120 protein-coding genes (2 of these 120 running past the window's edge) are annotated in these 115,343 nt (G+C 31.1%); 56 read left to right on the plus strand and 64 right to left on the minus strand.

The genetic code is table 11. The features are described from left to right. Both ACQY6M_RS02470 and bshA read left to right on the plus strand, forming a co-directional pair. Positions 1 to 518 carry the 3' portion of a transketolase gene (locus ACQY6M_RS02470; RefSeq protein WP_428740230.1) on the plus strand. It extends 328 nt beyond the left edge of the window, so 518 of the gene's 846 nt are visible here — the last part of the coding sequence; the start codon falls outside the window, past its left edge; the stop codon is at positions 516 to 518. A gap of 125 nt (positions 519 to 643) precedes the next feature. After that, positions 644 to 1,777: an N-acetyl-alpha-D-glucosaminyl L-malate synthase BshA gene (gene bshA / locus ACQY6M_RS02475; RefSeq protein ID WP_428740231.1), complete on the plus strand. Its 1,134-nt coding sequence runs from the start codon at positions 644 to 646 to the stop codon at positions 1,775 to 1,777. Here bshA and aroB read toward each other — a convergent pair. Continuing rightward, positions 1,774 to 2,832 carry a 3-dehydroquinate synthase gene (gene aroB / locus ACQY6M_RS02480; protein WP_428740232.1) on the minus strand — a complete coding sequence of 353 codons (1,059 nt, stop codon included), beginning with the start codon at positions 2,830 to 2,832 and terminating at the stop codon, positions 1,774 to 1,776. The genes bshA and aroB overlap by 4 nt on opposite strands. A 103-nt stretch (positions 2,833 to 2,935) precedes the next feature. Here aroB and ACQY6M_RS02485 point away from each other — a divergent pair, with 103 nt between their 5' ends. The 11 genes from ACQY6M_RS02485 (at position 2,936) to hisIE (ending at position 13,769) form a co-directional block, all read left to right on the plus strand. Then, on the plus strand, positions 2,936 to 4,099 hold the full coding sequence (locus ACQY6M_RS02485) for a proline dehydrogenase family protein (RefSeq protein WP_428740233.1): 1,164 nt from the start codon (positions 2,936 to 2,938) through the stop codon (positions 4,097 to 4,099). After that, positions 4,099 to 4,410, plus strand: coding sequence for an LETM1 domain-containing protein (locus tag ACQY6M_RS02490; RefSeq protein ID WP_428740234.1), 312 nt, complete (start codon positions 4,099 to 4,101; stop codon positions 4,408 to 4,410). The genes ACQY6M_RS02485 and ACQY6M_RS02490 overlap by 1 nt, the downstream gene beginning before the upstream one ends. 116 nt (positions 4,411 to 4,526) lie before the next feature. Beyond that, entirely contained in the window at positions 4,527 to 6,296 is a 1,770-nt protein-coding gene (gene typA, locus ACQY6M_RS02495; RefSeq protein WP_428740235.1) for a translational GTPase TypA, read from the plus strand. A 304-nt stretch (positions 6,297 to 6,600) separates the two neighbouring features. Further along, on the plus strand, positions 6,601 to 7,458 hold the full coding sequence (gene hisG / locus ACQY6M_RS02500) for an ATP phosphoribosyltransferase (RefSeq protein WP_428740236.1): 858 nt from the start codon (positions 6,601 to 6,603) through the stop codon (positions 7,456 to 7,458). 88 nt (positions 7,459 to 7,546) lie between these two features. Further along, positions 7,547 to 8,869 (plus strand): histidinol dehydrogenase, encoded by a 1,323-nt coding sequence (gene hisD / locus ACQY6M_RS02505; RefSeq protein ID WP_428740237.1) that lies wholly within the window; start codon positions 7,547 to 7,549, stop codon positions 8,867 to 8,869. 22 nt (positions 8,870 to 8,891) lie between these two features. Further along, complete coding sequence (hisC, locus tag ACQY6M_RS02510) at positions 8,892 to 9,956, plus strand: histidinol-phosphate transaminase (RefSeq protein WP_428740238.1); 1,065 nt, start codon at positions 8,892 to 8,894, stop codon at positions 9,954 to 9,956. Positions 9,957 to 9,967: 11 nt separating this feature from the next. Beyond that, on the plus strand, positions 9,968 to 11,101 hold the full coding sequence (gene hisB / locus ACQY6M_RS02515; RefSeq protein WP_428740239.1) for a bifunctional histidinol-phosphatase/imidazoleglycerol-phosphate dehydratase HisB: 1,134 nt from the start codon (positions 9,968 to 9,970) through the stop codon (positions 11,099 to 11,101). A gap of 1 nt (position 11,102) precedes the next feature. Continuing rightward, positions 11,103 to 11,684 (plus strand): imidazole glycerol phosphate synthase subunit HisH, encoded by a 582-nt coding sequence (gene hisH, locus ACQY6M_RS02520; protein WP_428740240.1) that lies wholly within the window; start codon positions 11,103 to 11,105, stop codon positions 11,682 to 11,684. A 20-nt stretch (positions 11,685 to 11,704) separates the two neighbouring features. After that, entirely contained in the window at positions 11,705 to 12,421 is a 717-nt protein-coding gene (gene hisA, locus ACQY6M_RS02525; RefSeq protein WP_428740241.1) for a 1-(5-phosphoribosyl)-5-[(5-phosphoribosylamino)methylideneamino]imidazole-4-carboxamide isomerase, read from the plus strand. Between the two features lie 14 nt (positions 12,422 to 12,435). Beyond that, positions 12,436 to 13,188, plus strand: coding sequence for an imidazole glycerol phosphate synthase subunit HisF (hisF, locus tag ACQY6M_RS02530; RefSeq protein ID WP_428740242.1), 753 nt, complete (start codon positions 12,436 to 12,438; stop codon positions 13,186 to 13,188). Then, the gene (gene hisIE / locus ACQY6M_RS02535) at positions 13,185 to 13,769 is read left to right on the plus strand and encodes a bifunctional phosphoribosyl-AMP cyclohydrolase/phosphoribosyl-ATP diphosphatase HisIE (RefSeq protein WP_428740243.1); all 585 of its coding nucleotides are present in this window, start codon (positions 13,185 to 13,187) and stop codon (positions 13,767 to 13,769) included. The genes hisF and hisIE overlap by 4 nt, the downstream gene beginning before the upstream one ends. Before the next feature lie 57 nt (positions 13,770 to 13,826). Here the strand turns inward: hisIE and ACQY6M_RS02540 are convergent, their stop codons facing one another. Beyond that, entirely contained in the window at positions 13,827 to 14,777 is a 951-nt protein-coding gene (locus ACQY6M_RS02540; RefSeq protein WP_428740244.1) for a hypothetical protein, read from the minus strand. Positions 14,778 to 15,103: 326 nt separating this feature from the next. On the opposite strand from ACQY6M_RS02540, the gene ACQY6M_RS02545 reads away from it, so the two are divergent. Together ACQY6M_RS02545 and ACQY6M_RS02550 are read left to right on the plus strand one after the other, a co-directional pair. Beyond that, positions 15,104 to 16,231, plus strand: a complete 1,128-nt coding sequence (locus tag ACQY6M_RS02545) for an FIST signal transduction protein (RefSeq protein WP_428740245.1) — start codon at positions 15,104 to 15,106, stop codon at positions 16,229 to 16,231. Continuing rightward, positions 16,225 to 17,958, plus strand: a complete 1,734-nt coding sequence (locus ACQY6M_RS02550) for an ATP-binding protein (RefSeq protein ID WP_428740246.1) — start codon at positions 16,225 to 16,227, stop codon at positions 17,956 to 17,958. Before ACQY6M_RS02545 ends, ACQY6M_RS02550 begins: the two co-directional genes overlap by 7 nt. Positions 17,959 to 18,023: 65 nt before the next feature. On the opposite strand, the gene ACQY6M_RS02555 is transcribed toward ACQY6M_RS02550, so the two are convergent. The 8 genes from ACQY6M_RS02555 to ACQY6M_RS02590 all read right to left on the minus strand — a co-directional run bounded on the left by ACQY6M_RS02555 (position 18,024) and on the right by ACQY6M_RS02590 (position 23,339). Next, positions 18,024 to 18,890 (minus strand): endonuclease/exonuclease/phosphatase family protein, encoded by an 867-nt coding sequence (locus tag ACQY6M_RS02555; RefSeq protein WP_428740247.1) that lies wholly within the window; start codon positions 18,888 to 18,890, stop codon positions 18,024 to 18,026. 13 nt (positions 18,891 to 18,903) lie between these two features. Then, the gene (locus ACQY6M_RS02560) at positions 18,904 to 20,109 is read right to left on the minus strand and encodes a cytochrome-c peroxidase (protein WP_428740248.1); all 1,206 of its coding nucleotides are present in this window, start codon (positions 20,107 to 20,109) and stop codon (positions 18,904 to 18,906) included. Between the two features lie 131 nt (positions 20,110 to 20,240). Next, entirely contained in the window at positions 20,241 to 20,531 is a 291-nt protein-coding gene (locus ACQY6M_RS02565) for a YciI family protein (RefSeq protein ID WP_428740249.1), read from the minus strand. A gap of 7 nt (positions 20,532 to 20,538) precedes the next feature. Then, complete coding sequence (locus ACQY6M_RS02570; RefSeq protein ID WP_428740250.1) at positions 20,539 to 20,994, minus strand: GNAT family N-acetyltransferase; 456 nt, start codon at positions 20,992 to 20,994, stop codon at positions 20,539 to 20,541. 30 nt (positions 20,995 to 21,024) lie between these two features. Then, the gene (locus ACQY6M_RS02575; RefSeq protein ID WP_428740251.1) at positions 21,025 to 21,471 is read right to left on the minus strand and encodes a GNAT family N-acetyltransferase; all 447 of its coding nucleotides are present in this window, start codon (positions 21,469 to 21,471) and stop codon (positions 21,025 to 21,027) included. A 19-nt stretch (positions 21,472 to 21,490) separates the two neighbouring features. Continuing rightward, a complete protein-coding gene (locus ACQY6M_RS02580; RefSeq protein ID WP_428740252.1) occupies positions 21,491 to 21,904 on the minus strand; it encodes a VOC family protein in 414 nt (137 codons plus the stop codon). Between the two features lies 1 nt (position 21,905). Beyond that, positions 21,906 to 22,349, minus strand: a complete 444-nt coding sequence (locus ACQY6M_RS02585) for a DinB family protein (RefSeq protein ID WP_428740253.1) — start codon at positions 22,347 to 22,349, stop codon at positions 21,906 to 21,908. Positions 22,350 to 22,361: 12 nt separating this feature from the next. Next, a complete protein-coding gene (locus tag ACQY6M_RS02590; RefSeq protein ID WP_428740254.1) occupies positions 22,362 to 23,339 on the minus strand; it encodes an MBL fold metallo-hydrolase in 978 nt (325 codons plus the stop codon). A 128-nt stretch (positions 23,340 to 23,467) separates the two neighbouring features. Between ACQY6M_RS02590 and ACQY6M_RS02595 the strand changes: the two genes are divergently transcribed. The 4 genes from ACQY6M_RS02595 to ACQY6M_RS02610 all read left to right on the plus strand — a co-directional run bounded on the left by ACQY6M_RS02595 (position 23,468) and on the right by ACQY6M_RS02610 (position 26,983). Then, complete coding sequence (locus ACQY6M_RS02595) at positions 23,468 to 24,622, plus strand: class I SAM-dependent methyltransferase (protein ID WP_428740255.1); 1,155 nt, start codon at positions 23,468 to 23,470, stop codon at positions 24,620 to 24,622. Between the two features lie 9 nt (positions 24,623 to 24,631). Next, on the plus strand, positions 24,632 to 25,201 hold the full coding sequence (locus tag ACQY6M_RS02600; protein ID WP_428740256.1) for a Crp/Fnr family transcriptional regulator: 570 nt from the start codon (positions 24,632 to 24,634) through the stop codon (positions 25,199 to 25,201). Positions 25,202 to 25,279: 78 nt separating this feature from the next. Continuing rightward, positions 25,280 to 25,954 carry a type 1 glutamine amidotransferase domain-containing protein gene (locus ACQY6M_RS02605; RefSeq protein ID WP_428740257.1) on the plus strand — a complete coding sequence of 225 codons (675 nt, stop codon included), beginning with the start codon at positions 25,280 to 25,282 and terminating at the stop codon, positions 25,952 to 25,954. A 105-nt stretch (positions 25,955 to 26,059) separates the two neighbouring features. Beyond that, on the plus strand, positions 26,060 to 26,983 hold the full coding sequence (locus tag ACQY6M_RS02610) for an EamA family transporter (RefSeq protein ID WP_428740258.1): 924 nt from the start codon (positions 26,060 to 26,062) through the stop codon (positions 26,981 to 26,983). Here ACQY6M_RS02610 and ACQY6M_RS02615 read toward each other — a convergent pair. From ACQY6M_RS02615 to ACQY6M_RS02660, 10 genes are all read right to left on the minus strand, one after another. Further along, positions 26,958 to 27,773, minus strand: a complete 816-nt coding sequence (locus ACQY6M_RS02615; RefSeq protein ID WP_428740259.1) for a DUF1853 family protein — start codon at positions 27,771 to 27,773, stop codon at positions 26,958 to 26,960. The two genes, ACQY6M_RS02610 and ACQY6M_RS02615, sit on opposite strands and share 26 nt — an antisense overlap. A gap of 6 nt (positions 27,774 to 27,779) precedes the next feature. Then, positions 27,780 to 28,283, minus strand: coding sequence for an OmpH family outer membrane protein (locus ACQY6M_RS02620; RefSeq protein ID WP_428740260.1), 504 nt, complete (start codon positions 28,281 to 28,283; stop codon positions 27,780 to 27,782). Positions 28,284 to 28,341: 58 nt separating this feature from the next. Then, entirely contained in the window at positions 28,342 to 29,250 is a 909-nt protein-coding gene (gene miaA, locus ACQY6M_RS02625; protein WP_428740261.1) for a tRNA (adenosine(37)-N6)-dimethylallyltransferase MiaA, read from the minus strand. Next, the gene (locus ACQY6M_RS02630; RefSeq protein ID WP_428740262.1) at positions 29,251 to 30,066 is read right to left on the minus strand and encodes an ion transporter; all 816 of its coding nucleotides are present in this window, start codon (positions 30,064 to 30,066) and stop codon (positions 29,251 to 29,253) included. A gap of 31 nt (positions 30,067 to 30,097) precedes the next feature. Continuing rightward, positions 30,098 to 31,195 carry an exonuclease domain-containing protein gene (locus ACQY6M_RS02635; RefSeq protein WP_428740263.1) on the minus strand — a complete coding sequence of 366 codons (1,098 nt, stop codon included), beginning with the start codon at positions 31,193 to 31,195 and terminating at the stop codon, positions 30,098 to 30,100. A 32-nt stretch (positions 31,196 to 31,227) separates the two neighbouring features. After that, on the minus strand, positions 31,228 to 31,890 hold the full coding sequence (locus ACQY6M_RS02640; RefSeq protein ID WP_428740611.1) for a YggS family pyridoxal phosphate-dependent enzyme: 663 nt from the start codon (positions 31,888 to 31,890) through the stop codon (positions 31,228 to 31,230). Between the two features lie 32 nt (positions 31,891 to 31,922). Next, complete coding sequence (locus tag ACQY6M_RS02645) at positions 31,923 to 33,161, minus strand: DUF1015 domain-containing protein (protein WP_428740264.1); 1,239 nt, start codon at positions 33,159 to 33,161, stop codon at positions 31,923 to 31,925. Between the two features lie 3 nt (positions 33,162 to 33,164). Beyond that, complete coding sequence (locus tag ACQY6M_RS02650) at positions 33,165 to 34,118, minus strand: D-2-hydroxyacid dehydrogenase (protein ID WP_428740265.1); 954 nt, start codon at positions 34,116 to 34,118, stop codon at positions 33,165 to 33,167. A gap of 96 nt (positions 34,119 to 34,214) precedes the next feature. Beyond that, entirely contained in the window at positions 34,215 to 35,279 is a 1,065-nt protein-coding gene (gene serC / locus ACQY6M_RS02655; RefSeq protein WP_428740266.1) for a 3-phosphoserine/phosphohydroxythreonine transaminase, read from the minus strand. Between the two features lie 54 nt (positions 35,280 to 35,333). Next, positions 35,334 to 36,395, minus strand: coding sequence for an acyl-CoA reductase (locus tag ACQY6M_RS02660; RefSeq protein ID WP_428740267.1), 1,062 nt, complete (start codon positions 36,393 to 36,395; stop codon positions 35,334 to 35,336). A gap of 70 nt (positions 36,396 to 36,465) precedes the next feature. On the opposite strand from ACQY6M_RS02660, the gene ACQY6M_RS02665 reads away from it, so the two are divergent. Next, on the plus strand, positions 36,466 to 36,816 hold the full coding sequence (locus ACQY6M_RS02665; RefSeq protein WP_133536413.1) for a 4Fe-4S dicluster domain-containing protein: 351 nt from the start codon (positions 36,466 to 36,468) through the stop codon (positions 36,814 to 36,816). 81 nt (positions 36,817 to 36,897) lie between these two features. On the opposite strand, the gene ACQY6M_RS02670 is transcribed toward ACQY6M_RS02665, so the two are convergent. Beyond that, complete coding sequence (locus tag ACQY6M_RS02670; RefSeq protein ID WP_428740268.1) at positions 36,898 to 39,600, minus strand: TonB-dependent receptor; 2,703 nt, start codon at positions 39,598 to 39,600, stop codon at positions 36,898 to 36,900. Positions 39,601 to 39,782: 182 nt separating this feature from the next. On the opposite strand from ACQY6M_RS02670, the gene ychF reads away from it, so the two are divergent. Continuing rightward, positions 39,783 to 40,874, plus strand: a complete 1,092-nt coding sequence (gene ychF / locus ACQY6M_RS02675; protein ID WP_428744907.1) for a redox-regulated ATPase YchF — start codon at positions 39,783 to 39,785, stop codon at positions 40,872 to 40,874. 80 nt (positions 40,875 to 40,954) lie between these two features. Beyond that, a complete protein-coding gene (locus tag ACQY6M_RS02680) occupies positions 40,955 to 41,626 on the plus strand; it encodes a DUF2461 domain-containing protein (RefSeq protein ID WP_428740270.1) in 672 nt (223 codons plus the stop codon). 44 nt (positions 41,627 to 41,670) lie between these two features. On the opposite strand, the gene ACQY6M_RS02685 is transcribed toward ACQY6M_RS02680, so the two are convergent. The 3 genes from ACQY6M_RS02685 to ACQY6M_RS02695 are packed head-to-tail and all read right to left on the minus strand — an operon-like array spanning position 41,671 to position 44,456. Continuing rightward, complete coding sequence (locus ACQY6M_RS02685) at positions 41,671 to 42,420, minus strand: SDR family NAD(P)-dependent oxidoreductase (protein WP_428740271.1); 750 nt, start codon at positions 42,418 to 42,420, stop codon at positions 41,671 to 41,673. Between the two features lie 53 nt (positions 42,421 to 42,473). Next, complete coding sequence (locus ACQY6M_RS02690) at positions 42,474 to 43,049, minus strand: TetR/AcrR family transcriptional regulator (RefSeq protein WP_428740272.1); 576 nt, start codon at positions 43,047 to 43,049, stop codon at positions 42,474 to 42,476. Between the two features lie 60 nt (positions 43,050 to 43,109). Further along, positions 43,110 to 44,456 carry an MATE family efflux transporter gene (locus tag ACQY6M_RS02695; protein ID WP_428740273.1) on the minus strand — a complete coding sequence of 449 codons (1,347 nt, stop codon included), beginning with the start codon at positions 44,454 to 44,456 and terminating at the stop codon, positions 43,110 to 43,112. 89 nt (positions 44,457 to 44,545) lie between these two features. Between ACQY6M_RS02695 and ACQY6M_RS02700 the strand changes: the two genes are divergently transcribed. The 4 genes from ACQY6M_RS02700 to ACQY6M_RS02715 are packed head-to-tail and all read left to right on the plus strand — an operon-like array spanning position 44,546 to position 47,180. Continuing rightward, positions 44,546 to 44,932: an acyl-CoA thioesterase gene (locus ACQY6M_RS02700; protein ID WP_428740274.1), complete on the plus strand. Its 387-nt coding sequence runs from the start codon at positions 44,546 to 44,548 to the stop codon at positions 44,930 to 44,932. A gap of 36 nt (positions 44,933 to 44,968) precedes the next feature. Continuing rightward, positions 44,969 to 46,087 (plus strand): DEAD/DEAH box helicase, encoded by a 1,119-nt coding sequence (locus tag ACQY6M_RS02705; protein WP_428740275.1) that lies wholly within the window; start codon positions 44,969 to 44,971, stop codon positions 46,085 to 46,087. Between the two features lies 1 nt (position 46,088). Beyond that, positions 46,089 to 46,709 (plus strand): trimeric intracellular cation channel family protein, encoded by a 621-nt coding sequence (locus ACQY6M_RS02710; protein WP_428740276.1) that lies wholly within the window; start codon positions 46,089 to 46,091, stop codon positions 46,707 to 46,709. Positions 46,710 to 46,718: 9 nt separating this feature from the next. Further along, complete coding sequence (locus tag ACQY6M_RS02715) at positions 46,719 to 47,180, plus strand: MaoC family dehydratase (protein WP_428740277.1); 462 nt, start codon at positions 46,719 to 46,721, stop codon at positions 47,178 to 47,180. Between the two features lie 55 nt (positions 47,181 to 47,235). On the opposite strand, the gene ACQY6M_RS02720 is transcribed toward ACQY6M_RS02715, so the two are convergent. Beyond that, on the minus strand, positions 47,236 to 47,667 hold the full coding sequence (locus ACQY6M_RS02720; RefSeq protein ID WP_428740278.1) for a hypothetical protein: 432 nt from the start codon (positions 47,665 to 47,667) through the stop codon (positions 47,236 to 47,238). Positions 47,668 to 47,948: 281 nt separating this feature from the next. Beyond that, positions 47,949 to 49,160 carry an RsmB/NOP family class I SAM-dependent RNA methyltransferase gene (locus tag ACQY6M_RS02725; RefSeq protein ID WP_428740279.1) on the minus strand — a complete coding sequence of 404 codons (1,212 nt, stop codon included), beginning with the start codon at positions 49,158 to 49,160 and terminating at the stop codon, positions 47,949 to 47,951. 88 nt (positions 49,161 to 49,248) lie between these two features. Between ACQY6M_RS02725 and ACQY6M_RS02730 the strand changes: the two genes are divergently transcribed. Together ACQY6M_RS02730 and recG are read left to right on the plus strand one after the other, a co-directional pair. Continuing rightward, the gene (locus ACQY6M_RS02730) at positions 49,249 to 50,043 is read left to right on the plus strand and encodes an SH3 domain-containing protein (RefSeq protein WP_428740280.1); all 795 of its coding nucleotides are present in this window, start codon (positions 49,249 to 49,251) and stop codon (positions 50,041 to 50,043) included. A 22-nt stretch (positions 50,044 to 50,065) separates the two neighbouring features. Continuing rightward, on the plus strand, positions 50,066 to 52,177 hold the full coding sequence (gene recG, locus ACQY6M_RS02735; RefSeq protein WP_428740281.1) for an ATP-dependent DNA helicase RecG: 2,112 nt from the start codon (positions 50,066 to 50,068) through the stop codon (positions 52,175 to 52,177). A 55-nt stretch (positions 52,178 to 52,232) separates the two neighbouring features. On the opposite strand, the gene ACQY6M_RS02740 is transcribed toward recG, so the two are convergent. Beyond that, positions 52,233 to 52,832, minus strand: coding sequence for a nitroreductase family protein (locus tag ACQY6M_RS02740; RefSeq protein ID WP_428740282.1), 600 nt, complete (start codon positions 52,830 to 52,832; stop codon positions 52,233 to 52,235). Positions 52,833 to 52,919: 87 nt separating this feature from the next. Here ACQY6M_RS02740 and ACQY6M_RS02745 point away from each other — a divergent pair, with 87 nt between their 5' ends. Continuing rightward, positions 52,920 to 53,282, plus strand: a complete 363-nt coding sequence (locus ACQY6M_RS02745; RefSeq protein ID WP_428740283.1) for a winged helix-turn-helix transcriptional regulator — start codon at positions 52,920 to 52,922, stop codon at positions 53,280 to 53,282. Positions 53,283 to 53,287: 5 nt separating this feature from the next. Here ACQY6M_RS02745 and ACQY6M_RS02750 read toward each other — a convergent pair whose 3' ends face one another. The 4 genes from ACQY6M_RS02750 to ACQY6M_RS02765 all read right to left on the minus strand — a co-directional run bounded on the left by ACQY6M_RS02750 (position 53,288) and on the right by ACQY6M_RS02765 (position 57,708). Next, complete coding sequence (locus ACQY6M_RS02750; protein ID WP_428740284.1) at positions 53,288 to 54,760, minus strand: hypothetical protein; 1,473 nt, start codon at positions 54,758 to 54,760, stop codon at positions 53,288 to 53,290. Between the two features lie 54 nt (positions 54,761 to 54,814). After that, positions 54,815 to 55,444 carry an SPOR domain-containing protein gene (locus ACQY6M_RS02755; protein WP_428740285.1) on the minus strand — a complete coding sequence of 210 codons (630 nt, stop codon included), beginning with the start codon at positions 55,442 to 55,444 and terminating at the stop codon, positions 54,815 to 54,817. Positions 55,445 to 55,559: 115 nt separating this feature from the next. Further along, positions 55,560 to 56,360 carry a formate dehydrogenase accessory sulfurtransferase FdhD gene (gene fdhD / locus ACQY6M_RS02760; protein WP_428740286.1) on the minus strand — a complete coding sequence of 267 codons (801 nt, stop codon included), beginning with the start codon at positions 56,358 to 56,360 and terminating at the stop codon, positions 55,560 to 55,562. Positions 56,361 to 56,526: 166 nt separating this feature from the next. Next, entirely contained in the window at positions 56,527 to 57,708 is a 1,182-nt protein-coding gene (locus tag ACQY6M_RS02765) for a class I SAM-dependent methyltransferase (RefSeq protein WP_428740287.1), read from the minus strand. 123 nt (positions 57,709 to 57,831) lie between these two features. Here ACQY6M_RS02765 and ACQY6M_RS02770 point away from each other — a divergent pair, with 123 nt between their 5' ends. Beyond that, positions 57,832 to 58,698, plus strand: a complete 867-nt coding sequence (locus ACQY6M_RS02770) for an outer membrane beta-barrel protein (RefSeq protein WP_428740288.1) — start codon at positions 57,832 to 57,834, stop codon at positions 58,696 to 58,698. A 70-nt stretch (positions 58,699 to 58,768) separates the two neighbouring features. Here the strand turns inward: ACQY6M_RS02770 and ACQY6M_RS02775 are convergent, their stop codons facing one another. The 6 genes from ACQY6M_RS02775 to ACQY6M_RS02800 are packed head-to-tail and all read right to left on the minus strand — an operon-like array spanning position 58,769 to position 62,374. After that, the gene (locus ACQY6M_RS02775) at positions 58,769 to 59,686 is read right to left on the minus strand and encodes an ATP-grasp domain-containing protein (protein ID WP_428740289.1); all 918 of its coding nucleotides are present in this window, start codon (positions 59,684 to 59,686) and stop codon (positions 58,769 to 58,771) included. A 38-nt stretch (positions 59,687 to 59,724) separates the two neighbouring features. Next, positions 59,725 to 60,384: a pyridoxamine 5'-phosphate oxidase family protein gene (locus ACQY6M_RS02780; protein WP_428740290.1), complete on the minus strand. Its 660-nt coding sequence runs from the start codon at positions 60,382 to 60,384 to the stop codon at positions 59,725 to 59,727. Between the two features lie 3 nt (positions 60,385 to 60,387). Further along, positions 60,388 to 60,918, minus strand: coding sequence for a GNAT family N-acetyltransferase (locus ACQY6M_RS02785; RefSeq protein WP_428740291.1), 531 nt, complete (start codon positions 60,916 to 60,918; stop codon positions 60,388 to 60,390). A 1-nt stretch (position 60,919) separates the two neighbouring features. Continuing rightward, on the minus strand, positions 60,920 to 61,210 hold the full coding sequence (locus tag ACQY6M_RS02790) for a DUF1272 domain-containing protein (RefSeq protein WP_428740292.1): 291 nt from the start codon (positions 61,208 to 61,210) through the stop codon (positions 60,920 to 60,922). Then, positions 61,211 to 61,828: an FMN-binding negative transcriptional regulator gene (locus tag ACQY6M_RS02795; RefSeq protein WP_428740293.1), complete on the minus strand. Its 618-nt coding sequence runs from the start codon at positions 61,826 to 61,828 to the stop codon at positions 61,211 to 61,213. A gap of 27 nt (positions 61,829 to 61,855) precedes the next feature. Then, the gene (locus ACQY6M_RS02800; RefSeq protein WP_428740294.1) at positions 61,856 to 62,374 is read right to left on the minus strand and encodes a DinB family protein; all 519 of its coding nucleotides are present in this window, start codon (positions 62,372 to 62,374) and stop codon (positions 61,856 to 61,858) included. Positions 62,375 to 62,456: 82 nt separating this feature from the next. Between ACQY6M_RS02800 and ACQY6M_RS02805 the strand changes: the two genes are divergently transcribed. After that, positions 62,457 to 63,944 carry a PLP-dependent aminotransferase family protein gene (locus tag ACQY6M_RS02805; protein ID WP_428740295.1) on the plus strand — a complete coding sequence of 496 codons (1,488 nt, stop codon included), beginning with the start codon at positions 62,457 to 62,459 and terminating at the stop codon, positions 63,942 to 63,944. 38 nt (positions 63,945 to 63,982) lie between these two features. Here ACQY6M_RS02805 and ACQY6M_RS02810 read toward each other — a convergent pair whose 3' ends face one another. The 5 genes from ACQY6M_RS02810 to ACQY6M_RS02830 all read right to left on the minus strand — a co-directional run bounded on the left by ACQY6M_RS02810 (position 63,983) and on the right by ACQY6M_RS02830 (position 66,565). Then, complete coding sequence (locus ACQY6M_RS02810) at positions 63,983 to 64,258, minus strand: hypothetical protein (RefSeq protein ID WP_428740296.1); 276 nt, start codon at positions 64,256 to 64,258, stop codon at positions 63,983 to 63,985. After that, a complete protein-coding gene (locus ACQY6M_RS02815; protein WP_428740297.1) occupies positions 64,245 to 64,619 on the minus strand; it encodes a hypothetical protein in 375 nt (124 codons plus the stop codon). Before ACQY6M_RS02815 ends, ACQY6M_RS02810 begins: the two co-directional genes overlap by 14 nt. Before the next feature lie 37 nt (positions 64,620 to 64,656). Further along, entirely contained in the window at positions 64,657 to 64,998 is a 342-nt protein-coding gene (locus tag ACQY6M_RS02820) for a hypothetical protein (RefSeq protein WP_428740298.1), read from the minus strand. A gap of 179 nt (positions 64,999 to 65,177) precedes the next feature. Beyond that, on the minus strand, positions 65,178 to 66,047 hold the full coding sequence (prmC, locus tag ACQY6M_RS02825) for a peptide chain release factor N(5)-glutamine methyltransferase (protein ID WP_428740299.1): 870 nt from the start codon (positions 66,045 to 66,047) through the stop codon (positions 65,178 to 65,180). Between the two features lie 26 nt (positions 66,048 to 66,073). Continuing rightward, positions 66,074 to 66,565 carry a GNAT family N-acetyltransferase gene (locus ACQY6M_RS02830; protein WP_428740300.1) on the minus strand — a complete coding sequence of 164 codons (492 nt, stop codon included), beginning with the start codon at positions 66,563 to 66,565 and terminating at the stop codon, positions 66,074 to 66,076. A gap of 52 nt (positions 66,566 to 66,617) precedes the next feature. Between ACQY6M_RS02830 and ACQY6M_RS02835 the strand changes: the two genes are divergently transcribed. The 15 genes from ACQY6M_RS02835 (at position 66,618) to ACQY6M_RS02905 (ending at position 81,252) form a co-directional block, all read left to right on the plus strand. Beyond that, positions 66,618 to 67,082: an LEA type 2 family protein gene (locus ACQY6M_RS02835; RefSeq protein ID WP_428740301.1), complete on the plus strand. Its 465-nt coding sequence runs from the start codon at positions 66,618 to 66,620 to the stop codon at positions 67,080 to 67,082. 4 nt (positions 67,083 to 67,086) lie between these two features. Continuing rightward, positions 67,087 to 68,148 (plus strand): bifunctional diaminohydroxyphosphoribosylaminopyrimidine deaminase/5-amino-6-(5-phosphoribosylamino)uracil reductase RibD, encoded by a 1,062-nt coding sequence (gene ribD / locus ACQY6M_RS02840; RefSeq protein WP_428740302.1) that lies wholly within the window; start codon positions 67,087 to 67,089, stop codon positions 68,146 to 68,148. Next, positions 68,141 to 68,752, plus strand: a complete 612-nt coding sequence (locus ACQY6M_RS02845) for an HAD-IA family hydrolase (RefSeq protein ID WP_428740303.1) — start codon at positions 68,141 to 68,143, stop codon at positions 68,750 to 68,752. Before ribD ends, ACQY6M_RS02845 begins: the two co-directional genes overlap by 8 nt. Further along, the gene (locus tag ACQY6M_RS02850) at positions 68,749 to 69,612 is read left to right on the plus strand and encodes an EamA family transporter (RefSeq protein WP_428740304.1); all 864 of its coding nucleotides are present in this window, start codon (positions 68,749 to 68,751) and stop codon (positions 69,610 to 69,612) included. The genes ACQY6M_RS02845 and ACQY6M_RS02850 overlap by 4 nt, the downstream gene beginning before the upstream one ends. An 8-nt stretch (positions 69,613 to 69,620) precedes the next feature. Then, positions 69,621 to 70,226 (plus strand): IMPACT family protein, encoded by a 606-nt coding sequence (locus ACQY6M_RS02855; RefSeq protein ID WP_428740612.1) that lies wholly within the window; start codon positions 69,621 to 69,623, stop codon positions 70,224 to 70,226. Between the two features lie 126 nt (positions 70,227 to 70,352). After that, positions 70,353 to 72,047 (plus strand): TrkH family potassium uptake protein, encoded by a 1,695-nt coding sequence (locus ACQY6M_RS02860; protein ID WP_428740613.1) that lies wholly within the window; start codon positions 70,353 to 70,355, stop codon positions 72,045 to 72,047. Between the two features lie 10 nt (positions 72,048 to 72,057). Then, positions 72,058 to 72,744, plus strand: coding sequence for a potassium channel family protein (locus ACQY6M_RS02865; protein WP_428740305.1), 687 nt, complete (start codon positions 72,058 to 72,060; stop codon positions 72,742 to 72,744). Positions 72,745 to 72,824: 80 nt separating this feature from the next. Next, positions 72,825 to 73,343 carry a hypothetical protein gene (locus ACQY6M_RS02870; protein ID WP_428740306.1) on the plus strand — a complete coding sequence of 173 codons (519 nt, stop codon included), beginning with the start codon at positions 72,825 to 72,827 and terminating at the stop codon, positions 73,341 to 73,343. A gap of 6 nt (positions 73,344 to 73,349) precedes the next feature. Continuing rightward, complete coding sequence (locus ACQY6M_RS02875; protein ID WP_428740307.1) at positions 73,350 to 73,697, plus strand: hypothetical protein; 348 nt, start codon at positions 73,350 to 73,352, stop codon at positions 73,695 to 73,697. Between the two features lie 210 nt (positions 73,698 to 73,907). Continuing rightward, positions 73,908 to 75,677, plus strand: coding sequence for a 30S ribosomal protein S1 (gene rpsA / locus ACQY6M_RS02880; protein WP_428740308.1), 1,770 nt, complete (start codon positions 73,908 to 73,910; stop codon positions 75,675 to 75,677). Between the two features lie 152 nt (positions 75,678 to 75,829). After that, complete coding sequence (gene glmM / locus ACQY6M_RS02885; RefSeq protein WP_428740309.1) at positions 75,830 to 77,224, plus strand: phosphoglucosamine mutase; 1,395 nt, start codon at positions 75,830 to 75,832, stop codon at positions 77,222 to 77,224. Between the two features lie 37 nt (positions 77,225 to 77,261). Next, entirely contained in the window at positions 77,262 to 78,074 is an 813-nt protein-coding gene (locus ACQY6M_RS02890) for a hypothetical protein (RefSeq protein ID WP_428740310.1), read from the plus strand. A gap of 94 nt (positions 78,075 to 78,168) precedes the next feature. After that, the gene (locus ACQY6M_RS02895) at positions 78,169 to 79,635 is read left to right on the plus strand and encodes an aminotransferase class V-fold PLP-dependent enzyme (protein ID WP_428740311.1); all 1,467 of its coding nucleotides are present in this window, start codon (positions 78,169 to 78,171) and stop codon (positions 79,633 to 79,635) included. A 1-nt stretch (position 79,636) separates the two neighbouring features. Next, positions 79,637 to 80,692: a M14 family zinc carboxypeptidase gene (locus ACQY6M_RS02900; RefSeq protein WP_428740312.1), complete on the plus strand. Its 1,056-nt coding sequence runs from the start codon at positions 79,637 to 79,639 to the stop codon at positions 80,690 to 80,692. Positions 80,693 to 80,772: 80 nt separating this feature from the next. Next, positions 80,773 to 81,252 carry an Lrp/AsnC family transcriptional regulator gene (locus ACQY6M_RS02905; protein ID WP_428740313.1) on the plus strand — a complete coding sequence of 160 codons (480 nt, stop codon included), beginning with the start codon at positions 80,773 to 80,775 and terminating at the stop codon, positions 81,250 to 81,252. Between the two features lie 102 nt (positions 81,253 to 81,354). Here the strand turns inward: ACQY6M_RS02905 and ACQY6M_RS02910 are convergent, their stop codons facing one another. The 6 genes from ACQY6M_RS02910 to ACQY6M_RS02935 all read right to left on the minus strand — a co-directional run bounded on the left by ACQY6M_RS02910 (position 81,355) and on the right by ACQY6M_RS02935 (position 87,719). Then, a complete protein-coding gene (locus ACQY6M_RS02910; protein WP_428740314.1) occupies positions 81,355 to 82,212 on the minus strand; it encodes a metalloprotease in 858 nt (285 codons plus the stop codon). Between the two features lie 168 nt (positions 82,213 to 82,380). Continuing rightward, complete coding sequence (locus ACQY6M_RS02915; protein WP_428740315.1) at positions 82,381 to 83,076, minus strand: pseudouridine synthase; 696 nt, start codon at positions 83,074 to 83,076, stop codon at positions 82,381 to 82,383. Between the two features lie 4 nt (positions 83,077 to 83,080). Continuing rightward, on the minus strand, positions 83,081 to 84,283 hold the full coding sequence (locus tag ACQY6M_RS02920; RefSeq protein WP_428740316.1) for a multidrug effflux MFS transporter: 1,203 nt from the start codon (positions 84,281 to 84,283) through the stop codon (positions 83,081 to 83,083). A gap of 263 nt (positions 84,284 to 84,546) precedes the next feature. Continuing rightward, positions 84,547 to 84,936 carry a DUF6438 domain-containing protein gene (locus tag ACQY6M_RS02925; protein ID WP_428740317.1) on the minus strand — a complete coding sequence of 130 codons (390 nt, stop codon included), beginning with the start codon at positions 84,934 to 84,936 and terminating at the stop codon, positions 84,547 to 84,549. Between the two features lie 41 nt (positions 84,937 to 84,977). Continuing rightward, positions 84,978 to 85,973 (minus strand): putative zinc-binding metallopeptidase, encoded by a 996-nt coding sequence (locus ACQY6M_RS02930; RefSeq protein ID WP_428740318.1) that lies wholly within the window; start codon positions 85,971 to 85,973, stop codon positions 84,978 to 84,980. A gap of 678 nt (positions 85,974 to 86,651) precedes the next feature. Beyond that, a complete protein-coding gene (locus ACQY6M_RS02935) occupies positions 86,652 to 87,719 on the minus strand; it encodes a hypothetical protein (RefSeq protein WP_428740319.1) in 1,068 nt (355 codons plus the stop codon). Positions 87,720 to 88,044: 325 nt separating this feature from the next. Here ACQY6M_RS02935 and ACQY6M_RS02940 point away from each other — a divergent pair, with 325 nt between their 5' ends. Further along, positions 88,045 to 89,103 (plus strand): tetratricopeptide repeat protein, encoded by a 1,059-nt coding sequence (locus ACQY6M_RS02940; RefSeq protein ID WP_428744908.1) that lies wholly within the window; start codon positions 88,045 to 88,047, stop codon positions 89,101 to 89,103. A 453-nt stretch (positions 89,104 to 89,556) separates the two neighbouring features. On the opposite strand, the gene ACQY6M_RS02945 is transcribed toward ACQY6M_RS02940, so the two are convergent. From ACQY6M_RS02945 to ACQY6M_RS02960, 4 genes are read right to left on the minus strand one after another with little or no spacing between them, the layout of a single operon-like run. Further along, positions 89,557 to 90,441, minus strand: coding sequence for a hypothetical protein (locus ACQY6M_RS02945; protein WP_428740321.1), 885 nt, complete (start codon positions 90,439 to 90,441; stop codon positions 89,557 to 89,559). After that, entirely contained in the window at positions 90,438 to 92,291 is a 1,854-nt protein-coding gene (locus ACQY6M_RS02950; protein WP_428740322.1) for a serine hydrolase, read from the minus strand. The genes ACQY6M_RS02945 and ACQY6M_RS02950 overlap by 4 nt, the downstream gene beginning before the upstream one ends. A gap of 22 nt (positions 92,292 to 92,313) precedes the next feature. Next, positions 92,314 to 92,775: a TolB family protein gene (locus ACQY6M_RS02955; RefSeq protein ID WP_428740323.1), complete on the minus strand. Its 462-nt coding sequence runs from the start codon at positions 92,773 to 92,775 to the stop codon at positions 92,314 to 92,316. 3 nt (positions 92,776 to 92,778) lie between these two features. Beyond that, entirely contained in the window at positions 92,779 to 93,210 is a 432-nt protein-coding gene (locus ACQY6M_RS02960; protein ID WP_428740324.1) for a TolB family protein, read from the minus strand. A gap of 187 nt (positions 93,211 to 93,397) precedes the next feature. Between ACQY6M_RS02960 and ACQY6M_RS02965 the strand changes: the two genes are divergently transcribed. Further along, positions 93,398 to 95,080 (plus strand): histidine kinase, encoded by a 1,683-nt coding sequence (locus ACQY6M_RS02965; protein WP_428740325.1) that lies wholly within the window; start codon positions 93,398 to 93,400, stop codon positions 95,078 to 95,080. Positions 95,081 to 95,084: 4 nt separating this feature from the next. Then, positions 95,085 to 95,783, plus strand: coding sequence for a LytR/AlgR family response regulator transcription factor (locus ACQY6M_RS02970; RefSeq protein WP_428740326.1), 699 nt, complete (start codon positions 95,085 to 95,087; stop codon positions 95,781 to 95,783). A gap of 171 nt (positions 95,784 to 95,954) precedes the next feature. Here the strand turns inward: ACQY6M_RS02970 and ACQY6M_RS02975 are convergent, their stop codons facing one another. Together ACQY6M_RS02975 and ACQY6M_RS02980 are read right to left on the minus strand one after the other, a co-directional pair. Then, positions 95,955 to 97,745 carry a hypothetical protein gene (locus ACQY6M_RS02975; protein WP_428740327.1) on the minus strand — a complete coding sequence of 597 codons (1,791 nt, stop codon included), beginning with the start codon at positions 97,743 to 97,745 and terminating at the stop codon, positions 95,955 to 95,957. A 2-nt stretch (positions 97,746 to 97,747) separates the two neighbouring features. Continuing rightward, entirely contained in the window at positions 97,748 to 98,191 is a 444-nt protein-coding gene (locus tag ACQY6M_RS02980) for a MarR family winged helix-turn-helix transcriptional regulator (RefSeq protein WP_428740328.1), read from the minus strand. A gap of 247 nt (positions 98,192 to 98,438) precedes the next feature. Here ACQY6M_RS02980 and ACQY6M_RS02985 point away from each other — a divergent pair, with 247 nt between their 5' ends. Then, positions 98,439 to 99,179, plus strand: coding sequence for a slipin family protein (locus tag ACQY6M_RS02985; RefSeq protein WP_428740329.1), 741 nt, complete (start codon positions 98,439 to 98,441; stop codon positions 99,177 to 99,179). Positions 99,180 to 99,240: 61 nt separating this feature from the next. Here the strand turns inward: ACQY6M_RS02985 and ACQY6M_RS02990 are convergent, their stop codons facing one another. Genes ACQY6M_RS02990 through ACQY6M_RS03000 form a run of 3 tightly spaced genes read right to left on the minus strand, consistent with a single transcriptional unit; the run spans position 99,241 to position 100,884 of the window. After that, complete coding sequence (locus ACQY6M_RS02990) at positions 99,241 to 99,633, minus strand: RidA family protein (protein ID WP_428740330.1); 393 nt, start codon at positions 99,631 to 99,633, stop codon at positions 99,241 to 99,243. 20 nt (positions 99,634 to 99,653) lie between these two features. Next, positions 99,654 to 100,397 carry a hypothetical protein gene (locus ACQY6M_RS02995; protein ID WP_428740331.1) on the minus strand — a complete coding sequence of 248 codons (744 nt, stop codon included), beginning with the start codon at positions 100,395 to 100,397 and terminating at the stop codon, positions 99,654 to 99,656. Beyond that, positions 100,384 to 100,884: a MarR family winged helix-turn-helix transcriptional regulator gene (locus ACQY6M_RS03000; RefSeq protein ID WP_428740332.1), complete on the minus strand. Its 501-nt coding sequence runs from the start codon at positions 100,882 to 100,884 to the stop codon at positions 100,384 to 100,386. Before ACQY6M_RS03000 ends, ACQY6M_RS02995 begins: the two co-directional genes overlap by 14 nt. Before the next feature lie 204 nt (positions 100,885 to 101,088). On the opposite strand from ACQY6M_RS03000, the gene ACQY6M_RS03005 reads away from it, so the two are divergent. After that, complete coding sequence (locus ACQY6M_RS03005; protein WP_428740614.1) at positions 101,089 to 101,214, plus strand: hypothetical protein; 126 nt, start codon at positions 101,089 to 101,091, stop codon at positions 101,212 to 101,214. Here the strand turns inward: ACQY6M_RS03005 and ACQY6M_RS03010 are convergent. The 4 genes from ACQY6M_RS03010 to ACQY6M_RS03025 form a co-directional block, all read right to left on the minus strand. Further along, entirely contained in the window at positions 101,211 to 101,771 is a 561-nt protein-coding gene (locus ACQY6M_RS03010; protein ID WP_428740333.1) for a GIY-YIG nuclease family protein, read from the minus strand. The two genes, ACQY6M_RS03005 and ACQY6M_RS03010, sit on opposite strands and share 4 nt — an antisense overlap. Positions 101,772 to 101,827: 56 nt before the next feature. Further along, a complete protein-coding gene (locus ACQY6M_RS03015; RefSeq protein WP_428740334.1) occupies positions 101,828 to 104,953 on the minus strand; it encodes an ATP-binding protein in 3,126 nt (1,041 codons plus the stop codon). Positions 104,954 to 105,173: 220 nt separating this feature from the next. Beyond that, positions 105,174 to 108,479 (minus strand): M1 family aminopeptidase, encoded by a 3,306-nt coding sequence (locus ACQY6M_RS03020; protein WP_428740335.1) that lies wholly within the window; start codon positions 108,477 to 108,479, stop codon positions 105,174 to 105,176. Between the two features lie 13 nt (positions 108,480 to 108,492). Continuing rightward, positions 108,493 to 109,365 carry an ABC transporter ATP-binding protein gene (locus ACQY6M_RS03025; RefSeq protein WP_428740336.1) on the minus strand — a complete coding sequence of 291 codons (873 nt, stop codon included), beginning with the start codon at positions 109,363 to 109,365 and terminating at the stop codon, positions 108,493 to 108,495. 209 nt (positions 109,366 to 109,574) lie between these two features. Between ACQY6M_RS03025 and ACQY6M_RS03030 the strand changes: the two genes are divergently transcribed. The 5 genes from ACQY6M_RS03030 (at position 109,575) to ACQY6M_RS03050 (ending at position 113,913) form a co-directional block, all read left to right on the plus strand. After that, positions 109,575 to 110,369, plus strand: coding sequence for a sensor histidine kinase (locus ACQY6M_RS03030; RefSeq protein ID WP_428740337.1), 795 nt, complete (start codon positions 109,575 to 109,577; stop codon positions 110,367 to 110,369). Further along, positions 110,366 to 111,067 carry a LytR/AlgR family response regulator transcription factor gene (locus tag ACQY6M_RS03035; protein ID WP_428740338.1) on the plus strand — a complete coding sequence of 234 codons (702 nt, stop codon included), beginning with the start codon at positions 110,366 to 110,368 and terminating at the stop codon, positions 111,065 to 111,067. Before ACQY6M_RS03030 ends, ACQY6M_RS03035 begins: the two co-directional genes overlap by 4 nt. Before the next feature lie 128 nt (positions 111,068 to 111,195). After that, positions 111,196 to 111,579 (plus strand): BlaI/MecI/CopY family transcriptional regulator, encoded by a 384-nt coding sequence (locus ACQY6M_RS03040; protein WP_428740339.1) that lies wholly within the window; start codon positions 111,196 to 111,198, stop codon positions 111,577 to 111,579. Next, positions 111,572 to 112,909: a peptidoglycan DD-metalloendopeptidase family protein gene (locus tag ACQY6M_RS03045; RefSeq protein WP_428740340.1), complete on the plus strand. Its 1,338-nt coding sequence runs from the start codon at positions 111,572 to 111,574 to the stop codon at positions 112,907 to 112,909. The genes ACQY6M_RS03040 and ACQY6M_RS03045 overlap by 8 nt, the downstream gene beginning before the upstream one ends. Before the next feature lie 86 nt (positions 112,910 to 112,995). Next, complete coding sequence (locus tag ACQY6M_RS03050; protein ID WP_428740341.1) at positions 112,996 to 113,913, plus strand: polysaccharide deacetylase family protein; 918 nt, start codon at positions 112,996 to 112,998, stop codon at positions 113,911 to 113,913. 99 nt (positions 113,914 to 114,012) lie between these two features. Here ACQY6M_RS03050 and ACQY6M_RS03055 read toward each other — a convergent pair whose 3' ends face one another. From ACQY6M_RS03055 to ACQY6M_RS03065, 3 genes are all read right to left on the minus strand, one after another. Continuing rightward, on the minus strand, positions 114,013 to 114,186 hold the full coding sequence (locus ACQY6M_RS03055) for a hypothetical protein (RefSeq protein ID WP_428740342.1): 174 nt from the start codon (positions 114,184 to 114,186) through the stop codon (positions 114,013 to 114,015). A gap of 124 nt (positions 114,187 to 114,310) precedes the next feature. Next, positions 114,311 to 114,901 carry a TMEM175 family protein gene (locus ACQY6M_RS03060; protein ID WP_428740343.1) on the minus strand — a complete coding sequence of 197 codons (591 nt, stop codon included), beginning with the start codon at positions 114,899 to 114,901 and terminating at the stop codon, positions 114,311 to 114,313. Positions 114,902 to 114,931: 30 nt separating this feature from the next. Continuing rightward, positions 114,932 to 115,343, minus strand: the 3' end of a protein-coding gene (locus ACQY6M_RS03065) for a pirin family protein (RefSeq protein WP_428740344.1). Its footprint extends 476 nt past the window's final position; the window shows 412 of its 888 coding nt (coding positions 477-888); its start codon lies off the right edge, out of view; its stop codon occupies positions 114,932 to 114,934.

Here is a 115,343-nt window from a genome sequence, read left to right on the forward strand (position 1 = left end):
TACCAGGTATACGTATTGCTTCTGGATCGCTAGGTCAGGGGATGAGTGTTGCTATTGGAGCAGCTGAAGCTAAAAAATTAAACGGAGATGATAAAATTGTATATTCATTACATGGAGATGGTGAGTTACAAGAAGGTCAAGTTTGGGAAGCAGCAATGTATGCTGCTGCTAAAAAAGTTGACAACTTAATTTCTACGGTAGATTTAAACGAAAAACAAATTGATGGTTCTACTGACGAAGTTTTACCTATGGGAAGCTTAAAAGCAAAATTTGAAGCTTTTGGTTGGGATGTATTAGAAATTAAAGAAGGTAATAATGTTGAAGCTATTTTAAACGGAATGGCAGACGCTAAATCTCGTACAGGAAAAGGAAAACCAGTTTGTGTATTATTACATACAGAAATGGGGAATGGAGTAGATTACATGATGCATACACATGCATGGCATGGTAAAGCGCCTAACGATGAACAGTTAGAGGCTGCATTAGCTCAAAACCCTGAAACTTTAGGAGACTATTAATTTTCTCAGAATAAATACAATCCCGCTTAATAGCGGGATTTTTTTATGTTTTTATTCACAAAAAAACGTAAGTAATATCTTAAATTTACGTCAGTAACTATAGTAAAAATTATTAAACGATAAATATGAGAATAGGAATTGTATGTTATCCAACCTTTGGTGGAAGTGGAGTTGTAGCAACTGAACTAGGAATGGCACTTGCTGATAAAGGCCATGAAGTACACTTTATAACTTACAATCAACCTGTTCGATTAGACTTTTTCTCTCACAGATTACATTTTCATGAAGTTGTTTTAGAAGAATATCCCTTATTTCAATACCAGCCATATGAATTAGCTTTGTCAAGTAAAATGGTAGAGGTAGTAGAAAAGTATGAGCTTGAAGTATTGCATGTTCATTATGCTATTCCACATGCTTATGCTGCTTATATGGCAAAAAAAATGCTGGAAGATAAGGGAATCAATATAAAAGTAGTAACAACATTGCATGGTACAGATATTACATTAGTAGGAAGCCATCCAACCTATAAAACTGCTGTAGAATTTAGTATCAATAAATCAGATGAAGTTACTGCGGTTTCTAATAGTTTAAAAAAAGACACGCTTCGTTTATTCAATATTGAGAAAGATATAAAAGTAGTCTATAATTTTATTGACGGAAAAAAGTACGATAAAGCTTCACAAACTGAATGTAAACGTATTGCACTGGCACAACCTTACGAGCGAATTTTAACGCATATCAGTAATTTTCGCCCAGTAAAACGTACCAATGACGTTATCAAAATATTTAATAAAGTTCAAAAGGAAATACCTTCTAAATTGTTAATGGTAGGTGATGGACCAGAGCGTTTAAAAGCGGAGATTTTAGCAAAAGAATTACAAATAGAAGACAAAGTATTATTTATGGGAAATAGTACTGAGGTAGCCAAAATTTTGTGTTATACTGATGTTTTTATATTGCCTTCTGAAACAGAAAGTTTCGGATTAGCTGCACTTGAAGCCATGGCAGCAAGCACTCCAGTTATTTCTACAAATACAGGAGGATTACCTGAAGTAAATATACAAGGAGTTACAGGTTTTTTAAGTGAATTAGGTGATATTGATGATATGGCTAATAATGCTATTACTATCTTAAAGGATGATGCTATTTTGAATCAGTTCAAAGAAAATGCAAAAGAACACATCAAATCTTTCTCATTAGAGAATATTTTACCCGTATATGAAGAAATTTACAAAAGCTGTTATGTAAAGGCTTTTTAAGAATTATAAAAAGCCAAGCTTTCTTGAATTAAATCTTCAGAAGCTTTGCAATTAATTTTGAAGTCTTCATAATCATTTAGAAGAACAAAATTAATTTCTCCACCTACATTCTTTTTATCATGCTTCATTAACGCTATAATAGGTTGTACATCATCTTCTGTTATGGTTACTTTACCATAAATATTAATAATTGCTTCTTTTATTTCTGATACTTTCTCCTTCGGAAAATCTAAAATTTCAGATGATAAATAGGCTTCACATACCATTCCTATAGCAATAGCCTCTCCATGAGTTATAGCTTCTTTTTCAGGGTTTTCTAAAAAATACGATTCCACACCATGTCCAATAGTATGCCCCCAATTCAATACCTTTCTTACACCTTGTTCTTTAGGGTCTTCTAAAACAACTTTATTTTTTATTTCAATTGAACGGTGAATTAAATCTACAATATTTACCTGATCATTGTCTTTAATTTCATTGAAAAGTCGAATGTCGTGTGTCATTCCATACTTAATAATTTCAGCGGTACCTGAACGAATTTCACGAGCAGAAACTGTATGTAAGTATTCAGAATCAATAATAATCATCTCAGGATTTGCAAAAACTCCTATTTGGTTTTTTAATACTCCTAAATCAACGCCTGTTTTTCCTCCAACAGAAGCATCAACCATACTTAATAGCGTGGTAGGAATATTTATAAAATCAATTCCTCTTTTAAAAGTTGAGGCAACAAAGCCACCTAAATCAGTAATAACTCCACCACCTAAGGTAATTAACAAGCTTTTTCTATCAGCTCCTAATTCAGTCATTACATTCCAAACCCCCATACAAGTTTCAATGTTCTTATGAATTTCACCAGCTTCAATTTGAATCACCTCAATAGGTTTATCTGTAGCAAATAATTGCATAAATCGAGGGTAACAGTGTTCTAAAGTATTATCATCAACTAAAATAAATACTGATGAATATTTTTTTTCAGAAACTAAAGAAGTTAACTCTTTATAAGCTTTTTCATCAAAATGAATTGGATATGTTGCTGCGTTAATTGTAGTCATTGTAAACAAAAAATATAAGGCGAAATTAAATAGAAAAAATTAAAATATATCACTCTACTCATTTATATTTGTCAATAAATAAGATATTAATATTACCTCGATAATGAGACTTTTTGACAACACCGAAACTGCTTTCAAATTAAAATCCGATTCAGAGTTAGAACGTGCCTATTTTTTATTTAAAATGATTCAAAGCCAGCCAATGGTACGTATTGGTACTGCGGTAACTAACTTTGCGCTGAAAGCTCATTTACCAGTTGAAGGTTTAATCCGCTCAACGGTTTTCGACCATTTTTGTGGAGGAGTTACGGAAGATGATTGTTTACCTAACATCGAAAAGATGTATGAAAAAGGGAACGTTCATAGCATTTTAGATTATTCTGTAGAAGGAAAAGAAGATGAAGCTCAGTTTGATGATGCTTTAAAAATGACCTTAAAAACGATTGATTTTGCTGAAGAAAAAGCAGCAATACCTTATGCTGTTTTTAAACCTACTGGGTTTGGTCGTTTTGCCTTATATCAAAAATTAACTGAAGGAAAAGAATTAACTTCTGAAGAACAAGTAGAGTGGAATAGAGTGGTAGAACGTTTTCATACGGTATGTAAAGCTGCTGTAGCGAAAGATGTACCTTTACTAATAGATGCAGAAGAAAGTTGGATGCAAGATGCAGCAGATGATTTAATTGAAGAATTGATGGAAACTTACAACAAAGAAAAAGCCATCGTTTTCAATACTTTGCAAATGTATCGACACGATCGTATGGAATACCTACGAAACTTACACCAAAAAGCACATCAAAAAGGATATCATATAGGAATGAAAGTGGTTCGTGGTGCGTATATGGAAAAAGAAAGAGAAAGAGCCAATGAAAAAGGGTATGAATCTCCAATTTGTGTAGATAAACAAGCTACGGATGATAATTATAACGAAGCTGTTCGTTATATGATGGATCATAAAAACATGGCGATTTTTGCAGGAACTCACAACGAAGAAAGTTCATACTTATTAATGGACTTGGCTAAAGAACATAATATAGCAGCAGATGACAAGCGTATGTGGTTTGGACAGTTATACGGTATGAGTGATCATATTAGCTTTAACTTAGCCAAAGAAGGATATAATGTGGCTAAATATGTGCCTTTTGGTCCTGTACGTGATGTGATGCCTTATTTAATTCGTAGAGCAGAAGAAAACACTTCAGTAGCAGGTCAAACTTCTAGAGAATTAAATTTATTAAAAACAGAAAGAACACGTCGCAAACTTTAATGAGTACTACAGTCGATGAAATAAAAGAAGCTATTCAAAAAAACAAAAAAAGATTAGCCAAAGAACTTCAAGAAAGTAAAGAATTAGTTTTCTTGATAAAAAAATCATTGACTACAAGTTTATCTGACGAAGAAAAGGCAAAAGTAAAAGAACAGACGCTTGATATTTGTAAAGCAATACCTGCTTTTACAATATTTATGTTACCTGGAGGAGCTTTACTTTTGCCTTTACTTATCAAATTAATTCCAGATATTTTACCTAGTGCTTTCAAAGCTGATGATGAAGAGTTAGATACTAATAAACAAGAGTAATATAATTCTTAACATCAATAAATTACCCTTTTAAACACGAATTCAAAAAACGAAATTGAAAATTTGTAATTCGTAAGCAATAAAACACTACTTTTGCAGCTTCAAAATAAGCACGAATGCAATCAATAAGAAACATTGCTATTATAGCACACGTTGACCACGGGAAGACAACCTTGGTTGATAAAATTATAGATCAAGCTAAAATTTTAGACGAGCGTAAAGAACGTACAGATTTATTGCTAGATAACAACGACTTAGAACGTGAAAGAGGAATTACAATTCTTTCAAAAAACGTATCGGTAAATTACAAAGATGTAAAAATCAATGTAATTGATACTCCTGGTCACGCCGACTTTGGTGGAGAAGTAGAACGTGTATTAAAAATGGCAGATGGGGTTTTATTATTGGTTGATGCTTTTGAAGGACCAATGCCACAAACACGTTTTGTACTAGGAAAAGCTATTGAGTTAGGGTTAACTCCTATCGTAGTAGTAAACAAGGTTGATAAAGAGAACTGTACTCCAGATTTAGTACACGAAAAAGTATTCGATTTAATGTTTGCTTTAGAAGCTACTGAAGAGCAATTAGACTTTACTACTATTTATGGTTCAGCTAAAAATGGATGGATGAGTACTGATTGGCAAGAGCCAAAAGAAGACATCATCGATTTATTAGATGCTGTAATTGAAACAATTCCAGAAGCTCCATATCGTGAAGGATCACCTCAAATGCAAATCACTTCGTTAGATTATTCTTCTTTTAAAGGAAGAATTGCGATTGGACGTGTATATCGTGGAGATTTAGAGAAAAATAAAGATTACATGCTTTGTAAGGCAGATGGAACTACTCAAAAAGTACGTATTAAAGAATTACACGTATTTGAAGGTATGGGTAAGGCTGAAGCTGAAAAAGTACGTAGTGGTGATATTTGTGCTGTAACTGGTCTTGACGATTTTGAAATTGGTGATACTATTGCCGATTTAGACAATCCAGAAGCATTACCAAGAATTGAGGTAGATCAACCTACAATGAGTATGTTATTTACCATTAACAACTCTCCATTCTTTGGAAAAGAAGGTAAGTATGTGACTTCTCGTCACTTGCGTGATCGTTTGTTTAAAGAGATGGAGAAAAACTTAGCGTTACGTGTTGATGAAACTGATACCGAAGATAAATTCAACGTTTTTGGACGCGGAGTATTACACTTATCAGTTTTAATTGAAACAATGCGTCGTGAAGGTTATGAATTACAAGTTGGTCGTCCACAAGTAATTTTAAAAGATATTGACGGAGTTAAATGTGAACCATACGAAACATTATCTATTGATGTTCCTGAAGATGTAGCTTCAAAAGCTATTAACTTAGTTTCTTTAAGAAAAGGAGACTTATTAGTAATGGAGCCAAAAGGTGACTTACAACACTTAGAATTTACAATTCCATCTAGAGGATTAATTGGTTTACGTAATAAAATATTAACAGCTACAGCTGGTCAAGCAATCATTAACCACAGATTTAGCGAATATGGTCCATATAAAGGTGAGTTTGCTGAAGAATTAAAAGGAGCTATTGTTTCTTCTGAAACAGGAAAAGCTACTGCTTATGCTATTGACCGTCTACAAGATAGAGGACGTTTCTTTATCGATCCTAACCAAGAGATTTACAAAGGTCAGGTTGTTGGTGAAAATGCAAAAGCTGATGATATGGCTGTAAACTTAATCAAAGGAAAGAAGTTAACTAACGTACGTTCTTCAGGTAATGATGATAGTGTTAAAATTGCTCCAAAAATCGATTTTTCTTTAGAAGAGTGTATGGAGTATATCAGAGCTGATGAGTATTTAGAAGTAACACCTGAAAGTTTACGTATGCGTAAAATAGATTTCAGATAGAATTTTAAGAATATATACATTAAAAACTACCCAAAAGGGTAGTTTTTGTTTTTTTACAAAAAAAGTTTGCATAATTAAAAATAAATAACCAATCTTTGTAACAACAAAACAAAAGACATGAATTTTATTCAATTACATCATCATCATTTTCATACTTGCACTCAAGCGAGCTGAAAATGTATTGAATAAATTCAAGATATATTTTAAACCCGTTTGAGTAAATCAAACGGTTTTTTTATTTCCTAAGGCGCCAGGAACTATCTTCTCGAAACGATTTACTCAAACCCATTCAAAAAAAAACAACATGAGTAAATTAAAAATAGCCATACAAAAATCAGGAAGACTTAATCAAGATTCCTTACAAATACTAAAAGATTGTGGTATTTCTATCGACAATGGAAAAGATCAACTAAAAGCATCAGCTAGTAATTTCCCTCTAGAGGTGTTTTACTTAAGAAATGGAGATATCCCTCAATATTTAAAAGATGGTGTTGTAGATATTGCCATCATTGGAGAAAATTTATTGATTGAAAAAGGTAATGAAATTCAATTTATAGAAAAACTAGGGTTTTCAAAATGCAAAGTTTCTTTAGCTGTTCCAAAAGGAGAAACCTATAACGGAATTAGTTATTTTCAGAATAAAAAAATTGCAACGTCTTATCCTAACACAGTTCAAAGCTTTCTAGATAAAAATAATATTCAAGCACAATTGCACATTATTAATGGATCTGTTGAAATAGCTCCAAATATTGGACTAGCAGATGGGATTTGTGATATTGTTTCAAGTGGCTCAACACTCTTCAAAAATAATTTAAAAGAAGTAGAAGTTCTATTGACTTCGGAAGCAGTATTGGCAGTTTCTCCTGAAATTGAATATAAACAACAAGAAATTCTAGACAAGTTACAATTCAGAATTCAATCTGTTTTAAAAGGAAGACAGTCAAGATATGTATTGTTAAATGCTCCGAATGAAAAACTGGAAAAAATCATTAATATTTTACCAGGAATGCGTAGTCCTACTGTATTACCATTAGCTCAAGAAGGTTGGAGTTCGGTACACTCTGTATTGAATAAAAATGAGTTTTGGGAAATCATAGATGAGTTAAAAAATAATGGAGCAGAAGGTATTTTGGTGTGTCCTATAGAAAAAATGGTTGTTTAATCGCAGGGCGATAGCCAAGGAGTTAATTTCTCGTACCTAAGTAGAATACAGTCAAGGCATGACAGTTAAAAACAATAAAAATAAACAGATGAAAATTATAAATAATCCATCAATACAAACTTGGAGTTCTTTGTGCAAAAGAGCTGTTATTAATGAAACTAGTTTGAAAGAAACCGTACAAACCATCTTAAACGATGTAAAAAACAACAAGGACAAAGCATTAACAAAATATACTCAGTTATTAGAGAATGTTTCTTTAAACTCTTTTAAAGTTACAGAAGAAGAAATAACAGAAGCTAAAAAATTGGTTTCAGAAGAATTACAACAAGCCATTCAATTAGCCAAAAGTAATATTGAAACATTTCACAATTCACAAAAAGAAACTCCTAAAAAAATAACCACAACAAATGGGGTTACTTGTTGGAGAAAAAATGTAGCCATAGAAAAGGTTGGTTTATATATTCCAGGAGGTTCAGCTCCTTTGTTTTCAACTATTTTAATGTTAGGGATTCCCGCAAAAATAGCTGGATGCAAAGAGATTATTTTATGTACACCACCTAACAAAGAAGGAGCCATTAATCCTGCTATTTTATACACGGCTTCTTTAGTAGGAATCACTCAAATTTTTAAAGCTGGTGGAGCTCAGGCAATAGGTGCTATGGCATACGGAACAGAAACAATTCCAAATGTATATAAAATTTTGGGTCCAGGGAATCAATTTGTTACAAAAGCAAAAGAATTAGTGCAACAACAAGGTGTAGCTATTGACATGCCTGCAGGTCCTAGTGAAGTATTGGTTATTGCAGATGAAACATCAAATCCAGTCTTTGTTGCTGCCGATTTATTATCGCAAGCAGAACACGGTGCCGATAGTCAAGCAATATTAGTTACGACTTCTGATAAAGTTGCTCAAAATGTAACAGCAGAAGTCAACAAGCAATTAGAAGAATTACCAAGAAAAGAATTGGCTAAAAAGGCTATAGAAAACAGTTTCACAGTTATTTTAAATTCTTCTGAAGAATGTATCCAATTTAGTAATGAATATGCTCCTGAACACTTAATTATTGCTTCTGAGAAAGCTTCTGAATATATCGAAGGAATTGTAAATGCAGGTTCAGTATTCTTAGGGAACTACAGCTGTGAAAGTGCTGGTGATTACGCTAGTGGTACCAATCACACCTTGCCAACCAATGGCTATGCAAAAAACTATAGCGGAGTTTCGTTAGACAGTTTTGTAAAAAAAATCACTTTTCAAGAAGTAACTAAAGAAGGAATTACTGCTATAGGCAAATCGATTGAGTTAATGGCAGCGGCAGAAGGCTTACAAGCGCACAAAAATGCAATTACAGTAAGATTAAAAGAGTTAAATAACTTAGAGTCATTTCGAACGAATGTGAGAAATCTTAATTAAGGAAACCTCAAAATAATTAACGATGAATGAATTCAATTTAAACAAAATCATACGTCCTAATATTCAGAAGCTAAAGGCTTATTCTTCTGCTAGGGATGAATTTAAAGGAGAGGCAGAAGTGTATTTGGATGCAAACGAAAATCCATATGGGACTTTAAATCGTTATCCAGATCCACAGCAAATAGAAATTAAAGAGCGATTATCAGAAATTAAGGGTGTTGATAAAAATCAAATTTTTATAGGAAACGGAAGTGATGAAATTATCGATTTAGCATTTCGTATTTTTTGTGAGCCAGGAAAAGATAAAGCGTTAACTTTTATTCCTTCATATGGAATGTATAGTGTTTCTGCGGCCATTAACGATGTATCGTTAATAGAATTACCTTTAACTGTAGACTTTCAGATTGATATAAATAGTCTAGAAACGTATTTAGATGATGAAAACTTAAAGTTAATCTTCATTTGTTCACCTAACAATCCAACAGGTAACTGTTTTGAAGATAAAGTTATACAGTACATTCTTAGTGAATTTAAAGGAATTGTAATTATTGATGAAGCCTATATTGATTTCAGTACGAAGGATTCTTATATATCATTGCTTAATGATTATCCAAATTTAATCATTAGTCAAACATTTAGTAAAGCTTGGGGCTTAGCTGGAGTTAGAGTTGGAGTAGCTTATGCAAATTCAACGATTATAGATATATACAATAAGGTCAAACCTCCTTATAATATCAGCACTTTAAATCAAGGAGCAATACTTAATAAACTAGATAATTTAGCACAGTTTGAAATAGAGAAAAACATTATTATAGATCAAAAAGAGAAACTGGAAAAACAGTTACAAGAAATTGAACTGGTAAAAAAAATATACCCATCTGAAGCAAACTTTCTTTTGATTGAAGTATCAAATGCTAATGAAGTGTATAATCAACTTGTAAACCAGAAGATTATCACAAGAAATAGAAGTAACTTAGTAAACAATTGTTTACGAATTAGTATAGGTAGTGAAATAGAGAATAAAAGGTTGTTAAGAGCTTTGCAATTTATAGATGTTGCTTCGAGCAATGTTGAGAGCTCTTTTTAAAATTAAAAAAAATGAAAAAAGTATTATTTATAGATAGAGATGGAACCCTAATCAAAGAGCCTACAGATGAGCAAGTAGATTCTTTTGAAAAATTAGAGTTTTACCCAAAAGTTTTTCAAGGTTTAGGAAAAATAGCAAAAGAACTAGATTTTGAACTGATTTTAGTAACCAATCAAGATGGACTGGGAACGGAAGTGTATCCAGAAAACACCTTTTGGCCAGTACACAATTTTGTCATGAAGACATTTAAGGATGAGGGAATTGTATTTACTGAAGAAATTATTGATAGAACCTTTGCTAAAGAAAATCAACCTACCAGAAAGCCCAATACAGGTTTGTTAACCAACTATTTTTCTGACGAATATGATTTACAAAATTCTTTTGTAATTGGAGATCGATTGACCGATGTTGAATTGGCTAAAAATCTAGGAAGCAAAGCTATTTATATCAATGATGAGACCTATTTAGGCTCTGATGAAATCACCATAAAAAGAACAGAATTAGATCAATATATTGCTTTAGAAAGCAATGATTGGAATGCTATTTATGAGTTTTTAAAATTAGAAGAACGTTCAGCATCTATTGAACGAAATACGAATGAAACTCAGATTAAAATTGATTTAAATTTAGATGGAACGGGGAAAAGCACGATAGATACTGGTATTGCTTTTTTTGATCATATGCTAGATCAAATAGCGCGTCATGGTCAAATGGATTTGAATATCCAAGTAACAGGTGATTTAGAAGTAGATGAACATCATACCATTGAAGATACAGCGATTGCTTTAGGAGAAGTATTTAACAAAGCTCTTGGTAATAAATTGGGTATTGAACGTTACGGATTTTGTTTGCCTATGGATGATTGCTTAGCACAGGTAGCTATTGATTTTGGAGGAAGAAACTGGTTAGTTTGGGAGGCTGAATTTAAAAGAGAAATGATAGGAAAAATGCCAACAGAAATGTTTTTTCACTTTTTTAAATCGTTTACCGATGGTGCTAAGTGTAATTTGAATATCAAAGCAGAAGGAACAAACGAACATCACAAAATAGAAGCCATATTTAAAGCTTTTGCCAAAGCTATAAAAGTAGCGGTAAAAAGAGATGCTGATAAGATGATTTTACCATCAACAAAAGGAGTTTTATAAAATGATAGCCATTATAAAATACAATGCAGGTAATATCCGATCGGTACAAAATGCGGTAAATCGTTTAGGATATGAAAGTATTATTACTGATAATCCAACTAAAATTAAGACAGCTAGTAAAGTAATATTTCCTGGAGTAGGAGAAGCTAGTTCTGCTATGGAATATTTGAAAGAGCGAAAATTGGATGAACTGATAGTTTCTTTAAAGCAACCTGTTCTGGGAATTTGTTTGGGCTTACAGTTGATGTGTACATCTTCTGAAGAAGGAAACACTACCTGTTTAGGAATTTTTGATACACAAACGAAGCAATTCCCTCCAAAAGATAAAGTACCACACATGGGATGGAATAACTTTTCAGAACTAAAATCTTCTGAAATACTTAAAGATGTAAAATTAGAAGGTGATGTGTATTATGTTCATGGTTATTATGCAGAACCTTGTGAAAACACTTTGGCTATTTGTAATTATATCGTTCCTTTTAGTTCTATTATACAGAAAGATAATTTTTACGCTATGCAATTTCATCCAGAGAAATCAGCAGATGTAGGAGAACAATTATTAAAAAACTTCTTAGAGCTATAAGTAAATTTAAAATTGAAAAAATGAGAATTATACCAGCAATAGATATTATAGAAGGAAAATGTGTTCGGTTGACTAAAGGAGACTATGCAACACAAAAAATATACAATGAAAACCCGTTAGAAGTAGCAAAAGAGTTTGAAGCTAATGGAATACAATACTTGCATTTAGTTGATTTAGATGGTGCAAAATCGAATCGTATTATAAATCACAAAGTATTAGAACAAATAGCTACTAAAACAAATCTAAAAATCGATTTTGGAGGTGGTTTAAAATCAAAAGACGATGCACGTATTGCTTTTGACAGTGGAGCTAACCAAATAACAGGAGGAAGTATCGCTGTTAAGAATCCTGAAATTTTCATGGAGTGGATTACCCTATATGGACGTAATAAAATTATCCTTGGAGCCGATTGTAAAGATAGAAAGATAGCTACTCACGGTTGGTTAGAGACTACAGAAATAGATGTTGTAGATTTTATCAAACAATACGAGTTAAAATCGGTAACAAACTGTATATGCACTGACGTAGCCAAAGATGGAATGTTGCAAGGAGCTTCTGTAGATTTATACTTAGACATCTTAAGTAAAACTGCGATCAACTTAATTGCAAGTGGAGGCGTTTCTAGTACTAGTGATTTGCTTCGATTAAAAGAAATAGGCTGCGAAGGTACTATTGTAGGCAAAGCTATCTACGAAGGGAATATCAGTTTAAAAGAGTTACAACAATTTGTAAGCTAAATAAGTTCAAAGACATGTTAAAAAAGCGAATCATTCCTTGTTTAGATATTAAAAATGGAAGAACGGTAAAAGGGGTCAACTTTGTAGATATAAAAGATGCAGGAGATCCAGTTGAGTTAGCCAAACAGTATGTAAAAGAAGGAGCAGATGAATTGGTGTTTTTAGACATTACTGCTACGTTAGAAAACAGAAAAACATTCGCAATACTGGTAGAAAAAATAGCTAAGGAAATCAACATTCCTTTTACAGTTGGTGGAGGCATTAGTACTGTTGAAGATGCAGTAGCACTTATACAAGCTGGTGCAGATAAAGTAAGCATCAATTCTTCCGCAGTAAAAAATCCGCAATTGATTACTGATTTAAAAAATCGATTTGGAAGTCAATTTGTGGTAGTTGCTATTGATACTAAAAATGTAAATGGAGAATGGAAAGTGTTTACAAAAGGAGGAACTTTTGAAACTGAACTCGAAACGGTAAGTTGGGCTACAGAAATTGAAAAGTTAGGTGCAGGCGAAATTTTATTAACCTCTATGAATAGTGATGGAACAAAAAAAGGATTTGATATTGAGGTAACCAACGCAGTAAGCAAAGCTGTAAATATCCCTGTGATTGCTTCTGGTGGTGCTGGAAAAGTAGAACACTTTACTGAAGTGTTTACCAAAACCCAAGCTAGTGCAGGATTAGCTGCCAGTATTTTTCACTTTGGTGAAATCCCCATACCTGTACTAAAAAACGAATTAAAAACACAAAATATTTCCATACGATGAACATAGATTTTATAAAAGGAAACGGATTAGTTCCAGTCGTAATTCAAAATAATATTACTTTACAGGTGTTAATGCTAGGTTATATGAATGAAGAAGCATTAGCTAAAACACAAAAAGAAGGTAAGGTTACTTTCTATAGCCGAACTAAAAATAGGTTATGGACAAAAGGAGAAGAGTCTGGAAATTTTTTATGGGTAAATGACATTCAAGTAGATTGTGATAACGATACGTTATTGATTAAAGCAACTCCTGAGGGACCAACCTGTCATAAAGGAACTACATCTTGTTTTGCTGAAGAAACTTCTAAGGGTTTTTTGTATTCATTAGAAAGCATTATTTCTGATAGAATTGATAATGATGTTGAAACTTCTTATACGAATAAACTTTTTAAGAGAGGTATTAATAAAGTAGCACAAAAAGTAGGAGAGGAGGCTGTAGAAGTAGTTATTGAAGCGAAAGACAATAATGATGAGTTATTTAAAAACGAAGCAGCCGATTTATTATATCACTATTTAATTTTACTAAAAGCCAAAGGTTTTACCTTAACAGATATAGAAAATGTATTAAAAGAGCGTAATTAAAGGTTTAATTAATGTTTATCAATGTTATAATGGACATCATCAGATGCAAAAAATATGCTATTGCATTTGCTTAAAGAAGAACTTAATAACTTCAAAATTCACATCTGATGTTGTCCAATGTCCAATATTTTCATAAGATTTAAATATTGGACTTATATTATTTTTATGATAGATTCTTTGACATTCAAGATACCTTTCATAAACATGTTCTCCTATATTTTCATTGATTATTTGTCGTTCAGAGTTACTGTACGCATCATCAAATTGCACTGCATCATTTTCATCTAATTTTCCCATATAAATAAATTGAGGAATGGCTTTATAAACTTCTAAATCAAATTCTCGATTGAATAATTGTGTAAAATCATTTATTCCTATTGGGTAATCTAATTTTATCTCATTGATTTCTTTTTGAGGCAGCAGAAGCTCCCCATTAAAACCACCCATAGCTAGAGCTTTTATTTTATCAGGATGTATAAATGAAAATCGATTGGTAAATGTAGCAGACGCAGAAAAGCCATTCATAAAAAACTTAGGGGCGATTGTAATTTTTAAAGTATTCAGTCTAGATTTAGCATCATTTATCATTTCTAATAGCTGTAAATCTAAACGTTTTAGTTCTGGTGTTTCTTCTAGCATTACATCTCTATCTAAAGCATGCGTATAGGTCAATTCCTTTGATGCAGGTCTAGGAAATATGGGAACAAGTAAAGGAATTTTTAACATTGTAGAAATATTGTTTCCCACTGAACTTACTGAAGCTAAACTTACAGCATGTTTTTTATGAACTTCAATACTATCAGATGTTTTTCCTGTGTTGTTGGGTTCTACAAGAAGAAATATTTCTTTGTTTTGAGGAGTTTCCTTTGGGATAAAGAGAATATAATCACTATAAAAACCTTTTTTAGGATTCTTCTCTACAATAATTAAATTATCCTTTTCAATAATTTGAGCAACAGAGATTAAGTGCGAAATAGTAAAAAATAAAATAGATATTGAGCGCATCATAAAATGTTATTAACTACTCTAAGACGAGAGCCTTTAAAATTTGTTACGTGTAGATTATTCTTTGTTTTTCTATAGTTAAATCTTTATCTAAATACTATAATAACTGGAGAATAATCCGTTGGAAGTTCGTTTTGACTATTTGTTCCAGTCATATCAACTAATGAACTTATTTCCTTCTATCGACAAACCAAGCATTCTGATACAATTTGAGTTAGTTAATTATTTCTTTATGATGTTTTTGGTGTTCAAGCTTTAAAATAATTAGGTAAAATATGTTAAAAATACGTTTATATCATTATATTTAAGTTGTTAAAAATTACTTAGTTATGAAAATCCAGCAAATTTCCTTAGCAGAGAATAACTGGAAAGAAATGCTTTCTATAATAAATATAGATGTCGATATTTTCCTTCTTTTTGTTTCTCCTCAATACCATAACAAAAAAGAAGTAGTAGACTTTCTAAATAAGAACTATCCTAAAGCAGGTATAATGGGGTGCTCTACTGCTGGAGAAATATCAGATATTACAGTAAAAGATGACACTATATCAATTACAGCAATTCAATTAGAAAAAACAACCTACAAAAAAGATTCTGTCAAAATTAAAGCTATGGAAGACAGTTATAAAGCAGGTCAAAAACTGGCTGATAAGCTTTATAGTAAGGATTTAAAGCATGTTTTTATTTTGAGCGATGGTTTAAATGTCAACGGAGCAGATCTAGTTTCGGGTTTAAAATTGAAACTACCAAATATAAGTATTACCGGAGGATTGGCTGCAGATGGAGCAGAATTTACAAAAACGTTTGTGATTAATGATGATAAGATCGTAGACAAGACCATTGTGGCTATAGGGTTCTATGGAGAAGGTTTAAAAATTGGTTTCAGCTCTAAAGGTGGTTGGGATAGTTTTGGTTTAGAAAGAAAGGTCACAAAATCTTCTAAAAATCAACTTTTTGAATTAGATGGTTTACCAGCTTTAAAGCTATATAAATCCTTCTTGGGAGAACAAGCAGATAATTTACCAAGCTCGGGGTTATTGTTTCCTTTAAGTATGAGAATAAATGAGAATTCAGATCCCATAGTAAGAACAATTTTGGCTATAGATGAAGAAACGCAAAGTTTAACCTTTGCAGGTAATATTCCTGAAGGAGTTTATGTTCGTTTGATGAAAGCCAATGTAGATCGATTAATTAATGGAGCTGAAGATTCAGCAAAATTAGCCAATAAAGAGTTTAAGAGTAGTTCAGAATTAGCAATATTAATAAGTTGTGTTGGTAGAAGGTTAGTATTAAAGCAATTGGTTGAAGAGGAAGTAGAAGTAGTACGTGACGTTTTAGGAGAAAAACCTTGTGTAACAGGTTTTTATTCATATGGCGAAATAGCTCCATTTGGAGAGTTTTCTCCCTGTGAACTTCATAATCAAACCATGACAATAACAACACTTTCAGAATGGTAAAAAATGAGTATCATAGGTTATTAAACAGACAGCTAAAAAAAGCTGGACTGGATTTTTTAGAAAACCCTAGACTTTTTGAGTTTATAAATATGGTTAATGATGCTTATAAAAGCTTTGATAAAGATATAAAGCATATTGAGAACATTCTTGAACAAAACTCAAAGGAACTGTTTGCTGCAAACAAGAAATTAACCCTTGAAAGAGACCATACCAAAACCCAATTAGAAAATATAGTAGATAATGTTTCAGGTGTTATTTTTAAAACTGATCTAAAAGGGAACTTTACATTCTTAAATAATGCTTGGGTAGAGTATTCAGGAATACCAATAGAAGAATCTATTGGGAAAAATTTTAAAGAATTTCTTAAAAGGGATGGTATTGAAGGAAAGAGGGTAATTAACAACATGTTCTCTTTAAAGAAAAAGCATATAAAATTAATTTTTAAGCATGAAAAAGATGGCGGATTGATGTGGTTTGAATTGAAATCCAAACTAATTGTCAACAGAGAAGGAGAGCCATCAGGTTTTATAGGAACCATAACCGATATAACTAATTTAAAAGTAACCGAAATTGAACTACAAAAAGCGAGTAAATCAAAAGATGAATTTTTATCAACAATGTCCCATGAAATAAGAACACCTTTAAATGCGGTTACTGGTTTAACAAATATCTTATTGATGGAAGATCATTTGCCGGAACAGATAGAAAACCTTAAAGCATTAAAGTATTCAGGAGAACATTTGTTAGGATTGATTAATGATTTATTGGATTTTGATAAAATCAAATCTGGAAAAGTAAAAATTATCGAGGACGATTTTAGTTTAAATTATTTTTTAGAAAACATTAAAACCCATTTTACTTTAAGATCTGAAGAGAAAGGGTTGGAGTTTAAATTAATTCAAAAAAATGATATCCCTAATAATGTTATTGGAGACAAACTAAAGTTGACACAAATAATAAAGAATTTATTAAGTAATTCTTTAAAGTTTACAGAAAAAGGAAGTATAACCTTAAGTGTTAAAAATTTAGGGATAAAGGAAAATAAAGTTAAACTTAAATTTAAAGTAATAGATACAGGTATTGGTATATCTAAAAAAGAGCAAGAATCAATTTTTGAAAGTTTTATACAAGCCAATTCTGAAACATCTGTAAAATATGGTGGTACTGGTCTTGGATTATCTATTAGCAAAAAATTGCTGAATTTGCAAGGAAGCGATTTAAAAGTTAAAAGTCAACTAAAAAAAGGATCTACTTTTTCATTTGTTATAGAATATAAAATTAGCAATAGGCTTACTGTTTTTGAACCAGAAATGATTAAACTGCAACCAGACTATGAACCTATAACTATCAATGTATTGGTTGCAGAAGACAATAAATTAAATGCGCTTATTTTAAAACGATTCTTTTTAAAATGGAATGTGAAATATAAAATTGCTGAAAACGGAAAAGAAGTATTAGCTATTTATAAAGATTTTGATTTTGACTTAATTTTAATGGATTTGCAGATGCCAGAACTTAACGGGTATGAAACAACTAAAATTATTAGAGCCTTACCCGATAAGCAAAAAGCGAATATTCCAATTATAGCACTTACAGCATTTGCGCAAACCGATATAAAAAGGAAAACAAAACTCCATAAAATGAATGGTTTTATGAGTAAACCTTTTAACCCAGAAAAATTATATCTCTTATTGAAATCTTATAGTAGAGAATATTGTAAAAAATAAAATTGGACTCCTGTAAGTAATGCTTATTCTAAAATATTTTTTTTGTTAAAATATGCGATAAGTAATTATTTAAACACTGTAATAACTGGAGAATGATCCGAAGGAAATTCGTTTTGACTATTTGTTCCTGTCATGTCTACTGATGAACTTATAGTTTCAATATTAGGAGTAGAAAATATCCAATCTACCGAAATTTCTCCCTGAGACGGTTTAGTATCAGTTAGATTTACTTCTCTCCAAGTATCAATTATATCTACTGGGTTTATATAGATATTGAGATTGATTGTAAGACTTTCTTTACCTAACATAAACTGGATAAACTCAGTATCCAGTCCTGAATTAAAATCACCTGTGAGTATGGCTTTATAATCAGCTCCAAACTGAGCTTTATGTTCATCCATTAGGTCCACTAAATCAATTAAATGTTGTTTTCTCAATTCTAAATCTGAATTACACAAGTGAGTGTTATAGATGTAATATTCCTCATTATTGTCTTTCCTTTTCAATAATGCCCAATTTATAAAGCGTCTTGGTCCACAAGTTTCAGTTTCAAAGTATCCAAAATTTGTAACATTGAATAATCGATTGTTGTATATAATATTGTGAGTACTAATATTCACGTTTGAAGGAAACGTTTCTATAATAGAATAGCTCAATCCTAACAAGGATAAAAACTCAGATTTAATAGAACCACTTAATTCTTGTGCTCCTAGAATATCTGGGGAATTCTTCTTTATTAACGATATAATTGAATCTTTATGGGTAGAAAATGTACCTCCAGAAATGTTATAGGACATTACTTTAAATTCAATTTCCTCACTTTCATTTTCAATATTTGATTCCGAAGAATTATTATCAGAACAAGAAATGAAAATAAAAAAGAATAAAAAGGAAAATTTCTTTACTAAACTCAACACGGTTTGAAAATTCATATTTTTAACTTGATTAGTTATTAAAAGGATTTGCATACTTTTCATCCATAATAAATTCATAATCAGTAAGGGTTTTAAGAAAAGCAACTAATGCATCTTTTTCTATTTGCGATAAATTTAAATGAATAGGATTTCCATTAGCGTCTACTAAAGCAGGAGCTGATAATTGTGGGTGACCTAATACACCAGTACTGTAATGCTCAACTACATCTTCAAGAGTTGCTAATCTTCCATCATGCATATAAGGAGCTGTTAATTCTATATTACGAAGAGAAGGGGCTTTAAATGCACCTATAGCGTTAGTAACACCTAAAGCACCGCCTATTCCTGTGTCAGCTACATTTCCATCTGGATCAATTCCATTATTTCTTGGAGAGGCCACCATAGTAAATATTGCTAAATTTTGAAGATTTGAAGTAGGGTTTACTGGAATTGCTCCATTGTTCATATGACAAATTGCACAATTTCCCCCTGGTTCAGCTCTAAAAGAACCATTGAAAATAGATTTTCCAAGGTTTTCTTGAGCAGTGAAATTCGGGAAATTATCAAATAAGTTACCTGTTTGGGCTAAGCCTTCATCATATTTCGTTTGGTAAGAAACCATAGACCTTACAAACTGAGCAAGTGCCTTAGAAATTTTATCTGAATTTATTTCAGAAGAACCAAAAGCTTCAGTAAATAGAGCTGGATAATATTCTAAAGCAGATAATTTAACGATCAAATCATCTAAACTCATTCCCATTTCTACTTCATCTTGAATAGGCATCAATACTTGTTCTTCTAATGTTGCTGCTCTGTGATCCCAAAAAAACTTTCCATTTTCTCCAAAACGCGCATTCGCTAATCCCATAGAGTTTCTCCCTGTAAAACCTCCATCAAAACCAACACTAAGTTTTCTATCATCAGAAAAGCCTTTATTTTGAAGATGGCAAGAAGCACATGAAACAGTATTGTTGGCAGACATATTTTTATCATAAAATAAAACTCTTCCCAATGTAGCTCCCGCATCAGTAGTAGGGTTGTTAGTTGGTGTATTATCTAATACATCCATAACGAAACTATTAAAAGAATTAGGAAAATTTGGATTGGAATAATTGAAAGGAACTTTGGGTAAGTTTAAAACTGAACTTTGATCTACAGGAGTATATTCAGCTTCTTCCTTTGAACACGAAAAAAAACAGGTAATTAAAAATAAATACAAAAAAACACTTGATTTCATATATGAGGATCTTAAATAGTTATAGCTTTAAGACTTCACTCATGGAAAAAAGTTTAATTTTTTAAAAAAATCAGCTAATTAAAACGTTTTAATTAGCTGATTTTCAAAAGTGATAAGTATCTGCTTTTATGTTATGATTCCAATAAAAAACTTAATTGCTTGCTTGTTTTACTTGGAACAAACTCTATCAACTCATAATCTGCTAGATTATTTATTTTAAAAGGATCTTTTTCTATAATTCTTTCTAACTCAGATTTGCTATTAACATTAGATAGAATTACTCCTCCAGTTCTTGGAACTTTACGGCCAGAAGCTATAAAATGACCTAGCTCATATTGTTTATTTAAAAACTCAATATGCTCGTTTAAATAATTATCTACTTTTTCTAGCTGAACTTTATATGTTAGATTAATAATAAACATTCTGATTCTATTTTTTTAAATTATTTTTCAATTTCATATGTAGTATTGGATAAGGTTTGCCAGATGCATCTAGTTCTGAACGACTTATTCTTTCGAACCCATAATATTGGTAAAATCCTACTGCTTGCTCATTCTGTTCATTCACATCAACTTTGGTAACACTTAAGTTTTCTATAGAATAATCTAATAAAGTTTTTCCTATTTTCTTACCTCGATATTCTGGGTGAATAAATAGCATTTCTAAATTTTGATTAGCTGCTCCAAGAAATCCGATAATCTTTTTATTACTATTCCTAACACATCTTAATTCAACAGCATCTAAATAATGATTTAAAATTAATGGTTTAAAGTACTCTATATCTTCTTCTTTTAAAAAGTGATGTGTTGCCCTAACAGAAGCTACCCAAACATCTACTACTTCTTTGTATTCTGTTTTATCGATTTTATCTACTTCGTATATCAATTCTTTATTTTTTAATATTATCTATTCCCTTTAGTTTGCATAAACATTAGGATTAAACTTTTCCATATAAACTTCTGGGTTAGGGAGCTTGTTAAATCCGTATTTTTCATAAAGCCATTCAGCAGTATCTGTTAATAAAATCCATCGTCTTAAGCCTTGTAATTCTTCATGCCCTGTAATTACTTCCATTAACCACTTACTTAATCCAAAACCTCTATATTCATTTTGAATAAAAACATCCCCTAAATAAGCTATGGTTGAAAAATCAGATATGATTCTTGCAAATCCTATTTGTTTACCTTGAATATAGATTCCAAAATTTAAAGAGTTATCTATTGACTTTTTCACCCTTTCTAATGGTATTCCATCACTCCAGCCTGATTCATTTGTTAAAAAATCATGAATCATAGAAATGTCTAATTTATTCTTATCAGTTGAAATAAGAAATTCATTTTTATTTTCTTCAAAAATTTTCATGTGATATTCTATTACGTTGTTATTTGTTCTCTTTTTTCGCAGTGTTTAGCTGTAATAAATCCCACAAATTCCCATATAAGTCCTTAAACACCGCCACAGTTCCATAATCTTCCTTTTTAGGCGCTCTAACGAATTCGACTCCCTTTGATGTCATTTCATTATAATCTCGCCAAAAATCATCTGTATTTAAAAATAGAAAGACTCTTCCGCCAGTTTGATTTCCAATAAACTTTTCTTGCTCTGACTTTGAAGCTTTAGCCAACAAAATTGTTGTTCCGGTAGAGTTGGGAGGAGCTATAACAACCCATCTTTTGTTTTGTTCTGGTTGATAGGTATCTTCTATCACTTCAAAACTCAATTTTTCAGTGTAAAATTCTATGGCCTCATCATAATCTTTTACAACCAAGGCTATATGAACTATAGATTGTTTCATATTAATTCATTATTTGATTCAAATGATGTTCCATATGATCAACATAATCGTTCATTAAAAACCTTAAGTCGGAGAAGTCTTCTTTTTCTAATTCTATTTTAAAAGCTAACGTTTCTTCGGTCTGCTGCTTTATTACATAAAGAATTCGATTATTAATCGACTTCCAAAACTCCAGAATTTCTTTAGTTTCGGAATTTTGATAATCATTAGCCTTTACCAATCTGTCTTGATTGTATTTCCTTATTCTATAAGGCTTGTTATCAAACTGAATTTCAGTAAATCTTTGAAGGTTATTAATCCCTGAATCTATTAAATGTCCTAAAATTTCTTTTTTTGACCATTTTTTAGGATTGGATTTGTAAGTTAAATCAGACTCTAAGGAATTAGAAATATACTCAGCACCAGATTTTAATAATTGTTCCAGTTTATATATGGTTTGCTTCATTTCAAAATAGTTTTACAATTCAAAAACATCGTTAATTTTCCCAATTCTAAACCCGTGGTTAATTATTGTTTTTGCGGCATCACTATCTGGGTTAATTACAGGATTTGTGTGATTAAAATGAATAAAGATTACTTTATTTTTATCAGCGGCTTCCAAATTCTCAAATTGTTGAAAGCTTTCAACAATAAAAGGATGGGGGATTTCCGAAATATCTCTATTGTTTATTTCTTTTGAATCGTAAAAAGTGGCATCTACAAAAGCATAATCTACTTTTTTTATCTCATCTACTATATTTTTACCCCATTTTTCCCATTTATCAATATCTGGAATAAAAAGCGCAGTCTTATTAGGTCCTTCAATTTTATAGCCAACAGTTTCTGAATACTCATCTCTATGTGGTACTATAAAAGGAGTTACTTTAATGTTAATTCCTAGTTGAACAGGCTCTTCATTTTGTAGTTCCATCAACTCTATATTATTTCTTGTTACAAGCTGACTCCACGGACCATTATTACTAAGATATTCTTTCATTCTAGGCATCGCATAAATAGGTACATCCTTAGCATCCATAGCTTCTTTCCCTAAAAACATTAATCCGGAATAATGCCCTATGTGCGCATGTGTTAAAAAGATACCATCAGTGTTTTCTTTGCTACTCTTACCCCCATATTCAGCAAGCATTTTCATTTGCACTCCAATATCTGGCGTAGCTTCAAACAAATAAGTTTTCTTATTTGGAACATCAATGAGGCCTAATGAGGTAACCTTTCTATCCTTATCAGGGTGCTCAAAAAGGTTGATACAACATTCTTTGTTACATCCAATTTGAGGAGATCCTGCATCTTGGATTGTTCCTAGTATGATAATAGATGTTTTATTTACAGGTGTTATAGCAGAGTATTTTGGCGCTTCTTTTAGAGAAGTTTTTTTACCAGAGCATGAAACTGATATAAATAAAGATAAAATTAAAGCGTAGTAAAGTAGTCTCATTCTATGTAAGGTGTTAAAAATAAATTTCTTTTCAAGTCAATATTAGGTAAAAATAGTTAATAAAAAGAAAGCTTCACAATACTTCTATACTAAGTTATTAAGTAAAGTTTATTAATTATTTTTGTAAAATGAAAGAAGCCTTACATCAACTGTTTATTGAGTTTCAAAACAGTATTCAAAAAAATGATTTTGTAAAACTAACCTTAAGCAAACCCATTCGTAAAAGTGATGAGTTATCAAATGTGTATGTTCGTCAAATAGAACTGAGAGGAGAAACTCATTTTCAGTTTTTATATAGATATCTCACAAATGATCAGGTTAAAAACTATTCTTTCGAAGAAAGTGTAGAGGAGTTAACTAACTTACTTTCAGAAAAATTTAGAGCAGCAACCTTATTTACGTTAGCGAATGACTTATTGGTGTTCATTTCAAAAAAGAAAAAGGTAAGCTATAAAACTACGCAACCTAGTTTTAAAAACAAATTACCAGAAACTCACGATAAACCTAAAGAGAAGAGAGCTGAAAGCAGTGAATATTTATATCATTTAGGTGTAACAGATAGAGAAGGAAAAGTAATTCCTAAAATGGCGGATAAATACCGTCAAATCAATAAGTATTTAGAAATTATTGAAGCACAGATACAGTCGGTTAAATTGCCAAATCATATCAATATTGTAGATATGGGTTCTGGAAAGGGGTATTTAACCTTTGCTTTATACGATTATTTAGTGAATCAAAAAGGATATACTGCAAGCGTTACAGGTATTGAGTTACGCGAAGGCTTGGTAAATTACTGTAACGACATTGCCAAAAAGTGTGATTTTAAAGGCTTATTGTTTGTTGCACAACCCATTCAGGAGTATGATAATGATAAAATAGATATTTTAATAGCTTTACATGCTTGTGATACAGCTACTGATGATGCTATATACAAAGGATTGGTTTCTAAAGCTGAATTGATTATCTGCGCTCCATGTTGCCATAAGCAAATCCGCCAGCAAGTAAAAGGAAAAGAACAGGAGAGCCCCTTATTAAAATACGGGATTTTTAAAGAACGTCAGTTTGAAATGGTTACTGATACTATCCGAGCATTAATTCTTGAAAAACACCAATATAATACTAAAGTGTTTGAATTTATTAGTAACGAGCATACACGTAAAAATGTAATGCTAATTGGAGCCAAATCTTCTAAAAAGGTAGATTCAGAACGTATTGAAGCTAAAATTTCAGAATTAAAAGATACTTACCAAATAGATCAACATTATTTAGAAAGTCTATTATAATATTTTACAATGAGTGCATCTGTTAGTAATATATTTAAAGATCTTCTACTAGAGAATGAAGAATTAAAAGTAGTTGATAATATTTTTTCGGAAGTAACATATAAAAAAGGGGATATTATATTACATACTAACGAAAAAGTATATTATCAATACTATGTTGTAAAAGGTTGCTTACGAACCTTCTTTATGGATGCTAAAGGAAAAGAACATACCATACAGTTTGCAATTAACGATTGGTGGATTAGTGATTATATAGGCTACTTTTCTGAATCAGAGTCTGTACTAACCATTGAATGCATAACAGATGCTATTGTGCTAAAAGTAGCTAAGATTGATTTGGATAACATTTATGAAAAGGTACCTAAAATAGAACATTTTTTTAGAAAAAAACTAGAACGGTCAACAGTACGGTTTCAAAAAAGAATTTTAAATAATTTAGTATTGTCTGCCAAAGAAAGATACCATCTATTTTTACAAACCTACCCAAATATAGAACAGCAAATTAAAAATTATCATTTAGCTTCTTACTTAGGAATAACAACAGAAAGTTTAAGTAGAATACGAAAAGAGACTTTATAAGGTTCTTTATTACCATACATCAATTTTTTTACAATTTTCATATTTTAATTTTGTGGTAACTTAAAAAACAGAAATAATATGAAAAAAGTAATATTTGTACTTACTAGTCATGAAGAGCTAGGAGATACAGGAGAAAAAACAGGATTTTGGATAGAAGAATTTGCAGCGCCTTATTATTTTTTGAAAGATAAAGGAGTGGAAGTGGCTTTAGCATCTCCAAAAGGAGGACAACCACCAATTGACCCCAAAAGTAACGAACCGGATTTTCAAACACCAGCTACACTTCGTTTTAATAAAGATAAAGAACTTCAAACTGTTTTAGCGAATACTGCAAAACTAAGTGATATTAAAGAAGCTGATTATGACGCTATTTTTTATCCTGGTGGACATGGACCTTTATGGGATTTAGCTGAAAATAAAGATTCTATAGCTTTAATTGAGTCTTTTTACTCGAATAGTAAACCAGTAGGAGCTGTATGTCATGCACCGATAGTACTAAAAGATGCTAAATTAAAAGGAGAACCTTTAGTTAAAGATAAAAAAGTAACAGGTTTTTCTAATACAGAAGAAGATGCAGTACAATTAACTTCAATTGTGCCATTTTTAGTGGAAGATGAGCTAAAAAATAAGGGGGGAATTTATAGCAAAGCAGGAGATTGGCAAGAATATGTGATTGAAGATGGTAATTTAATTACAGGGCAAAATCCAGCATCATCAGAATTAGTAGCAGAAAAACTATTAGCAAAATTATAATTACCTAATAATAAATTTAAAAAATCGTTTGATAATATTATCAAACGATTTTTTGTTACAGACAAAAGGTTTTATTGTATTTTTAGCTCATTAGAACACGATGAAATGAAAGAATCAAAACCGCTTATTATAACTGCCTTTATTGCGATCTATATTATTTGGGGATCAACTTATTTGTTAAATAAAATTGTTGTTACAGAGGTTTCACCATTATTGTTAGCTGCTATTCGTTTTTCAATATCAGGAGCATTAATTATCTTGATTGCAAAATTTTTAAAAGTCCCAGTTAAAATAACTAAAAAACAATTATTAAATTCTGCTATTGCGGGATTTCTGTTTTTGGTATATGGTAATGGAATGTTCGTTTGGGCATTGAAATATGTTGATAGTGGTTTTGGTGCTTTATTAGCTGCAACACAACCTTTATTTGTATTATTACTCTTACGTTTGATTGATGGAAAGAAAATGCAAAAGCAATCTATTATTGGGGTTATTTTAGGAGTTATAGGAATGTATTTGTTGGTGAGTCAAAATGAAATTACCACTTCAAAAGATATGCTTATTGGTATTTTTATGATTTTCTCTTGTATTTTAAGTTGGAGTTACGGAAGTGTATTTGTAGCGAAAGCTATACTGCCCAAAAACTTCTTTGTAAGTACAGGATATCAAATGCTTATTGCGGGGAGTTTTCTTTTTGCTGGTTCATTTTTATTAAATGAAACATGGTCTTCACCAATAAGTTGGTCGTTAAAAGCTCAAGGGTCGATGGTTTTATTAATTGCCTTTGGTAGTATTGTAGCTTTTACTGCTTTTAATTATTTATTAAAAGAGGTTTCCGCTGAAAAAGTATCTACTTCAGCTTATGTTAATCCTGTTGTAGCCTTATTTTTAGGGTGGTATTTTTTAGATGAAACCCTAACTGCTCAATCTATTGTTGCTTCTATAGTATTGCTATCTGGTGTATATTTTATTACTTCTAGAAAGAGAATCTCAAAACTAAAGGTTACCACCAAACCACAAAAAATTTAAGCAATTCACCGTTAGTTTTTTTAAGCCAGCACAATGGAGTATTTTCTTCTTCTAAAAATTTCTGAAGATTGTTTTGAAATGTATTAAAGTTTAACCAATCAACATTTGGGTGTGGATTCACTATCCAATTATGTTTATTAGGAATATAGAATTTACAATTAGAAAATTGTGATAATTCCTTCGGATAGATATAAAAACCATAAACACATTCATTATTTACCAATGGAAACTCTTTTGCTATATCTTGTATAGGAACAAATAATTGTGCTTTAAAATATACCTGTTGAGTGATTGTAGAAGTATTTAATTTTAACTTCTCTAAATATTTTTCAGATTGATTAGAGTAGAGTAGAGGTAATTGTTTTTCTTTAAGTCTGGTTAATTTTTGAATAAAAGAATCACGCTTGTTGGGACCAATCCAATGTTCTATTTCAGAGTTTCCTACAGAAGTATCGTATAAATAGAATTTATAAATAATTTCTAAATGTATTATCTTTTTATTTTGCTGCAATATACAGTCTAACTCTCCTAAAGTGAGTTTTTCTTGTTGAATTTGAATGTTTTCAGCAAGAATAGTTATGTCATTATTTTGCTGTAATTCAAAAGAAACAAATCGTTCTACCAATTTACCCAAACGTAATTTTTGAATGATTACTTCATTAAAAGAACTGATAGGTGTTGGTGAAACAGCAAATTGCTCTAAATCAAAAACACCTTTTCCATGCCATAGAAAAGGTGTTTGTAAAAATCCTTCGTATTGTAATTGTAAGTCTTTTTGTTTGTGATACATAAAGATTTACTCTTTAATTCCTAATTTGTCTAATACTAATTGAGTGATATCAAAACGCTCATCAATATATCCAAATTCATTTCCTGTTGTGGTTAAAATTTGAGTATATCCGTTAGCTTTTGCAACTTCAGCAATCACTTCACCTAATTTTTTATATAACGGACGCATACTTTGCTCTTTTTGCAATTGCATCATAGCTGTTCCGTTTTGACGAAATTTTCCCATTTCTTGTTCAAGTGTTCTTAATTCTTGAATTCGGGCTTTTTTATCATCATCCGTCATCAACTTTTCTTCAGCTTTATACGAATTTACTTTTTCTTTATATTCAGTAGCTTTGATTTGAAAAGTTGAGTCTAACTGTTTTCCATAACTCTCTACTCTTTGCAAAACTCCTTTCATTTGTGGCATTTTACCTACAATCAGCTCACTATTTACAGTACCCACTTTGGTTTGTGCATTCGTAAATCCGATAAAAAATAAAGCTAGTATAAAAGTGATTTTTAATTTCATGTATTTCTGTTTTTTGACAAATATAAAAAAGTGGCTTATGCAGAAGCCTTAAAATTCGTTAAAGTTTATTTTCAACAGTTTTTATAATTTTTTGAACATCTTCTTGAAAATCAAACCAAATGATTTCTGAATCTTTACGAAACCAGGTTCCTTGTCGTTTGGCAAACCTTCTAGAATTCTTTTTAATCTCCTCTATAGCAAACTCTTTCGTAAAATTTTCATCAAAATATTCAAATAATTCTCTGTAGCCTACTGTTTGTAATGCATTTAACTCTTTATATTGGTGTAATTGTTGAGCTTCTTCTATCAAACCATTTTCAATCATAATATCCACACGACGATTGATACGATCGTACATAATTTCTCTATCAGCTTTCAATCCTATCTTTATAGACTGAAAGTTACGTGGCGTTTTAGGTTGGTTTTTAAAAGATGCATACGTTTCTCCTGTTCCTATACAAATTTCTAAGGCACGTATTAATCGATGTGGATTGTCAATAGCAATGGTATTGTAGGTTTCTATATCTAACTCTTTTAGTTGCTGTTGAAGATACTCTATGCCTTTATTTTCAAGTTCAGAAGTTAAATCAATTCTTATCTGTGGATTTACATCAGGAAAATCATCAAAGCCCTTCAATACTGCATCTACATACAATCCACTACCACCCACCATAATTTGAACTGGATTTTTAGCAAATAATTCCTCTAATTTAGCCAAAGCATCTTTTTCAAACTGACCAACAGAATAATCCTCAAAAATGCTGCGATTTTGAATAAAGTGATGTGGTGCAGCTGCCAATTCATCAGTATCTGGAACAGCGGTCCCTATAGTCATTTCTTTATAAAATTGACGAGAATCACATGAAATGATATCACAGTTAAAATGTTGAGCTAGTTTAATGCTTAACGCCGTTTTTCCAATAGCTGTAGCTCCAACAATAGTAATTAATGTATTCTCTTGTGACATTTAATTCAGTTTTGTGCCGCAATGATAGCAAAATTCTGCGTCATCTTTATGTCCTTCGTATGAACAATTGGGACAAGATTGCGTATTTAAGTCTACTTTTCGTTTCGTCATTTCTGAGCTCACAATTCCGGTAGGAATCGCAATAATAGCATAACCGATGATTACCGTGATACTCGCTATAAACTGACCTAAAGGAGTTTGTGGCGCAATATCTCCATACCCTACAGTTGTCAATGTTACAATAGACCAATAAATGCTTCTGGGAATACTCGTAAAACCATTTTCTGCTCCTTCAATAAAATACATTATTGAACCTAATATGATACAAATAATCAAAACAAAATAAAGAAACACACCAATTTTAGCTTTGCTTGCATTTAATGCTTTTATTAATTGATTGGACTCTCCTATATACCTAGATACTTTAAGTATTCTAAAAACTCTAAGCAAACGCAAAGCTCTCAAAGCTATTAAACTACTGTGTGACCCAACGAAAAAGAAGGTTAAATACATAGGAACCGTTGATAGAAAATCTATAATTCCATAAAAGCTAAAAATATATTTACTGGGTTTACTTATTGAAATAATCCTGAGTATGTATTCTATTGAAAAAAGTATCGTAATAACCCATTCCGACACGTATATAAACGTATGATGTTTTGTATCAAAACTTTCAACACTTTCGAGCATTACCAATACTATACTTGCTAAAATTGCAAATAATAATACGATGTCAAATAATTTACCAGCAGAGGTATCAGCTTCGTAAATTACTTCATGTAATTTATCTTTCCAGTTTTGTGGATTTGTACCCAAAAGAATAGGTTTGTTAGGTGTTTAAACAATATTACAAATTATTTTCAACTTGTAATCGCACTATTTTAGATACTTTATTTCTAAGCAAATAGTTTTTTATAATGATTTTTGCCAACTCTTTATTTTCAACTGAAGTTAACATGGATTTTAAAATTGAGATTTGATTTTCTTGAAAAGCTAAGTTTGTATATGTATAACCAACTACTTCATTATTCTCGATTAAAATCACTGCATTTTCTTCCGGAGTTCGTCCTTTATCGACCACAATCATGTGGTCATGATTAAAACCTTTATCACTAATCTTTCTTTTTCTAATGATATTGAATTTAGGCTTAATTTTGTCCAGCTCTAAATGATATTTCAACCTAGTAAAAAGAAGGTTTCCTGTTTCTTCATAAGTAACTTTTGTAACTCTTTTTACAATTTTTAGTGCTTTACGAGTTTCTTTTAAAAATAGCTTCGTAACTTCTTGTCGTATATTTTTACCTCTATCAATATAGATAATACTTCCTTCGTCATTATGCACATAAAAGACTCCTTGGCTTTCTGGAAGACTATCTAATATCTTTTGAATTCGATGCTTCTCTTGACGATTATCGAAGTATTTAATTGACTGTTGAATAATTTTTTTCTCTACATCTTTATCCAACAACAACTTAAACAACTGTACAGTAGCAAGTGCATCTCCTGTAGCTCTGTGGCGATCAGACATTGGAATACCTATAAACTTACACAATTTTCCTAAACTATGAGAAGGAGCCTCTGGAATGAGTTTTTTACTCAAGGTAACTGTACAAAGTGTATTTCGTGTATACTTATAACCTAATCTTTCAAATTCTGTACGAAGAATTCGATAATCAAAATTAGCATTATGTGCTACAATAAAACAGTCTTCGGTAATTTCAACAATTCTCTTGGCTATTTCATAAAATTTAGGCGCATTGCGAAGCATTTTATTATTTATACCCGTAAGCTTAACAACAAATTCTTGAATCTCTCTTTCAGGATTTACGAGACTTATAAACTGATCTACAATTTGATGGCCATCAAACTTATAAATAGCAATCTCAGTAATTCCCTCTTCATTATACTTTCCTCCAGTAGTTTCTATGTCTAAAATAGCGTACAATTCTCTCTTTTTTTTAGCAGATTTATGTAAATCTAAGCAATATAATTTCTAACTCCAAAAATTGAGCTCCCTATTCGCACCATGTTGCTTCCGTTTTCAATGGCTAATTGGTAATCTCCGCTCATCCCCATAGATAGTGTTTGTAAATCAGGGTAATTTTTTTGATTTTTACTAAAGAAATTAGACAACGATGAAAATTCATCTTGCAACTGTTCTTTATTATCTGTGAATGTTGCCATTCCCATTAATCCAACAATTTTGATATTCTTTAATTTTTTTAATTCATCAGAAGCTAAAATTTCTTTTATTTCTTCAAAAGGCAGCCCAAATTTGGTTTCTTCTTTGGCAATGCGAGCTTGTAATAAACAATTAATAACTCTACCATGCTTTTTGGCTTGCTTGTCTATCTCTTTTAAAGTTTTAAAACTATCCACACCATGAATTAAATCAACAAAATGTGCCATATATTTAACTTTATTACTTTGCAAATGCCCTATCATATGCCATTGAATATCCTTAGGTAAAGCATCATACTTGGTAACCATTTCTTGAATTTTATTTTCACCAAAGATTCGTTGACCAGCATCGTAAGCCTCTTGTAAATCAGCAATAGGTTTAGTTTTAGAAACCGCTACTAAAGTTACATTCTCAGGTAAACTAGATTTTATTTTTTGAAGATTTTCTTTAATTCCTATCATTATAATAATTATAAGTGCAAACTTCTACATTAAAATTCATAAATGGTTAAAGCACTACGTAATTTAGGTTCTATATATGTGGTTTTTGGGGGCATCATTAAGCCAGCATCCACAATAGTTTTTAATTCTCTAATGTTGGTTGGTAACATTCCAAACGATACTTTAAACTCTCCGCTATCAACTTTTGTTTTTAGCTCTAATCCGTCCGATTTATTTTGCGAATACACAATTTTAGAAGCATTTCGTATATCATCTATTCCTAAAATAGGTTGCAATACTGTTGTATATAAGATATATGCGTCTAATTCACTCAAACAATCTGTAAAATTGTAAATAGATTTACGTAAGTACAAAGCATAAAATTCACCATTCAAATACATACTAAAATGATGCTTCTCTTTAGGTTTATACAATTCTTGTCCACGATTTTCAATTCTGAAATGCGCATCTAATTCTATTAAAAGCTCTTCCGGAGTTAAACCGTTTAAATCTCTAATGAATCGATTGAATTCATAGATTTTTAATTGGCTTTCAGGTAGCAAATAACTCATAAAAAAGTTGTATTCTTCGTTACCTGTATGGGTTGGGTTATTTTCAGCTAAGTTTTGAGCCAATAAACAAGAAGATGTCGATCGGTGATGCCCATCTGCTATATATAAGGTGTTTATCTGTTCAAAAGCATTAGAAATCATCTTTATATCATTATCATCACTTACTACCCATAAAAAGTGTACATCTTTGTCTGAAGTAGAAAACTCATACTCGGCTCTTTGTTTCTGATATTTTTGTATGATAGAATTTATCACATCATTATCAGGGTAGGTGAGTAGTACTGGTTCAGCATTAAATCCAGTGTTTTTCAAGTAATTTTCAAACAATAATTCGCGCTCTTTTAAAGTATCTTCGTGTTTTTTTATCACATTATTATGATAATCTTCAACAGAAGTTGCCGCAATAATTCCGCAGAAATTATCTGAAGGAGTTATTTTTTGATACACGTAAAAAGCTGGAACTTTATCTTGTTGAAAAACCTCGTTCTCTTTAAACTCTAAATAACGGTTGTGCACCAGTTTAAAGCGTTGTTCACCTGTAACATCTTGCTTATGATATTTATACCCTGGATTAATTACATGTAAAAATGTATATGGGTTAAAATCAAGTTTAGCTCCAATTTCCGCAGGAGTATAAATCTCATACGATTTAGAGGAAACTAACGCAACTTTATCACGAGGTGCTCTTACCGCTTTAAATGGTTTTACAATCGCCATGAATTATTCGCTTAACAGTTTTATAATCTTATTAGCTAACTCAACTCCAATTCTTTCCTGTGCTTCAATAGTTGATGCTCCAATATGAGGTGTCATAGAAATTTCAGGATTCATCAATAATTGAATTTCAGGTGTTGGTTGACTTTCAAAAACATCTAATCCTGCATATTTCACCTTACCACTTTCAATAGCATTAACCAAATCTACCTCGTTTAAAATTCCTCCTCTTGACGTATTAATCACTCCAACACCATCTTTCATTTGATTGAATTGCGCTGCTTCTAAAATATATTCTTCTTGAGCAGGTAAATGTAATGTGATAAAATCTGATTTTGATAACACATCTTTTAATGACTGAGTTTCTATAGAAAAATTAACGGTTTGTCCATCGAAAAAAGGAATTGTTATTGTCGCATTTTCTACCTCTGTATCCATTGCTATTACTTTCATACCCAATCCCAAAGCTATTTTTGCTACTTCTTGCCCAATATGACCAAAACCAATAATCCCTAAAGTTTTGCCTCTTAATTCAATTCCTTGAGAATATTGTTTTTTTAAGGCATTAAAATGTATATCTCCTTCTAGAGGCATCTCACGGTTAGATTGGTGTAGAAAACGCACCATACCAAATAAATGTGCAAATACCAATTCCGCTACCGATAGGGCAGAGGCTTCTTGAGTATTGATTACATATACGCCATTATCAATAGCAAATTCAACATCAATATTGTCCATACCAACACCCGCACGACCAATTAATTTAATACTTGGACAAGCTTCAATCAATTCTTGACGTACTTGTGTCGCACTTCTTACAATAATAGCATCAATGTTATGCTCATTTATATAGTTTTCAAGTTGCTCTTGTGCAACTTTAGTATTTATTACTTCAAATCCTGCTTTTTCCAAAGCTTCAATTCCGCTAATGGAAATTCCATCGTTTACTAATATTTTCATTTCTATCTTAATAGGTATGTCATTGAGAGGAATGAAATGATTTGACAATCTTTTGATTAATAAGATCCCTTCATTTCTTTCGGAATGACTTTATATCTAACTTATTCTTTCTAATTCTTGCATCACATCTACCAAAGCTTGAACACTATACAAAGGTAACGCGTTATACATGCTTGCGCGGTAACCTCCAACACTTCTATGACCATGTAATCCGTTTATATTGGCTTCTTCCCACATACTATCAAACTTAGTTTGTAGATTCTCATTTACTAAGGCAAATGTCGCATTCATATGGCTGCGATCTTCTATAGCCGCAACCCCTTTAAATAAAGGATTTCTATCTATCTCATTGTATAGTAAAGTTGATTTCTTCTCGTTTACTTTCTCAATAAATTCGATTCCTCCTAAATCTTTTAACCATTCTAAAGTCAGCATAGAAGTATATACTGGAAATACAGGAGGTGTATTAAACATGCTGTCTTTATCAATAAACACTTGATAATTTAACATAGAAGGAATTTGACGTTCTACTTTTCCTAAAATATCTTCTTTTACAACCACTAAAGTTGTACCTGCTGGCCCCATATTTTTTTGAGCTCCGGCATAAATCAAATCAAATTTTGAGAAATCTAATTGACGAGAAAAAATATCTGAACTCATATCGCATACCATAGGAACCGGAGTTTCTGGAAAACTCTTCATTTGCGTTCCATAAATGGTATTATTACTGGTACAGTGAAAATAGTCTACATCCGTTGGAATTTTATATCCTTTCGGAATGTAGCTGAAGTTTTGATCTTTTGAAGAAGCAACTTCTACCAATTCTCCAAATAATTTTGCTTCTTTAATAGCATTACTACTCCAAGTTCCAGTGTTTAAATACGCTGCTTTTTTATTCAATAAATTGTAGGCAACCATTAAAAATTGCATACTTGCACCTCCTTGTAAAAACAATGCTTTGTAGCCTTTATTTTCTAGTCCTAATAACTCTAAGGCTAAACTTCTTGCTTTCTCAATTACCTCCACAAAAGGTTTACTTCTATGAGAAATCTCTATTAAAGAAAGGTTGTCATTGTTGAAATTAATAACCGCTTCAGAAGCTTTTTGAAGCACTTCTTCTGGTAAAATACAAGGGCCTGCGCTAAAGTTGTGTTTTTTCATTTGTGTTGTTGTGTTTTGTTACACAAAGGTGCAAATTTATATAGAGAGGTTGTTCTAAATTTTTGATAAAAATTCTAATGTGTTTACCCCATCAGCATAGTCCCATAACTTAGGGTGCTGTGTTTGTCCAAACTCTATTTCATTTTCTATAAAATTGTCAGCCACCACACACTGAATTTGCTCTCTATCTTCCCAAAGTTTTATTTTCAAGTCATCAGTATTATCATAATACTCATAAAAAACAGAAGCGATAGGAGAGGCGTAGCTTTCATCTTCTTTAATCATTAAAAAGCCATTCTCTAAAATATCAAATTCACTCATTAAATACACCGCTTTATTATAATCATAATTGTTAGCGTATTTAACATTGTTTATAATTTCATGTTGCTTATACATTCCGTTGAAAAAAGCATCAAAATTATAGTTTTTAGGAATGAATATTTTTGAAACGGAACGACATCCTAATCCGAAATAACGAAAAACATCTTCACTTAAATTTTGCATTTGTTCTTCAGATTCATTTCCTGTTAAAACTGCTACAGAATTCCTATTCTTTCGGATAATACTCGGCTTGTCTTTAAAATAATATTCAAAATAACGAGCTGTATTATTACTTCCTGTTGCAATCACCGCATCAAAACCAGTCAACTTTTCTTCAGTAAATGATATTTTACCTTTCAATTCAGGTTCTACATATTCCAAATACTTAGCTAAAAACGGCAATAAATGTTTATCATTTGACGATTGCTTTACTAAAACTGAATGACCAGAGATTAATACCGATAAAAAATCGTGAAATCCTACCAAAGGAATATTTCCTGCCATAATAATAGCAACCAACTTAGCTTCGTTAGCTCCTAAATTTTCATTAAAAATCCACTCTGTCAAATTATCGGCAGTCAATGCTTTTGTCCAATTTTCTATTGAAAGCAACAGGTTTTCTTTGGTAAACCACGTATTATTTTCTCCTGCTATTTTAAGTTGATGCTTAAATCCATCAAAAAATAACTCATTGTGTTCTATATGTTCTTTTTTCTCGATTTTTTCTTGAGAAAACTGGCTTAAAAATTCTCCTAGTTTATGAAAAGCGTTAATTCTACTTTTTATACTATCCATTTATTTGGTTCTAAATTAAATTGGAACTATTTTTGCGTGTGCAAAGTTACAAAACTGAAAGAGATTAATTATGGCAATTATAATAACTGATGAATGTATAAATTGTGGGGCTTGTGAACCTGAATGCCCAAACACAGCTATTTATGAAGGAGCTGATGATTGGAAGTATTCTGACGGTACTGATTTAACAGGAAATATCGTTTTACCAAACGGTAAATCTGCCAATGCAGATGAAGATCAAGAGCCTATTTCTGATGAAATTTATTACATTGTTGCTGATAAGTGTACTGAATGTAAAGGTTTTCATGAAGAGCCACAATGTGCGGCAGTTTGTCCTGTAGATTGTTGTGTTCCTGATGAAGATAATGTTGAAACAGAAGAGGAGTTATTAGCGAAACAACGTTTTATGCATAACGAATAATAGAGGATTTCTATAATCAATAAAAACAAGAAATCCCGAGAACATTCTCGGGATTTCTTGTTTTCTATAAAAAATTAATTTTTAAAGTTTAAATCCTAAACGTGTAAAGAAATAAGCTCCGTCTGATCCCATTTGTACAGAATCTGCTAATCCACCTTGATCTGTCCATCCATCAAATTGTGGAGTAGGGTACACATTAAAAATATTATTACCTCCAAGTGTAAAAGTAATTTTATCCGTAAAGGCATAACTTAAGCTTAAATCAGTTGTAATTTTACTTTTGTAGGTATCTGTAGCAACAGCATATAACGCATCAGCTTCTGCTTGAGTAGTAGCTGGTGCATCTACCCATTGAAAATCTTGTAATTGAACTTCACTAAATTTTGTCAAGTTTAAAGAAACATCAAACTTTTTGTAACCATACCCTAAGTTTAAACCAAATTTATGATCTGGAGCAGCAGCTTTTAAATAAGCTTCGGAAAAAGGACTAAAGAATGTAAATCTATTTAAGTTACCATTTTTAATCTTTTCTATTTTAGTATCATTAAAGTTACCTACCAAACCTACATTAACTCTATGGTCTTCAAACGTTTTTTTATAGTTTAAAACAATATCTAATCCTTGGGTTTTTGTATCAACTCCATTTGCAAAAAACTGTGCTGCATCAACTCCTAAATTTAAACCTGAAGCATCAAAATTATCAGTTAAAATAATACGATCATCAACTGTAATAGAATATGCATCTATTGTAGCAGTAAATCCTCCTATTTTATATGTAAATCCTAAACTAGCATTGAATGCTGTTTCTTCTTTTAATTGCTCTATACCAAAAGCTCTAGTTACGGTACTATTATTAGCCGATAACAATGAAGGAAGTGATTCTCCATTTACAATATTGGTAAACTTTAAATTATAATATAATTGAGCTAATGATGGAGCCCTAAATCCAGAAGAAACGGAACCTCTTAAGGTTAAATTATCACTTGCTTTAAACCTTGAAGCTAACTTAAAATTAAAAGTGCTTCCAAAATCACTATAATCTTCAAAACGAAGAGCCGCACTTACTAAAAATTTCTCAGTAAAGTTAAATTCAGAATCAAAATAGATACCAACATTACTTCTTGAACGATCTACTTCATTGTCTGGACCATACCCAGGAAATCCTTGAGAACCTCCTGGTAATTCTTCTCCATTGCTATCTATAGCTACTGGTTGAACAGCAGGATTTATCATTAAAACTCCATTATCATCATATAATCCGTATGAAGCTTCTTCACCAGCAAAAATGATAAAGTTTTCCGTTCTATACTCTAAACCAAAGGCTAAGTTAACACCACTCATTAAGTCTTCTAAATATTTAGTAAAATCTAACCCTGTGGTGTTTTGTGACAAACTATGCCCCCCTGCATTAAAATCAGTAGGAGAAGCATCTTTCAATGATGCATTATTTGAATCTTTTATAAAATAATGAAACTTATTTTCTCCATATGTATTATTAAAATCAACCTCCCAACCATTTTCTAACTTATGTTTTATCCCTGCAGAAACTGAAATATCTGTAATATTAGAGGTTATCCTTGGTGTAAATCCATTAGGATGTAAGCTTGGAACACTTCGATTATCAGAATTATCAGGGTCACCATCTACGTATGGATCTCTTGAAAAAGCATAAGCATCAGTATCTCTATAATTTCTTCCTCCAAAAGCATATACTTCTGTATTATCATTGATAGGTAAGCTAGCGTTTACCATAAAGTTGAATCCATCTATAGCAGCACTACCATATCCTTTTCGCCAAGAAAATCCAGGTCTTAAAGTTCTCTCTTTTGATAGTAATTCAGTAGTAAAGTTTACAAAACCACCTTTATCATTCAATTTTGCGCCATAATTTAAGTCTAATTTAAAAGTACCTCCGTCAAAACTCTTATCTTCTCCATCTAACCTGTTTTTTCCTTCAACATTGTATAATGTTTCTCCTGTTGCTTCAGCCCATCCACTACCTATCGAAGTACTATAAGCTCCATAACCTAAACTTCCTGAAACACCATCCGTATTATCTTTTAAAACAATATTGATAACTCCAGCAATAGCATCAGAACCATATTGAGCAGAAGCCCCATCTCTTAAAACTTCTATTCTTTTGATAGCAGCAGAAGGAATCGCATTTAAATCTGTTCCAGAATTACCACGCCCGCGAGTACCAAAGATATTGACTAACGATGATTGATGGCGTCTTTTACCATTAATAAGCACTAATGTTTGATCTGGACCTAAACCACGTAACGAAGCAGGTACTATATGATCCGCACCATCTGAACCTGATTGCTTAGTTGCATTAAATGAAGGAGCTGCATATTGTAAAATATCATTCACTTCTACTTTTCCATTTTTAGTAGCTAAATCTCCAACATCAATTACGTCAACTGGTACAGGTGTATCTATTGCAGTTCTTCTAGCATTTCTAGATCCTACAATAACTACTTCTTCTAACTGTAAACCTTCCTTTAAAATAATATTAAAATTACTTTTTCCAGCTATTTGAACTTCTTGCGTTTCAAAACCTGAAAAACTTATAATTAATATCCCATTAGGATCAGCATTTAAAGAAAACTCACCATTTAAATCAGTAGAAGTACCATTCGTTGTTCCTTTCACTAAAATATTAGCACCTGGCAAAGGCTCATTATTTACATCTTTCACTGTTCCTTTTATTTGCATTTGAGCATTTATTACTTGTAATCCAAGAAATAAAAAGCAAATGATAAAGAGTTTCTGTTTCATCATAAGAAAAGTTTTTTTAATTATTACCCTCTAAAAGTAATCAAAAACAACAATTAACTTAAAAAAATGTTAATTTTTTTAATCTTACATAAAATAATTAACTAATTAATGAGTAATAATTAAATAGCGTAATTAGAAATCAAAGCACTATATTTGCACTCGCAAAATTTCAATAAAAACTTAGAATGAAAGCTGGAATTGTAGGATTACCTAACGTAGGAAAATCAACTTTATTTAACTGTTTATCAAACGCAAAAGCACAAAGTGCGAATTTTCCGTTTTGTACCATAGAACCAAATTTAGGAGTAGTAAACGTACCTGATACTCGTTTAGAGAAATTAGAAGAGTTAGTAAACCCTGAAAGAGTATTGCCTGCAACCGTAGAGATTGTAGATATTGCTGGATTGGTAAAAGGAGCTAGTAAAGGTGAAGGTTTAGGAAACCAATTCTTAGCTAACATTCGTGAAACTGATGCTATTTTACATGTATTACGTTGTTTTGACAATGATAATATTGTACACGTTGATGGATCTGTAAATCCTATCCGTGATAAAGAAACAATTGATATTGAGCTTCAATTAAAAGATTTAGAAACAGTTCAAAAACGTTTAGAACGTGTAAAAAGAACTGCTAAAACTGGTAACAAAGAAGCTCAAGTTGAATTAGAGATTTTATTAAAGGTAGAAACAACTTTGTTGGAAGGAAAATCTATTCGTTCTATTGAATTTACTGAAAAAGAAGAAGAATTTGTAAAACCTTTACAGTTTATTACAGCTAAACCTGTATTATATGTTTGTAATGTTGATGAAGGTTCAGCTGTTTCTGGAAATGCATATGTAGATACAGTTAAAGAAGCTGTAGCTAACGAGAATGCAGAAGTTATTGTTTTAGCTGTAGGTACAGAAGCAGATATTACAGAATTAGAAGACTATGAAGAGCGTCAAATGTTCTTAGCTGATATAGGGTTAGAAGAAGCTGGAGTTTCTCGTTTAATCCGCTCAGCATACAAATTGTTAAACTTACAAACCTATTTTACAGCTGGTGTTAAAGAAGTAAGAGCTTGGACGATTCCAATTGGAGCTACAGCTCCACAAGCAGCTGGAGTAATTCATACCGATTTTGAAAAAGGGTTTATCCGTGCAGAAACTATTGGATATGACGATTTTGTAACATATGGTAGTGAAGCTAAAGTTAAAGAAGCTGGAAAAATGAGAGTAGAAGGGAAGGAGTATATAGTTAAAGATGGTGATGTAATGCACTTTAGATTTAACGTATAAACTAACCTAAATATAAAATACAAACTCCACTAGATGATAGTGGAGTTTTTTTGTACCTTAGAATTTTAAATTCGCTAAAAATGCAAATAGATAAACAAACATTTCAATTTTTAAAAGACTTAAAAGAAAATAATAATCGTGATTGGTTTACTGAGCATAAAAAAGACTTCACCAAGGCTCAAAACAATGTAAAAGAGGTGTACAAAACCATTCAAGAAAACCTGAATAAACACGATGAAGTTGATAAGCATAAATTGTTTAGAATTTATAGAGATGTTCGTTTTTCAAAAGATAAAACTCCTTATAAAACACATTTTGGTGGTTCTTTTAATCGAAAAAAACCTGAATTAAGAGGTGGTTATTATTTACATATTTGTCCTGGAGATAGCTTTTTAGCTGGTGGTTTTTGGGAACCTAATAAAGAAGATTTACTTCGTATTCGTAAAGAATTTGAAATGGATGCTTCTGAAATTAGAGAAATTTTACAAGAGAAAAACTATACACAGCATTTTGGTGGTAAGCTCGAAGGTGATGAACTAAAAACAGCCCCAAAAGGATTTGATAAGGAGCACCCAGATATCGATTTGATTCGTAAAAAAGGATATATCGCTATTCAACATTTTTCTGATGAAGAGGTACAAGCTCCAGAATTTTTAACAAGAGTTGATGATGCCTTTAAAGCACTACGACCTTTCTTCGATTATATGAGTGATGTACTAACCACCAATTTAAATGGAGAATCAATATTATAAAGTAAAAAGGCTGAGACATAATCTCAGCCTTTTTATTTAAAGAGTTATATTTGACTTAAACCACCATCAACTTCTAATTCAACACCATTAATAAATGAAGCATCTTCTGAAGCTAAAAACAATGCTGTTCTTGCGATTTCATCAGAAGTTCCAAATCTACCTAAAGGTACTTGAGTAGCAAAACCTTTCCCCATTTCTTCAACAACATCTTGCGGCAATCCCATTTTTCCATAAATAGGTGTTTCTATTGGTCCAGGAGCTATAGAGTTTACTCGTATACCTCTTGATTTTATTTCAGAAGTAAGTACTCTAGCATAAGCTCTTAAAGCTCCTTTACTTGCAGAATATACAGCTAAACCATCAAAACCTTTTTGATGTACAATTGAGTTGGTAAATAGTATAACTCCATTGTCGTTAATATATGGTAAAGCCTCTTTTGTAGCCAATATTGGTCCTTTAACATTAATATCAAAGACTTCATTATAATGATCAATAGTAATATCTGTTGTTGGAGAAACAGGAGCAACACCTGCGTTTAGAAATAAGATATCTATGCTTCCATATTTTTCAACAGCTTTTTGAATTAACAATACATTATCCTCTTCTTTAGATACGTCAGCTACAACAGTGATAAAATCACCTGTTAAATCTTTAGTCGCTTCTTTTAAAGCATTTTCTCTTCTTCCTGCTAACACTACTTTAGCTCCATTTTTTAAAAATAGTTTGGCTGTAGCTAAACCAATTCCGCTATTAGCACCTGTTATTATTGCTACTTTTTTTTCTAATTTACTCATTATTCATTTGTTTTTTTATTTGAAACAATCGTTTCAAATAGAGTTAAAAAAAATTAATCTAACATAGAAAGTGTTGTTTTTACAATGCTTTCTAAATGATTATAATCGTTCATTACAATACCAGAAATACTCAAACCTTGTAGAGAATTAACTAAATATAAGGCATATTCATACGAAGACTTATTGGTGTTAATAGAACCTTCATGTTGTCCTTTTTCAACAAGATCTTGGAATAATTGAATCATGTTATTATGATTATTATTTAAAAACCCTTTAATAATGGGCTCCTGATTGGCCATTTCAGAAGTGCAATTATTAATAAGGCACCCTACATTGTTTGTTATATTACTTCTAACATTTAATAAAAAAATTGCTTCAATTGCTTTGATTGGAGTTTTTGCAGTCTTCGTTATTTCATCAAAATTACATTTAAATGCAGACTGATAATTTTTTAAGCATTCCATATAAAGGTCTAACTTACTACCAAAAGAGTTATATATACTAGACCGGTTTAAGCCGGTAGCATCTACTAAATCTTGCATAGAAGTTAAACTGTAACTTTTCTGATGAAAAACTTCAGTAGCCTGCTTTATAACAGTTTCTTTATTAAATGTTTCAGTTTTTGGCATTTATTTGAAATGAACGTTTCAAAGGTATCTATTTTTTTACAAAGAGGAAAAAAAGAAGTGTTAATTTTTAGTTTGCAAATTTAATTGAATCTCTTTCTTTAAAAAGAAGTAGGTTACCAATGTAGATAAAACATCAGCTATTGGGAAAGACATCCATACACCATTTACACCATAAAACTTAGGCAGAACATATACTAAAGGAATTAAAAAGATTCCTTGTTTTAAAAGTGTTAATAATAATGCAGGTAAGGCTTTTCCTGCTGCTTGAAAATATGCTGAACCTATTAACTGTGTTGTAATTACAGGCGTTGCTAAAAAAGCAATGATTAAAGCGTTTGGAGTAAGATTTAACAGTTCTTTATCCTCTGTAAATACATGCACTAATTCATCAGGGAATAGCATAATTAATATAAAAATAAGCGTTGCAATTACAGTACCAAATAAAATAGATATTTTAATGGTTTCTTTGACTCTTTTAGAATCATTAGCTCCGTAATTATACCCTGCAATAGGCAAAAATCCTTGAGTAACTCCTAAAACAGGAAATAAAGCAAACATCATAACCCTATTAATGATGCCATAAATGGCAATCGATACTTCACCTCCATACTTAAAAAGTGTGTAATTTAAAACAATTACCAAAACACTTATGGTTCCTTGTCTTACAACTGTTACTCCTCCTAAAGAAAAAATCTCCTTTAAAATTGAATGATTAAATTTAAAATATTTAGGAACTATTTTTAATTCAGTATTTTTTGAAAAGAAGAACCACAAAATAAATAATCCGCTAACAGCATACGAAATAGAAGTAGCTAATCCTGCACCAAACATTCCAAGGTTCATGAATTTTATAAAAACAACATCTAGAAAAATATTAGCGATAGCAGGCAAAATCATGGTAAACATTGCATAGTTCGGTTTTCCTACAGCTCTAATAACTGGATTTCCCATCATGGCAAAGGCTAAAAAAGGAACTCCCCAAACAATTACATGAAAATATTCAGTAGCAGGAGCAATGATATCTCCATTAGCTCCAAAAAGTTGTAAAATAGGCAAACAGAAGAAAGTTCCCAACAGTACAAATAAAACAGACAATCCAATAGTAAGCGAAATTTGATTCCCAAAAACCTCAAACGCTTTATCTTCTTTTTGAGCACCTAAAGCTCGTGATATAATAGAACTTCCTCCAATTCCCACACCCATCCCGATTGATGAAATTAAAAAAGCAATGGGTAATACAACAGTAATGGCTGCAATAGCTAGTACACCAATCCATCTTCCTACAAAAATAGTATCAACTATCATGTTTATTGACATTACTAAAATACCTATAGAAGCAGGAATGGCTTGCTTTAAGAGAAGTTGACTAATATTTTTAGTACCTAAGTCGTTAGCGATTCTATTCATGCTGACTAAATTAACACGAATTATCTATCAAAATTAAAAACTAGGTTAGATTTAAGTAATAATTAACATCAATCCTTTAAGTTTGTTACATGAATTTATTTGAACAAAAGCATATTGTAACTTCTGACGAAATAGACGAATATAACCATGTAAATAATGTAGTTTACGTACAATGGATGCAAAATATCTCAGATGCTCACTGGAAAGAACTATCAAAAAATGTAACAAATCTCGATTATGTTTGGTTTGTTATTCGTCATGAAGTTGATTACAAAAATCAAGCAGTATTAGGCGATGAAATTACCTTAAGAACTTGGGTAGGTAAAACAGAAGGAATAAAATCAGTACGTCATTTTGAAATGTATAGAGGTGAAACGCTGTTGGTAAAATCTCAAACAACTTTTTGTTTACTAGATGCTACTACGAAAAAACCTAGAAGAATTACGAAAGAAGTAACAAACTTATTACTACCGTAAAAAGAAACAATATCTTTGCACCTATAAATTTACACAATGACAACATTTACCACATTAGGAGTACGAAAAGAGTATGTGAAAGGATTGAAAGAGTTAGGAATAACAACTCCTACTGAAGTACAAGAGGAAACCATCCCATATTTACTTGAAAACAATTCAGATTTTATAGGTTTAGCACAAACAGGAACAGGTAAAACTGCTGCCTACGGATTACCTATTCTACATAAAATAGACACTTCAAAAGACACAATTCAAGCCTTAATATTAGCTCCTACGAGAGAATTAGCGCAACAAATAAAAAAACAACTATTTAAATTTACCAAATATGTAGATGATAGAATTTTTATTGAAGCAGTTTTTGGAGGAGAAAAAATTGATCGTCAAATCAATAACTTAAAAAGAACAACCCATATTGTTGTTGCCACACCAGGACGCTTGATTGATTTGATAGAAAGAGGAGACGTCAACTTAAAAAATATCAAAACGTTAGTACTTGATGAGGCTGATGAAATGTTAAGTATGGGGTTTAAACTAGAGTTAAACCGTATTTTAAAGTATACCTCTGGTACTCGTAAAACATGGTTGTTTTCTGCTACTATGCCTGACGAGATAAGAAGTATTATAAAAAAATACATGAATACATCAACAAAACAGGTTGAAGTAAATAAAAACTCTTTGGTGAATGCTAATATTACACATCAATTTGTACAAACAACCATTCAAGAAAAAAAAGACCTTATTGTTTCCTTTTTAGAAAAAAGACAAGCTGAAAGAGGTATTATTTTTACGAGAACCAAAGCTGGCGCTCAAAAATTAACAAAAGAACTTAAAGAAGAAGGATTTTCAGTAGAAGCTCTAGAAGGTGACATGCAACAAAAAGAACGTGATAAAGTAATGCGTGCCTTTAAAAATGAAAGTCTTCAAGTATTAGTTTCTACAGATGTAGCTGCACGAGGAATAGACGTTCAAAACTTAAGTTTTGTATTGCATCATCAAATACCAGAAAAGTTAGAATACTACACACACCGAAGTGGTAGAACTGCAAGAGCTGGTAAAAGAGGGGTTTCTTTAGCCTTGATTCTTCAAAACGAAAGAAATCGTATTACAGAAATAGAAAAAGAATTGCAAATACAATTTTCAGAAATATCAATATAAAATGAGTATAATTTACGCCATAGACATCGCAGGTACCTTTGCCTTTGCTATTAGTGGTGCATTGGTCGCTATTCGTAAAAAATTTGATGTTTTTGGAGTTCTTATTATTGCTTTTGTTACTGCTGTAGGTGGTGGTATGACACGTGATGTGCTCATCAATGCACATCCTATAAATTGGATTGGTGATATCAATTATATTTGGACGATACTTACTGCAGTAGTAGCCACTTTTTTATTTAGAAGCAAAATAGCTCCTTTGAGAAAAACCATGTTTTTATTCGATACTATTGGTATTAGTGTATTTACCTTACTTGGTGTTCAAAAAGGGCTCAATTTTGATTTACATCCGTTTGTAGCACTTGTTATGGGGATGTCTTCTGCTGTTATGGGGGGAGTAATTAGAGATGTATTAACTAATGAAATCCCACTGATTTTCCATAGAGAAATTTATGCTTCTGCTTGTTTAGCAGGGGGAGTAGTATACTTACTTTTAAATCCTCTTCAAATGAATGAGGATTTGCAGTTCATCATATCTGCTTCTATTATTGTTGTAATAAGAACAATTGCTGTACAGTATAAATTAGAGCTCCCTAGAGTTAAAAAAGATATTTTTGGTAAATAACTTACAACTATGGAAAAGCTAGTATTATCAAATTTAAATGAGCTAAAAAAATTAGAAGGAAAACAGTTACCAGTAGGAGAGTGGTATATTGTAACACAACAAATGATTAATGATTTTGCAAATGCTACTCATGACAAACAATGGATTCATGTTGATGAGGAAAAAGCTGCTAAATATTCTCCTACAAAAACAACAATAGCGCATGGATTTATGTCTGTTTCTATGCTTTCTGAGTTGATTTCAAACTTATTTGAAATTAAAAGCGTGAAAATGGCGTTAAATTATGGATTGAACAAGGTACGTTTCCCTAATTCAGTTCCTGTAAATAGTAAATTACGTTTGGTAAGTTCTCTTAAACAAATAGAAGACTTTCAAAATGGAAAAAAACTAACTTTTGACTGTGTTATTGAAATAAAAGGGCAAGAAAAACCCGCTTGTGTTGCTGAGTTTATTTTTGTGCTATTTGAATAAAAAAATGCTGCTTTGAAAAAAGCAGCATATATATAATTTTATTATTTCTTCAAAATTACAATAACCAACCTTTTTCTGTTGACCTCTTTGAATACAACAATAAAAAAACGCCTATGATTATTACCATTATAGGCATCACTATTCCTCCAGGTCCGTAAACTTCAGCAGCCCTACTCATAAATAAGTTATAAGACATCTGAACAATAATGGCTATCAAAGAAAGAAGAAATGCAGTTTTTGCTACTTTTTTTCTCATTAATAAAAAGATACTTCCTAGTAAACCACCAAATACAGCAACGGCAAAGGCTGCAGTAACCCAAGCAGGTATGTTTTCGTATAATGCCCTTTCGGCTTCTGGTAATGCTGCTCTCATGTCATCGGTCATGTACGCTAGAGTTAAGTATTGCATAACTCCTAGTCCATTCCAAATTAAGGCTGCAACACCGATAATCCAAAAAAGTGTTGTGGGTTTGTCTGAGTTTGTCATAAAATTTGTTTTTAAGTTAGTTATAGTTAAATGTAGTTATAAATAACACAAAAACAAAATAGACTGTAAATCAGTACTTAACAAAAATCCTTTGTTTATGTCTCTTAAAATAATGTTAAAGCTTATTTACAGGCGTAACGATTTAAAAAAAACATCGTCTTATATACATATAATTACTTAACAAGTAATGTTTAGGTGATTAGTTAGTTTTTAATAGTTGATTGAAAAAGAAGGCTCGAGATATCTCTCGAGCCTTCTTTATTTTTTTGTTTCTATTAAAACTATTTTCTTTCTAAAAGTGCCATATAAAATCCGTCATAACCAGAGGTATGTGCTAACACTTTTTCATCTTTAACAAAGGTAAAATCTTTACCAGCATCAGAAGCTAAAAAGAATTGCACTTGTTGTTGATTTTCAGAAGGTAATACTGAACAAGTAGCATATACTAACTTTCCGCCTGGTTTCACCATTTTAGAATACTGTTGTAACACTTCTTGTTGTGTACCACGAATTTGATCTAAAAATTCAGGTTGCAATTTCCATTTACTATCAGGATTTCTACGAATAACCCCTAAACCAGAACAAGGAGCATCTATTAAAACTCTGTCTGCTTTACCTTGTAGCTTTTTAATTACTTTAGTAGAATCAATCACACGAGTATCAATATTGTGAACGCCATTTCTTCGAGCACGAACTTTAAGCTTTTTTAATTTACTCTCGTAAATATCCATCGCTATGATTTGCCCCTTATTTTTCATTAATGAAGCTATATGTAACGTTTTACCGCCAGCACCAGCACAAGTATCTACCACTTTCATTCCAGGTTCAATATCTAAATAAGCAGCTACTAATTGTGAAGAAGCATCTTGTACTTCAAAAAAGCCTTTTTTAAAGGCTTCTGTTTTAAATACATTTGCGCGCTCAACCAGTTTTAAAGCATCATCATATCCTTTGATAAATTCTGTTTCAATTCCTTCAGAAGCTAACATCTTTTGAAGCTTTTCCTTCGTAATGTTTAAAGTATTTGTACGTAAAATAACTTCTGCTTGTTTGTTTAAAGCCGCTATTTCTTTCGTCCAAACTTCTTCTCCTAATTCTTCAACACCAACTTCATCTATCCAATCAGGTATAGACTCTCTAAATTTTCTTATTTTTAGTAATTCATCAAACTTTCCTTTAATTCTTCTTGAAGGAGTAGGTTCTATCTGATTCCAATCTGGTAATTGAATTCCTTTTAATACACACCAAACAGCAAACAGTCTCCATAGATCTGGACGAGAATAAGGAGTTTTTACATTTGCTATTTCAGCATATAATCGTTTCCAACGAACAATATCATAAATTGTTTCAGCTACAAATTTTCTATCACGTGCTCCCCAGCGTTTATCTCTTTTTAATGCTTGCTCAACCGCCTTATCTGCATACACATCTTCATTAAAAATATCGCGTAGGCTATCTATAACCGCAAAAACTAAATTTCTATGTAATCTCATTTGATGAATTTAAGTGTGCAAAGATAGTTGATTTTAATGGCTTTTTGTATTTTCGTTAAGAGTAAAAAGAGCTAATCAAAAGTTATAAATGAAATTATTTAAATTAATACTTCTTTTATCTTTAAAAAGTATTTTATGTGCTACTGCACAAGAAGTTTACATTGAACCTTTAAAAGAGTTTACTCCAAACCAAAAGGTCTATTTATTTGGAGATGATGTAAAATTGAGAAAAGAACCCACTACCGATTCAGAAGTAATTTCTCTATTAAAAATAGCTTCAGAAGTAATTATACTAGAAAAATCTCCTGAAAAACAGTTATACAATGGGTTTATACATAACTGGTATAAAGTGAAACATAAAAATGAAGAAGGATATGTACTTGGTGGTTTATTAGCACTTGATTCAAAAAAAATAGCAGAATCTACATACTTGGTTGCTCTAAAAAAAGAAAAAAACGATACATATATTTCAGTAAGAGTAGTGAACGGAGATAATGATTATATTGAAAATAACTCAAAACTAAAAACCACTATTTTCACCATTAAAGCTTATGATAATAAAGGGGTTGACGCTATTAAAAACATGATTTATATAGATTATATAGCTGAAGCTTGTGGAGTTGAAGGAGGTGGCTATTATTTATTTAACAATGGTACTTCATTAGTAAAATCAATTGAACTGTCTAGTATATCAGAAGCAGGTTTATTTTGGTTTAAAGAAGATGTAGTTTTTCCTTCTGACCAAGGAGGACAAAAAGGAAAAATAATCTTAAAAAGAGAGGGAGGAGAAATAATAGATGAAGAAAGTAATCATACAAAAGTAACACTAGAGACAAAAGAATTTTGTTGGGAAGGAGCACAGTTAACTTTTAACGTCAAATAACCCCTATTACTAAAGTTTTTTCATGAATTTAAACCAGCCTGTAACATATATCAAAGGTGTTAGTGTAGCAAGAGCAGAATTGTTATATACCGAATTAGGTATTAAAACCTGTAGAGATTTGTTGCATTTATTTCCTTTTAGATATATTGATAAAACACAGTTTTATACCATCAATCAATTACAGCAAAATTCTGCTGAAGTTCAAATTGTGGGAAAAATTACAGGTGTAAAAACCGTAAAACAAAAGAGAGGAAGTCGATTAGTGGCTGTTTTTTCTGATAATACGGGATCTATGGAATTAGTGTGGTTTAAAGGTGTAAAATGGATTAAAGACAGCTTAAAAATAGATACTCCGTATGTAATTTATGGAAAGTTAAATTGGTACAACGGTACTCCTAATATGCCGCATCCAGAAATGGAAACAGTTAAGGAGTACAAAAGTAAATTACAGATGGCTATGCAACCTGTGTATCCATCTACTGAAAAACTGAGCACAAAAGGAATCAGTAACAAAGTAATTCGCGGCATGATTCAAAATTTGTTTCAGCAAGCATATGGTAGTATTGAAGAAACTTTTCCGCAGTATTTTATAGAAGAACAACAGGTTTTAGGAAAAAAAGAATCGCTATTAAATATTCATTTTCCTAAAAATCAAGAATTATTAGCCAAGGCACAATATCGATTGAAATTTGAGGAATTGTTTTTTATTCAACTCCAATTATTACAAAAAAAACTCATCCGAAAATCAAAACTAAAAGGGTTTGTTTTTGAACATGTAGGTGAGGAGTTTACCAATTTTTACAACAATTATTTACCCTTTGATTTAACCAATGCACAAAAACGTGTATTGAAAGAAATTCGTAAAGATGTAGGTTCTGGAGCTCATATGAATCGTTTATTACAAGGTGATGTAGGTTCTGGAAAAACGATTGTGGCTTTATTAACGATGTTGTTAGCAATCGATAATGGTCACCAAGCTACTATTATGGCTCCTACAGAAATTTTAGCTATACAACATTACAATGGGATTGTTGACTTATTAAAAAGCACAGATATTCAAGTAGAACTACTTACAGGTTCAACCAAGACAAAAAAGCGTAGAGAAATTCACGAAAGTCTAGAAGATGGTTCTTTACATATCTTGATAGGTACTCACGCTATTTTAGAAGATAAAGTACAGTTTAACAATCTTGGAATTGCAATTATTGATGAACAACATCGTTTTGGAGTGGCTCAACGAAGAAAGTTATGGCAAAAGAGCTCATCTGATGGTAGAGCCATTCCTCCACATATTTTAGTAATGACAGCAACACCTATTCCAAGAACTTTAGCTATGTCTGTATATGGTGATTTGGATATTTCTGTTATTGATGAATTACCCCCTGGACGTAAAAAAATAAAAACTGTACATCGTTACGATAGCAATCGTTTAGCTGTTTTTAAGTTTCTAAAAGACGAAATAGCTAAAGGTAGACAAGCTTATGTGGTATATCCTTTAATTCAAGAATCTGAAGCGATGGATTATAAGGATTTAATGGACGGATATGAGAGTATCTCACGAGAATTTCCTTCTCCTAAATACCAAATAAGTATTGTTCATGGACAAATGAAACCTGCTGACAAAGATTACGAAATGGATCGTTTTGCTAAAGGAGATACTCAAATTATGGTAGCAACTACTGTAATAGAAGTAGGAGTGAACGTACCTAATGCTTCTGTAATGGTTATTGAAAGTGCTGAGCGTTTTGGATTGAGTCAATTGCATCAGTTACGAGGTAGGGTAGGACGTGGAGCTGAACAAAGTTACTGTATTTTATTATCGAGTTATAAATTATCTTCCGATGGAAAAACTCGTTTACAAACCATGGTAGAAACTACGGATGGATTTAAAATTGCTGAAGTAGATTTAAAACTACGTGGTCCTGGAAATATTATGGGAACTCAACAAAGTGGAGTATTAAACCTTAAGATTGCTGATGTTGTAAAAGATAGCTCTATACTACATAAAGCACGACAAATTGCTATAAACTTGCTACAGGAAGACCCTAATTTATCTAAACCTGAAAATGCTAGTTTGCTTAATGTTTATGAAAAACTTCGTAAAACAAGTGGTATATGGAGTAATATAAGCTAAATTAAAACAATAACGATTTAATTGTATATAAACTAAACCGTTATTGTTTGTCTTACTAAATAGCTTTAACAACCTCATTAGCCTCAATTCTCGATTTCGCTTTTTTACTTGGTTGATTAAAATCTTCTTCATCTCTATAACCTATAGCCACAGCTACTATAGTTGCATAATCTTTTTGATTAAGGATTTTATCATAATTTTCTGGCTCAATTCCTTCCATTGGTGTAGAATCTATACCCATTTCTGCACATGCACTTAAAAACACTCCCAAAGCTAAATATACCTGTCTATCAAACCACGCCTTAATTTCTGTTTCAGATTTTGGTTTTATAAACTCTTTATAGTAATTAACAGCCCCCTCTGGTAATCCTTTTTCTATTTGTTTTTCAAACAAAGAAATATCATTTATTCTACTAAATACTACAACTGTATCACTTTCCAATACCTTACTGGTATTCAACCAAGAAACTTCTGATAACTCTTTTTTTGTTTCTTCATCAGATACAAAAGTAAATCTCCAAGGTTGACTGTTAATTGACGAAGGACTTAAACGAAGTATTTCTTTTAAATCTTCAATCTTTTCTTCGCTAATTTTTTTTGAATTGTCATACTTCTTCGTAGTGTAACGTTTGTTCATTAATTCTTTAAAACTCATATTTTCTTTTTTACTATAAAAATTATAGTTGCAAAATTAAGTATAGTAAAATATCTTTGCAATAACGGTTAAAAAGGATAGTATAAAATGCAAGTAGAACACCAACATAGTGAACTTTTATTTAAAGGTAAAAAATACCCTTGTTGCACTAGTTTAACAATGGGAGTTATAGGAGGGAAGTGGAAAACTGTAATTCTTTACCACTTAATAGAGGGTAAACAACGATATAACGAATTAAGAAAATCTATGCCTGCTGTTACTGAAAGAACTTTAAGCTTGCAATTAAAAAAGCTTGAAGAAGATGGTATTATAAGTAGGAAAGTATACACTCATAAACCACCTTTAAAAGTAGAATATAAATTAACGGAATTAGGTGAAACTCTAATTCCGTTAATCCAGTCTATTGCCAATTGGGGAGATTATGCTGTTAAAAATTATGCTAAACCCTAATTGTTTTATTTAACACTTAAAAAAGAGAAACGGTAGGATAAACCTAAATTAAGATACGAATTACTTAAGCTTCCACCTCTCGCTTTTACATATCCTAAACCTCCTCTTATATACAGTTTATCAGTAATTTTATGTTTTATTCCTACACTTGGTTTTACAATCAAACCTTGACCAGTACTAATACCGCCACCACCTGCAGCACCTCCTAATACTTGAGCAAAAATAGAAGTAGTATTACCAAAAAACTCATTAGTTTGTACACCTAAACCTACAATTCCTTCTGCATAAGCACCAGCATCTCCAAAATCAGCAAAAGATGTTTGTCCCGCTGCGTATAAATATTTATTTAAGAAGAAGTTTAACTGTAAAGATATTTGATGCATGTTTTGATTAAATCCACCATCTCTAGCAGCATCTAGATATAGATCTTGCTTAATAATTGCTTCAAAGCCTTTAAACTTTCCTTCTGAAAATTCTCTCTCATTTGAAAGACTTCCATCTCTATCAACATAATATTTTAATCCTAATCCATAAGTAGAAGACACAAAATGAGATTCTGGACTCATCATAAATCCTTTGTTAATAGAAGCGTATATGTTGCTAAACAATTTTTGCTCTAGAGAAATATCTGGATAAATTAAAAAACCTCCTTTAGTATCGACACCGCCGCCACCGCCAGCACCAACACCTAATTTAGCTAAGATATTTGTGCGGTTTTTATTCATCGAAAGGTGATAACCCCCTCCTAAAAAAATATCCATGTAACCAGCTTTAATTCCGTGATAAGCACCATCAGCCCTTACAAAAAAGAAAAAATCATCTGTGATATATGAATTCAACTCAAAGCCTGCTAAACGTATTGTATTTCCTTCATAAGAACCTTTAGTTACACGTGCATTATTTAAGTGCATTAGTAAAGAAATTCGGTTACTTAGGTTATTCCATGATGTAGTTCTTAAATCTTCAATTGAAAAAGAGTTTTCTCTTTCTTTAAAGCTAGCCGTGTCAAACGATAATGGGATTTGTACAGCTACATTGAATTGGCTACTATTGATTGTTCCTCCATCAAAAAAATCAACATAACTATACCCAGCAGTAGCAGAGAAGTGTTTGAAATCATATCCTAAATTAAGGTGTGGTAAAATAAAAGCACCACCACCATCAGGAGCAGATGCTCCGCCACCTCCACCAAAATGAAGTCCAGCATCCACAAAAAGTTTATCGGTAATTTTTGGTTGTATTCCTGCATTTACTCCTAAAGTAAAAAAACCACCTCTAATACCTCCAACAGCACCATACAAACCAATCCCTGCATAACTCCAATCATTCAGTTTTAAATTGTAATGGAGTCCTGCATAATCCATATTCTGCTCTCCATCAGGCATTTTTATGGATAAAAAATCTATTTGCCCAAAACCTAATTGCGTGTTTCTTTCAGGAACAACATTGGTTTGCGCATAAAAAAAATGAACACTCATTAGTAAACATACTATGAGTGTTCGTTTATAAATAATGTTTAGCATTAAAAAATATTAATTAAGTATTTGTTGACGTTCACCATCAATATAAGAAGCTACAAAAGCATCACTAAACCCAATCTTTACTAATTCATTTTTTAAGTTTCTAGCTTCTTCTAAAGAAGTAAATAACCCTAATGAATATTTGAAATAACCATTTTCTGGAGTAACAGTAGATGGAATTACTTCTGATGATAATAAAGGATATTGTTTTTGAGAAAGCACACCTATTTGTACCGAATAAATTGTTTTCCCATTTATACTTTGCGCTACATCATCAACTAAAGCATCTGTATCAATATCTGAATCTGATGAATTGTCTGTAGAGTTATTTCGAGCAGCTCTTGCTTGAGCTCGACTAATACTGTCTAATACTCTAAAAGCTTCATCTTTTTTTACTTTTTCAATATCTACATTATTCAACAATGCTTCACCGCCGCCATTAGTATAAAAATAGTATGTAGCTCCAAGAGCTAGACCTAATAATAGTCCTAGTAAAATTGGTAAATTTCTTGAACTTCTTTTTAAAGAGCTCATTTCTTCTTGAATAGTATTCAATTCATTTTCAGCTTCTTCTCTTTTTAGTTTTGCATTGTCTAAGTCTTCTTGCATTAACTTAAACTTATCTTCTTCTATAAAAGGCATAATTGTATAATGATTTGTTTGCCACTAAAATACAAATCTTTTTTAATTAGCAATAAATCTAGTAGATTTCTAATGAAATATGATAATTCTATACTAAAAAACGTAATTGATACTCTTAATCGCAACTAAGATATTGTGGATTAGAATAAATGGTCATTTTTTGGTTTCTTGTAAATCCAATAAGGCATATACCAAATTCTTTAGCAAAATCTACCGCTAAAGATGAACAAGCAGAAACTGCAATAATAACTGGTATTTTAGCAAAAAATGCTTTGGAAACAATTTCATAAGATACCCTACCACTAACCAACATATAGGCAGCATTTTTTAGAGTTTCTCTAACTAATAAATCACCAATACACTTATCCACCGCATTATGACGACCGATATCCTCTTTTACAGTTAGTAGCTCTTGATTAGAATTAAAAATAGCACACGCATGACTTCCTCCTGTATCTTTAAATAAAATTTGTAAATTATTCATTTTTAAAAACATAGTAAAGACCATCTCAACAGATACTTTAAGCCTTGATTGTAATGGATTACCTTCAACTTTTAAGTCTTCTAGTTCTTTTTTTCCACAAATTCCACAGGAAGAAACAGACAAAAGTGTACGCTTATTCATATAACCTTTTCCTAATTTACTAGGAGGAATAACAACATTTATTATAGTTGAATTATCCTTTTCTTCTTTAATTATGGTCACCTCTAAATCGTTCTTTTTTTTACAAATATCTTCAGCATACAACAACCCTCTCACGAGTTCTTCATCATTTCCTGGTGTACGCATTACAACTGTATAGGATTCACCATTTATATTTATTTGTAAAGGAGCTTCAACAACAAGAGTGTCATCAATTTTCTCAAAAGAATTTTCCGATAATTTTATAGATTGATAAGTATGTGTTTGCTTCATTATATAAGCAAATTTAACTAAAAGTAAAATAAAAAGAAAAGCCCTAATTTAATAATCAGGACTTTTCGATATGTTTCATTACCCCTATAACAACAAAACATACCTTCCTAGGGACTCTTCCCTTCTTAAAAAAGAACGGTATATTTTATATAATCGTATGTAAAAACTAATGGTTTTTTTCACAATCAATAACTATCAACTCGCTATTTATGTTGGTAGTAAAGAAAAGATAGGTATCGCCACCATCTTTTAATTTTGTTTCTTTTCTAATTTGTGCTACTGTTTTAGGAAAGTTGCGTGTTGTAATGTTAGCTTTTGTAACTGTAATATGTTTTTTTAAACTCTTTTTATTGTAATGATATATCGCATTTATTTTAAAAACTCTACCTGGAAAATCTTTTACTAAAGTTTCTGAAGTATATAAATGTGAATGTTGATGTAACTTAGCTACATTTAACTGATTAGCTACTTCATTAAAGCCTCCGGATTTTAATATCGCTGCATTAGGCTCGTAGATATAATTTTGAGGTAATAGGTATTTAACTTCAGAGTTACTATTTAACAAAAAATAAAACTCTTGATTATTATTTTTCAATAAATTAACAGTTTTTACTTCAATTTCTCCTTTATATTCTTTTTTTAGTAAAAAAAGCAACTCTTTAACTTCATTTTTAACTGCTATCACATAAATTTCTTTCACAAAATTTAGTTCATTTATCGCTGCAGTAATATCAAAAATTGGTGAGTTTTTAATTAATATAGTATCCGATTTTGTAAATAAAAAATCTAAATTTTCAGGTACATTTGGCAAACAATCGCTCAGCAAAAACACTTTACCTTTAGCATCATTTCTTCGGGAAGGATCAACATAAATACAATCAAATGTTTTTGATGTTCTTTTTAGGTATTCTAAACCATCTTCAGCAACAGTATCAACATTACCAATATTTAATTGTTTATAATTATACGAAACAATCACTGACAACTCCTTATTTATCTCACAATGTGTAACCTTTTCAAAGTGCTTAGAAAAAGCTAAACAATCCACCCCAAATCCACCTGTAATATCGATAATAGAATCTCCCTTTATTAATATTGATTTATAGTTGGCTGTAATTTCTGAGGAAGTTTGTTCAATACTCAGTTTTGGGGGATAATAGATGTTTTTTGTTTGAAACCAAGTAGGTAACTTTTTCTCCGATTTATTTTTCGCTACAATTTGATTTGCCAGTTCTTGAACAGAAACCTCTTCAAAAGGACTCCCTTTAAAAATTAACTGCTCAACATTAACTTTTAAATGGTTTTCAATATAATTCTGAATATCAGTATGTAGTATAGCTTTGTTCACTAAAAGGGTTATTTTTCCTCGCAATAATACTGATATTTTAACAGTTATTACCGCACACAATCATAGATTTTTACTAGGTTTGTTATCTTTTAATCAATTTAAAGTTAACAAATAATTTATTTTATGAGAAAAAGTATTTTAATGCTTGCTATGATTTTAGCAACAATGAGTGCAAGTGCTCAATTTTATGTATCTGCTAGTGGAGGATATTCTATTTCTAGCGCAGGTGTAAGATTTGGAACAGAAACAACAGCTACTAAAGTAAAAAATACCTATGGAAGTTATGGTGAGGGTATGCATACTCAATTAAGAGGTGGTTATTTTTTCAACGACACTTTTGGTGTTGAAGCTTCTTTCGGTTACCTACACGGAACAGATCAAACTATTAGAAAAGTAACTTTACCTGGAAATGATGTAGATGTAATTGCTAGAGCTAGAGCTTTTGGAGCTTCTGCATCCTTAGTATATAAATTCACCAATAATATTTATGGTCGCTTTGGAGCGTTAGTTAAAGTTGGAGGAGAAACTGAAGCTAAAGGGTATATCAAACAAGATATTTCTGGACAACCAACTCCTAACGGTGGAAATTTCCCTGACGGAACATATAATGAAACTACTTTTACTCAAGATTACAAAGGTCGTTTTCCTTTAGGTTTCACAGGAGCAATTGGCTACAAACATGAACTTTCTAATAAAGTTTCTTTATTTGCTGAATTAGAATATATGGGAATTAGTGTTACTAGAGATAAAGCTATTTTCAAAGAATTTAACTCAGAAATTGTTACTCCTGATGGAAACAGAATGGTTGTTGCTACTATTGATAATTTACCTGCTGGCTACTCAAAAGAAATTTTATATGTCGATGAATTAACAACTGCTGAGTATCTTGAAGCACAAGGAAACCCTTATGCTCGCAAGCAATTATCTGAAAAAGTACCTTATTCTTCTTTTGGTATTAATTTCGGAATCTCTTATAGTTTTGGAAAGTAATCTTTCTTTATTATAAAAACAAAAAGAGCAGTAATGATACTGCTCTTTTTTATATGCTACTAATTAGTTATTAAACTACTTTTTCTTTTTGATTAATTAGCTGATTAATTCCATCTGCAAGTTCATTCGCTGCTTCTGGGTAATTTCTAAACCATAACTCTGGCTCAACTAACTCTAATTCAGCTATAGCTAGCTTATTATTGTTATCAGTAAAAATATCAACTCTTGCATAAATTGGTATTTCTATACAAGCTTTTACTGCATTCTCTGCAAATTCTATTTCCTGTTGAGTAGGAGTATAGTTATGAACCGTTCCACCAAAATCATCTTGCACCCTAAAATCTCCCTTTTTAGCCATTTTTAAAACAGCATGGGTGAATTTTCCATTCATCACCATCAATGAAATTTCTCCTTTCTCAACAATGTTATATTGAAAAGGCTGTAATATCATTGCCTCTTGAGCTATTAACTCAGAAAAAACACCTTCATACTCTTCAATACTTTCTGAATTGATTTTATAGGTATGTCTTCCTGCACCTGAAACACATGGCTTTAAAACAAACTCTTTTAAACCGTATATAATAGAAAGTTCTTTTAATGTTGACTGCGTTCCCTTTTCTACAAAATATGACTCACAAATATGAATACCTTTCTCCTGTAAATCCTGTAGGTAATGTTTATCAATATTCCATCGGATTATTTTTTCTGAATTAAGCAAAACAGTTTGTTTACTTACTTTATTTAGCCATATTGAGAATTCATCAAAACGATCAAAATAATCCCAAGTAGTTCTAAACAGTACAAATCTAGTTGTACTCCAATCAAAATCAGCATTATCCCAAGATAACCGTATTACGGCTAAACCTTTATTTTCTAATGCTACTTTTATATGATTATCTTCATTTAAAACATTTTGGATATAATTATTAACCTCTTTAGGGTTTACATATCTCTTTTCAGTAAGAATTACAACATCGTATTTTTTCATATCTGTAATGTACTTCTATTTTTAATTACACAAAACACTTATTTATGCATATTATAATACTCAATTACGTGATTTGGTACTTGAATATCTTTTTTTAGTTTTTCATCAGAAATAGGAGGGAGCACTACTTGTTTTAAAGGCACTAATCCAGCCCAAATAGGTAAACTTTCATCTTCTGGTTCATCATTTACACCAACATCTCTAATTTTAGCAGATGCTGTTTTAATTGTCATTTCTATAACCAAAGTTCTATCTAGTTCGTGCTGATGCATTGGACGTATTTCATTCCACCTTTCTGGAATCATATGATCCATAAAACATGCTAATGCTTCTTCTTTTTCTTTATCATTTTCAAGTACTTTAACAGTACCGAACAATGTTGCAGAACGATAATTAACTGAATGATGCAACCCTGAACGCGCCAACACCAATGCATCTAAGTGCATTACCGTCATGCTCATTTCTCCTGCTTCTATAAGGGAGAGTAGCATTCTATTTGCTTGTGAACTGTGTAAATATATTTTATCTTCTTTTCTTCCGTAAGCCATTGGTAAAGAAATCGCATTTCCTTCATAAACATAACTTACGAAACCTATAAAACCAGCATCTAAAATAGCGTTAATCTGAGCTACATTATAATTAGCTCGATTTTGCCCTCTTTTAACTCTATTCAACTTTGACTTCGGATACTCTTGCATTGCTTAAACTGTTTTTTTTTTAAAATCCATAGAAAAAACAATATTCTCATATCCCTTTCCATTTACCAAGAAATTATACGTTCCCATTCTCTGAAATTGTTGTTTTTGGTAAAACTGAATAGCTTTCTCATTTTTGATATAAGTAGTTAACCAAAGCTCATCAAAATTTTGCTGAATAGCCTTTTGAATACAAGCCTCAAGCAATTTACTTCCTATTTGCCTTCCTATAAACTCATTAAGTATATATATTCTTTCTAGTCTACATACATTTTTAGAGGTTACACAATCAATTGTAGCATGCAAGATAAGTTTTGCATAACCTACAGGAAAACCATTCACATACGCTATAAAGTATATATTGTTTTTATCTAATAAATTTTCTTTAGTTTTCTGTATTGAAAAAGCTTCATCATTATACTTTACTAAGTCTGAAAAATCATCGATAAAATGACCATGAGACTCAGAATATGTAACTCTACCTAATAAAGCTATGACTTCAATATCTTTTTCTGATGCTGTTCTAATTTCAATCATTTTATCGCTCTTCTGGATTTATATTTTTATACTTATTGGAGTTTAACCTAGCTTTTTCTAAATCCTTCTTATCAAAAACTCTTTTAATAGATGCAGGATATTTTTCAATAAACTTTTGAGGTCTAATAGGTCTGGAAACAAAATTTCCCGAACAGGTAGGACACACATTTTCAAAAATTTCCAAAGCACATTCTTTACAATAAGTGCACTCAAAACTGCAAATCATCGCCTCAGTAGAAGTATTAGGTAAATCTTTACCACAATGTTCACAATTAGGCCTAATTTCTAACATTTATACGTAATAGTTTTTTGATTTAATATATTGGGCTAAATCTTTTTCAGTTCCCACTTCACTATTCTCTAAATGCTCAGTTATTCTTTCTATCTCTTTTTCTGTTCTATTTTGACTCAATTTTTGTTGCCCTTGTAATTCAGTTACTTCAAGTTCAAAAGCAACGATTCCTCTTAGCATTCCATTTTTATAGCCCTCTGGCAAACCACTCCATTGCTTTTGATAATCTTTTTCATAGAAGTCTATCATTTCTTCAATAGCGCTTAGTTTTTTCTCATTGTCATGAATAATTTTAGCCTCACCATATGCATGCACGGAAATATAATCCCAAGTAGGTACATTTTTATTTTTTTCATAGTGAGCAGGAGAAATGTAGGCGTGTGGTTCTGTAAAAATAACTAAAGAAGTATTATTCTCTATAAACTTAACTTGTTCATTCGCGACACCAAAATGACCAGACAATACCAATTTACCTGAATCTTCTTTCACAACAAATGGTAACTGAGTTGCTATTGGAACACTCCCTTTATTTGTGATGATTGTTGCAAAACTATACTTTTTCATAAAAGCAATTTTCTCCTTATCATCCTCGAACTTAAACATAGAAGGTATATGCATCCTTATTATTTTTTATATCAAAAACAATTATAAATAACGCTCTTTAACTATATCAATGTGCCAAATATCATGCCCTAACACTATAAATGCTGCTGCTCTTGCTGACATTGCTCCACCATTTGAATTCCCTATAAACTGTAAGTCTTCATCTGATAAACTTTGTAATAAACTAATTGAGTTATTTCTATTTATCTCAAATTCCTTAATTAGTTGATCCAACGATTTGTAATCCGCTCTTGATGGAGTTATGTATGTATCTTGATCAAAACCTGAAAGTGGAGTAGCATCTTTACGAGCAATTCTAAAGCATCTGTACATAAAAACACGCTCTGTATCTATCAGATGTTGGAAAACTTCTTTAATGCTCCATTTTTCTGGTAGGTATCGATATGTTAGTTTTTCTTCTGGAATAGAAGTAAAAAAATCAATTACGTCTTTTTTACCTTTTTCATAACCTTTAATCAGCGAAAGCGTATCGGGTAATTTGTTCAAATATCCGCTATAATACTCATTAAATTCAACCTGTTTTAAATCTTGTTTTATCATTTTTCGTATAATTTTATTACTCAAAAATAGTACTTTTATGGTCTATAATAATCGTCCAGAATTAAAATAATAAATAGTCCAGATGTTCCCATACAAAACAACCTTAAAAATTGACAAAAACTCAAAAGAACCTATATATCTGCAACTTGCAAATCAATTTATAGTATTAATGAGCGAAGGAAAACTAATACCTGGAACTAAATTAACAAGCTCAAGAGCACTGGCTGACTTACTTCAAATTCATCGAAAAACGGTTGTGGCTTGTTACGAAGAATTGCTGTTACAAGGCTGGCTGGAAAGTATTCCTAAGAAAGGTACTTTCGTAAATACCAACCTACCTATAATTCAGCAATTGGATTTTACTTCTAAAATTGACAATCCTCAAAAACAAAAAGCAGGTTTTATATTTTATAAAAATGACCGCTTTCCTATAAAAGACACTAATAGAAAGGAAGATGTTATTTACCTTAATGACGGAACGTCTGACACTAGACTTACTCCAACTAATGAAATTGCAAGAATTTACCGTAGAATCGCTTCTAAGAAAATGGTCTATAAACATTTGGATTATACTTCTACCTATGGAAACACACAACTAAGAGAAACTCTAGCTGAATATTTAAACGCTTCAAGAGGTTTAAAAATAACAAAAGATAATATTCTAGTTACCCGAGGAAGTCAAATGGGTATGTGGCTATCTTCTCAACTACTTATACAACCCGATGATATTATTGTTGTAGGTGATACTAATTACTCATCTGCTGATATTACTTTTATACATCAAAATGCGCAGATTAAAAGAATTACTGTTGACAACAATGGTTTAGTTGTTAACGAAATTGAGGAATTATGCAAAAAGCAGCGTATAAAAGCCGTTTACACAACCTCACATCATCATCATCCTTCAACAGTAACACTATCTGCAGAGAGAAGAATTCATTTATTAAATCTAGCACAGAAATATAATTTTGCAATTATTGAAGATGATTATGATTACGATTTTAATTACAATCATGCCCCTATATTACCTTTAGCAAGCCACGATTCTAATGGGAATGTGATTTACATTGGCTCTATTTGTAAAACAGTAGCTCCTGTTTTTAGAATTGGTTATTTGATTGCTTCCGAAGATTTTGTTACGGAAGCTTCCAAGTTAAGAGGTTTTGTTGATAGGCAAGGAGATGCTTTGTTAGAACTAACATTCTCAGAGTTTATTAAATCTGGAGATTTGGATAGACATATTCGTAAAATTATAAAAGTATACCAACAGCGTCGTGATTTATTTTGCAAGCTATTAAACGAAGAATTAAAAGATTATTTTGAGTTTGAGATTCCAAAAGGAGGGATGGCGGTATGGTTACAATTAAATAAAAAGTATTCTTGGAAAGATGTCGCTATTGAAGCTAAAAAACACCAATTAGAAATAGGAGATTGGAAACGTTATGATTTAGCAAACTTAAATCATAATGCTATGCGAGTAGGTTTTGCTAGTTATGATGAAACAGAAATTATCGCTTTAATACAGAAATTAAAAACTACACTAAACATTATTAAAAAAGCTCATAATTAAACAATTATGAGCTTTTCTAATCTTAAAAAGATAAAAGACTATTCTTGATCTTGATTATTTTTTGAGTTGCCAAACTTCATTTTTTTAAAGTTTACCAAATCAAAAACACTATCAAATTTAGGTTCAAAAAAGAAATCGTAAATAACCATTTTTAAATCTTGTCCATTAGAACTATCAGCTATTTGTTCGTCGTCAATAACAGATTCATTTGTTAGAACTTTAAGCTTATACTCATCTTGAAAGCTTTCTAACAGTTGCAAAACCTCATTATCGAGTCCAATTTCTTTTAAGTCTAAAGCCTTATAGTACTTCATTCAATTCTTTTTTATACTTATTTAACATAGTTCTGGTTAATGCTAAATTTGCTTTGTTACCATCTACTGCTAAGTAAATAAAATACTCACCACTTGGTGACAAATCAATAACATGAATGTGATTTTTAAGTTTAAAATGGATATCGCTAATATCTTCATCCAAACCTAAAACTTGAATTGCTTTACGTTTAGCATTTATAATTTCAACATTATAAGCACATGCTAAAGCTGGGTCAAAGCTCGTGTCTACAGAGTCTGAAGCTAAAGATTCTCCTGAAGCAATTTCTGCAACACTAATTGCAATATACCCCGGTATATTTTCCTTCACATTTTGAACTAGAGAGGTTAAGATTTTTTCCATAAGATTTAAGTGTTAGTGGTTAATAATTAAGTTTAAGTTAAGTTTTAATAGTATTTGCTTGCTTTTTTACCATAAGGTTTATAAGCCCGATATTAGTTTCTTTATCAGTTACAAAACACAATATGTATTCATTGTACTTAAAAAATAATAACGTTTCGTTTTCCGCTTTCAATTTAATCTCATTAAGCTCTGTTTGGAAAAACATATCTAGGAAATTACTACCCACATTAAACACTACCGCTCCAAATGCAGCAATTTTATCTTTAATTTCAGACAATGGGCTTTCTTCATGACCGAAGAAGTCAACTGTCTTTCCTTTATCATCAATAAGATAAATAGCTTTAGTCTTTGTTTCTGTTAGTAATTTTTCTAATTCCAATTTTCAAGTTCTTTTTGCTAATATAATTTTTTAAGATTTAGAAAAAAAATATTTTTTCTCTTTTCTACTTAAAAAAACACCAATATTAACGTTAAAAAAACATTAATTAAACTAAAATTTAACTATTTAATTGAAATATAAAAAATATCACAAAACCTTAGGTTTTTATGTTTTTTAAGCTAATTTATGTAACTAGCTTTAATCATCCGGTCATTACCAAATAAGTCTTTTCGAAGTTCTATTTTTGAAAAACCTTTACTTTTTAGCATATCAACAGTTTCTTTTCCTAAATATTGGTTGATTTCAAAAAAGAGCAATCCTTTCGGTGTTAATTGTTTTATAGCTAAATCTGCTATTTTTTTGTAAAAAAGTAGAGGGTTCTCATCTTCAACAAATAAAGCTAAATGTGGTTCGTTTTCTAAAACATTATTTTTAATCTCAACTTTTTCTAGCTCACGTACGTAGGGTGGGTTAGATACAATAATATCAAACTGCTCAGGTAAATTCTCTGTTTGTAAAATATCTTGGTGTATAAAAGTAATCGCTACTTCGTTTAATTTGGCATTTTGTTGAGCAACTTTTAATGCTTCTTCAGAAATATCAATAGCATTGACATTAGCTTTGGGTAAGTGCTTTTTTAAACTAATAGGAATGCAACCTGTACCTGTTCCTATATCCAAAATAGATATTGGTTTTTCATCACTTTCTAAAACACCTTCTTTTACTTCATCAAGTATCCATTCAACCAACTCTTCCGTTTCTGGTCTTGGTATTAACGTATTTGAGTTTACATAAAAGGGGAGTCCGTAAAACTCTGTTTTCCCTAGTATATATTGAACAGGCTCCTCTTTTTGTAATCTAACTAAAACTTCATCCAATAATTTAATCTTATCGGAAGGAATTTCAAAAGTTGGCTGTAAAGCCAAATCTATTCTTTGTAACCCTAAATACTCTTCAATTATTAAAAAGAAAAAAGTATCAATTTCTGTTTTTGGATATATACTCTCTAGTTGCTCTGTATAATAAACTCTATACTCCTTTAATTGCATTCCTCTAAACTTGTTGTTTTTTTAGATTATAAATCTTTAATCATCCACACATTACACGAATAATGCCCTGTATTTCCTTTTGGTTTATCTAGATTTACAAATCCATTTTTCTTGTACAATGCTCTTGCTGCTTTCATATAAGGCATTGTTTCTAAATAACACTGTTCAAAGCCTTGTTCTTTAGCTTTGGTTAAACAATAATTAATCAATTTACTTCCCAAACCTTTTCCTCTAACTACAGGTAAAAAGTACATTTTTTGTAATTCACATACGTTTCCCTCAAAATTATCCAAAGCGGAAAAACCAGCCCCACCAACAACGGTACCTTCGTGCTCTACAACAAAATAACCTGCTCTTTCTTTTTGATAGGTTTCATACATTTCATCTGTGGCCTTGTCCTCATAAGCAGTCCCTACTTTTGGAACTCCAAATTCGATTAAGACGTCACGAATAACTTTAGCAATCTCCACATTATCTTGTGGTTGAATTTCTCTAATAATAAAATCGGTTGGTATCATAGGAATATAGTACTTTTGCTAAAGCAAAGTACCTAAAAAAACGAGAGTTTTTATGAAGAAAATCATTTATTTTTTACCTTTTTTAATTTTTACTGTTAGCTGTTCTATAAAACAAAAACCCATCTTCTTAAAAGTTGATGACATAAAGCTTTTATCAGCTACTACCGATACCATTAGAGTAGGGGCAAATGCTTATTTTAAAAACCCAAATGATATTGGAGGTAAAATTGCGACTGATGAGATTAAAGTTTTGGTAAATCAAGTGCAAGTAGCTCAGGTATCATCAGAAGAATTTAAAGTTCCTGCTCGTAAAGAGTTTTCTATTCCTTTAAAAGTAGTTATCCCTGCTAAAAGAGTTTTTGAAAATAATAAAAATGGAGTTTTGGGTGGAATTCTTTCTTCCTTGTTAAATCAGAATTTAAAAGTACAATTTAAGGGCGATTTAAAATATAAAGTTTTAGGATTTTCACATGTATATCCAATTGATCAAGTTGAAGATGTAAAAATAAAATTTTAATAATTTGAAGCACGAAAAGTACATACAACGCTGCTTACAATTAGCTAAAAACGGAATTGGAACTACACGTCCTAATCCATCAGTAGGTGCTGTAATTATTTATGACAATAAAATTATTGGAGAAGGATTTACCTCTCCTTATGGCAGCTCTCATGCTGAAGTAAATGCTATCAATTCTGTTCAAAATCAAGAATTATTAAAAGAAGCAACTATTTATGTAACCCTAGAACCTTGTTCTCACCACGGAAAAACACCTCCTTGTGCTGATTTAATTATCGAAAAAGGAATTCCGAATGTAGTAATTGGTTGTATAGATACCAATAGTTTGGTCGCAGGAAAAGGTATTGAACGTCTAAAAAAAGCGGGTAGAAATGTAGTTGTAGGTATTTGTGAAGAAGCTTGTAAAGAACATCATAAACGGTTTTTCACTGTTCAGAACAAAAAACGTTCATATATTATTTTAAAATGGGCTGAGACCAAAGACGGTTTTATAGCTCCTTTAACTAAAGATGAGCAAAAACCTGTATGGATTTCTAATACTTATTCTCAACAGTTAGTTCATAAATGGCGAAGCGAAGAACATGCTATTTTAGTAGGAACCAATACTGTGATTGCTGATAATCCATCGCTAACGGTTCGCAGCTGGTCAGGAAATAATCCTATTCGAATTATTATAGATAAAGACTTAAAAATCTCTGCAACAGCAACTGTTTTAGACGGGAACGTTAAGACTGTAGTTCTTTATGAAAGAAAAGAGAAAAGAGATGTCATTTCGAACGATAGTGAGAAATCTGAAAAACTCATTTACGAAGAAATTGATTTTTCTTCTCATGTAGCGGAACAAATCTGTGAGGTTTTACACAAACATCACATTCAATCCGTAATTATTGAAGGAGGAGCACAAACCTTGCAAACATTTATTAATGCCAATTTATGGGACGAGGCCAGAGTTTTTATTGGGGATGTAAATTTTGGAGAAGGAGTGAAGTGTCCCGATTTTAATGCTAAGCTTTCTTCCGAAGAAAAAATAGATAACGATATTTTAAGAATATATAGAAATGATTAAAAACATCATTTTTGATTTTGGTGATGTATTCATCAATTTAGATAAAGAAGCTACATATAAAGAACTTGTCAAACTTGGGGTTACTGAGATTAGTGAAGAAATGATACAACAATACTATCAGTATGAAATGGGACTAATTTCTACAGAGGATTTTATAGAGTTCTTTTACAACAAGTTTAACATCCCTAAAGAAGATTTAATTTTCTCGTGGAATGCTATTTTATTAGATTTCCCTAAACATCGTTTAGACTTTATAAAAGATCTTGCTGCCAGTAACCAATACCGATTATTTTTACTAAGCAACACCAATGATATGCATATTTCTTGGATTCAGAACGATTGGGGTATAGAATTATATGAGGAATTTAAAAATTGCTTTGAGCGGTTTTATTTATCGCACGAAATTAATTTTAGAAAACCTAACTCCGATATTTTTGAATTTGTATTGAAAGAGAACAATCTACAAGCTTCAGAAACTATTTTTATTGACGATACAGTAGAAAACACCAATGCTGCTCAACAATTAGGTATTCAAGTATGGAACAACTGTCCAAAAACAGAGGATGTAGTTGATTTATTAAAACGAAAAGAGTTTGCAGAATGATATATTTAGCATTAAGCGTCTTAATATCTAGTTTACTTTTTGTTGTTTTTAAGCTATTTGATGTTTTTAAAGTCAGTACAATACATGCCATTGTTGTAAACTATGCAATTGCCTTATCTTTTGGAATAATCAATTCTGAAGCAAAAATATCGGTAACAGATATCCCACAACAATCGTGGTTTTTTGGAGCTACTTGTTTAGGTTTTTTATTCATTACCGTATTTAATGTCATGGGAATTACTGCTCAAAGAAATGGATTATCGGTTGCCTCTGTAGCAGGAAAAATGTCTGTAGTAATCCCTGTTGTGATAGGAATATTTTTATACAATGAAAGCATTGGATTTGTAAAGGTTATCGGAATTATGCTTGCATTAATTGCTGTGTATTTATCCTCTGCGAAAAGCGATACTTCTCCAGTAAAATTTAAAAATTTATTATTCCCGTTATTACTGTTTTTAGGCTCAGGAAGTATTGATACACTTTTAAAATATGTAGAAACAACCTATGTTTCAGCTGAATCTGTTCCGTTTTTTCTAGCCACAATTTTTGGATGTGCTTTCATCTTTGGAAGTTTTTTCGTGATTATTCAACTTTTAGATCAAAAATTTAAGTTTCATTGGAAGAGTATTGTTGGCGGGATTGCCTTAGGTATTCCTAACTATTATTCAATGGAATTTTTGCTAAAAGCATTACAAACAAAAGGACTAGAAAGTTCAACTGTTTTTACGATAAATAATGTTTCTGTAGTTATTTTAACAACCGTTTGTGCGTTGCTATTTTTCAAAGAAAAGCTTATCAAAAAAAATTGGATTGGTATTGGACTTGCTATAATTAGTATTTTATTAGTAGTTTCGGCGTAATGAATGAGATGAAAGACACCTATAAAACGATTACAAAACCTTCTGAAGAAACTTTATTTAAAGACCGAAATAGCAAATTTTTCGGATATGCGTTTCCTGTATTTTCTGAAGAAGACATTAAAGAACGACTAGAAGAATTACGTAAACTACACCACACTGCACGCCACCATTGCTATGCATGGCAACTAGGAACTGAAAATATTCGTTTTAGAGCCAATGATGATGGAGAACCTAGTAATTCTGCAGGACAACCTATTTACGGGCAAATACAAGCTTTTGATGTTACCAATATCTTAATTGTTTCCGTACGCTATTTTGGAGGTACAAAACTAGGAGTAGGAGGGTTAATTAATGCTTATCGTGCTTCTGCTCAACTTGCCTTAGAAGCCTCAGAAATTGTAGAAAAGACTATTGATATTCATTACAAACTAACCTTTGGTTACGATATGATGAATAAAGTACAACGCATTATTAAAGAAAGAAACCTTGAAATCATTAATCAAAAATTAGAATTAGACTGCGAATACATTATTTCTGTTCGTAAAAGTGAATCTGATAATATTTATACTATTTTTGATTCATTGTTTAAAGTTGAAATAAAAGAAATAGAATAAGTATGTTTAAGCAATTCTATTTGCTTACATAAAATTTTTAATACCCCGAATGTGGCTTTATTTAAAGAAAAAACCATAGACATTAAATCGTTATACCGAACTGCTTTTGTTTCCTCACTAATTGGAATGCTCTTATTTATTGCTGATTTCGGTTTTGATAAATCTATAGAAATACAAAAAACATTTAATGTTTATTACTTTATTGTAATAGGACTTGGAATAATCTCAACTCTAGTACGCTATACAGAACGATCCAAACAAATTAAAAGACAAGTTTTAATTTTTGATGTCGCCACTATTTTAATTACACTCACCATTCTATACACTCATTTTTTAGGTGAAGATGCACATAGACACATCTCTTTTCTATATAACGATACTTGGGTTAAATTTGCGATAACTCTTACTTTTATAAGAGAATTTTCTGAACAAAATATCAACTATAAAAGAACTCTTTTTAATCCTGCACAACTATTTATCATAAGTTTTTTTTGCATCGTTATCATAGGTACCCTATTACTAATGTTACCTAAAGCTACTCATAGTGGTATCTCATTTTTAGATGCTTTATTTACCTCTACTAGTGCAGTTTGTGTTACAGGACTTATAGTCGTGGATACTGGAAGCTATTTTACCACTTTTGGTCAATCAATTATTCTGTTTTTAATTCAAGCAGGAGGAATAGGAATCTTATCTGTAGCTAGTTATTTTAGTTACTTTTTTAAAGGAGGAACCAGTTACGAAAGTCAGTTAACATTGAGTGACATGACCGGATCAAACAAGTTGAGTGAGGTTTTCTCTACACTAAAACGTATTTTAATTATCACCTTTTCAATAGAATTTTTTACTGCGATATTTATTTATTTCAGTCTAGATAAAAATATGTTTCGCTCATTTTTTGAGCAAGCATTTTTCTCTATTTTCCACTCCGTTTCTGCGTTTTGTAATGCCGGTTTCTCAACCTTACCAAATAGCTTATACGAAACAGGGGTTAAACACAATTATGTTTTACAAACCATCATTATAGCTGCATTTGTATTAGGAGGACTAGGCTTTCCTATAGTAGTGAATATCATAAAATACCTTAGGTATTTTTTTGCAAAAAAACTCTTTTACATTGTAGGTAAACAACAAACTCATAAGCCTTGGGTATTAAATTTAAATAGTCGTATTACCTTAGTTACAACAACAACTTTAACTTGTTTAGGTACCTTAATGTATTATTGTAGTGAATACAATAATACGCTTGCAGAACACGAAGGTTTTGGTAAATTTATTACAGCATTATTTGGTGCTACAACTCCAAGAACAGCTGGATTTAATAATATCGATATGACATCTCTTCATTTCTCTACCATCATGATGATTTTTTTACTGATGTGGATTGGAGCTTCACCAGCATCAACAGGAGGGGGGATTAAAACAAATACTTTTGCCATAGCAACACTTAACTTTATTAGTTTAGCAAAAGGGAAATCTAAAATAGAAATCTTTAGAAGAGAAATAGCAGAAGTATCCGTAAGAAGAGCTTTTGCTGTGATTTCACTTTCTTTAGTAGTTATAGGCTCAGGAATTATTATCGTATCAATTTTCGATAGTGATAAAAAACTACTAGACATTGCTTTTGAATGTTTCTCAGCCTACAGTACTGTTGGGTTAAGTTTAGGTATTACTGCTCAACTAAGTGCATTTAGTAAATTAGTAATCATTGCTATAATGTTTATAGGAAGGGTGAGTATGCTAACATTACTCATAGCTGTTTTCAAAAAAGTCAAACATAAAAATTATAGATATCCTGTTGAGGAAATCACGATAAACTAAAAACATAAAAATGAAATATATTGTTGTTGGTTTGGGAAGTTTTGGAGCTTCTTTAGCTGAAAAATTAACAGAACAAGGAAACGAAGTTATAGGTATTGACACAAATATGAACAAAGTCGATAACTATAAAGAGCGTATTTCTCATACTATATGCATGGATGCTACAGATGAGTTTACTGTATCTGGATTACCTTTAAGAGATACCGACATGGTGGTGATTGCTATCGGTGAAAACAAAGGAGCTAACGTGATGTCTACAGCGTTATTTAAAAATTTCCAAGTAAAAAGATTGGTAAGTAGAGCTATTGATAGTTTGCATGAAAAAGTACTTCGAGCTATTGGAGTTGACGAAATTGTACACCCAGAAGCAGAGTCTGCTGAACGTTGGGCAAAAAAACTATGCTTAAAAGGAGTAGTTGATTCCTTTGAATTAAGTGACGATTATAGTATTATAGAAGTAACGGTACCTAAAAGGTATCATGGGAAAAATATTATTGAATCTCATATTCGAGAAGAATATAATTTATTGGTACTAACCACCATTGCTTGTAGTGTTGAAAAAAGCTTTATAGGCAAAACCATCAATGTAACAAAAGTAAAAGGAGTTGCCAACCCTAAAGACACACTTAACGAAAATGATATTTTAGTTGTATACGGAGCTAATAATGATATCAAACGTTTTTTGAAGGATGACTAAATAAAGTTAAATTAGTTTTCTAATTTTTTAAATTTAAACTTATAGTTAAAAAAGATTACACAAAAAATAACAAAAAAATAATGTTTGAAAGATTAAGAAAAGTATTCACCTTTAACGGCCTTTTTATTTTGATTGGAGTACTTGGTGGATTAGCTAGTATTTTAACACTATTCAATTCAAATTACGATTTTAAAATAAATGTGAAATGGTTTTTATTTCTTATTTACGTTTTTATTACAACAGTAATTATTTTGCTTAAAGTACTATATGATTTGCAACAAGAGTTTGAAAAAGGGCAATTTAAACCTCACTTTCGAATTATTAAATACCAAAAATCAACAGAAGAATTTTTAATAGAAAAATCAGAGTTGCTCGAGCATAATGCTTTAGTAAGTATCTTTTATTCACATGATGATTTTGAAACTGAAATCGGTAAAGCTTATGTAAGTAATGTTAATGATAGGTACTTCCAATTGAAAATCATTACTATTTCTGATAACTTATCTAATGAAATAGTAACCGCGATTAATAAAATAAAAAATAATGATGCTAAAGAGATTAAAAATGTCACAATTAAATCTTTTGTAACTAAAAATTAACTGACAATGAGCAAGAAATTAGAAAATATTAAGATTGTCAAAATAGTTGACCAATACCAAATTGTAATTAACAAAGGCAGTAATGATGGAATTACAGACTATATGAATTTTTTAGTTTATGAAGAAGGGGAAGAAATAATTGACCCAGAAACAAAGGAAAGTTTAGGAGTGCTTGAAATTGCAAAAGGCAAACTAAGAGTAAAGCATGTTCAGAAAAGCTTAACAACTTTAGAGTCTGATGATTTTGAAATTGAAACACTTCGAAAAGTATTTTCATTTGCTGAGTTTATTGATAAAAGAAAACAAAAACCTTTAAAAGGAATTCAACTTTCAGATAAGATAAAAATAATTTAAAAAAATTATATTAGTTTTTATATAAAAATTCTTAACCCATTAAAAACCAAACATTTTAGGTTACTTCAAGAATTCTTCGTACATTTGCACGCCTTTTCACGAGTACAGATTTAAAAAAGGTTGAAAATTATATTTATAAAGTTTAATTTCTCTTGGCGTTAATATCGTTAAAAATCTGATTAACAAAAAGATACAAAACTCATTTCAGACATGTCTGAAGAAACAAAAAACACAGCGGAAGCTGTAAATCCAGCAGAATTTTTAGCAAACTTTGATTGGCATAAATACGCAGAAGGTATTGAAGCTGTTGACGAAGCTAAATTAAAAGAATTTGAAACTGCCTTAGAAGGTACTGTAGGGTTCGTAAATGAGCGCGATGTAATCGAAGGTGAAGTAGTACGTATTACAGATCGTGATGCTATTATCGACATCAACTCTAAGTCAGAAGGTGTAATTTCATTAAATGAATTCCGTTACAACCCAAATTTAGCTGTTGGAGATAGAGTAGAAGTATTAGTTGACAAAAGAGAAGATTCTTCTGGTCAATTAGTATTATCTCACAAAAAAGCACGTGTAATCAAAGCTTGGGATCGTGTTAACAACGCACACGAAACTGGTGAAATCGTTAACGGTTTTGTTAAGTGTAGAACTCGTGGAGGTATGATCGTTGATGTATTTGGTATTGAAGCATTCTTACCAGGTTCTCAAATCGATGTGAAGCCTATCCGTGACTACGATCAATATGTAGAGAAAACTATGGAATTCAAAGTTGTGAAAATCAACCACGAATTTAAAAACGTAGTAGTATCTCACAAAGCGTTAATCGAAGCTGATTTAGAAGATCAAAAACGTGAAATCATCGGTCAATTAGAAAAAGGACAAGTATTAGAAGGAGTTGTTAAAAACGTAACTTCTTATGGTGTATTTGTTGACTTAGGAGGTGTTGACGGATTAATTCACATTACTGATTTATCTTGGTCTCGTATCAACCACCCGAACGAAGTTGTTGAATTAGATCAAAAATTAAACGTTGTAATCTTAGACTTTGATGATAACAAGTCAAGAATTCAATTAGGATTAAAACAATTATCTGCTCACCCATGGGAAGCTTTAGATTCTAACTTAAAAGTTGGTGATAAAGTAAAAGGTAAAGTAGTTGTTTTAGCTGATTACGGTGCATTTGTAGAGGTTGAAGAAGGAGTAGAAGGATTAATCCACGTATCTGAAATGTCTTGGTCAACTCACTTACGTTCTGCACAAGATTTCGTAAAAGTTGGTGACGAAGTAGAAGCTCAAATCTTAACATTAGACCGCGACGAGCGTAAAATGTCTTTAGGTATGAAGCAATTACACCCAGATCCATGGACTGATATTACTGCTAAGTATCCAGTAGGTTCAGTACACACTGGTACTGTACGTAACTACACTAACTTTGGTGTATTCGTAGAGTTAGAAGAAGGTATCGACGGATTAGTATATATCTCTGATTTATCTTGGACTAAGAAAATTAAGCACCCATCAGATTTCGTAACTGTAGGTGATAAATTAGAAGTACAAGTATTAGAATTAGACGTAGAAAACCGTAAGTTAAACTTAGGTCACAAGCAAACTCAAGATAATCCTTGGGATGCTCATGAAGATGTTTACACTATCGGATCTATGCACGAAGGTACTATTAAAGAGAAAAACGATAAAGGTGCAACTGTAGTATTTGCTGACGGTGTTGAGGCTTTCGCTCCAACTCGTTTCTTAGAAAAAGAAGACGGTAGCAAATTAGCTAAAGGTGATACTGCTCAATTCCAAGTAACTGAGTTTAGTAAAGAGTACCGTAGAATTGTTGCTTCTCACACTTCTATCTTTAGAGAAGAAGAACAAAAGAACATTAAAGCTGCTGCTGCTAAAGCTCAAGAAGTAGAAAAAACTACTTTAGGAGATATCGGTGGATTAGCTGAATTAAAGAAGAAAATGGAAGGAAAATAATCCTGACAACTTCTTAAAAATCATAAACCGTTAAGCTGTAAAGTTTAACGGTTTTTTTAGCTCTTTATGTAAGAAATCTTCCCGTTAAAGCCTACTAGTTTTAATGCTGTTTTCTCAAATAACTTTATATTTGTTGTCTAATAAAAATTAACATGACACTTATTAAATCTATATCAGGTATTAGAGGTACCATAGGCGGAAATACAGGTGATAATTTAACTCCAATTGATGCTGTAAAATTTGCAGCAGCATATGGAACTTTTATTAAAAAGAAAAATTCCGAAAAAGAAAAAATCAACATCGTTATTGGTAGAGATGCTCGTATTTCGGGTAAAATGATAAGTAGCTTAGTTGCCGATACCTTAGTAGGTTTAGGAATTAATGTGATTGATTTAGGTTTATCAACCACGCCAACGGTTGAAGTAGCAGTTCCTTTAGAAAAAGCAGATGGAGGTATTATCTTAACAGCTTCTCATAATCCTAAACAATGGAATGCTTTAAAATTATTAAATGAAAAAGGAGAATTTTTAAATGGTGAAGACGGAGCTGAAATTTTAAAAATTGCTGAAAATGATGCCACTATTGAGTTTGCTGAAGTGGACGATTTAGGGTTGTACAAAAAAAAGAAAAACTACATTAAAAAACATATCAAAGAAGTTTTAAAGCTTGAATTAGTTGATAAAAAAGCCATCAAAAAAGCGAAATTTAAAGTAGTCGTGGATGGTGTAAATTCTACAGGAGGAATTGCTATTCCTACCTTATTAAAAGAATTAGGAGTAAAGTGCATCGAATTATATTGCGAACCTAACGGTCACTTCCCACATAACCCTGAACCTTTAAAAGAACATTTAACGGATATTTCTGAATTGGTAGTGAAGAAAAAAGCTGATTTAGGTATTGTAGTTGATCCAGATGTAGATCGTTTAGCTTTAATTTCTGAAGACGGTTCTATGTTTGGTGAAGAATACACCTTAGTAGCTTGTGCCGATTATGTTTTAGGTCAATTAGGAGGTGGTAATACCGTTTCTAACCTATCTTCTTCAAGAGCTTTACGTGATGTTACCGAAAAACATGGTGGAACTTATACAGCAAGTGCAGTAGGAGAGGTGAACGTAGTACAAATGATGAAAGATACCAACACTGTTATTGGTGGAGAAGGAAATGGTGGAATCATTTATCCAGAGTCTCATTACGGACGTGATTCATTAGTAGGTGTCGCTTTATTCTTATCACATTTAGCTCATAAAAAAATGTCTTGTAAAGCACTACGAGATTCATATCCTAGTTATTTTATGAGTAAAAATAAAATCCAGTTAACACCACAAATTGATGTTGATAAGATTTTAGAAACCATGGCTAACAACTATAAAAATGAAGATGTAAATACGATTGATGGTGTAAAAATTGATTTTGCTGAAGAGTGGGTACACTTACGTAAATCAAACACAGAGCCAATTATTCGAATTTACACAGAAAGTACAAGCCAAGAAAATGCAGATGCTTTGGCTGAAAGATTTATAACTGAAATACAACAAATAATACAATAACCTCTTGAAATTAAAAATAGTAAGTCTATTAATACTGATGGCTTCAGTATCAATAGTTGCACAAGACAAAAAAGAAGACATCGTTCCAAAGAAAAAAGTAACCAACAAAGGAAAGTTCTTCGTTGTTTGGGGATGGAACTGGGCTAGTTATACAAATTCAGACATCCATTTTAAAGGAGAAAATTACGATTTTACTTTATACAATGTAAAAGCTCAAGATAGACAAACAAAATTCTCTTTTAACGATTATTTTAATCCAGGAAGAGTTACCATACCTCAAAACAATTATAGAATAGGGTATTTCTTTAAAGAAAATTATACGGTTTCTATTGGTGTTGACCATATGAAATATGTAATGATTGCTGACCAAGATGTGAAAATCAACGGTAATATCAATATTGGTAATGCTAAATATGATGGAGCATACAGCAATGAAACGATTAATTTAGCAGCTGATTTCTTACGTTTTGAACATACTGACGGGTTAAACTATGTAAATGTAGAAGTAAAACGTTTTGACGATGTAAGCCACTGGTTCGGGTTAAACTTAGAAAATTTACAAATCAACTTAACTGAAGGTCTTGGTTTGGGTATTTTATATCCTAGAACGAATACTACTTTGTTGGGTATGGAAAGACATGATGAGTTTCATTTATCAGGATATGGAACTTCAGTTGCTGCTGGTGTAAATATTGCTTTCTTAAAGCACTTTTATATTCAAGCAGATTTAAAAGGAGGATACATATATATGTCTGATGTAAAAACTACATACAACCCAGCTGACAAAGCTTCACAAAGCTTTTATTTCTTAGAGAATACTATTCTGTTAGGAGGTAAATTTAGGTTGTAATACACAAATGTTATAAATACGTTAATATTATAATTATTTTAGGCTAGCTAATGACATACTGCTAATTTTAGCACCACAAACAACTACTTAAACTATGGATTTAGAACAGTATTTTGAAAAGTTCCGTGAAAATATTGTAGGAATCAATCAAACTTTCCAAACACCTTATGGTGAGAAGAAAATGATTTATACTGATTGGACGGCTAGTGGAAGATTATATCGACCAATAGAAGAGCAACTTTTAAATAAGTTTGGACCTTTTGTTGCCAATACACATACAGAGACTTCTACTTCTGGAGCCGCTATGACTTTAGCATATCATGAAGCTCGTAACATCATCAAACGACATGTGAATGCTTCATCAGATGATGTGTTAATTACTGAAGGTTCTGGTATGACTGGGGTAGTGAATAAATTCCAACGTATTTTAGGACTAAAAGTTTCGGAAAACTTAAAAGAGAATACACAAGTTCCTGATGAAAAAAGACCAATTGTGTTTGTGAGTCATATGGAACACCATTCTAACCAAACATCTTGGATAGAAACCATAGCAGATGTAGTTGTTGTACCATGTAACGAAGAAGGTTTAGTTTGTTTAGATAAGTTTGAAGAAACAATTAAACAATATTTAGATAGACCTATCAAAATTGCGTCAATCGTTGGAGGATCTAACGTTACTGGAATAAAAACAGACTATCATAAAGTAGCTTCTTTAATTCACAAATACGGTGGATTGTGTTTTGTAGATTTTGCGTGTTCAGCACCCTATGTTGATATCAACATGCACCCTGAAAATGAAGATGAATATTTAGATGCTATCTTCTTTTCTCCACACAAATTTTTAGGAGGACCAGGAAGTTCAGGTGTACTAATTTTTAATAAGAAGTTATACAAAAACATGGTTCCTGATAACCCAGGAGGAGGAACTGTAAGTTATACCAATCCTTGGGGACAGCATGATTATTTTGATGATGTAGAAACCCGTGAAGATGGAGGTACACCTGCCTTTTTACAAACTATAAAAATAGCTTTGTGTATTCAGGTAAAAGACCAAATGGGTACTGATAAAATCAAGGAGCGTGAAGACGAAATAAACCCTATCTTTTTTAATTGTTTAGAAAGTTTAGACGGAGTTCAAATTTTAGCTCCAAATCATAAAGATCGTTTGAGTATTTTTTCTTTTTACTTTGAAAAATACCATTTTAACTTAGTGGTAAAATTATTAAACGATCGTTTTGGTATTCAAACCAGAGGAGGTTGTTCTTGTGCTGGAACTTATGGACACTTTTTATTAAATGTAGATCAAATTAGGTCTAATGAAATAAAAGGACAAATCTTAGGAGGTTGCAATACTGAAAAACCGGGTTGGGTACGTTTATCTGTACATCCAACAATTACAAATGAAGAAGTACAATTCATTTGCGATTCGTTAAAAACATTAGCTGATAATATTGAAGAATGGTCCAAAGACTATCAATACGACATGGCTAAAAACGATTATGTTCACAAAACGGTAGAACCTATTGAAAAACAACTCGTAGCAGATTGGTTTTTATTATAATATGGAACACATAAACACTTCCTTTTTAGAAGATAACTATTCAAAAATTAAAGAAAACTCTATATCTGGTAGGTGGATAACCTTAACAGATATAGAGCCTTTATATATAAAGTTACAAAAAGCTGGATTTCAAACAGCGATAATTGGAGAATCGGAAGAGGGGAGAGCCATCTATCAATTAAAACTAGGAGAGGGGCAAAAAAGAATTCTTATCTGGAGTCAAATGCACGGAAACGAAAGTACAGGAACCAAAGCTGTTTTTGACTTTTTAAATTTTATCCAAGTCTTTTATAATCACGAAATAACTCAAACTATTTTAAACAATTGTACCATTACAATTGTTCCTATGTTAAATCCTGATGGGGCACAGGCATATACTCGTGTAAATGCAAATAATGTGGATTTAAATAGAGACGCTGTAGAACAACAAGCCAAAGAGAGTAAATTATTGCGTGAGGTTCTAGACGAGTTTAACCCTGAATTTTGTTTCAATTTACACGATCAAAGAACCATTTTTGGTGTTGAAGGTACTAGCAATCCAGCAACAATATCTTTTTTAGCTCCATCTGAAGAAGAAACTCGAAAAATTACTGAAGGAAGAAAAGAAACAATGAATGTAATTATTGCTATGAATACATTACTTCAAAAAATTATACCAAACCATGTTGGGCGTTATACCGACGAATTTTATCCAACAGCAACTGGTGATAATTTTCAAAAATTAGGGCACAATACCATATTAATTGAAGCCGGTCATTTTGCCGATGATTACGACAGAGAAGACGTTAGAAAGTTTAATTTTTATGCGTTACTGCAAGGAATTTATCATATTTCAACAAGCGTAGAGTTTAAGGAATACCAAGAATATTTTTCTATTCCTAACAATATCAAGAACTTCTACGACGTCATTTATCGCTCAAAAAATAACGAAAAAGATATCGCTTATCAGTATGCAGAAAGTGTAGAAAGTGGTAAATTTGCGCTGGCTTTAAACAAAGAAAAAGAAGGGAATTTATCTTTATTTTTAGCTCATAAAGAATTCAAAAAAATCAAATAAAAATTCTTTTTTCCTTAAATAAAACTTATTTTTTTTATAAAAAAATCATATTTTAGCAATATTACTTGAAGAAAACAAAAATGAAGAAGTTCATACTCGATGAAATCGATCATCAAATTTTAGACATTTTAATTGAAAACGCACGGACACCTTTTACTGACATTGCAAAAAAATTATTAGTGTCGGCAGGTACAATTCATGTACGTGTGAAAAAAATGGAAGACGAAGGGATAATTCAAGGATCTACCTTAACCTTGAATTATGAAAAAATGGGATATTCTTTTATTGCTCATGTGGGAGTTTTTTTAGAAAAAACCTCTATGACTCAACATGTTTTAGACAATTTAAGATTAATTCCTAATGTTACTGTGGCTTATGTTACAGCAGGAAAATATAATATTTTCTGTAAGTTGAGAGCGCGTGATACTAACGATGCTAAAAATATCATTTACAAAATCGATGATATACATGGAGTAAATAGAACTGAAACTATGATTGCTCTAGAAGAAAGTATCAACGATAAAAAGCGTTTAATGCACGCAATCTTTAAAGATATTTAATACTTTACAGCATAAAAAAGTAAAGGGTTACAAATTTTGTAACCCTTTTTTATTGCTTAATAATTAACTTAACTTTTATTTTTTAGTTTTAGTTATTGATTTTTATAATTTTTCAAATTCTTCTTTCGAAATTTCTCCAGAATTAATTTTTCTCAACTCTTCCATTTTTGATAAGATGAAATTGTGTAAATCTTCATCAATATCAGCTGGTTTTTCTAAGTGTTGACGTAAAGCACCAGGCAATACGTAGTTATCATAGTAATAGAAGAAATTGTAATCAAAGCTACTTACACTTAAATTATAATCTCCTAATAAATAACCTAAACGGAAAGCTGAACGACGTTGAGCAGGAGTACCGTGGTGTCCTGAACTAGTCGTATTATAATCTCCAATAGAAGCTGCAAAGTTATAAGCTGCTGAAGCTTGAGTCCAAGTTGCATTGTACCCATTAGGTTTTTTGATATAATATCCAGAAAAACCATCAGCTTCTAATTCAGTTGCTCTCGCTGTACTTTCACTTCTTGAAGGTAAATTGTTTTGATACTGTAATTGGTGACCTACCTCATGAGCTTGTACCATAGCACAAGAAATTCTACCACCTTGGCTTAATGCCATGTTGTATAATTCTTCTCCATAAATAATGTAACCGCTACCATAAGAAATAGCATTAGCAGTACCAGAACCTTTTGCAAAATATAATGGAATAGTATTGATGTTAAAAACATCAGCTATTTTTACATTTTGATTTTTAATAAAATTAGTCTCTGATTGATTTACAATCGTTGAACTAATGTAAGCATTTGAGCCCCAATAGCTATCAATATAGCTACACACTTCGTGAGAATGAGATTCAAATAATTTAGCATTAGGATTATCAATAGTATTGGTTTCGTTGTCGCTACAGCTAACCATTAACATTGATGCCGTAATTGCTAAGATGAAGGGTTTTAAATTTTTCATTTTCTTAAATTAAGTTATTATGAAAAGTTAATTAATTAAGCAATCCATTAACAAATCGTTAAAAAAACGAAATTATTTTGCATTGTTTAAATATTAACAAAATTTCTATGTTTGTTAATATTCAACAAAAAATAAGAATAGAGTAGTAGAGCCTACTAAATCAATAAGTTATAACACCCAATTAAATCTATTAAAGACAGTATTCCAATCCTCTGGAAAATTAGCTATTAATACTAATTCTTCATTTGAATAAGGATGTACAAACTCTAAAGAATGCGCATGTAAAAACAAATTTTCGCAATTAAAATTTTCAATGAACATTGTATTGTGATTTTTATCTCCATACTTAGGGTCACCAATCAAAGGATGACTAATTTTGTTCATATGAATGCGTAACTGGTGTAATCTTCCTGTTTTAGGTTCTAATTTCACCAAGCTGTATCTTGAAGTGTTATATGGTTTTACAGGAATATCAACCGTAACTGTCTTTACTGTTGTTAAATGTGTTTCTGCATCTTTATGCACATTTGCATCTCTTCCTTTTACTGGTGAATCGATAATTTTTGTCTCTGGTGCATGACCTCTAACAATACCGTAATATGTTTTTTGTATTTGATTGTTGGTAAACAATTCTTGAAACTTTGCTACAAAGCCACTTTCTTTCGCCAATAAAATAATTCCAGATGTTTTTCTATCCAAACGGTGTACTGGATATACCTTTTGGTCAATTTGTTGCTGTAAGATTTGTAATAATGAATCCTCTTCAGCTACATTCCTAGAATGATGCGCATGGTGCACAACTACATTGTTAGGTTTTGATACACAAAGGATAAAATCATCTTCATAAAGAATATCAACATTCATTATTTTAACTATTTACTGGTTTTAATTTTGTAAAATTTAATAATACTAAAGACAAAACTCCACAAACGAAGAAGCCCATAAAAAGTGGGAGAGTAGTGGTTACCACATATTTCCCTATAAAAGTTGCAATAGGTACTGCCATAATAGTAGACACAAAACCATTAATTGCAGCTCCAATTCCTGCGATATGTCCAACAGGCTGCATTGCTAAGGCACGAAGATTCCCGAACAAAAAGCCAAGAGCAAAAAATTGTAAGGCAAAAAACAACAATAGTATTTCCACACTTGGGTTTGCTTTTTGGTAAAAGAATGCTATATAGGCGATAGGAACAAGGGTGAAAATAATTAAGAAAAACGACACCAATTTATGCATACCAAACCTCATAACAAACGATCCATTTAAAAAAGTAGCAAATCCTACCGAAATAGCTAAACCCGCGAAAATGTAAGGAAACTCTTCTACCAATAAATATTGTTCTTGAAAAATTTGCTGTGAAGCACTTAAATATACCATGAAAGATCCCGTAATAAACCCCGATATTAAAGTGAAAATAATCGCTTGTTTAAACTTAACAAACTCTTTTAATCCATCAGAAAATAAGCGGAAAGAAAACGTTATTTTATTCTCTTCTTTTAGTGTTTCTGGTTGGCGTTTCCACAACCAAAACATTACAAAAACTCCAAAAATCAATTGACTATAAAATACGGACCTCCATCCATAAGTATCTAGCATAAGTTTTCCCAAAGCAGGAGCCACCACTGGGACAAGAATAAAAATGACTACGATAAATGACATAATTTTAGCCATATAATTACCACTAAAACTATCTCTTACCATTGCTATACTTATGGTTCTAGGAGCAGAAAGACCAATTCCTTGTAAAATTCTTCCAAAAACCATCATCTCTATACTTGATGCACTTACACAAATAAAGCTAGCAATTACAAAAAGCACAAAACCACCATAAATAACTGGTTTACGTCCCAAACTATCAGAAATTGGTCCTGAAATTAATTGACCAGAACCCAATCCTAAAAAAATCATTGTAACTAATAATTGATTACTGCTAGACTCTTTTTGAATATTTAGGCTAATTCCTATATGTTCTAATGCGGGTAATAATGCATCTATAGATAAAGCGACTAACGACATTAAGGATGCCATTAAGGCTATAAATTCTAATTTCGACTGGTTGTTTTCTTGCATTAGGCAAAAGTACTGCCTTTATTTTGCATGAAGTATTTATTTATCGTTAAAAAAGGCTATTTAAAAAAATAGCCTTTTTACTTGAAAACAAACAATATCCTTTGACTTTTAATAGAAAAATGACGCTGCTTAGAATAAATTTATTTTGTGAAAATTATGAAAAGTGAAGGGGTCTATTCCTAACAGCGTCTTATGTTTTAATATCATCTTCTTATATAAAAACAGGAATAACTGTAATTACCCTACTTTTTTTGTTAAAAAAATTATAATTTTATTTTACTTAGCAGATTTATCAAGGCTTTTACTTGTTCATTATTTTGAGTAACTAACCTTTTTCCTTTAAATTTTAAGACCGTATTAGGGATGTCTCTTTTTAATTTTTCTTTAGTAGAAAAATCAATTTCTTTTAGTTTTTGCTTTATACTTTCTAATTCTTCTTCTTTCAAATAAGATTCATGTTTGCCTAATAAATCCACATTTTTAAATCCTTCGTATAAAATTTTACCATCTTCAAAAAGATACATGTCAAATACAGGGCATTTTCCTAAACATTGTGTTTTTCCGTAATATAAAAAAGCAGCTTCCTTTACATCTTTTGAGCTAGAGCAATTCGTTAATGTTAATGCTATTAATATTAAAAATAAGTGTCTCATAAATTTCTTAAAAAAGGCACCTAAATGATGCCTGATTATTATTAATGTCTTCTACATTTGGTTTTATGTGGATTTCCAAACGTAGTCGCTTGTTTCCATTTTCCTGGTTCTGGTAATTCAAACGCTACAGCATTTCCTTTTCCTCTAAGTGCTAAATTTTTTCGAATATGATCTCTAAAAGCAACCAACTCACTTCTGTCATACATAAGTAGTATTTTCTTCTCAGCAATTGTTTTTCCCTCTGGTTTGTCTTTTAGTGTAGTAAAAGTGGCAAAAACTTCAGCGATATCTTCACCTGGGTTAGTAGAAGCGTATTGAGTTACATATCTTTCTTTATACTTCTCATAAAACTTTTCTTGTGCTGATTCGTCTTTTTTAGCTTCTTGATACTCACTCCAAATGTCGTTCCAGTATTTAGAATGTAATTCGTTTATATATGAGTTTTCAAAAGCACAACCTTCACCAGGGAAGTAGTTTTTGCAGTTTTCTTGAGTTACAGCTGCATCCAATTGCGTGTTATCTAAGGTTAGTACATGTCCAAACTCGTGGATAATGGTGTAAGCTAATTCACCTCCAGCATTAAAACCTCCTTCATAAGCATAATTAATAGCGATTCCCATTTGCCATACCGACAAATCGCTCTTCATTTCAATTACAAAACCAGCACTTCCAGTAACTTCACCGTTGTAGATTAAAAATTCTCCCAGTTTTTTTCTTTGATCAGCAGGAACAATTTTCTTAACCAACTCCCATATTTCTTGGTGTTTAGCTATATCTTTTTGATACTCTAAATCTTTATCTTTTACTTTATAATCTTGTATTTTAGAAATTTCGTCTCCATCAACTTTGTACAACGTAATTTCACCTTCGCTACCTTCAACAGTTCCTGTTGTTCCTGTATCACCACCTGAGCCAGATGTATCAGTAGCATCAGTAGGAGCAATTACAATTTCATCATCGTTACTACATGATACGTTTACCGCAAAAATTGATAAAACAACAAAAAGAAAGATGTATATTCTTTTAATATTTTTCATAATGTTTAAATTTTTAATAATTGTTAAATCTTTGTTCCGCGGATATATTACTTAAACAGAGATATTAAAAATTACCCTACCAAAATAATTGCATAGAACGCCTAAACTAAGGGTAGTTTCTAATCAAAAACCTCAATAAATAAGGGAAGTAAGAGGAACTAAAATATTTGTTAAATTTTAATCTCTAAATATTCTATTTAACATAATATTAATTATAATACATTTAATGTAGATTATTTTGAGTGGATGATTCTATGCTAAAACTGTATTTAGTTATATCGATTTGGTAAGTATTTCTATTCAGCTATAACTTAGCAGTAATTATATCTCACAGCATTTAATAGTAAAAACTATTTTTTAAAGAATATAGTTTGAACTAATTGAAATTTCACATCATTATATTCTCGACAATATTTTGAATATTCTGTACAATACTTCGAAAATTTTCAAATACGTGATTCTCATGTGTCAAGATTTCATACACGATATATATTCATAAATTATAATTCGTGATATTTTAGAAAACATTGTAACTTCTTATTATTTAATTATTAATAAACCTCTATAATACATGTGGTCATCAAACTCTCGTTTTCATTAATCACGACTTCTATTTAACATAATAAATACATTTAAAATCTATTTTATTAATTATCGTATATCTCTACTAAAAATGAATTAATTTTTTTTTGAGTTTAAACCATGAATGATATAGTTAACAACAATATCTACAGTTTTTAATTCATTAGTTTTTACACCAAGTATTTTTAACCAACGAATTATTCTATTTATTTTTTTACTTTCCCTTAATCCATAAATGCTATAAATCATTCTCCAAGGTTTTGGAATAAAAACCCACTTCCCGTTTACAAAACACCAAACACTATAAGAAATCCCTCCTACTTTTATTGTGTAAAAAGTAATATTTGGATTAAAGCATTCATATTCATCTTGTACCATTGCCATTCCCCCAGGTAAATTACTTCTTCTTTCGTTTAATTCCTGTACAGATGTAGATAAGATTTTCAAATTACTAATATCTCTATAATCAGATTCCAAACTTTTATCTGATTCAAAAACATCTCTATATAATAAATACATATTATCACTAACTTCTTTATAGATGTCTTCGCTAAATATTTTTTTTATATCTGTAATATTTGGTTGTGCATTTAAAAAAATAACTCTACGGTCAATCTCTGGATTTGTAAATTGATTAAAAAAGTCATTTAATTCAGACTTTGTAGGTTCTCTATCGAGAGAAGAAATATAATTTTGGAATACTTGTGGATGATAATACTTTTTTCCTATTTGAGGATATTTAAGCATAAAAGTTATTATCTCTGAGTGCCCCCAATGTTTTATCGTTATATTAGTCAAAGACGCGGTTTCATCTAACCATTGCATTCCATGTTTAGTAAAATTATCAGGAGTAACTAAAATCCACTCATCCATATTGGGAAAATTATCAATAGCATTAAATAAGGATTTCTTTAAATCAGATTTATTGCTTTTAGGGTTTCCTTCAAAGAACTTATATTGAAGCCCAATTTTTTTTAATCCTTTTTCCATTAAGGCATCTACACCTTTATAATCTCCGGCAGAATCAGAATACGATTGAAAATAATAATCATACATTTGAGAGTCCTCAAATAATAATTGATTAATAATTCTAGCAAATTCATGACCACCTTCACTTCCACTTTTAATTAATTTTGAAAGCGATGGTGTATTTGGTATTGACATAACAAGTTTTTAATCAAATATAAAAACAATTTTAAATTAAAAACTTGCTATTTTTCAGCTATTTTAAAATAGCTGAATTGAAAAACGTAAATAAAAATATTTGTTTTAATTTAACTTTTATTAACTACATATTGGGATTATGCACTTCAATAGAAATTAGACTATATTCGAAACCTAAATCAAAATTTAAGAAGTTAAAAAACATATGCTTTTTTTCTATTATTTAATTTTTCTGTTCTTCTTCTTTATAATTTTAAGACCTTTTTCAACATTTATTCATGAATTAGGCCATGGTATACCCGCTCTTTTATTTACTGATAAGAAAGTGACATTATATCTGGGTTCTTATGGAAATCCTAAAAAAAGCATAAAAATCCATATGGGACGATTGGAACTTTTTTTGAATCGAAATCCTTTTCATTGGAAAATTGGGCTTTGTGTTTTGGAGCAAAAAACACTATCAATAAATAAACAAATCATAATCGATTTAATGGGACCAATTGCCTCATTGGTTTTATCCTTTATATTAACCTATTTAGTCTTTTTTAGTGACCTAAATGATAATACAAGAATTATATTGTTCTTTTTCAATGTTTCAACTTACTATGACTTTTTTGTAAATATTATTCCTAGTAAAAATCCAATCGAACTATATGATGGATTGATTGTATTTAATGATGGTAAGCAAATAATAGATTTATTGAAGTATAAAAAAGTACCTGAAGAATATAATATTGGTGTAGACTATTATAACAATAAGCAATATAATCAGGCTATTGTTGAGTTCGAAAAAATTTACGCAAAAGGTTTTCAAGAAGGTATAATATATCAACTATTAATAAGTGCATACCTACAAATAAAAGACTATTCTAATGCTTCAAGATTAAATGATTTATATAACAATAAGTTCAAGAAGAATTTTAACTCAGACGATTATATAAATTCTGGTCTAATCAAATCTATCTCTGGTGAATATGAGAAAGCATTAATCGATTACAATAAAGCTATCGAACTTAACCAAAAAAACAGTATTGCTTTAAATAATAGAGGCTATAATTACAATCTGATGGAGAATTATGAAAGTGCAATAAAAGATTTTGAAGAAGCCATTGCATTAGATGAAGACTTTGCTTACGCATTAAATAATAGAGGTTTTGCTAAATTTAAACTTGGTTTGAAAGAAGAAGGATTATTAGATTTAGAAAAATCTATGAAATTAGATGGTAACAATTCTTATTGTTATCTAAATTATGGCATTTATCATTATGACAATGGAGAATATGAAAAAGCTTTAGAGTATTATAAAAAAGCAAAAGATTTAGATGAAAAAACATATTTACTTGATAAATATATTGAAAGAGTTGAAACTAAATTAAACTTATAATTCTTATACTATTACACTTGTTAGCTTCCCTCCTACGTCGTCGCATAAAAAGTGTTTACTCGCTCCTCTCCCTATTTGATAAATAGGTGCTCGTGAATCTCGTAAACTCGATTTCGTTGACTTTCATAAAATAAATTTCACAAAAAAACCTTCTGAAGAAGGTTTTTACTATCGATTCATGTGTATTAGTTGTCCCCCGACTTTTAATTACACATGAAAAAAATCATTTGCAAAAACTAATTAATAAAATCAAGCAAATGATTCCCCTAGACTATTCGTTTTCAATATCGATATAAACATAATTCTTTTTAAGAAATTGATAAACAACTACTTATTATTTTTCATCAACTTAGTTATTAACATGTTATTAATATAAATTATAGTATACTATTAAAATAAAAAAGCATCCTAAATGGATGCTCTCTATTGCTTGTTTAACATGATATAATAAATTTACTGTTTGGATCTGAGCTTCTCTATAATTTGTGCACTAACCCAGAATATATCTACATTTTCATAGTTTTTTGAACCCATATTTCTATTAAAAAAAAGATATTTCCCATCTGGCGTAACGTAGGCAACTGCTTCCCAAGAACTGGTGTTAATCTTGTCTCCCATATTAACAGGCTCTCCCCAAGAACCATCTTGTTGTTTAAAACTGATATAGATGTCAGAATCGCCGTACCCACCTTCTCTTTTTCCATCAAATATAAGATACGATTCATCTGGAGCGATAAAGGGATGAAAACTTTTTCCGCTATTTATCTTACTATTAAGTAATTTAGGTTCTTCATATTTTCCATCTACCAATCGAGAATATCGGATATCACCAGTAAAATCTGACTTGAACTCATCAAAAAAATAAGTCCCTTTAGCTGAGGATGTAAGACGCATAATTGGTAGGTCTTTAAAAGGATATTCAAGATTTTTTACCTCTGACCATTTACCATTTTCAGTTCGTTGCTTATAACGTTTGCCCAAATGCATCGTTTTACCATCGGGTGAAATATAAGGGATCCCAATCCTAGACGAAATAACAGAATCTTTCCATTGATTATTTTCGCATTGAACCACAACAAATTCTTGCTCCACTCCCTCCTCTCCTTCTCTAATGAAATAGAATTCTTTTAGGTCTGGGGTGAAAACTCCGCTAACTTCCCATCCGTCTGTCGTAACAATACCAGAAGCAAAAGGTTCTGGTATTAAACTAGGAGGTATTTGACCTAGATAAGGTTTTTCTAAATATGGAAAGCTGGTGGTATTTTCAGTATTTTTTTGAGCAAAGACAACGTTAACCGATATACCACATGTCAGTATTAATAGTTTTGTGACTTTCATATCTTCTCCTTTTGTTTGTTTTGTTCACTTTTTTGTAATTCCTTAAGCTTCACACTAGCATTTTTATTTTCAGGGTTTAATGCTATTGATTTAGTATAATTTATAATCGCCTGATTATTATCTCCTACTTTCATACAAGCTTCTCCATAGCTGTCGTACACTTTAAAGCTATCTGGATAGAGCATCATATTCACTTTGAAAGCGTTTAACGATAATGTCATTCTATTCTCGTGAAAAAAACGATAACCAAGCTCATTTAAATAGTCTTCAGTAACTGTAGGGTGAGTAGGGTTCTGTTCCTTTAAGTCGCTATAAGCATTCAGTGCTTTTTCAAAGTCACCTTCCAAAAGGAACTCCACTGGTCTTTTATTATAATTATTGCGCTTAACCAGCGATGCAGCAATGGTTCCATCATTTCTATCCAAATAAAGTAAATTGACCGTTTCATTTTCAGAATCTAATTTGAATTGAATCAGTCGGCTAGTATTTCTTTTAACAAAAATACTATCTGAGACTTTGATCAGTTCTTCAGCTTTTTCGTCAAGTATATTTTTGGTGAACAGTTGATTGTCCTTTTGAAACACTTCTACGATCCTATCATCGGTCTCATATCTCCCCGTGATTTGGTCAATTTGACGTTGTTCGATTTCTATTTTTTTATACTCTGGGACATAATTATCCCATTGATAAGCCCGAGCAACAGCACGAATCACCTCTGCATTAAAAGCTGGAAAAGTGGAATTCGTTAATACAACTACACCATAGCCTTTATCTCTATGTGCCATTATCTCAGCATAAAACCCTCTATTCCACCCCCAATGTCTTAAATAGAGGTCATCTTTCTTAGCAAGCTGTTGAATTCCCAGTCCATATTGAAACCATGAGTCATAACTACTTTTTCCATATGGGGTAACCATTAATTCTGTCAATTCCTTTGATAATCCTTTACTACTATTCCCTTTTAGAGTTTGCTGGATATTGATTATAAATTTGGCAATGTCCTCTGCAGTTGTCCATAATCCTTTAGAGGCCATTACTGGATAGGTATAACTTTTACCTTTCACTATAGAGCCATCATCTAAATAACCTGTTGCCGCCTTCTCTAATTGTTCTTTAGTAAGCGGTTGATTAAACGTACTGTTACTCATTTCTAAAGGTTGCAGCACTAAATCATTCATAATTTCCGGGAACTTTTTACCCACAACATCTATCATCATTTGTTGAATAACTCCATAGCTAGGGGTTGAAATATGGATGCTTTCGTCAGGCACTTGATTCACAATGATTGGCACGTTTTTAGCCGGTGAAGTTCCATTTAATATCTGAATAAGTGTTGGTATATCTGAGTTTGTACTATATCCTTGAATTTCATGAAGAGTTATTCCGGCAGATTGGTTTAAAAGATTTCGTATGGTGGCTTTCTTTTCTTTGGTAAATTCATTGTCTGGTAATTTCCATGATTTCAAATAGCTATTAATGTTTTCATCTAAACTTACCTTATTTTGTTCTACCAACTTTAATGCTCCATACGAAGTTACCGGCATGCTAATTAATGCTGCTTGGAAAAGTGTTTGCTCTGTTACAGGAGTGTTACTTTCTTTATTAGTTACACCATAGCCTTTTGTCCACACTATTTTACCATTATGTATTACAGCTATACTTACACCTGGAATTCCATAGTGTTTCATACGTTCTTCTATAGACCATGTTGAATCACCCACTATGTATACTGGGGTTGTAAGACCATTTTCTACCTTTTTAATTAAGTCAATTGTAGTTTTAATAGTTGATTTTTCTTTACATGATTGAAAAAGAATGATGATGAGAAGAACTGGGATAATATTTTTCATTTTTATACTATTTTTATAAGAGTTACTTATGAATTTTTAACCAAGCGGCACCTGAGGCATTAGCTATAAATCTTCTTGCAGAAGAGCCATCGGTATTCATAATATTAACATGCTTTCCATCTGCTTCGCTTGATTGAAAAATTATTTTACTTCCATCAGAAGACCAAGAAGGGTTCCAATCTTCGTGATTATTATTTGTTAATCGTTTCTGATTTGAACCATCAATGTTCATCACATAAATTTCAAAATTTCCGTCTCTATCTGACATAAAAGCTACTTGTTTGCCATCAGGTGAAATATCAGGATGTAATTCCTTTGCATCATTGTTTGTTAACCTAACAATATTGCTACCATCAATATCTGCTATACATATTTCATACGATTCCCTTTTTGAGTGATAGAGTAGTTTACCATCTTGAGTAAAAACAGCCCCGCCTCCTTCTAATGGTTTTATTTGAGTTTGCTCACTTCCATCAGAATTCATTAGTCAGATTTCTTCTTGCCAAGCACCTTTCACATTAGCGTATGCTCTTGCAAAAGCAATCTTTTTGCCATCGGGAGACCATGTAGGTGAACTGTCCCATTTGTCTTTTGCGTACGTTAATCGCTGCCTATTTGTACCATCAATATTCATGGTATGGATAGACCATGTGTTTCCGCCATCATGATAAGCATACATCGCTACCCTTTTCCCATCTGGAGACCACGCCACATAACCATCTCTACCTTTACGATTTGTAAGCTTAAACTTTTCTTTTCCTTCAGAGTCAGTTAAATATATTTCCATATCACCTGACTCTTTTGACCCATAAGCAATCGTATACGATGACGATTTATTTTCTTGACAATAAACAATACTACCTAGTAATAAAGTCAAAAAAGTTAAAGATTTTACTGATTTCAAATTTTTAGTTTTCATATGTTATTCGTTAAGTATATTTAGCTTCAAATGTTTTTTATAACCTTCAAAATGGCTTTGTTTCTTACAAAGGATGCTTTTTTATCTTACTTATGGTATCTATATTATATGAACTGCTCTATAGTTTAATAAACTGCTCTAAGAAGACATCTTATAATGATTATCTTGCGTCGGTAATTCAATATAAATGAACTTAAGACCTTGGTATAATTTACTTTTAATATGCTTGTTGTTTTTAGCGAACTCTTGCGCTCAAAAGCCTGTTTTTAAAAAACATAAAACAGTATTTAAAGTAGGAGATCAACAAGAGTGGGCTACAAAAAATTGGAATAATCAGGATTGGATGACACGAAAACCTTTTATGGAAGATGGTCGGGTTTTCTGGTTTAGAACTCCGATAGATATTTTAAAGGCACCCAAAACATTACATCCTTATGGTATTCAATTGCATGTCTATGGAGAATACGAAGTTTTTTGGGATGGAGTTTTGATTGGTAAAAATGGGAATCCAGGACAAGAAGTAATTTTGGGACCCGAAGGGAGTTTGTGGACGACTCATAGCATTCCGACGCATCTGACGCAACAGGGAGAGCACTTGTTAGCTATTCGTGCAAGCCTTTATTATTTTGGAAATCACGCAGGTATATGGGAAATGGATATTGATTATTATGATGACCTTTTAACTGACCGACTCGTTGAAACTTCTTACATGCACATTTTTGCAGGAGCATTTCTTATTGCATCGATATATTTTCTATTTCTCTTTTTAGGTCATAAAAAGGAGTATGCAACACTAATATTTAGTATTAGTTGTTTCTTGTTTTTTGGTTTAATATTAGCAGAATTTATGAAAACCTATGTGCCTATCCATTACAGTATGCATGTTACGCGATTACGGGTTATAAGCTTTCTTATGCTTAGTATTTCTTTTTTAATTCCGTTCTATTTTTCTATGCAGTTTCCCTTCCCAAAACGAAAACTACTGCTAATTATTTATAGTGTTATTTTATTATTTTTTTTCCTATCGAGATATGTCTACGAATTAACGGCTAATAATATGGTTTTTAGTATGTGGTTGTTTTCATTTGGGATAGTGACGTTTGGAGTTTATAAAAAGATGAAGGGTGCGCGTCTGGTAATGTTAACCTTTCTTTTATTGTTGCCCATAGCCTTTCTCGCTCCTTTTAACAAAAGTCTTTTTGCTGGTTTCAGTCTTATCCTTCTTGGAATGTTTTATTTACTTTCTCTCAGAATCAAAGAACAACGGTTGGCTTATGAAAATTCTTTAGTGCAATCTACCCGTCTGCGTTTGGAATTGCTAAAAAAGAACATTCAACCTCATTTCCTCATGAATACGCTAACCTCATTGATAGATTGGGTAGAAGAAGCACCTGATAAAGGTGTTTTGTTCATAGAGGCATTGGCCAAAGAATTTGATCTTTTTAATCAGATAGAAAATAAAACATTAATACCTATTACCCAAGAGATTGCACTTTGCCGTTCACTCCTAGAAATTATGGAATACAGAAAAGAAATTGACTATACTTGGGAAGAAAAAGATATTGATGTTGAGCAAAAAATACCACCTGGGATTCTTCACACCTTATTGGAAAACGGAATAACACATAGTTTGCCTTTAGAAGATAACAGTATTCGATTTAAGCTCATTTTTGAATCAAATAATAATTATAAGTGTTATACATTTTTAACATTCGCTATTCCAGTAAGGCTAAATGCAAATACTAAAAAGGAAGGTACGGGACTAAAATATATAAAAGCTCGACTTACGGAGAGCTATCAAGATAAATGGGAACTTACTTCAGAACCGGTAAATCATGGTTGGAAGAATACTATAAAAATATATTGTTAAGAAAATGAACATTTTAATCGTTGAAGATGAATTAAGAATTACCAAAAGAATTGAACGAATGACTCGTGACATTTTTGGTGAAAATTTACAATCATTAAAGTATGCCAATACACTTGATGAAGCAGTAAAGTTTATTGAAAATAATTCATTGGATCTTGTTTTTCTAGATCTAAATCTTAATGGAGATAGTGGTTTTGATCTACTTACTACGGTAGTTTCAGAATCATTCCATACAATTATTATTTCCGCTTACAAAGATCAAGCTATTACTGCTTTTGAATACGGTGTTTTAGATTTTGTTCCTAAACCTTTTAACAGAGATCGGTTAGAACAAGCCATAAATCGAATTAGCTCAAAAGAAACAACAGCTACAAATACGCCTAAATTTTTAGCCGTAAAAAAAAGACATAAAGTACAGCTAATCTCTATTGAAAATGTGCTTTATATAAAGGGAGCTGGTGTTTATACAGAACTCTTTCTAAAAGATGGAAAAAAAGAGTTGCATGATAAATCACTGGAAAAGCTAGAACAGCTGTTATCATCTTCTTTTAAACGTGTTCATAAATCATACTTAGTTAAGATATCTGAAATAAAAGAAGTTATTGTAGAATCTGGAAGTAAATACATTGCCGAGTTAAAAAACGGAATCCGTATTCCTATCGGAAGAACTAAATACAAAGACATAAAAGCGAAGTGGTTTTAAACACTTTGCTTTTATATTGTATAAGTAAGACTATAGATTTATTCATAAAGTTTTAGTAAAAAAATAAATCACCTTATACAAAAGTACAGAGTGATTTAATCATTATTTATATATAAATCTATTTCATTTAACTAGAATATTAGATGTAATATAGAATCAAGCTTTCAATAGTTAAAGTGATTTTGACCATGCCTTAAATAAGCTTTTAGCTTCCGGAGTTGCTTCTTTATCTATACTAAAAACATAATTTTTAACTTTAGGGAACATTTTTCCTTTTAAATTGAGGATTTTATCTCCTCTTTTAATTGCTATTGAATATTCATCACCAATTTTTAAATGTGCCCACATTTTTTTTATGTTTTCAATAGTATCTTCATTAAAAACCTTATTGTTGACAGTTTGTATAACATCTCCTTTTTCAAACCCTAATTTAGTAGCTTCATCTGAGCATTTTAGTATTGTAAATCCTTCATCTGCTAAGTAGTAACGTAAACCTGTTTCTACTTCCTTAACATCTACTACTTTTTCTTTAAAATCTATTCCTATTTTCTTATACATTTCTTTAAAAGGTAAAGGCTTAGCTCCTCTTATATAATTGTCTATAAAAGTTTTAACTTCTGGATTTGTCATATGCACAATTTCATCATAAAAAGTAGCCTCATTAAAAGGTTTTGATGACCCATATTTTTTAATCAATTCATAGACCAACTCACGCAATCCTTTTTTACCTTTTGAAAGTTCTAACAATTTAATATCTAATAATCCCATAATAAGTGCTCCTCGATGGTAAATATTTACATACTGCTCTTGTCCTTCATCAGTATAAGAATTAAGGGCTAATTTTTCAAGACTATAATTACTATCAAAAAACTGGTTGGCATCTGCTTTTTGATGCAATAATTCGAAGTATTCTTCTAAAGAAATCTGATTAGATTTTAATAACATTGTATTAGCAGCCCACTCAGTAGTTGCCTCATACAACCACAAATGTTTTGAAGGTACAGGTTTTACAAAATTAAATTGTTCTATAATTTCACTATGAATGTTTAAAGGTGTAATTATATGAAAGAACTCATGTGCGGCGGTATTTTTTACAAAGGTTTCAATGTTTTTCCATTTGTTTTCTTTTAATACATACTCAGAACTATAAGAATGTTCCCAAGCACCTGCATCTTTATTATCAAAAAAGTACAGAAATGTATATCTATCTACAGGTAATCCATATAAAAACTTATCAGCTGCCGAAAGTATTTCTTCCATCGAAGAAAGAATTTCAGTTGAATTGACTACTTTGTTTTGTGAAAACGTAAACACATCAATAGTTGTATTTCCTACTTTAGATGAAGCACTACTTAACTCACCTAAAAGAATTGGTGAATCTACAGCATGATCGTAACTATTAGCTATATAATTACCCGTTTTATCTTGTTGTAAAGCAGTTCCTATTTTCCAATGATTAGGATAAGTAAACTTTATTGTAAATGGATCAGCTTGTTTTCCACTAAAAAACCCATATACTGCTTGACCATTAATAAGTACATGATCATTTTCAATTGAAGTTCCACACATTAAATAAACTGCATTTTCCTTTATTGGAGAATCAAAGGTTTCTGCTACTTCGTAAGTTATTTTTTTTACATTCTCAGGATTTGAAAGTTGATATTGATTTACTGAAATTTTATTTACTGAAATTATTTTATTTTCTTCATCATAAGCTTTGAAATTACTCACAAAACGTCCAATATCCATAACTTTATAAGTTCCTGGTGCTGTAGCAGCAAACTGAAATATTGAATTTTCTTTTGATAAATTATTTACATCAATAGTTACCTTAAATGTATCGTTAGATCGGTCATTTAAATTAATACTATAAGCAACAGTGGATGTAGTTTTTTTAATTTGTGTTGATTTGCAAGAAAACAACAAAATGGTTAGCGCGAGTAAAAGAATTTTATTTATCATATTTATTTTGAAATTTTACAATTAGCAATTATTTTTTGTAAGCTAGTGTTCATTTGAATGAGCTCTTCATTTATTAAACCATGTAAAGCTACACTTCTATTCTCTTGAATGGTAGGTTCTAACGCCTTTAAAGATGCTCTTCCTTTTTCTGAAATTAGTAAATTAAACCGTCTTCTATCATTTTTATTAACCTCTCTGATTAAGTAATCTTTTTTCACCATTAACTCTATCATTCTAGTGACAGATGCATAATCTTTAAACAACAATTCAGCCATTTCTTTTTGAGATAGTTTTGAATTATCATTTATTATAATTAATAATAATGTCTGATCTACAGTAATATCTAAACCTGTTTTATCTATATTTCTTTGGCATAACTTTCTATACTCTTTTATAGTTTTCTCTATAAAATAAAGAATTGTTCCTGTGGGTGAATCAAGCTTCATTATTAAAATTTGATACAAATATAATTGACATATCAAATAAACAATAAATTTTAACTAACTCTTAAGAGAATCAAAAAAAACAAATACTATTTCCCCTTTCTATTCTTTTAAAAATTCGTAAATTTAGGAAGAGCACACCATTGTACTTATCAATAAGTACAATTCAAATTACTGAAAGCATAAACCTAAACCAAGGTTTATAAACTTTTTATTTAAGTACACAACAGCAATCTAATACTGAAAAGCCATGAGTAGATTTATTATTTTTTCAGGTATTATAGGTTTATTACTACTTGCAGGAATACGTATAATTTTCGAATATAAAAGAGCGATTAAATTTAGGTTTGGTAAGTATGTTAAAACCTTAGAACCTGGATTTAGATGGATTATTCCATTTATTGAAACCATACAAATTGTTGATATTCGAGTGATTACTTTTAATATAAATTCTCAAGAAGTAATGACCGAAGATAACGTGCCTTGTAGTATCGATGGGGTTGTCTTTTTTAAGATTAACGATCCTGAACGCGCCGTTTTAGAAGTAGAAGAATACAAATTTGCCATCACTCAATTAGCACAGGCAGCACTTAGAGATGTTTGTGGTAAAGTTGAACTGGACACCATACTTTCTAAGCGAGAAGAAATGGGAAAAAATATCAAAGGAATTGTGGAATTAGAAACCAAAGAATGGGGTATTGAAATAAATGATGTTAAAATAAAGGATATACAATTACCTGAAAATATGCGCCGTATGATGGCGAATCAAGCTGAGGCAGAACGCTCTAGAAGAGCTCGCATTATTTTAGCTTTAGCAGAAGAACAAGCGGCTGCAAAACTTTTGGAAGCAGGTAAACTTATAGATCAATCGCCTTCAGCTATTAAACTACGTTTGTACCAAACATTATCTAACATAGCAGCAGAAAAAAACTCAACAATTTTATTCCCTTTTCCTGAAGAAATGTTACCAAATCAAGAACAAAAACCTTAAAAGATATAGTTTTATTACAAAAATTAGAAAAGCGTAAAAATAATATGCTTTAGATGAAATTTTATGAAGATACAATAGCATCAACCTCTATTTCTATTAACCAATCTGGATTAATGAAACGAGATACTTGCATGATGGTATCAACAGGTTTAATAGTTTTAAAATAAGATGCTCTTACTTCGGCTGCACTTTTCCAATCATCGATATTCGTTAACAATAATCGAGTTCTAACTACATCATCCAAACTTGAACCAGCTTTTTCTAACGCCTTTTTAATGATTTCTAAGCATTGTTTGGTTTGTAACGAAATATCTCCAATTCCTACTGTGTTTCCATTTTCATCTAAAGGAGCTGTTCCTCCAATTGTTATATATGGCCCTACACTTACAGCGCGACTAAAACCGATAATGTCTTCATACGGACTTCCACTTGATATTAACTTTCTTTTCATCATGATTTTTTTATTAAGTAACACTAATCGTTTTTCATTCTATACATTTGTTCATTAGCTTTCTTGAAAATATTACGTATAACTTCTCCATTTGAAGGCTCTTCTTTAAGTGTTTCTGGATCCCACTGACTGCGCTCAGTAGCAAAGAAATCTCCACCATAAATATGAAGTCCACCAGTAAATCTTTGCAACGGATTTGTTACTGAATGAATTGCATTTGTAGCTAGAGCTAGCGTAGCTACATCGCCTGCAAATAAACATCTTACATCATCTGCCTCTAACTTATTCTCACTTCGCTTCCAAAGTATGTTGTCTTCTCTTCCTGTATAAATACCTATGTTTGCCCACATAAGATGGTTGTGTGGCATGAGATTCATTTGAGGTGTCCATGATGCAGCGAAAATAGTCAGTTCTTTAGATCGAAGGAATACTTTTAACCCAGCTTCAGTTGGATTTCCTATAGCTTTTAACATTGCTGACGGATTTGACACCCCTCTTGCCAATACCTCTTTAACAGCCTCTTGAGGATTAGATTCTTTGTTTGCCGCAATACAATCTTCAATAAATTTTTGCATATCTATTAACTCTCTTTCCGTTACAGGAATAATTTGCTCTCCATGATCTAACGCCTCTGCCGAAACTTCTGTCATAGCCGATGACATAAAGGAAGGAAGTGTAACTAGTGTTAACCCCAATCCTAAAGTTTTAATCATACCTCTTCTTGATAGTTCAGCATCTTTTTGTTTAGGTTTGCTATGTGTTTTCATTTTTTTTGGTTTGATATTCATTATAAAAACGCTCGTTAAAAGAACAAGCTTTTAACGAAGCTTCAATTTCATCCAGATGTTTAATAATTGAGAGGTCTTCTTTAAGCATTTTATAAATAGCATTTTCACAGCTATCCCATATTTGTTTCAATTCAGGAAATAAATCAAGAGATTTTTGAGTTAATTTTATGTTTTGTTTTCTTTTATCAACAGTGTCTTTCTCAGAAACTATATAACCTTTGGCTGTCATCTTTTTAAGCATAACAACCATTGATGGATGTGTATAACCAAGCTGTTCTGCTATTTCAGCCATTGTAAGCATCCCTTTTTCTTTTAATAATTTGAATACTAAATGCCAACTAGGTTCAATATCTATATCTATTTGTTTAAAAAATTTTCTTGTATCATGAGACATTCTATCGCTAATACGTTTAAGTCTATTATCTAATGCCTTATAACCAAGTTCTTTAATAAAATCTCTTTCCATTTTTTACAATTAGTATTGTAAAGATACTAAAAAATACTTAGTTAACTACATAGTTATATAAACATTAACCAGTGTAGCTTCATACTACTTTATGTTGAAAACTTAAAAGACTATGTTAAAATTCATACCGAGGAAAAAACACTGGTTGTAAAATCAAATATTGGGAGTCTTGAATAACAACTCCCTACCTAACAGTTTGTTAGGATACACAGGTCTTATATTGTAGCGATTGATAAAATAACTGCTTATACCAACCTCGATATTGAAATAGGAACCATTGAAATTCCTATTGGACAAACTTATAAGGAGAAAGTGAAGGCGTTGTATTAAAGACCACTTCTTTTACCAAATAAAGGCTCATAGTTATCCCAATAAGCTTGCTCAATTGATTCAAAAACCATTTTATTTTCTGAAGATACTTTAATAATAGTTATCTCTAAATCTATTTGTTTTGGAAACCAATGAATTAAATGTAAAGAATAGGTCTGTCTACTAGATGATAACCCCAAATGTTGTTTAATTCTGTTTTTTAACTTTTTAGATGTCCCCACGTAAAGATACTTTGAATTATGCTCTTCATTATATCGAGGAAGATTAAACGTTATTCCTTTTATTTTGGGAGTATTCTTTGAACTAAAATCTTCAAACGCTTTTTTTATTTTATCAGATGTATCTTCAGTAGCTAAATACCTGATAAGATATACATAACGGTCTTTATCATAATTGAAATTAGTTGGCAGTTGTGATTTAGCTGTGTCTTTAAACAACTCATTGCTTTTAATAATATATTTTTCTTTCTCTTGTAATTCACAGGTTTTTAATTCACTTAAAACCATTTCAAGTTTAGAAACTGCTTCTTTTATAATTCCTTTTTCAGTAACAATCATATTTTCTTCCTTCGCAGATAAAAAATCTAATTTCTCAATAGTATTAATTCTTAAATCTATTGTTCTTCAATTACTTCTGGTTCTGGAATAGCTATTGTTTCAGGAATAACCATTTCATTAATTATATCAGAAATTGTTTCCAATTCATTCCAATTTTCTTTCCATTTGTCCATAAAGTCTACATCCGTTGATTTAGGCTTATTGTAATCTGCCAATTCATTAACTCTCAATATTGTTGGCATAGGAATTGAAGCCCCCAATACAAGTGCCTCTCTGCTTTCCAATCCAGATAAATTTTCTGAAATAGAACTAACTGAGTCTGGCATTAATTTTTTAATATAATTTTGGTCAGTTGGATTGGTCAATCTCATTACAACAAATGAATTACACTGTGAAAAAATTGTCTCAGAAATTTCAGATGGTCTTTGACTAACTATCATTGCCGATACACCATATTTTCTACCTTCCTTTGCTATTCTTTCTATAGATTCTTTTACTGCTCTATATTTTACATCATTATGCTTTGGTACATAATTATGTGCTTCTTCATAAACCAATAATATTGGATTCTCAATATCTTGTGATGGATGTATCTTCTTTGCATAGTACATAAAATTAAACATCAACCTACTAATTAGTGAAACAGCAACACTTAAAACATCAAATGAAATTCCACTTAAGTCTATAACTGTAACATTAGAAATATCATTTTCTTCCTTAAATCCAAGAAATTGTTTTATAATATTAGATAACTCATTTGTTTTATTCTCTTCTCCTTTTTTTATTATAAAATCTAATCGATTATCATTTTTCCTAGATTCTAATCTGGATATAAACCTATCGAATTCACCATTAAACCCTCCATATTTAGAAACTTTCTCACTAAAATCCTTATGTTTAGCGTTTCCTGTAGAATTTTCAAAATTTATCCTTTCCCAAAGTTTACTTTCATCATATTTAATTGGATTTGATGCTGGAAGAACGGCAAAATATGTATCACCATCTTTATAATATACTGTTAAATCATTTATATTCTTTATATAGTTTATAACTTCATTTAAACTAAAATAAGCAGGTGTATCAAAGTCTATTTTCTTATTTGGGTTGTGCTTAATCTTATTTAAAACTATTGCATTCTTTAGTTGATGATATTGATTGTGAGAATTACTTTCAGCTGTATCAATAAATAAATCTGTAAGTTCTTCTCCATTTAATAACCAATATGGTAATTTCAATTTATCAACAGATAAATAATTGCATTTTGGGAACGCTTCTTTGTACTCTCCGTGTAAATCAAAAATTATTACTCTTGCATTATTTTTTTGTTTAGCTTCTTTTTGTTTTTTTGTTTGTTCTATTCCTGAATGTAATATTTGAGCTACAGTACAAGATTTTCCTGAACCAGAAGAACCAACAAGAGCAATATGTTTATTAAAAAAATTGTTTCCATCTAAAATTATATCTACTTCATCATCATAAGATAGAGTTCCAAAACTAAATGTAGATTCATTTAATTCATCTGTATTTCTGGAGAAAATATCTTTTAAAAGAGCTGAATCTGCAATTGAGACATCATTTGGTGGTATTGTTATTTCTTGCCCTCCCCTTTTAAATTCATTATCTTTTAAATATCCCATTGGTTGAATATCTAAAATAAAAGAAGGTTCTTTCCTTTCTATAGTTTCGTTTTCAGAATCATTAATATCTTTGATTTTATAGCTTTGAAGCATTCCAATAATGGCATTATTATTATCATCAGTTATTTTAACAAAACTTCCAAGAGAAAAATTCTCATTTTTTTCTTTAAATGTATTAGGTTTAGTTACTTCTACTGAAATAGAATTAGGTTGAATTCCTACTATTCTTAAATAATCATTTCCAGATATAACTTTATCAAATATTTGACTGATATCATTTAAAGTTTTAAGCTTGTTATCAGGTTCAATTACAGATAATTTAAATGAAACTTTTTCACTTGAATCAATTTCAAAATATTCTTTATAATCTAACTTAGAAAAAAATAAAGCAGAATCTATTTTTTTAATTGCTTTTTGATTTGTTTTATAATCATTAAAAGTTATCAGTTTAACAGCAAATGATGTTTTAGAAATAGTATCATTCTTGTTTGTATTTATAACAGGGTCTTGGTTAAATAATTTAATGTCAAATCCAGCTGAATGACTTTTACCCCAAGGAACAATTCCTTTTTCATATAATTTTGATTTATATTTCGAGAACTCTTCATCGTCACAATCTAAAACAATAGTCCAAACCTTACTTTTAGTAGAATATGATTTACCTACTTGAAAATATTCATCAATAATATTTTGAGTTAAAGCTTCAAAGCTAACTTCCTCTTCATTAGATAAAAATTCTTTACCAATAAATAAAAATTTATACTTGTTTGATGATAATGCTCTTTCTTTTTTTAGTTTCCACTTTACATATTCCAAATATTGTTTTTTTCCCCTCAAATGTGCATACCATTTATTAAAAAGAAACTTTTTGTTATCAATCTCTCTTAGAAAATCTTTTTTTGTAATTTGCCTTTCCTCTAAAGAATCTTTAGTAGATAATTTGAAAATTATTTTTAAAGCATTATTATAATAATATTCGGCTTCTCTATTACTACAATTACTAAAGTTAACTTTTATTTGATTAATAACGTCCTTTCCTTGTTCGTCAATATCTCCTGCATTAATATCAATTTCTAAAGACTGAATAAAATTAGTTAAGTCAGTATCATTTAGACCTAACTCATCATGTACAGAATACTCTGTTTCATTTTTTATTCCACTTAAAATACTTGTCTTTAAAAAACTTAGCTCAGTTGTCTTTAATTTATTTTCTTCTAATTTTTCTGCTAATGCCTCTTGGTTTTCTTTAAAATGTGCATAAAGAACAAATTTTAAACCTGTCTTTCCCGAATCTATTGCTTTTTTATACTCTCTTAAAAGTAACTGGATAGGCTCTTTTATTTGAGAAGGAACATATCTAGTTTTTGAATGATATTTACATTGAATGTAGGTTGTTTCTCCTTCTAGATTTTCAATATCGATGTCTTCAATTCCTTCAACCTTAACTAAGGTTGTAAGTTCTTCTTTATTTAAAATTTCTAAAATAGTTTTATCGAATTGATAATAATAACCTGCAATTGTGTTTTCAGCACTTCTTTTACTCATCTTATAGAATTTTTAAAAGAAACAAAATATTTGTTCCTAAGCATTTTACCAAATATAATGAATATTAAAAAAGGTTATTTACGGTAATTCGTAATTAGCTAAAAAATATAATCATTAGTTTATTTAACATACTTTATTACTATAACCTTATCACATAAAAAAATGTCCACTAAAATTGTAAAACTTTAATGGAACATGCTTAAGAAAGAGTCAGCAAAAACTATTGTTTTTTAGCTATCAGTTCTTTTTTCTTTAAAACGATTTCTTTGCTGTTTACGGTTTCAAATAAATCATGAAGAAGGTATTGCAACGAACTAGGAGTTACTTCTTTTAAATAATGTAATAAATCCTTCGTTGTAGCATATCTGTTCGTAGTTGCTTTTATTTTTCCGTTGTAGGTATTCCAATCTTCAATAAATCGTTGTAATGCCAAATTCACCTTATCCTCTCCTATCTTATCTTGTAGAATGTACATTGCCAAAGCTCCTTTATTGTAATATACATAGTCTTGGTTTCCTACCAATGCTAAAGAAGGTTCTTTGATTTTAGTTTTCTTTCGTTCTCTATCATAGGTTTCTTCTTGGTATGCTAAAAACTGTGTTACTTTTTCCTTCGGATAATTATTTTTTAGCACCATTAAGGCTCCGTATTGTGCTAAGGTTTCTAAAATCATGTGTTTTCCTTGCACATTAGCAGCTTCTACTTGCATTCCCCACCATTGATGTGCCACTTCATGTGCCGTTACATAAAATGCCATATCTACATCTTTCTCGTCATCAATATTTAACACAAAACCTATCGCTTCAGAAAACGGAATCGTACCCGGAAAAGACTGTGCAAATTCTGCATACCTAGGAAACTCCATAATACGTAGTTGTTTATACTGATACGGACTGAAATGAGTACTAAAATAATCAAGTGATTTTTTCATAGAAAGCATCATTCTATCTAGATTGTAATTGTGTTTTTTGTGATAATAAATTTCTAAATCTACCGCGTTGTCTTTATACAACCATTTATCTTTTACAGTCGTATATCTAGCAGAAACAACGCTATAAAAATTAATCATTGGCTGGTTCATTTTATAATGAAAATAGTTACGCTCTCCTTCTTTCCATTGCTGGATTAAATTTCCTGGAACCACCGCTGTTTGATCTGAAGCGGTTCCAATCACCATTTCGAAGTGTATTCCGTCAGAATCACTTCCTGAACGTGCATTTACAAGTTCATTTGTATCTTCTCTTCTAACCTTATTCAACCTTGGAGCAAGCTGAAATTTCGCTCGTTTGTCTGCATCTCTAAGTTCGTATTTTCTATTGTAGCCTATTGTAGGAAATTCCTCATTGTTAAAAAACGTTCCGTTGTGTACTACATGCGTTTTTTGGTTTTCATCACTAAACCCTTTTGGTGTGTAGGTTTGTTTAAAACTCATTTTTATAGAATCGTTGGGTTGTAGCTCTTTGGATAAGTTGTAAACGGTATATTCAAATGGGTCGTACGGAGTACTTTTTGTCGTAGCTCCATCAAAGGTTACGGAATCTAACTGTACATGTGATGCTATTAATTTTTGAATATGAATTTCATCTATAGGCTTATCAAATGTATTTTTCAGCATATAATAACCTTCAACACTGTAAGCTCTTGTTTTAGGGTACAGTTCTACTTTTAAGTTTACTGCTGTAATTTTTGGTTGCGGAAGATATTCAAACGATTTTAACGTCTTTTCGTAGTTAACTCTAAAAGCTATTTCTTCCGCATTGGTCCAATAATCGTTAAGAACATTGGTGTTATAAAATATATAACTTCCTATACCAATGAAAAGCATTCCTGTAACAATTAAATACTGTATCAATGGCTTTGTTATACGGTATTTTAAGGCTTTTAAACGTGTTATAAGACGAGTTTCAGTACCTCTTGTTATTAACAACGCACTAATAATTAACAACATGATACCAAATACCAACCAGTAGGCTTTAACCCACAAATAAGGTTGTAAAAAATGACCATAGCCATTCATTGCTGAATACGTACCTAAAGTTTTACCTCCAAATTTGTATAAACTGTGTTGAAATCCCAGGTGTTCAGAAGCAATATTCGCGATGAAAAACAGTAGGACTAAAAAGATACCCACAAATTTGTGATTACTAATTGCTTGGAAGAAAAAGGCTACAAAAGTATATAGTATTAAGAAAGGTAGAATTTCTACAAAGAATCCGTAAAAATAAATAGCTAACTCAAATTGATAGTATCCATTAGCTACCTGAAACAAGATTCCTGTAGCAATCAAACTCAGCATCAATACCATGTAAATAACAATAAGAGCAATAAATTTACTGGTAAAAGCAACCACATCTGAAATGGAGGTAGCATCGTATATCAGATTCAGTTTAACAGTACGTTCTTTCCAAATAAGTTCTCCTGAATAAAATATAAGAATGATGATAAAAAAATACATCGATATTTCTTGTAATTCTTCTACTATAAAATAAGTTGCTGGATAACTATCTACATTGTAAACAGTTCCTAAATTCACAGAATTAATTAAAATGATGATGATTCCACAAATAGCAATTGCCCAAAATGATGTTTCTTTCAACAATGATTTTACATAAAACTGAGAAAGCTTTAGCAACTGCAAACACTGAGTTTTAAAGTTATACTTGATGTTTATGGTAGGAATTGGGTAATTTATTTTTGTAAAGCTTTTTGACTTTTTCTCTAACTCTACTCTTTTTCGTTTTGGTATTTTAGTTAATAAGCTAAACGAAAATTTACGGTAACCAATTAGTAAAATAACTACTCCTAATAAACTCCAAAACAATTTATTGTACAATACTACACCACTAAATGATATTTCAAACACATTGCGCTCTACAGCCGATAAATCTTTAGCTACCTGTGTTAAGGTAGTTAACGAAAAAGGATCTAAAATAGCTTGTAAAAGCTCATTTGTTACCGCTTTGGTTAGTAAAAAGACTACAAATAAAATGATGCCTTGTGTGTAAACAACTAACAATTTTCTACTCAACATTCCTGATACAAAAAATAGGCTAGCTCCAAAAAACAGAATGGGAAAGACTATAATTGTAAATGATCGTATATAGGTAACTGCATTAAAGGGTAACATGTCTTTATGCCAAGGTAGATACTCACCTACCATCATACCAAATAACACTCCACTAAAAATGATTAATAACACAGTAAAAGAACCTAAAAATCGTCCTAATAAGTAATCTTGTTTTTTAATGGGATTTGTAAACAGTAATGCTTCTATATTATACTGATAATCGCGAAGTACAGGAACTCCCATAATCATGGATGCCATAATCATAAAAATCCCAGTAATTGCTCCCATGGTTTTAGCAATGATTAACGGACTATTTTTCTTCATCAATCCTATTTCTACTCCTTGAAAAACAAAATCGACACCAACGATTGAGAACAAAAAGAGAAATACAAAAAACACATACGTTTCTGGGCGTTTAGCTCTATATTTCAGTTCAAATTTGAATATTTCGTACCACATAATTTTAGCTGTATTAATAGTTATTGATTTGTGAGAAATACACATCTTCTAATCCAGCAGATACGGGTATAAACCCATTCTTTGGGTCAGATTCACTTATAATATTTATAATTGGTTTTCCTAGGAACAACTTTTCATTAATAACCGTATACTCTTGTTTATACTGCTCTAATTCTTGTTTCTTAATTGTTTTTTGGTATACTTTGCCTTCTAAGTTTTCTATTAGTTTTAATGGACTCCCTTTTAATACTACTTGTCCTTGATTGATAATAGCCATATTGGTACATAATTCTTTAATATCATCTACAATATGTGTTGATAAAATAACAATTGTGTTTTCTCCAACTTCACTTAACAAGTTGTAAAATCTATTACGCTCAGCAGGGTCTAATCCCGCAGTAGGTTCATCAACTATGAGTAATTTAGGGCTGTTAAGTAGCGCCTGTGCAATACCAAAACGTTGCTTCATTCCTCCCGAATAACCATCTAAATTTCGTTTTCTTGCCTCATACAAGTTTGTTTTGTGTAATAATGCTTTTACCAGTTCATCTCGCTCCTTTTTATTGGTAACTCCTTTTAATACAACCAAATGATTTAATAACACTTCAGCAGATACTTTTGGATATACGCCAAACTGTTGTGGTAAATAACCGAGTACTCTTCTCACTGCATTCTTATTGTTTGCTACATTTAAATTATCAAGTACTACAGATCCTTCATCAGCATCTTGTAAAGTAGCAATGGTTCGCATTAACGTTGATTTTCCTGCTCCGTTAGGACCTAATAAACCAAACATTCCTTTGGGGATTTCTAACGATACATTTTGCAGAGCTTTTACACCATTTGCATAGGTTTTACATAAATTTTTAATGGTTAAACTGTTCATTTTTTAATTGTTTAATTGATATTGAACAAACCTAGCCTTACCTTTTCTACTATTAAAAGTTATGTGATGAACCTACAGTATTGTGTGATACAAAGAGTGCTCTAAGATTATAAAAGTATTTTATCACAGTTAACCTTACTCTTATCCCTATAAAAGCAATGTTTGTCAACTAATTTGTAAGGCGCATTTTATTTGACTAATATTGACTCATGAATTTTACAATTACGGATAAAAAGAAGGCTATTATAAAGCGTACTTATAGAATAATTCTTGTTTTAACAGGAATTATCATTGTTGTTTTTAATGACACTTTTGGTAAGTTAGAAGGCTTTGTAGAATTTATAACACTCTATTTTTTAGTGTTATTCTTTACTTTCTTTTATTGGTTGTTTAAACAAATAAAATCGATTATTCGGTTGAAAAATGAAAAAACGAAAACAGAGTTGATGCATTTAAAAAGTCAGGTCAATCCTCATTTCTTTTTTAATACACTCAATAACCTTTATGGTTTGGTAGGTAAAGATGCTAAAAAAGCACAAGAGCTTATTTTAAAACTTTCTGACATGATGCGCTACAGTGTTTATGATGGCGAAAAAGACATGGTTTTACTTTCTGAAGAAATAACCTATTTACAAAACTATATCGAACTTCATAAAATGCGTTATCATAAAGCTATTGATATACAATTCAATATTGATATAGCAGATAACGATTATAAAGTAATGCCCTTGCTTTTTATTATTCTTCTAGAAAATGCTTTTAAACATGGAGTAGAAAACCTGAGGAAGAACGCTTATGTGCATTTAAATTTAACAGCTAACCAAAATGCTATAAATTTTGAAATTGAAAATAATTTTGATGCTACAGAAGAAAATCAAGAAGTAGGTATTGGTTTACAAAACTTAAAACGAAGATTGGAGTTAGTGTACCCTAAAAATCATGCTTTAACTACTTCTAAAACTGATGAAATTTACTTCGCTAAACTGAATATTACAAACCTATGATTAAGTACATTATTGTAGACGATGAGCATATTGCCCATGATATTATTAAAGGCTACTGTGATTTATTACCAACTATGGAACTCAAAAAGCATTGTTATGATGCTATTGAAGCTTTAGAGTATTTAAACAAACATCAAGTAGATTTAATTTTCCTTGACCTAAATATGCCTAAACTAAAAGGATTTGAGTTTTTAAAAACATTAGCTTCTCCTCCTAAGGTAATAGTTACTACAGCCTACAAGGAATTTGCCCTTGAAGGTTACGAGCTTAACATAGTTGATTACTTACTTAAACCCTTTGGTTTTGAACGTTTTTTAAAAGCTGTAAACAAAGTAATTGGTACTCCACAAAATACTCAAATACAAAACGTCCAAAAAAATAATACTGAAAACCCAAGTAGTATTTTTCTTCGTAGCAATAAAAAGTATATTCAAGTTACACTTGATACCATTCAGTATATTGAAGCTGCCGGGAACTATACAAAAATAGTTACCACCAATAATGCAGTTACTATAAGAGAAAAGATATCCGATGTGTTACAATCACTTCCAGAGAATGATTTTTTACAAGTACATAAATCATTTGCTGTAACCAAAAGATATATAAGTAGTATAGAAGGTAATAGAATTTTAATAGGCGATCATAGTATTCCTATTGGAAAAATGTATAAAATGAATATCGATAAATTACTGAATTAAATTTTATTCCATATCCCCCTACACTCTTTACTAGTCTTGTAATCGCTTAACAAAATTTTAACGACTATAACTATAGTTTTATTACTACAACTATAGTTATAGTAATAAAATAATACTATATTTGCTACATGAATGAACTTACAAAAGCAGAAGAACAAATAATGCAATATATATGGAAGCTAGACAAAGCTTTCTTAAAAGATATTGTAGAACAATTTCCAGAACCTAAACCTGCCTACACCACCATATCAACTGTGGTACGTGTTTTAGTTAAAAAAGGATTTCTAAATTTTGAATCCTTTGGTAAAGTAAGACAGTATACTCCTACCATTACTAAAGAACAGTATTTTAAAAAACATTTTAAAAATGTGATTGGTAGTTTTTTTAGTGGTTCTAAAAGCAAATTTGCCATGTTCTTTACAGAAAACGAAGATTTTAACCTTACTGAGTTAGAGGAAATAAAAAATCTTATTGAGAGTAAAATAGAAACCTTAAAAGAAAAAAATGACTAGTTTTTTTATCTATTTAGTTCAAAGTAGTCTTGCTTTTTCTTGCTTGTATGTACTCTATATCATTGTTGGTAGTCGGGTAACTTTTCATCAAACTAACCGATTTTTATTACTCTTACTACCTGTTATATCTTTGTTAGCTCCCCTATCCTACTTGCTAACATTTGAAACTCCGTCAACCATAATACAAATTCCGCAATTCAATGAATTTGTAGCAAATAGCGAAACTGTTTTGCTAGATACTATTGAGGAAACAAGTATACAAACTTTTAATTTCAAAACTATCCTATTCGGTTTATACCTATTAGGTAGCTCATTGGTATTCTTAAGTTTGCTACATTCAATTTGGTTACTTTTTCAATTAAAACAGCAATCAAAAGTTACGTCAAACAACAATATTCAACTCATACACACCAATCAAACCAGTACTTTTTCATTCTTTAATTGGATATTCATTTCTAAACATGTGAATCCTTCAGAAAACACATTAATAATAGCACACGAAAAAGCGCATATCGTGCTAAAGCACTCTATAGATGTGCTACTTGCTGAAATCTATATTGTATTCTTTTGGTTTAATCCGTTAGTATATAGGTACCGAAAATCGTTAAAATCGATACACGAATACCAAGCAGATAGCTGGGTATTAAACGGAGGCACCAAAACATCTAACTATTTAGAGGTTCTTTTACAAAACATTGAAAAAGAAACAGCTACTTCCAATAGCTTGTATAGCTATTTTAATCAATCAGTAATCAAAAAGCGAATAGATATGATCACAAAGAAGCCTACGGCTAAGGTGTACAAATTCACCTACTCAGTATTCATTATGGGTGCTGCAAGTCTTTGTTTGGCATTTACGAAGCCAAACACCTCTGAAAAACTCTTACCGAGTACAACTCCCCAATTAGCTAAGGAGTTTGTGCTCGATCCTCCTACTCTTTTTCCTGTGCAAGGAAAAAGTAAAAAAGACATCAGTAGTACCTATGGAAAGAGAAGAAATCCATTAAAAAAAGGGAAAAGAATGATGCATAATGGCATTGACATTAAAGCTCCCATAGGAACACCTGTTATTGCTACTGCCGATGGCATTATTGCCAAAGCAGCTGACCAAAACAAATGGGGTAACTTAATTGTAATTGAGCATAGTGATGGTTACCAAACTTGGTATGCACACTTACAAAAATTCAATGTTACCAAAAATCAATCTGTTAAAAAAGGAGATGTTATTGGCTATGTTGGTAATACAGGTGCATCTTTAGGAGCACACTTACACTATGAAGTGCATTATAAAGAAGCACAGGTAAACCCAATAAACTTTATTAAAAAGTAATTTACAAACTCGTTTTATTAAAAAAATTCTCCCATTCATTTTATGGGAGATTTTTTTAGTAACACTTTTAAAACAGTAATAATACAATGATTAAAAACATATTACGAACTACGTTAGTAGGTATACTGCTAGCTATTTTTCTTCAAAATTCTTTATACGCACAATCTATCAGTTTTACTTTTGATGATGGTACTTTAGGAGATAGACCTGGCTATTCATTTGAAAAATGGAACGCTATGTTGCTTAAAAAGTTAAAAGATAACAATGTAAAAGCTACCTTGTTTGTTACTGGAAAAGGAAAAGACAGTGAACGTGGAAAACACTTATTAGCATCTTGGAATAATGACGGACATAGCATTGCGAATCACACGTATACACATCCTAATTACAATAGTCCTGAAGTAACTTTTGAACAGTTTAAAAATGAATTTCTGAAAAACGACAGCCTCATTAAACAGTATTCTAATTATCAAAAATACTTTCGATTTCCATATCTCAAGGAAGGCAATACAAAAGAAAAAGTTGAAGTTTTTCGTAAGTTCTTAAAAGAACAACGTTATAAAAACGGATACGTAACCATAGATGCTTCTGATTGGTATATTGATAGTCGTTTAATCAAAAAACTACGTACTGACCCTACTTTCGACCTCAACAAGTATAAAGATTATTACCTTGAACATTTATGGAGTTGTGCTCAATTTTATGAAAAATTAGCCTTTGAACTTACAGGGAGACATATTAAACATAACCTGTTACTGCATCATAATTTTATTGCTGCCTTGTTTATGGATGATCTAATTCAATTATTTAAACAGAAAGGTTGGAAAGTTATTTCTACACAAGAGGCGTATACAGATCCTATTTATAATCAAACTCCTAATAATGCTGGAGAGAGTTTAATATACGCGTTGGCTAAAGATTCTAAAAACTACAAAGGTAAATTACGCTATCCTGCTGAAGATAGCCGATATGAAAAGAAGAAAATGGATGAACTAGGATTGTAATAATCTTTAAATAAAAAAAGCTGCTTAAACATCAAATCGTTTAAGCAGCCTTATAAAAGGAAAACTTTATAGTATCACTTTTTTAAAGCAAATTATATTTTAGCAAATATAATTCATAGTAGAAGGTTGGTAACAACATACTTTTACTCCATTTTGGTAAATGTAAGAACCGTCTCCTCCACATTGAGTAGGTCTTACTCCACCTTTAACGTTTTTTAAAGTTGCTTTTGTTAATTCTTGAACTCCTTCTACTTTTAAAATTGCTTTTTTCATCGTAAAACTTTTTTTTGGGGTTAATAATAAAATCTTTTTTTATCAGCCCCTAAAGTACCCTTATATAAAAATAACAATCTCAAAAAAGCCTTACTTTTAATACGGTAAAACCATATTTTTACCATTACTTTTCTAACTCTTCCATTAGTTCCTCAAGCTTACGTTCTGGCATTAACCACATCAAAGCGACAGCTATATAACATACAATTGAAATCCAAGTGTTTACAAAAGAAATTGGTACTGATAATAGATATATTATCATGGATATGTAATCTTTAGTTCCCTTTCTACACAATTTTGATAAGGGGTAATTATCATCATGATATTTAATTAAAACTCTTTCCAGTATAAAATACGCAATAGCGCTCATCAGTAAAACGAATCCGTAAATAGCTACTGGTAAAGCTTCATTATAATTACCATGTTCTCCTATCCAACTTGTGGTAAAAGGAATTAATGACAACCAAAACAATAAATGCAAATTAGCCCATAATATGCTTCCATTTACCTTTTGTGTTACTTGTAATAAATGATGGTGATTGTTCCAATAGATACCTAAGTAAATAAAACTCAAAAGATAGCTAATAAATACAGGAGCAACTGATAGCAATCCTTTAAATGTTGTGTCTTCCGGTGCTTTCATCTCCAACACCATAATAGTAATTACAATGGCTAAAACACCATCACTAAATGCTTCTAATCTACCTGTTTTCATACAATTCAAGTTTATCCTATTAATACATATTTATCTTCCAAAACGCTTAGGTTCTGGTAAGGGAATTTTAACTGTTTCATTAAGTACTGGTGGAAACTTGTCATTTTTCCAATCTTCTTTTGCTTGTTCTATCAATTTTTTATCAGAGGCTACAAAATTCCATTCGATAAAACGTTCTTCAGGAAAGGGTTCTCCACCAAAAATATAGATGGTAGAATTTGCTGAAATAGTAAAAGCGCATAAACTACTATCCTTAGCTACTAATAGCTGTTTCGCTTCGTAGGTATGTCCATCACTAGTAATGCTTCCTTCTAAAATATATAAAGCACTCTCCCCAAATAAATACTCGCCTATAGCAACAGTTTTTTCTTCTGCTGACTTAATTTCTATAAAATATAATGGGCTATAAACAGGAATTGGCGACTCCTTTCCAAAAGCTTTA

The organism is Tenacibaculum sp. (genome assembly GCF_050290165.1).
In the GTDB taxonomy this organism is placed as follows: domain Bacteria; phylum Bacteroidota; class Bacteroidia; order Flavobacteriales; family Flavobacteriaceae; genus Polaribacter.

Excerpts from the sequence above, each read along its gene's own strand:
- bshA (WP_428740231.1), top strand. The coding sequence starts at position 644 with ATGAGAATAGGAATTGTATGTTATCCAACCTTTGGTGGAAGTGGAGTT.
- aroB (WP_428740232.1), bottom strand. The coding sequence starts at position 2,832 with ATGACTACAATTAACGCAGCAACATATCCAATTCATTTTGATGAAAAA.
- ACQY6M_RS02485 (WP_428740233.1), top strand. The coding sequence starts at position 2,936 with ATGAGACTTTTTGACAACACCGAAACTGCTTTCAAATTAAAATCCGAT.
- ACQY6M_RS02490 (WP_428740234.1), top strand. The coding sequence starts at position 4,099 with ATGAGTACTACAGTCGATGAAATAAAAGAAGCTATTCAAAAAAACAAA.
- typA (WP_428740235.1), top strand. The coding sequence starts at position 4,527 with ATGCAATCAATAAGAAACATTGCTATTATAGCACACGTTGACCACGGG.
- hisG (WP_428740236.1), top strand. The coding sequence starts at position 6,601 with ATGAGTAAATTAAAAATAGCCATACAAAAATCAGGAAGACTTAATCAA.
- hisD (WP_428740237.1), top strand. The coding sequence starts at position 7,547 with ATGAAAATTATAAATAATCCATCAATACAAACTTGGAGTTCTTTGTGC.
- hisC (WP_428740238.1), top strand. The coding sequence starts at position 8,892 with ATGAATGAATTCAATTTAAACAAAATCATACGTCCTAATATTCAGAAG.
- hisB (WP_428740239.1), top strand. The coding sequence starts at position 9,968 with ATGAAAAAAGTATTATTTATAGATAGAGATGGAACCCTAATCAAAGAG.
- hisH (WP_428740240.1), top strand. The coding sequence starts at position 11,103 with ATGATAGCCATTATAAAATACAATGCAGGTAATATCCGATCGGTACAA.
- hisA (WP_428740241.1), top strand. The coding sequence starts at position 11,705 with ATGAGAATTATACCAGCAATAGATATTATAGAAGGAAAATGTGTTCGG.
- hisF (WP_428740242.1), top strand. The coding sequence starts at position 12,436 with ATGTTAAAAAAGCGAATCATTCCTTGTTTAGATATTAAAAATGGAAGA.
- hisIE (WP_428740243.1), top strand. The coding sequence starts at position 13,185 with ATGAACATAGATTTTATAAAAGGAAACGGATTAGTTCCAGTCGTAATT.
- ACQY6M_RS02540 (WP_428740244.1), bottom strand. The coding sequence starts at position 14,777 with ATGATGCGCTCAATATCTATTTTATTTTTTACTATTTCGCACTTAATC.
- ACQY6M_RS02545 (WP_428740245.1), top strand. The coding sequence starts at position 15,104 with ATGAAAATCCAGCAAATTTCCTTAGCAGAGAATAACTGGAAAGAAATG.
- ACQY6M_RS02550 (WP_428740246.1), top strand. The coding sequence starts at position 16,225 with ATGGTAAAAAATGAGTATCATAGGTTATTAAACAGACAGCTAAAAAAA.
- ACQY6M_RS02555 (WP_428740247.1), bottom strand. The coding sequence starts at position 18,890 with ATGAATTTTCAAACCGTGTTGAGTTTAGTAAAGAAATTTTCCTTTTTA.
- ACQY6M_RS02560 (WP_428740248.1), bottom strand. The coding sequence starts at position 20,109 with ATGAAATCAAGTGTTTTTTTGTATTTATTTTTAATTACCTGTTTTTTT.
- ACQY6M_RS02565 (WP_428740249.1), bottom strand. The coding sequence starts at position 20,531 with ATGTTTATTATTAATCTAACATATAAAGTTCAGCTAGAAAAAGTAGAT.
- ACQY6M_RS02575 (WP_428740251.1), bottom strand. The coding sequence starts at position 21,471 with ATGAAAATTTTTGAAGAAAATAAAAATGAATTTCTTATTTCAACTGAT.
- ACQY6M_RS02580 (WP_428740252.1), bottom strand. The coding sequence starts at position 21,904 with ATGAAACAATCTATAGTTCATATAGCCTTGGTTGTAAAAGATTATGAT.
- ACQY6M_RS02585 (WP_428740253.1), bottom strand. The coding sequence starts at position 22,349 with ATGAAGCAAACCATATATAAACTGGAACAATTATTAAAATCTGGTGCT.
- ACQY6M_RS02590 (WP_428740254.1), bottom strand. The coding sequence starts at position 23,339 with ATGAGACTACTTTACTACGCTTTAATTTTATCTTTATTTATATCAGTT.
- ACQY6M_RS02595 (WP_428740255.1), top strand. The coding sequence starts at position 23,468 with ATGAAAGAAGCCTTACATCAACTGTTTATTGAGTTTCAAAACAGTATT.
- ACQY6M_RS02600 (WP_428740256.1), top strand. The coding sequence starts at position 24,632 with ATGAGTGCATCTGTTAGTAATATATTTAAAGATCTTCTACTAGAGAAT.
- ACQY6M_RS02605 (WP_428740257.1), top strand. The coding sequence starts at position 25,280 with ATGAAAAAAGTAATATTTGTACTTACTAGTCATGAAGAGCTAGGAGAT.
- ACQY6M_RS02610 (WP_428740258.1), top strand. The coding sequence starts at position 26,060 with ATGAAAGAATCAAAACCGCTTATTATAACTGCCTTTATTGCGATCTAT.
- ACQY6M_RS02615 (WP_428740259.1), bottom strand. The coding sequence starts at position 27,773 with ATGTATCACAAACAAAAAGACTTACAATTACAATACGAAGGATTTTTA.
- ACQY6M_RS02620 (WP_428740260.1), bottom strand. The coding sequence starts at position 28,283 with ATGAAATTAAAAATCACTTTTATACTAGCTTTATTTTTTATCGGATTT.
- miaA (WP_428740261.1), bottom strand. The coding sequence starts at position 29,250 with ATGTCACAAGAGAATACATTAATTACTATTGTTGGAGCTACAGCTATT.
- ACQY6M_RS02645 (WP_428740264.1), bottom strand. The coding sequence starts at position 33,161 with ATGGCGATTGTAAAACCATTTAAAGCGGTAAGAGCACCTCGTGATAAA.
- ACQY6M_RS02650 (WP_428740265.1), bottom strand. The coding sequence starts at position 34,118 with ATGAAAATATTAGTAAACGATGGAATTTCCATTAGCGGAATTGAAGCT.
- serC (WP_428740266.1), bottom strand. The coding sequence starts at position 35,279 with ATGAAAAAACACAACTTTAGCGCAGGCCCTTGTATTTTACCAGAAGAA.
- ACQY6M_RS02660 (WP_428740267.1), bottom strand. The coding sequence starts at position 36,395 with ATGGATAGTATAAAAAGTAGAATTAACGCTTTTCATAAACTAGGAGAA.
- ACQY6M_RS02665 (WP_133536413.1), top strand. The coding sequence starts at position 36,466 with ATGGCAATTATAATAACTGATGAATGTATAAATTGTGGGGCTTGTGAA.
- ACQY6M_RS02670 (WP_428740268.1), bottom strand. The coding sequence starts at position 39,600 with ATGATGAAACAGAAACTCTTTATCATTTGCTTTTTATTTCTTGGATTA.
- ychF (WP_428744907.1), top strand. The coding sequence starts at position 39,783 with ATGAAAGCTGGAATTGTAGGATTACCTAACGTAGGAAAATCAACTTTA.
- ACQY6M_RS02680 (WP_428740270.1), top strand. The coding sequence starts at position 40,955 with ATGCAAATAGATAAACAAACATTTCAATTTTTAAAAGACTTAAAAGAA.
- ACQY6M_RS02685 (WP_428740271.1), bottom strand. The coding sequence starts at position 42,420 with ATGAGTAAATTAGAAAAAAAAGTAGCAATAATAACAGGTGCTAATAGC.
- ACQY6M_RS02690 (WP_428740272.1), bottom strand. The coding sequence starts at position 43,049 with ATGCCAAAAACTGAAACATTTAATAAAGAAACTGTTATAAAGCAGGCT.
- ACQY6M_RS02695 (WP_428740273.1), bottom strand. The coding sequence starts at position 44,456 with ATGAATAGAATCGCTAACGACTTAGGTACTAAAAATATTAGTCAACTT.
- ACQY6M_RS02700 (WP_428740274.1), top strand. The coding sequence starts at position 44,546 with ATGAATTTATTTGAACAAAAGCATATTGTAACTTCTGACGAAATAGAC.
- ACQY6M_RS02705 (WP_428740275.1), top strand. The coding sequence starts at position 44,969 with ATGACAACATTTACCACATTAGGAGTACGAAAAGAGTATGTGAAAGGA.
- ACQY6M_RS02710 (WP_428740276.1), top strand. The coding sequence starts at position 46,089 with ATGAGTATAATTTACGCCATAGACATCGCAGGTACCTTTGCCTTTGCT.
- ACQY6M_RS02715 (WP_428740277.1), top strand. The coding sequence starts at position 46,719 with ATGGAAAAGCTAGTATTATCAAATTTAAATGAGCTAAAAAAATTAGAA.
- ACQY6M_RS02720 (WP_428740278.1), bottom strand. The coding sequence starts at position 47,667 with ATGACAAACTCAGACAAACCCACAACACTTTTTTGGATTATCGGTGTT.
- ACQY6M_RS02725 (WP_428740279.1), bottom strand. The coding sequence starts at position 49,160 with ATGAGATTACATAGAAATTTAGTTTTTGCGGTTATAGATAGCCTACGC.
- ACQY6M_RS02730 (WP_428740280.1), top strand. The coding sequence starts at position 49,249 with ATGAAATTATTTAAATTAATACTTCTTTTATCTTTAAAAAGTATTTTA.
- recG (WP_428740281.1), top strand. The coding sequence starts at position 50,066 with ATGAATTTAAACCAGCCTGTAACATATATCAAAGGTGTTAGTGTAGCA.
- ACQY6M_RS02740 (WP_428740282.1), bottom strand. The coding sequence starts at position 52,832 with ATGAGTTTTAAAGAATTAATGAACAAACGTTACACTACGAAGAAGTAT.
- ACQY6M_RS02745 (WP_428740283.1), top strand. The coding sequence starts at position 52,920 with ATGCAAGTAGAACACCAACATAGTGAACTTTTATTTAAAGGTAAAAAA.
- ACQY6M_RS02750 (WP_428740284.1), bottom strand. The coding sequence starts at position 54,760 with ATGAGTGTTCATTTTTTTTATGCGCAAACCAATGTTGTTCCTGAAAGA.
- ACQY6M_RS02755 (WP_428740285.1), bottom strand. The coding sequence starts at position 55,444 with ATGCCTTTTATAGAAGAAGATAAGTTTAAGTTAATGCAAGAAGACTTA.
- fdhD (WP_428740286.1), bottom strand. The coding sequence starts at position 56,360 with ATGAAGCAAACACATACTTATCAATCTATAAAATTATCGGAAAATTCT.
- ACQY6M_RS02770 (WP_428740288.1), top strand. The coding sequence starts at position 57,832 with ATGAGAAAAAGTATTTTAATGCTTGCTATGATTTTAGCAACAATGAGT.
- ACQY6M_RS02775 (WP_428740289.1), bottom strand. The coding sequence starts at position 59,686 with ATGAAAAAATACGATGTTGTAATTCTTACTGAAAAGAGATATGTAAAC.
- ACQY6M_RS02780 (WP_428740290.1), bottom strand. The coding sequence starts at position 60,384 with ATGCAAGAGTATCCGAAGTCAAAGTTGAATAGAGTTAAAAGAGGGCAA.
- ACQY6M_RS02785 (WP_428740291.1), bottom strand. The coding sequence starts at position 60,918 with ATGATTGAAATTAGAACAGCATCAGAAAAAGATATTGAAGTCATAGCT.
- ACQY6M_RS02790 (WP_428740292.1), bottom strand. The coding sequence starts at position 61,210 with ATGTTAGAAATTAGGCCTAATTGTGAACATTGTGGTAAAGATTTACCT.
- ACQY6M_RS02795 (WP_428740293.1), bottom strand. The coding sequence starts at position 61,828 with ATGCATATACCTTCTATGTTTAAGTTCGAGGATGATAAGGAGAAAATT.
- ACQY6M_RS02800 (WP_428740294.1), bottom strand. The coding sequence starts at position 62,374 with ATGATAAAACAAGATTTAAAACAGGTTGAATTTAATGAGTATTATAGC.
- ACQY6M_RS02805 (WP_428740295.1), top strand. The coding sequence starts at position 62,457 with ATGTTCCCATACAAAACAACCTTAAAAATTGACAAAAACTCAAAAGAA.
- ACQY6M_RS02810 (WP_428740296.1), bottom strand. The coding sequence starts at position 64,258 with ATGAAGTACTATAAGGCTTTAGACTTAAAAGAAATTGGACTCGATAAT.
- ACQY6M_RS02815 (WP_428740297.1), bottom strand. The coding sequence starts at position 64,619 with ATGGAAAAAATCTTAACCTCTCTAGTTCAAAATGTGAAGGAAAATATA.
- prmC (WP_428740299.1), bottom strand. The coding sequence starts at position 66,047 with ATGCAATTAAAGGAGTATAGAGTTTATTATACAGAGCAACTAGAGAGT.
- ACQY6M_RS02830 (WP_428740300.1), bottom strand. The coding sequence starts at position 66,565 with ATGATACCAACCGATTTTATTATTAGAGAAATTCAACCACAAGATAAT.
- ACQY6M_RS02835 (WP_428740301.1), top strand. The coding sequence starts at position 66,618 with ATGAAGAAAATCATTTATTTTTTACCTTTTTTAATTTTTACTGTTAGC.
- ACQY6M_RS02845 (WP_428740303.1), top strand. The coding sequence starts at position 68,141 with ATGATTAAAAACATCATTTTTGATTTTGGTGATGTATTCATCAATTTA.
- ACQY6M_RS02850 (WP_428740304.1), top strand. The coding sequence starts at position 68,749 with ATGATATATTTAGCATTAAGCGTCTTAATATCTAGTTTACTTTTTGTT.
- ACQY6M_RS02855 (WP_428740612.1), top strand. The coding sequence starts at position 69,621 with ATGAAAGACACCTATAAAACGATTACAAAACCTTCTGAAGAAACTTTA.
- ACQY6M_RS02860 (WP_428740613.1), top strand. The coding sequence starts at position 70,353 with ATGCTCTTATTTATTGCTGATTTCGGTTTTGATAAATCTATAGAAATA.
- ACQY6M_RS02865 (WP_428740305.1), top strand. The coding sequence starts at position 72,058 with ATGAAATATATTGTTGTTGGTTTGGGAAGTTTTGGAGCTTCTTTAGCT.
- ACQY6M_RS02870 (WP_428740306.1), top strand. The coding sequence starts at position 72,825 with ATGTTTGAAAGATTAAGAAAAGTATTCACCTTTAACGGCCTTTTTATT.
- ACQY6M_RS02875 (WP_428740307.1), top strand. The coding sequence starts at position 73,350 with ATGAGCAAGAAATTAGAAAATATTAAGATTGTCAAAATAGTTGACCAA.
- rpsA (WP_428740308.1), top strand. The coding sequence starts at position 73,908 with ATGTCTGAAGAAACAAAAAACACAGCGGAAGCTGTAAATCCAGCAGAA.
- glmM (WP_428740309.1), top strand. The coding sequence starts at position 75,830 with ATGACACTTATTAAATCTATATCAGGTATTAGAGGTACCATAGGCGGA.
- ACQY6M_RS02890 (WP_428740310.1), top strand. The coding sequence starts at position 77,262 with ATGGCTTCAGTATCAATAGTTGCACAAGACAAAAAAGAAGACATCGTT.
- ACQY6M_RS02895 (WP_428740311.1), top strand. The coding sequence starts at position 78,169 with ATGGATTTAGAACAGTATTTTGAAAAGTTCCGTGAAAATATTGTAGGA.
- ACQY6M_RS02900 (WP_428740312.1), top strand. The coding sequence starts at position 79,637 with ATGGAACACATAAACACTTCCTTTTTAGAAGATAACTATTCAAAAATT.
- ACQY6M_RS02905 (WP_428740313.1), top strand. The coding sequence starts at position 80,773 with ATGAAGAAGTTCATACTCGATGAAATCGATCATCAAATTTTAGACATT.
- ACQY6M_RS02910 (WP_428740314.1), bottom strand. The coding sequence starts at position 82,212 with ATGAAAAATTTAAAACCCTTCATCTTAGCAATTACGGCATCAATGTTA.
- ACQY6M_RS02915 (WP_428740315.1), bottom strand. The coding sequence starts at position 83,076 with ATGAATGTTGATATTCTTTATGAAGATGATTTTATCCTTTGTGTATCA.
- ACQY6M_RS02920 (WP_428740316.1), bottom strand. The coding sequence starts at position 84,283 with ATGCAAGAAAACAACCAGTCGAAATTAGAATTTATAGCCTTAATGGCA.
- ACQY6M_RS02925 (WP_428740317.1), bottom strand. The coding sequence starts at position 84,936 with ATGAGACACTTATTTTTAATATTAATAGCATTAACATTAACGAATTGC.
- ACQY6M_RS02930 (WP_428740318.1), bottom strand. The coding sequence starts at position 85,973 with ATGAAAAATATTAAAAGAATATACATCTTTCTTTTTGTTGTTTTATCA.
- ACQY6M_RS02935 (WP_428740319.1), bottom strand. The coding sequence starts at position 87,719 with ATGTCAATACCAAATACACCATCGCTTTCAAAATTAATTAAAAGTGGA.
- ACQY6M_RS02945 (WP_428740321.1), bottom strand. The coding sequence starts at position 90,441 with ATGAAAGTCACAAAACTATTAATACTGACATGTGGTATATCGGTTAAC.
- ACQY6M_RS02950 (WP_428740322.1), bottom strand. The coding sequence starts at position 92,291 with ATGAAAAATATTATCCCAGTTCTTCTCATCATCATTCTTTTTCAATCA.
- ACQY6M_RS02955 (WP_428740323.1), bottom strand. The coding sequence starts at position 92,775 with ATGAATTCTGATGGAAGTGAGCAAACTCAAATAAAACCATTAGAAGGA.
- ACQY6M_RS02960 (WP_428740324.1), bottom strand. The coding sequence starts at position 93,210 with ATGAAAACTAAAAATTTGAAATCAGTAAAATCTTTAACTTTTTTGACT.
- ACQY6M_RS02965 (WP_428740325.1), top strand. The coding sequence starts at position 93,398 with ATGAACTTAAGACCTTGGTATAATTTACTTTTAATATGCTTGTTGTTT.
- ACQY6M_RS02970 (WP_428740326.1), top strand. The coding sequence starts at position 95,085 with ATGAACATTTTAATCGTTGAAGATGAATTAAGAATTACCAAAAGAATT.
- ACQY6M_RS02975 (WP_428740327.1), bottom strand. The coding sequence starts at position 97,745 with ATGATAAATAAAATTCTTTTACTCGCGCTAACCATTTTGTTGTTTTCT.
- ACQY6M_RS02980 (WP_428740328.1), bottom strand. The coding sequence starts at position 98,191 with ATGAAGCTTGATTCACCCACAGGAACAATTCTTTATTTTATAGAGAAA.
- ACQY6M_RS02985 (WP_428740329.1), top strand. The coding sequence starts at position 98,439 with ATGAGTAGATTTATTATTTTTTCAGGTATTATAGGTTTATTACTACTT.
- ACQY6M_RS02990 (WP_428740330.1), bottom strand. The coding sequence starts at position 99,633 with ATGATGAAAAGAAAGTTAATATCAAGTGGAAGTCCGTATGAAGACATT.
- ACQY6M_RS02995 (WP_428740331.1), bottom strand. The coding sequence starts at position 100,397 with ATGAAAACACATAGCAAACCTAAACAAAAAGATGCTGAACTATCAAGA.
- ACQY6M_RS03000 (WP_428740332.1), bottom strand. The coding sequence starts at position 100,884 with ATGGAAAGAGATTTTATTAAAGAACTTGGTTATAAGGCATTAGATAAT.
- ACQY6M_RS03010 (WP_428740333.1), bottom strand. The coding sequence starts at position 101,771 with ATGATTGTTACTGAAAAAGGAATTATAAAAGAAGCAGTTTCTAAACTT.
- ACQY6M_RS03015 (WP_428740334.1), bottom strand. The coding sequence starts at position 104,953 with ATGAGTAAAAGAAGTGCTGAAAACACAATTGCAGGTTATTATTATCAA.
- ACQY6M_RS03020 (WP_428740335.1), bottom strand. The coding sequence starts at position 108,479 with ATGTGGTACGAAATATTCAAATTTGAACTGAAATATAGAGCTAAACGC.
- ACQY6M_RS03025 (WP_428740336.1), bottom strand. The coding sequence starts at position 109,365 with ATGAACAGTTTAACCATTAAAAATTTATGTAAAACCTATGCAAATGGT.
- ACQY6M_RS03030 (WP_428740337.1), top strand. The coding sequence starts at position 109,575 with ATGAATTTTACAATTACGGATAAAAAGAAGGCTATTATAAAGCGTACT.
- ACQY6M_RS03035 (WP_428740338.1), top strand. The coding sequence starts at position 110,366 with ATGATTAAGTACATTATTGTAGACGATGAGCATATTGCCCATGATATT.
- ACQY6M_RS03040 (WP_428740339.1), top strand. The coding sequence starts at position 111,196 with ATGAATGAACTTACAAAAGCAGAAGAACAAATAATGCAATATATATGG.
- ACQY6M_RS03045 (WP_428740340.1), top strand. The coding sequence starts at position 111,572 with ATGACTAGTTTTTTTATCTATTTAGTTCAAAGTAGTCTTGCTTTTTCT.
- ACQY6M_RS03050 (WP_428740341.1), top strand. The coding sequence starts at position 112,996 with ATGATTAAAAACATATTACGAACTACGTTAGTAGGTATACTGCTAGCT.
- ACQY6M_RS03055 (WP_428740342.1), bottom strand. The coding sequence starts at position 114,186 with ATGAAAAAAGCAATTTTAAAAGTAGAAGGAGTTCAAGAATTAACAAAA.
- ACQY6M_RS03060 (WP_428740343.1), bottom strand. The coding sequence starts at position 114,901 with ATGAAAACAGGTAGATTAGAAGCATTTAGTGATGGTGTTTTAGCCATT.